78 protein-coding genes, 1 rRNA gene, 1 pseudogene, 2 riboswitches and 1 other annotated feature are annotated in these 91,578 nt (G+C 42.1%); of the genes and pseudogenes, 48 read left to right on the top strand and 32 right to left on the bottom strand.

What is annotated here, in order from left to right; all coding sequences use genetic code 11:
- Nucleotides 1-64: 64 nt before the first annotated feature.
- Together rrf and ED605_RS01040 are read left to right on the top strand one after the other, a co-directional pair.
- A 5S ribosomal RNA gene (gene rrf, locus ED605_RS01045) occupies nt 65-181 on the top strand.
- 85 nt (nt 182-266) lie between these two features.
- Nucleotides 267-1,574, top strand: a complete 1,308-nt coding sequence (locus ED605_RS01040) for a cation:dicarboxylate symporter family transporter (protein WP_121977080.1) — start codon at nt 267-269, stop codon at nt 1,572-1,574.
- Nucleotides 1,575-1,669: 95 nt separating this feature from the next.
- On the opposite strand, the gene ED605_RS01035 is transcribed toward ED605_RS01040, so the two are convergent.
- From ED605_RS01035 to ED605_RS01025, 3 genes are all read right to left on the bottom strand, one after another.
- On the bottom strand, nt 1,670-2,272 hold the full coding sequence (locus ED605_RS01035) for a TetR/AcrR family transcriptional regulator (protein WP_162919720.1): 603 nt from the start codon (nt 2,270-2,272) through the stop codon (nt 1,670-1,672).
- A 14-nt stretch (nt 2,273-2,286) separates the two neighbouring features.
- Nucleotides 2,287-3,813: a YhgE/Pip family protein gene (locus tag ED605_RS01030; protein WP_121977078.1), complete on the bottom strand. Its 1,527-nt coding sequence runs from the start codon at nt 3,811-3,813 to the stop codon at nt 2,287-2,289.
- Between the two features lie 786 nt (nt 3,814-4,599).
- A riboswitch (M-box (ykoK) riboswitch) is annotated at nt 4,600-4,765 on the bottom strand.
- Nucleotides 4,766-4,924: 159 nt separating this feature from the next.
- Entirely contained in the window at nt 4,925-6,439 is a 1,515-nt protein-coding gene (locus tag ED605_RS01025; RefSeq protein WP_121977077.1) for a multicopper oxidase family protein, read from the bottom strand.
- 66 nt (nt 6,440-6,505) lie between these two features.
- On the opposite strand from ED605_RS01025, the gene ED605_RS01020 reads away from it, so the two are divergent.
- From ED605_RS01020 to lepB, 3 genes are all read left to right on the top strand, one after another.
- Nucleotides 6,506-6,883: a hypothetical protein gene (locus tag ED605_RS01020; RefSeq protein WP_121977076.1), complete on the top strand. Its 378-nt coding sequence runs from the start codon at nt 6,506-6,508 to the stop codon at nt 6,881-6,883.
- A 354-nt stretch (nt 6,884-7,237) separates the two neighbouring features.
- Complete coding sequence (locus ED605_RS01015) at nt 7,238-7,486, top strand: hypothetical protein (protein ID WP_121977075.1); 249 nt, start codon at nt 7,238-7,240, stop codon at nt 7,484-7,486.
- Nucleotides 7,487-7,630: 144 nt separating this feature from the next.
- On the top strand, nt 7,631-8,227 hold the full coding sequence (lepB, locus tag ED605_RS01010; RefSeq protein WP_370824324.1) for a signal peptidase I: 597 nt from the start codon (nt 7,631-7,633) through the stop codon (nt 8,225-8,227).
- A gap of 151 nt (nt 8,228-8,378) precedes the next feature.
- Here the strand turns inward: lepB and ED605_RS01005 are convergent, their stop codons facing one another.
- The 4 genes from ED605_RS01005 to thiS are packed head-to-tail and all read right to left on the bottom strand — an operon-like array spanning nt 8,379 to nt 11,265.
- The gene (locus tag ED605_RS01005; protein WP_121977074.1) at nt 8,379-9,596 is read right to left on the bottom strand and encodes a Zn-dependent hydrolase; all 1,218 of its coding nucleotides are present in this window, start codon (nt 9,594-9,596) and stop codon (nt 8,379-8,381) included.
- An 11-nt stretch (nt 9,597-9,607) separates the two neighbouring features.
- On the bottom strand, nt 9,608-10,393 hold the full coding sequence (locus ED605_RS01000) for a thiazole synthase (RefSeq protein ID WP_121977073.1): 786 nt from the start codon (nt 10,391-10,393) through the stop codon (nt 9,608-9,610).
- Between the two features lie 13 nt (nt 10,394-10,406).
- Nucleotides 10,407-11,051: a sulfur carrier protein ThiS adenylyltransferase ThiF gene (gene thiF, locus ED605_RS00995; protein WP_162919719.1), complete on the bottom strand. Its 645-nt coding sequence runs from the start codon at nt 11,049-11,051 to the stop codon at nt 10,407-10,409.
- Nucleotides 11,052-11,070: 19 nt separating this feature from the next.
- On the bottom strand, nt 11,071-11,265 hold the full coding sequence (gene thiS / locus ED605_RS00990) for a sulfur carrier protein ThiS (protein ID WP_121977072.1): 195 nt from the start codon (nt 11,263-11,265) through the stop codon (nt 11,071-11,073).
- Nucleotides 11,266-11,398: 133 nt separating this feature from the next.
- A riboswitch (TPP riboswitch) is annotated at nt 11,399-11,534 on the bottom strand.
- 349 nt (nt 11,535-11,883) lie between these two features.
- Between thiS and ED605_RS00985 the strand changes: the two genes are divergently transcribed.
- The 5 genes from ED605_RS00985 (at nt 11,884) to ED605_RS00960 (ending at nt 15,463) form a co-directional block, all read left to right on the top strand.
- The gene (locus tag ED605_RS00985) at nt 11,884-12,078 is read left to right on the top strand and encodes a hypothetical protein (RefSeq protein ID WP_121977071.1); all 195 of its coding nucleotides are present in this window, start codon (nt 11,884-11,886) and stop codon (nt 12,076-12,078) included.
- A gap of 44 nt (nt 12,079-12,122) precedes the next feature.
- Entirely contained in the window at nt 12,123-12,386 is a 264-nt protein-coding gene (locus tag ED605_RS00980) for a hypothetical protein (protein ID WP_121977070.1), read from the top strand.
- An 852-nt stretch (nt 12,387-13,238) separates the two neighbouring features.
- On the top strand, nt 13,239-13,895 hold the full coding sequence (locus tag ED605_RS00970) for a helix-turn-helix domain-containing protein (protein WP_121977068.1): 657 nt from the start codon (nt 13,239-13,241) through the stop codon (nt 13,893-13,895).
- Between the two features lie 113 nt (nt 13,896-14,008).
- A complete protein-coding gene (thiE, locus tag ED605_RS00965; protein ID WP_121977067.1) occupies nt 14,009-14,641 on the top strand; it encodes a thiamine phosphate synthase in 633 nt (210 codons plus the stop codon).
- A gap of 120 nt (nt 14,642-14,761) precedes the next feature.
- A complete protein-coding gene (locus tag ED605_RS00960; protein WP_121977066.1) occupies nt 14,762-15,463 on the top strand; it encodes a B3/B4 domain-containing protein in 702 nt (233 codons plus the stop codon).
- Nucleotides 15,464-15,546: 83 nt separating this feature from the next.
- On the opposite strand, the gene gnd (ED605_RS00955) is transcribed toward ED605_RS00960, so the two are convergent.
- Nucleotides 15,547-16,980, bottom strand: coding sequence for an NADP-dependent phosphogluconate dehydrogenase (gene gnd / locus ED605_RS00955; RefSeq protein ID WP_121977065.1), 1,434 nt, complete (start codon nt 16,978-16,980; stop codon nt 15,547-15,549).
- Nucleotides 16,981-17,309: 329 nt separating this feature from the next.
- Complete coding sequence (gene zwf, locus ED605_RS00950; protein WP_162919718.1) at nt 17,310-18,788, bottom strand: glucose-6-phosphate dehydrogenase; 1,479 nt, start codon at nt 18,786-18,788, stop codon at nt 17,310-17,312.
- A gap of 461 nt (nt 18,789-19,249) precedes the next feature.
- On the opposite strand from zwf, the gene ED605_RS00945 reads away from it, so the two are divergent.
- Both ED605_RS00945 and ED605_RS00940 read left to right on the top strand, forming a co-directional pair.
- The gene (locus ED605_RS00945; protein ID WP_121977063.1) at nt 19,250-20,008 is read left to right on the top strand and encodes an Ig-like domain-containing protein; all 759 of its coding nucleotides are present in this window, start codon (nt 19,250-19,252) and stop codon (nt 20,006-20,008) included.
- Nucleotides 20,009-20,178: 170 nt separating this feature from the next.
- A complete protein-coding gene (locus ED605_RS00940) occupies nt 20,179-21,360 on the top strand; it encodes an MDR family MFS transporter (protein WP_162919717.1) in 1,182 nt (393 codons plus the stop codon).
- 103 nt (nt 21,361-21,463) lie between these two features.
- Here the strand turns inward: ED605_RS00940 and nrdI are convergent, their stop codons facing one another.
- The 3 genes from nrdI to ED605_RS00925 all read right to left on the bottom strand — a co-directional run bounded on the left by nrdI (nt 21,464) and on the right by ED605_RS00925 (nt 26,627).
- Entirely contained in the window at nt 21,464-21,913 is a 450-nt protein-coding gene (gene nrdI / locus ED605_RS00935) for a class Ib ribonucleoside-diphosphate reductase assembly flavoprotein NrdI (RefSeq protein WP_121977061.1), read from the bottom strand.
- Between the two features lie 67 nt (nt 21,914-21,980).
- The gene (locus ED605_RS00930) at nt 21,981-25,109 is read right to left on the bottom strand and encodes a YfhO family protein (protein ID WP_121977060.1); all 3,129 of its coding nucleotides are present in this window, start codon (nt 25,107-25,109) and stop codon (nt 21,981-21,983) included.
- Nucleotides 25,110-25,226: 117 nt separating this feature from the next.
- Nucleotides 25,227-26,627: a hemolysin family protein gene (locus ED605_RS00925; protein WP_121977059.1), complete on the bottom strand. Its 1,401-nt coding sequence runs from the start codon at nt 26,625-26,627 to the stop codon at nt 25,227-25,229.
- Between the two features lie 234 nt (nt 26,628-26,861).
- Between ED605_RS00925 and ED605_RS00920 the strand changes: the two genes are divergently transcribed.
- On the top strand, nt 26,862-27,221 hold the full coding sequence (locus ED605_RS00920) for a hypothetical protein (RefSeq protein ID WP_225419010.1): 360 nt from the start codon (nt 26,862-26,864) through the stop codon (nt 27,219-27,221).
- Nucleotides 27,222-27,327: 106 nt separating this feature from the next.
- Here the strand turns inward: ED605_RS00920 and ED605_RS00915 are convergent, their stop codons facing one another.
- Entirely contained in the window at nt 27,328-28,185 is an 858-nt protein-coding gene (locus tag ED605_RS00915; protein WP_121977058.1) for an aldo/keto reductase, read from the bottom strand.
- A gap of 231 nt (nt 28,186-28,416) precedes the next feature.
- Between ED605_RS00915 and ED605_RS00910 the strand changes: the two genes are divergently transcribed.
- The 5 genes from ED605_RS00910 (at nt 28,417) to ED605_RS00890 (ending at nt 35,485) form a co-directional block, all read left to right on the top strand.
- Nucleotides 28,417-30,801, top strand: a complete 2,385-nt coding sequence (locus ED605_RS00910; protein WP_121977057.1) for a cation-translocating P-type ATPase — start codon at nt 28,417-28,419, stop codon at nt 30,799-30,801.
- A gap of 5 nt (nt 30,802-30,806) precedes the next feature.
- A complete protein-coding gene (locus ED605_RS00905; RefSeq protein WP_121977056.1) occupies nt 30,807-31,043 on the top strand; it encodes a hypothetical protein in 237 nt (78 codons plus the stop codon).
- Nucleotides 31,044-31,301: 258 nt separating this feature from the next.
- Entirely contained in the window at nt 31,302-31,841 is a 540-nt protein-coding gene (locus tag ED605_RS00900) for a DUF1836 domain-containing protein (RefSeq protein WP_121977055.1), read from the top strand.
- A 227-nt stretch (nt 31,842-32,068) separates the two neighbouring features.
- Nucleotides 32,069-34,687 carry a bifunctional acetaldehyde-CoA/alcohol dehydrogenase gene (gene adhE / locus ED605_RS00895; RefSeq protein ID WP_121977054.1) on the top strand — a complete coding sequence of 873 codons (2,619 nt, stop codon included), beginning with the start codon at nt 32,069-32,071 and terminating at the stop codon, nt 34,685-34,687.
- Nucleotides 34,688-34,843: 156 nt separating this feature from the next.
- Nucleotides 34,844-35,485: an HD domain-containing protein gene (locus ED605_RS00890; protein WP_370824323.1), complete on the top strand. Its 642-nt coding sequence runs from the start codon at nt 34,844-34,846 to the stop codon at nt 35,483-35,485.
- A 1-nt stretch (nt 35,486) separates the two neighbouring features.
- On the opposite strand, the gene ED605_RS00885 is transcribed toward ED605_RS00890, so the two are convergent.
- Nucleotides 35,487-36,221, bottom strand: coding sequence for a hypothetical protein (locus ED605_RS00885; RefSeq protein ID WP_121977053.1), 735 nt, complete (start codon nt 36,219-36,221; stop codon nt 35,487-35,489).
- Between the two features lie 3 nt (nt 36,222-36,224).
- Nucleotides 36,225-36,728 (bottom strand): Cys-tRNA(Pro) deacylase, encoded by a 504-nt coding sequence (gene ybaK / locus ED605_RS00880; protein ID WP_121977052.1) that lies wholly within the window; start codon nt 36,726-36,728, stop codon nt 36,225-36,227.
- 287 nt (nt 36,729-37,015) lie between these two features.
- Between ybaK and ED605_RS00875 the strand changes: the two genes are divergently transcribed.
- Together ED605_RS00875 and ED605_RS00870 are read left to right on the top strand one after the other, a co-directional pair.
- Nucleotides 37,016-37,747, top strand: coding sequence for a GntR family transcriptional regulator (locus tag ED605_RS00875; protein WP_121977051.1), 732 nt, complete (start codon nt 37,016-37,018; stop codon nt 37,745-37,747).
- A 317-nt stretch (nt 37,748-38,064) separates the two neighbouring features.
- Nucleotides 38,065-40,455, top strand: a complete 2,391-nt coding sequence (locus ED605_RS00870) for a phosphoketolase family protein (RefSeq protein WP_121977050.1) — start codon at nt 38,065-38,067, stop codon at nt 40,453-40,455.
- An 83-nt stretch (nt 40,456-40,538) separates the two neighbouring features.
- Here the strand turns inward: ED605_RS00870 and ED605_RS00865 are convergent, their stop codons facing one another.
- The 3 genes from ED605_RS00865 to ED605_RS00855 all read right to left on the bottom strand — a co-directional run bounded on the left by ED605_RS00865 (nt 40,539) and on the right by ED605_RS00855 (nt 43,560).
- On the bottom strand, nt 40,539-42,005 hold the full coding sequence (locus ED605_RS00865) for an amidase (protein ID WP_121977049.1): 1,467 nt from the start codon (nt 42,003-42,005) through the stop codon (nt 40,539-40,541).
- Nucleotides 42,006-42,096: 91 nt separating this feature from the next.
- Complete coding sequence (locus ED605_RS00860) at nt 42,097-43,005, bottom strand: RluA family pseudouridine synthase (RefSeq protein ID WP_121977048.1); 909 nt, start codon at nt 43,003-43,005, stop codon at nt 42,097-42,099.
- Nucleotides 43,006-43,089: 84 nt separating this feature from the next.
- The gene (locus tag ED605_RS00855) at nt 43,090-43,560 is read right to left on the bottom strand and encodes a universal stress protein (protein WP_121977047.1); all 471 of its coding nucleotides are present in this window, start codon (nt 43,558-43,560) and stop codon (nt 43,090-43,092) included.
- 273 nt (nt 43,561-43,833) lie between these two features.
- On the opposite strand from ED605_RS00855, the gene lplA reads away from it, so the two are divergent.
- From lplA to ED605_RS00840, 3 genes are all read left to right on the top strand, one after another.
- A complete protein-coding gene (lplA, locus tag ED605_RS00850; protein WP_121977046.1) occupies nt 43,834-44,844 on the top strand; it encodes a lipoate--protein ligase in 1,011 nt (336 codons plus the stop codon).
- 92 nt (nt 44,845-44,936) lie between these two features.
- The gene (locus ED605_RS00845; RefSeq protein WP_121977045.1) at nt 44,937-45,374 is read left to right on the top strand and encodes a hypothetical protein; all 438 of its coding nucleotides are present in this window, start codon (nt 44,937-44,939) and stop codon (nt 45,372-45,374) included.
- Nucleotides 45,375-45,384: 10 nt separating this feature from the next.
- The gene (locus tag ED605_RS00840) at nt 45,385-45,978 is read left to right on the top strand and encodes a hypothetical protein (RefSeq protein ID WP_225419009.1); all 594 of its coding nucleotides are present in this window, start codon (nt 45,385-45,387) and stop codon (nt 45,976-45,978) included.
- A gap of 240 nt (nt 45,979-46,218) precedes the next feature.
- Here ED605_RS00840 and ED605_RS00835 read toward each other — a convergent pair whose 3' ends face one another.
- A complete protein-coding gene (locus tag ED605_RS00835; RefSeq protein ID WP_121977044.1) occupies nt 46,219-47,178 on the bottom strand; it encodes an NADP-dependent oxidoreductase in 960 nt (319 codons plus the stop codon).
- Between the two features lie 158 nt (nt 47,179-47,336).
- On the opposite strand from ED605_RS00835, the gene ED605_RS00830 reads away from it, so the two are divergent.
- The 5 genes from ED605_RS00830 to ED605_RS00810 all read left to right on the top strand — a co-directional run bounded on the left by ED605_RS00830 (nt 47,337) and on the right by ED605_RS00810 (nt 52,042).
- Nucleotides 47,337-47,690: an iron-sulfur cluster biosynthesis family protein gene (locus ED605_RS00830; RefSeq protein WP_121977043.1), complete on the top strand. Its 354-nt coding sequence runs from the start codon at nt 47,337-47,339 to the stop codon at nt 47,688-47,690.
- A 332-nt stretch (nt 47,691-48,022) separates the two neighbouring features.
- A complete protein-coding gene (locus ED605_RS00825; RefSeq protein WP_121977042.1) occupies nt 48,023-48,208 on the top strand; it encodes a type II toxin-antitoxin system HicA family toxin in 186 nt (61 codons plus the stop codon).
- A gap of 48 nt (nt 48,209-48,256) precedes the next feature.
- Nucleotides 48,257-48,652 (top strand): type II toxin-antitoxin system CcdA family antitoxin, encoded by a 396-nt coding sequence (locus tag ED605_RS00820; protein ID WP_121977041.1) that lies wholly within the window; start codon nt 48,257-48,259, stop codon nt 48,650-48,652.
- A gap of 332 nt (nt 48,653-48,984) precedes the next feature.
- Nucleotides 48,985-50,346 (top strand): sensor histidine kinase, encoded by a 1,362-nt coding sequence (locus ED605_RS00815; protein ID WP_121977040.1) that lies wholly within the window; start codon nt 48,985-48,987, stop codon nt 50,344-50,346.
- A 286-nt stretch (nt 50,347-50,632) separates the two neighbouring features.
- Nucleotides 50,633-52,042 (top strand): APC family permease, encoded by a 1,410-nt coding sequence (locus ED605_RS00810; RefSeq protein WP_121977039.1) that lies wholly within the window; start codon nt 50,633-50,635, stop codon nt 52,040-52,042.
- A gap of 96 nt (nt 52,043-52,138) precedes the next feature.
- On the opposite strand, the gene ED605_RS00805 is transcribed toward ED605_RS00810, so the two are convergent.
- The gene (locus ED605_RS00805; protein ID WP_162919723.1) at nt 52,139-53,305 is read right to left on the bottom strand and encodes an MDR family MFS transporter; all 1,167 of its coding nucleotides are present in this window, start codon (nt 53,303-53,305) and stop codon (nt 52,139-52,141) included.
- Between the two features lie 287 nt (nt 53,306-53,592).
- Between ED605_RS00805 and ED605_RS00800 the strand changes: the two genes are divergently transcribed.
- Nucleotides 53,593-54,018, top strand: a complete 426-nt coding sequence (locus tag ED605_RS00800) for an OsmC family protein (RefSeq protein WP_121977037.1) — start codon at nt 53,593-53,595, stop codon at nt 54,016-54,018.
- 386 nt (nt 54,019-54,404) lie between these two features.
- Here ED605_RS00800 and ED605_RS00795 read toward each other — a convergent pair.
- The 4 genes and pseudogenes from ED605_RS00795 to ED605_RS00785 all read right to left on the bottom strand — a co-directional run.
- Nucleotides 54,405-54,731, bottom strand: a pseudogene (locus ED605_RS00795) (C40 family peptidase); the annotation flags it as partial.
- A gap of 31 nt (nt 54,732-54,762) precedes the next feature.
- Nucleotides 54,763-54,891, bottom strand: coding sequence for a hypothetical protein (locus ED605_RS14835; protein WP_263852920.1), 129 nt, complete (start codon nt 54,889-54,891; stop codon nt 54,763-54,765).
- A 69-nt stretch (nt 54,892-54,960) separates the two neighbouring features.
- Nucleotides 54,961-55,152, bottom strand: coding sequence for a hypothetical protein (locus ED605_RS00790; protein ID WP_225419008.1), 192 nt, complete (start codon nt 55,150-55,152; stop codon nt 54,961-54,963).
- A gap of 85 nt (nt 55,153-55,237) precedes the next feature.
- Nucleotides 55,238-56,143, bottom strand: coding sequence for a GH25 family lysozyme (locus tag ED605_RS00785; RefSeq protein WP_121977036.1), 906 nt, complete (start codon nt 56,141-56,143; stop codon nt 55,238-55,240).
- A gap of 426 nt (nt 56,144-56,569) precedes the next feature.
- On the opposite strand from ED605_RS00785, the gene ED605_RS00780 reads away from it, so the two are divergent.
- From ED605_RS00780 to ED605_RS00765, 4 genes are all read left to right on the top strand, one after another.
- Nucleotides 56,570-59,191, top strand: a complete 2,622-nt coding sequence (locus ED605_RS00780; RefSeq protein ID WP_121977035.1) for a YfhO family protein — start codon at nt 56,570-56,572, stop codon at nt 59,189-59,191.
- A 206-nt stretch (nt 59,192-59,397) separates the two neighbouring features.
- A complete protein-coding gene (gnd, locus tag ED605_RS00775) occupies nt 59,398-60,300 on the top strand; it encodes a phosphogluconate dehydrogenase (NAD(+)-dependent, decarboxylating) (protein ID WP_121977034.1) in 903 nt (300 codons plus the stop codon).
- A gap of 277 nt (nt 60,301-60,577) precedes the next feature.
- Complete coding sequence (locus ED605_RS00770; RefSeq protein ID WP_121977033.1) at nt 60,578-61,549, top strand: AraC family transcriptional regulator; 972 nt, start codon at nt 60,578-60,580, stop codon at nt 61,547-61,549.
- A gap of 425 nt (nt 61,550-61,974) precedes the next feature.
- Nucleotides 61,975-64,689, top strand: coding sequence for a family 78 glycoside hydrolase catalytic domain (locus ED605_RS00765; RefSeq protein WP_121977032.1), 2,715 nt, complete (start codon nt 61,975-61,977; stop codon nt 64,687-64,689).
- 148 nt (nt 64,690-64,837) lie between these two features.
- Here the strand turns inward: ED605_RS00765 and ED605_RS00760 are convergent, their stop codons facing one another.
- Nucleotides 64,838-65,512 carry a GntR family transcriptional regulator gene (locus ED605_RS00760; RefSeq protein WP_121977031.1) on the bottom strand — a complete coding sequence of 225 codons (675 nt, stop codon included), beginning with the start codon at nt 65,510-65,512 and terminating at the stop codon, nt 64,838-64,840.
- 202 nt (nt 65,513-65,714) lie between these two features.
- On the opposite strand from ED605_RS00760, the gene ED605_RS00755 reads away from it, so the two are divergent.
- The 5 genes from ED605_RS00755 (at nt 65,715) to gntK (ending at nt 72,590) form a co-directional block, all read left to right on the top strand.
- On the top strand, nt 65,715-67,340 hold the full coding sequence (locus ED605_RS00755) for a mannitol dehydrogenase family protein (RefSeq protein ID WP_121977030.1): 1,626 nt from the start codon (nt 65,715-65,717) through the stop codon (nt 67,338-67,340).
- Nucleotides 67,341-67,354: 14 nt separating this feature from the next.
- Nucleotides 67,355-68,779, top strand: coding sequence for a glucuronate isomerase (gene uxaC, locus ED605_RS00750; RefSeq protein ID WP_121977029.1), 1,425 nt, complete (start codon nt 67,355-67,357; stop codon nt 68,777-68,779).
- Nucleotides 68,780-68,901: 122 nt separating this feature from the next.
- A complete protein-coding gene (locus ED605_RS00745) occupies nt 68,902-69,786 on the top strand; it encodes an aldose 1-epimerase family protein (protein ID WP_121977028.1) in 885 nt (294 codons plus the stop codon).
- Nucleotides 69,787-69,870: 84 nt separating this feature from the next.
- Complete coding sequence (locus tag ED605_RS00740) at nt 69,871-70,863, top strand: D-isomer specific 2-hydroxyacid dehydrogenase family protein (protein ID WP_121977027.1); 993 nt, start codon at nt 69,871-69,873, stop codon at nt 70,861-70,863.
- A gap of 188 nt (nt 70,864-71,051) precedes the next feature.
- Nucleotides 71,052-72,590 carry a gluconokinase gene (gntK, locus tag ED605_RS00735; protein ID WP_121977084.1) on the top strand — a complete coding sequence of 513 codons (1,539 nt, stop codon included), beginning with the start codon at nt 71,052-71,054 and terminating at the stop codon, nt 72,588-72,590.
- A gap of 561 nt (nt 72,591-73,151) precedes the next feature.
- Here the strand turns inward: gntK and ED605_RS00725 are convergent.
- Together ED605_RS00725 and ED605_RS00720 are read right to left on the bottom strand one after the other, a co-directional pair.
- A complete protein-coding gene (locus ED605_RS00725) occupies nt 73,152-73,769 on the bottom strand; it encodes a hypothetical protein (RefSeq protein WP_121977025.1) in 618 nt (205 codons plus the stop codon).
- A 163-nt stretch (nt 73,770-73,932) separates the two neighbouring features.
- Nucleotides 73,933-74,720, bottom strand: a protein-coding gene (locus ED605_RS00720) for an IS5 family transposase (RefSeq protein ID WP_370824322.1) whose coding sequence is annotated in 2 segments (ribosomal slippage) — nt 73,933-74,429 and nt 74,429-74,720 — 789 coding nt in all. Because the reading frame shifts where the segments join, the coding sequence is not laid out codon by codon here.
- Nucleotides 74,721-74,940: 220 nt separating this feature from the next.
- On the opposite strand from ED605_RS00720, the gene ED605_RS00715 reads away from it, so the two are divergent.
- Entirely contained in the window at nt 74,941-76,581 is a 1,641-nt protein-coding gene (locus ED605_RS00715) for a glycosyl hydrolase family 28 protein (RefSeq protein WP_121977024.1), read from the top strand.
- A gap of 78 nt (nt 76,582-76,659) precedes the next feature.
- Here ED605_RS00715 and ED605_RS00710 read toward each other — a convergent pair whose 3' ends face one another.
- On the bottom strand, nt 76,660-76,992 hold the full coding sequence (locus ED605_RS00710) for a hypothetical protein (protein ID WP_121977023.1): 333 nt from the start codon (nt 76,990-76,992) through the stop codon (nt 76,660-76,662).
- 416 nt (nt 76,993-77,408) lie between these two features.
- On the opposite strand from ED605_RS00710, the gene ED605_RS00705 reads away from it, so the two are divergent.
- The 5 genes from ED605_RS00705 (at nt 77,409) to ED605_RS00685 (ending at nt 84,836) form a co-directional block, all read left to right on the top strand.
- Complete coding sequence (locus ED605_RS00705) at nt 77,409-78,869, top strand: glycoside-pentoside-hexuronide (GPH):cation symporter (protein WP_191981323.1); 1,461 nt, start codon at nt 77,409-77,411, stop codon at nt 78,867-78,869.
- A 56-nt stretch (nt 78,870-78,925) separates the two neighbouring features.
- Complete coding sequence (locus ED605_RS00700; RefSeq protein WP_121977022.1) at nt 78,926-80,575, top strand: tagaturonate epimerase family protein; 1,650 nt, start codon at nt 78,926-78,928, stop codon at nt 80,573-80,575.
- Between the two features lie 19 nt (nt 80,576-80,594).
- Complete coding sequence (gene uxaC, locus ED605_RS00695) at nt 80,595-82,013, top strand: glucuronate isomerase (protein ID WP_121977021.1); 1,419 nt, start codon at nt 80,595-80,597, stop codon at nt 82,011-82,013.
- 235 nt (nt 82,014-82,248) lie between these two features.
- Nucleotides 82,249-83,289, top strand: coding sequence for a LacI family DNA-binding transcriptional regulator (locus ED605_RS00690; protein WP_121977020.1), 1,041 nt, complete (start codon nt 82,249-82,251; stop codon nt 83,287-83,289).
- Nucleotides 83,290-83,663: 374 nt separating this feature from the next.
- Nucleotides 83,664-84,836, top strand: coding sequence for an acetate/propionate family kinase (locus ED605_RS00685; RefSeq protein WP_225419007.1), 1,173 nt, complete (start codon nt 83,664-83,666; stop codon nt 84,834-84,836).
- A 154-nt stretch (nt 84,837-84,990) separates the two neighbouring features.
- Here the strand turns inward: ED605_RS00685 and ED605_RS00680 are convergent, their stop codons facing one another.
- Nucleotides 84,991-85,191 carry a hypothetical protein gene (locus ED605_RS00680; RefSeq protein WP_121977018.1) on the bottom strand — a complete coding sequence of 67 codons (201 nt, stop codon included), beginning with the start codon at nt 85,189-85,191 and terminating at the stop codon, nt 84,991-84,993.
- A 454-nt stretch (nt 85,192-85,645) separates the two neighbouring features.
- Nucleotides 85,646-85,906, bottom strand: coding sequence for a hypothetical protein (locus ED605_RS00675; RefSeq protein ID WP_121977017.1), 261 nt, complete (start codon nt 85,904-85,906; stop codon nt 85,646-85,648).
- 181 nt (nt 85,907-86,087) lie between these two features.
- Nucleotides 86,088-86,336 (top strand) — a binding site (T-box leader).
- 74 nt (nt 86,337-86,410) lie between these two features.
- Here ED605_RS00675 and ED605_RS00670 point away from each other — a divergent pair.
- The 3 genes from ED605_RS00670 (at nt 86,411) to ED605_RS00660 (ending at nt 89,458) form a co-directional block, all read left to right on the top strand.
- Nucleotides 86,411-87,157, top strand: coding sequence for an isocitrate lyase/phosphoenolpyruvate mutase family protein (locus ED605_RS00670; RefSeq protein ID WP_121977016.1), 747 nt, complete (start codon nt 86,411-86,413; stop codon nt 87,155-87,157).
- A complete protein-coding gene (locus tag ED605_RS00665) occupies nt 87,144-88,049 on the top strand; it encodes an isocitrate lyase/PEP mutase family protein (protein ID WP_121977015.1) in 906 nt (301 codons plus the stop codon). Before ED605_RS00670 ends, ED605_RS00665 begins: the two co-directional genes overlap by 14 nt.
- 98 nt (nt 88,050-88,147) lie before the next feature.
- Nucleotides 88,148-89,458 carry an MFS transporter gene (locus ED605_RS00660; protein WP_121977014.1) on the top strand — a complete coding sequence of 437 codons (1,311 nt, stop codon included), beginning with the start codon at nt 88,148-88,150 and terminating at the stop codon, nt 89,456-89,458.
- Nucleotides 89,459-89,990: 532 nt separating this feature from the next.
- Here the strand turns inward: ED605_RS00660 and ED605_RS00655 are convergent.
- Together ED605_RS00655 and ED605_RS00650 are read right to left on the bottom strand one after the other, a co-directional pair.
- Nucleotides 89,991-90,284 (bottom strand): damage-inducible protein, encoded by a 294-nt coding sequence (locus tag ED605_RS00655; protein WP_121977013.1) that lies wholly within the window; start codon nt 90,282-90,284, stop codon nt 89,991-89,993.
- 89 nt (nt 90,285-90,373) lie between these two features.
- Nucleotides 90,374-90,832, bottom strand: coding sequence for a DUF2798 domain-containing protein (locus tag ED605_RS00650; protein ID WP_121977012.1), 459 nt, complete (start codon nt 90,830-90,832; stop codon nt 90,374-90,376).
- Nucleotides 90,833-90,947: 115 nt separating this feature from the next.
- Between ED605_RS00650 and ED605_RS00645 the strand changes: the two genes are divergently transcribed.
- Nucleotides 90,948-91,400 carry a MarR family winged helix-turn-helix transcriptional regulator gene (locus ED605_RS00645; RefSeq protein ID WP_162919716.1) on the top strand — a complete coding sequence of 151 codons (453 nt, stop codon included), beginning with the start codon at nt 90,948-90,950 and terminating at the stop codon, nt 91,398-91,400.
- Nucleotides 91,401-91,578 lie beyond the last annotated feature (178 nt).

Genomic DNA, 91,578 nt, shown 5'->3' with positions numbered 1-91,578 from the left:
TGTTTTCAAGCAGGAAATTAATATTAGCTAGTTTTGAGAGAACGAAGTTCTTTCAGGAAAATAGTGTGGTGGCGATAGCCAGAAGGAGACACCTGTTCCCATGCCGAACACAGCAGTTAAGCTTCTGAACGCCGAGAGTAGTTGGGGGATCGCCCCCTGCCAGGGTAGGACGTTGCCACGCAAATTAGACCTTCGATAGTATTTACTATCGAAGGTCTTTGTTATATATTGATAAAGTGAAACTACTCAGAAAAAGGTGAGATAAAATGAAGCGCTATAAGTCTTACAGATTGACGCTTGGATGGCAAATCCTCATTGGTCTGGTATTGGGAATTATCTTTGGGATTATTTTTTACAAGAATCAAGTTGCAATTACGACAATGCAAAATATCGGGACCATGTTTATTAGCCTGATTCAAATGATTGTTTTACCAATTGTGGTGTCTTGTCTAACGGTTGGGATTGCCAGTATTGGTGACATTAAGAAACTTGGTAGAGTGGGGCTTAAAACGCTCATTTATTTTGAATTAATGACGACGGTGGCAATTGTTTTAGGCATGATTATTGCCAACATCCTTCATCCTGGAACAATGATTGATATCCATTCACTACACGGGTCTGATATTAGTCAATATATGGCAACCGCTAAATCTGCCAAACATACCGGCCTTTGGGATACGCTGTTAGGGATTATCCCGACTAATATTTTTAGCTCATTGGCGAGTGGCAACATGATGCCAGTAATTTTCTTCTCCGTCTTTTTTGGCCTTGGAATTGCCGCAATTGGCGAAAAAGGGAAAATCTTAATTGAGTTTCTTCAAGCCGTCCAAGAGGTTATGTTTAAAGTGACTAACTGGGTGATGCATGCGGCTCCAATCGGAGTTTGTGCACTGATTGGCGTTGCCTTGGCCGAAATGGGAATCAGTGCGTTAATTCCACTGGGCTACTTTGTGATTATTACATACTCCACAATGATTATTTTCGTGTTAGTGGTAATGGGCATTGTCGCCAGATTATTTAAATTTCACATTATGGACTTACTTAGCGTGATTAGAAATGAAATTATTCTAGCATTTTCAACAGCAAGTTCAGAAGCCGTTTTACCCAAGATGATTGAAAAAATGGATCGCTTTGGAACCAACCAAGGTATTGTTTCGTTTGTTATTCCGACTGGATACACGTTTAATTTAGATGGATCTGCAATCTATCAATCATTAGCCGCACTCTTTCTGGCTCAAGCGTACGGCATTCACCTTTCAATTGGTCATCAAATTACTCTGTTAGTTGTTTTGATGCTGACATCGAAAGGTATGGCCGGCGTTCCAGGCGCTTCCTTTGTGGTTCTATTGGCAACAATTTCGACAATTGGGGTGCCAATGAGTGGCTTAACCTTTATTGCCGGGATTGACCGAATTGTCGATATGGGTCGAACGGCGGTTAACGTAGTTGGTAATTCACTGGCAACCGTTGTAATTGGTAAGTCGGAAAATGAATTTGATGAACAAAAATCTGAAAAATACATTGCACAATTTAAACACGTGAAAGGGCACGAAAAGGTTGAGAGTCCTAATTAATATTATCTAAAATTGAATTCGAAATGAAAATGACGCCATTAAATCGCATTGAAGTAACGATTTAGTGGCGTCATTTTTGATTAATTAGTGGATAATCAGAGATTTAAATTCGCTGTTAGATCTGCAATTGAAACTAATCGAGTTGCAATAAAGATTTGATAGATTTGACTTGGTGGTTCGGGTCTTTCCTTGCCAATCCAATAATTAATCAGGGACACAATATTTTGCAAAATAATTTCTTCTGCAAAATCAAACGGGATTTGGCACTTAGTTGAAAGTGGCACTGAGTGAGGCTTGGATAAACCAACTTCCTGCTTAATTAAAGCTTTCATTTGGGTAATGAATCGCTGATCAGTGCGAGTAAGTAGTACGTTAATTAGCGACCGATGAGTATACAGGTATTTAAATAATTGATAGAAAGCATTATTTGGTTCAAGTTTTGATGTAGTTGTTAGCGATAACGTTGGTTTGTCAAATTGATTAAAAAGGGCTTCAATATCCTGCAATGTTTGGTTTTCATAACTTGCTAACAAATCATACTTATCATCATAATGCAGGTAAAACGTGCCTCTGGAAATTTTGGCAGTTTTAATAATGCCGCTAATTGTTAGGTGGTCAAAACCACTTTTTTTAGCTAACTTAATAAACGCAACTTGAATTTTGTGCTTAGTTTGACCAAGCCTTTTATCTTTTATCACAACGTACCTCCTCATTAACTTCTGGCCAACTTTGGCTGCTTATCAATTAGTAATGGTTTGTTTAAATCCAACTTGAATTTGACCCAAATTAAAGCGTTTAGGGCTAAAACCAGCCCAAGCATGATCCAAATATCTACCTGAATCGGTAAATCTGTTGAAATGGTTGCTCGCAGCGAATCAATCAAATACGTCATGGGCAACCAAGGATTTAAATTGCTTGAAAGTGAGCTCAGCAATTGGGTTGGATAAAGCCCACCAGACGATGCTAATTGCAGAACTAAAATAATTGATACCAACCATGTCCCAAAGCCGCCCAGCCAGATTCTTAAAAAGAAGATGAGTGAAGAAAAAAGAAGTGACCCAATCAGAATGAGTATGAAGAGCCAACCTTCGGAAAAAGTGTGTAGATGATTTCCATAAGCGAGGGTAGTCGATAAAAACAGCGTCTGAACAAGGGAGACAGTTCCAACCACGGAGAATTTGCTGAACCACCAATTAAAGGCTAACTTTGGCTTTCTGCGTGGCAAATAGCCATCGTACATGGTCCCCAAAGCGATGGCTCCAACGTACAAGCCAATCGCAATGGCAAACGGTGCCATACCAGTACCGTTATTTGGAACTTTTGCGACATCACTTGAGGTTTCTTTAACTGGGTTAGCAATTAACCCGGCACTTTTTGAAGTTGTGGAGAGATTGGTTAATTCTTTGGCAGCTACTGCTAATTTTCGAGCAAGTAGTTGGTTTCCGGAAGTTATTTTCTTACTGCCGGCAATCAGAGATTTATTGCCGAGAATTGTTTTTCCCATACCAAATGTTAAAGCTGCTAGTTGATTGACGGACATTTGATTTGAACGACTATTTTTGATACTTGATTTTGACGCCATTTGACTTTTTTGAAGCATTTTAAGGCCATCTAACAATGTGACGTTCCTTTTTTGAGAAGCTATTAATTCCCCTTGAAGTTGTTGGCTGCCTTTGGTGATTCTTTGACTGCTGACAGCTGCCGTTGACATGCCAATCGTAACATTTTTTAACGTATTTAAAATAGCTTTAGTGTATAAAGTGGTGATTTGAGTGGCAACTTTTTGATTGATTGCTGTGATGGCACCCTTAGTCATCTTCGAAACGATAAAGTTTTGGCCTGAGTTAATTTCGAAATATAATTTTGGTTGCTGCGGGGAAGCACTTAATAATGTTGTTGCCTTAGCTGAAAAACTTTTTGGGATTGTCAAAATCATAAAATATTTACCAGTTTTCAGTTTACGGTTGGCCAATGATTTTGAGACCACATGGTAGTCTAAAGAATTAGATTTTTGAAGTTGTTTTACCAATGCTTTACCAATTGATAATTGGTGGCCACGCTCAGCACTCCCCTGATCATTATTTACAATTCCTACGGGTAGTTGATCCATCTTGCCGTAAGTGTTCCACATTGACGAAAGATACAGGTAGCAGTAAATTGCTGGAATTAGAGCAATTGCGATTAGAACCACCATCATCATTTTTCGACTTGTTAAGTAACGCCATTCTGATTTAATCAATTCAGCCATCTCCATTTCAAAGTTAACGATGTGATATTCATTAGTTATTAAACATCGTGTTCACTTAGAAAGATTACCCGTTTTTGGCTGTGAAACAATATGCAAAATAAGAGAAAGTGTCTATTTGGATGACGCCTAAATCGATAACAACAACGATTACCAATAATTTGAAAATTAGACTAAAAAACCACCAACGACTTTACGTTGGTGGTTTTATAATTTTATTATCCAGTAAGATCGCAGTCATCTTTCAAGAATTAGCTTCCGCCGGATTCTTGGAGGTGATTTCCTCATGATTACGATTATTACCGTATTTATGTGTTGGCAATTTGTCACGATTAATCGCATTCTCCCCAATTAGTTTCCTAAAAGGTGAGGCGTTTTTCGGCCGCAGATAACCGATTGGGCACAAGTACGTCAGTACCTAAATGTCCAAAACCACCGAGAAATTGTATTAATCGAATTCCCAAAAGTGTTGACATATCCAAACAAACGAAAACGGGAATTTTCTTGTGATGCATGAGGCATTAAAGCCCTAGAATCAAGAAATAATACGTTTAGATAGTCAAATCATTCTTTCTGTGGGAAAATCGATCGTCACAATTTCTCGTTAAGATTCCTTAGAATCTGATCTGCGAGAGGGATATTATCACAACCGGTCTTCCCATGGTAGACTGATGCTTCGTCGCTCCAGGATCTATAAATTCAGCTGTCATAAATCTCACCTCTTAAAAGTTTTTTAGAATGAAAATGTGTCCAGCCGCTAACGACTGGACACATCAAAATATCTTTTGCCAGTCGTTGAGCTTTAGCACTATGTGATGTAGTTATTCAATAACAGCTACGTTAGTCCAAGCCTTACTTTGACTAGAACAGCTGACTCATTGGCGTTTTTCGACGTTTCTGAGCAGTAGCATTTTTCACATAGGAGCCTCACCTAACAGCTTCTATTCAACTTTCATTCCAATTAGTATCCTATCATAGGCCTGACTCGAATGCAACAATAAAGTTCACTCGAATTTCAATAAATATTGAAAACAGATATATCGCCAATCAGTAGGATGCCAACTGTTTTCAGCTATGATAGGGTTAAATTCCAAAATTTGCAAGTCTACATGTGCATTCCCGGAATATTTAAATCTTCTTTTTTAACACCACGCTCTTTAGCAAAGGCGGTCATTAACGTATCCATGTCCATCAAATGATAGGTTTTAGGGTGATCTGGATCATAAACTTCAAATTGGGCCATCATACCGCCGTCTTCGTGCTCAAGAATATGGCAATGATTCATAAAGACACCCAGCTTATTAAAGCCGACTTTCAAGCGAACTGTTTCACCAGGATTAACACCGACTGTATCTTTTAGTCCTCGTTCGTTAGGATATGGTGCGTGACCATTTCTGGAAACAATTCTAAATTGTGTCGCATGCATGTGGTAAGGATGAATCATCCCAGTGCTTTTATCATTAGTATTAGAGATGTCCCAGTACTCAACGTTACCAATTTTTTGTTTGTCATCAATTCGTTGCATATCAAACTTTGTGCCGTTGATTTCAACTTGTTCATCCATGCCGGACATGACGACTTGATGCACTTTAGTATTTGGTGTAACGGGTGGATCAGGGATTTCAACCAAGTGATCTGGTAATTTAGTATCATCTTTGGCAAATTGATGAATTCTGAAATGGACGAGTGGCACATCATCTGAATAAAGTGTGACTTCATCGCCTGGTTGATATTGGCTGAAATCAACCAGTATCTCGGCTCGCTCAGCGCAGGTTAACATGAGGTGGGTGAAATCAACCGGTTCCGGTAAAATACCACCATCAGAGGCAATTTGAGTAAACTTTAAATTATCACTAAAATGCAGCCGCCATTCGCGTCGGTTGGCACCGTCTAAGATCCGCAGCCGCAATCTTTGGGTAGTTACATCAAAATAGGGATTGATCGTGCCGTTAATCATTGGCGTTGGCCCCTGAACACCATCGGGATCGTAATCTGCCATGTAATCCAATTGATTGTTTTGATGGAACCGCCGATCTTGGAGAACCAATGGGATATCATCGACGCCGTAATTTCTCGGGAACGGTAATTGGCTCTCGGTTTTATCCTGAACAATGACCATGGCAGCCAATCCACGCCAAACTTGTTCTGCCGTTTCCGGGCATGGATGAGCGTGCAGCCAGAGTGTTGCAGCAACCTGATCACATTTAAAATCGATTTGATGGCTTTCACCCGGATAAATTGGTGCATGACAGCCGCCATCTACAATGGGCCCCGATACGTTCAAGCCATGCCAATGAAAGGTAGTTACTTCAGGTAATTGATTTTTCAGTGTAACATGGATATTCTTGCCGTCTTTAAAGACAATTGTTTTGCCTAGAATACTGGTGTTATAACCCCAAGTCTTGGTCTTAGGGCCGGGCAGCAACTGGGTTTCACCAGCTTGAGCGGTTACCGTGTACGTCATATCAGTAGGCGTTTCCTGATCGGGTTGTAATAAAGCTGGAATTCTCAATTTTTCCTGTGGCGTTGTCGGCGTTTCAAGCGGCACATAGCCACCATCATGCGTGTTAAACGCTGGCTCATCAAAGAAATAATCTGTGTAAACTTTTCTATTTGCCATATCGATCCCGTCCTTTGAATTCTTTCACCCTTATCATACTACTTTGGCTGTTCATTGGAGTCCTAAATGTGGCATAATGGAATAAGAGGAGGTGTAATCGTGGCAGAAACAGTTACTATCGATAAATTAAATGAGACAGCAACCGAGATGGCAATTAAAGACTTTATTGATTTTTATTTACCGCGTTTGAGAAAAAATAATTTGGAAATCCTTTCAATGTATCGAATTGATTATTATTTAGCGGACATTAATCACTTCATTTTTGAAAATCGATCGTTTACTCCTGATGAACTTCGCAACGAACTTTATCGGGAATGCGGCGGTGACCTCAAACACATCATCTCGGTCATTAATCCGGAGTATCGTGAAGACGGCAGTCTGGTTTCCGGTACTTGGGAAGACTGGTATCGAGAAAAGTTTGATAAGGTACCAGTAAGAGACTAGGATATTAAGCGCTTGTTTTCACCCACTGGTTAGGACGGTTCAATCAAGCAATATCCTACATATAAGGGTTCAATTAGCCAAACCCAAAACCAGGGTTTTACTAATTGACGCCTTATATTCCGGATATTAAACGCTTGCTTTCACCCACTGGTCATCTGATTATACTTTTCTCCTGCAATTTGCTATGATTAAGTTAATTAGAACGGTTCAATCAAGCAATATCCTACATATAAGGGTTCAATTAGCCAAGCCCAAATCAGGTTTTCACTAATTGACGCCTTATATTCGGGATACTAAATGCTTGCTTTCACCCACTTGATGAGTTTATTCAACTAATAGTGAGGAGGGATCTCTATGGCTAAAGAAAAGCGCAGTCGTGAGAAAGAAAAGAAAACACATGCTGACGTTCGTTATAAAACCAAGACTAATTTAGACGTTAATCAAATGGTGATTAATAAATCAGTTCTTTCAATCAAGGTACCGACGATTGTTGCTCGCAAGCAGGCACAGAGGTTATTGGATAAAGCGGTTGATGATGGCGTAACCCCTTACTACTTGAAGAAAGAGACTTTAGATCGACTTCGTGGGACACACTATGAATAAAAAGCAAAAGAGGCTGACGGGAAACAAGATAGTTTCCTTTCAACCTCTTTTACTGTCAATAATTTTTAACGTTTTTTAAGCAGGTTCTGTTGGAAAACGTGATATGATAAGACCAATCATCAAGGTGTGCAATGGAGGGATTATTTGAAAAAATTAAAAACTATCATGAGTTGGCTGTTGCCCATTGCAATCGGGCTCTTAATTGGTATCGCCGTTCGCCAGTATTTTGTGAGCGCCAGCCTGATAAAGGGGACATCAATGCAGCCTAATCTGCAAAATTCAGAAGTGGTGAGCGTTTTTAAAACATTGCCAATCCATCGAAATTCCGTGATTATTTTTAATGCTCACGGAGAGGATCCAAAAGCGACTTCTCAAACCGATTATTATGTTAAACGCGTGATTGGCCTTCCGGGTGACACTGTCAGCAGCAACAATGGGACGATCTATATTAATGGTCAACGTCTTAATCAAAACTATATAAATCAGTATCAACGAGGACAGGGAACCGGTAACTGGGACCTGCGAAGTTTATCGGCTCACTGGGCTAAAGACCAAAATGCGGTCAAGGTTCCTCGAAACCATTATTTTGTTTTAGGTGATCACCGGTCAGTTTCTAACGACAGCCGCTATTGGGGATTTGTCGATAAAGACAAAGTTCTGGGAGTTGTTAAAACTGCACCATTTGATAAAAATGCCGCTAAAATCAATCATTCCTCAGCCGCACTTACCGGCCTCAATTAAAATGAAAAACCAAGTTCAACTTGAGAAACCAAATTAGTTTTATCATTGCTAATTCGGATTCGGCTGTTGAACTTGGTTTTTTTATCTTAGAAAGAAAAGTGTGGTTGAATGATTCGAACATTCTGTTTAGAAGTGATAGGCCAGTATTGAATCAATAAGCTTGTTGTTTCAAACTTGCTTGAAGAAGGCGAACTCCAGCGTGTAAATCGGGGCTGGCCGTTTTTTCTTGTGGGGCATGACTAATGCCGTTAATACTTGGGACAAAAATCATGGTTGTTTTAGCAACCCTGCTCATAATTTCACTGTCGTGGCCGGCACCCGAGGCTAATTTCTGGTAAGCCAGTCCCAATTTTTGGGCCAACCGCTCATTTTGCGCTAGCATCGTCGAATCAAGCTGAACCGGTTGGTCGGCTACCCATCGATTGACGGCGACTTTGACCGGTGAAATGGCAGCCTGCTCAGCCACAGTTTTTAAGCGGTTCTCGAATCGATTGAGAATTCGTTCGTCAACGTGGCGGGTATCAATGGTAAACGTCACCTTTCCGGGAATCACATTCGAGGTATTTGGCCATACGTGGAGTTCACCAACTGTGAAGGTGAGCTTCTTACTGAGTGCGAGTGCTTCAGTACGCAGTTGGTTAATAAGCGTCACAGCGATTTGAAGGGCATCATGGCGATCACTCATTGGGGTTGTCCCAGCGTGATTAGCAATCCCATTAACAGTCACCGTGAAGCGACGTTGGCCAACAATGGCGGTTACCAGTCCGATCTGACAAGCGGCTTCACTTAACTGAGGCCCTTGTTCAATGTGCAATTCGGTAAAGCTTTCTGGTAATGTCGGTCGACCAGCAGTAACGCCGTTTCGATTTAATTTAGCAATTGCCACTTTTCGGACGGCATCAAAGTCGTTACCGGCTTGATCTTGAATGCCGGTAACATCTTCAAAGCCGGTATAGTGTTTGGAACCGGAAAAAGTGGCCGGGAATCGACTGCCCTCCTCTTCACTAAACGAAATTAATCGCAGCGTTTTTTTAGGTTGGCCAAATCGACTCACCAGGTTTTGAATAGCCTGAAGGCCGCCAATAACGCCGTATAGTCCATCATAGGGGCCACCATGAACTACCGTATCCATGTGTGAGCCGGTGGCAATCACGTCTTGAGGAACTGTCGAGCCAATGACATCTAAATAAACCGTTCCATAGGCGTCAACGGTTACAGTCATCCCGCTTGCCAGCCCCCAATCAATCAGTTGATTTTGCCCCTTAATCCAAGTTGACGAGTATACCAACCGGTTTTGACCAATTTCGTGGTTTGAAAAGTGATTAATTGTCGCGAGACGGTCTTCCAATTGGTCAGTTTTGATTGGCATTGAATCACCTTCTACTTTGCAGCACTGACACCGGCTAATGGTGAGGAAGCAACTGCGCCATGTTCGATGACTCGTCCCGGTTTTGCCAGATAAGCTTTTCGACCGGCTTCAATGGCCAGCTTGAAAGCTTCGGCCATTAAGGGGATGTTGCCGGCAGTGGCCATTGACGTGTTGGCCATAACAGCCGAAACGCCCATTTCCATTGCTTCGGCAGCTTGGCTTGGGCGACCAATTCCGGCGTCCACGATAATTGGGACGTCAATTTCGTCTACCAGAATTTGGATCAGGTCTTTGGTCGAGAGGCCTTTGTTAGTGCCAATTGGTGCGGCTAATGGCATGACCGTTGCGGCACCGGCATCAACCAATTGGCGAGCAATATTCAAGTCGGGCAGGACGTATGGCATCACGATGAAGCCTTCCTTAGCCAATACTTCAGTGGCCTTTAACGTTTCATAGTTATCCGGCATCAGATACTTCTTATCCGGCACAACTTCAAGCTTAATGAAGTCACTGCCACTTAATTCGCGGGCAATTCGTGCAGTTCGAATCGCTTCTTCGGCATTTGTTGAACCGGAAGTGTTTGGCAGAATCGTAATCCCGTCTGGAATAAAGTTTAAGATATTTTCTGAGCCACTGGTGTTGCGGCGCAGTGCCATGGTGATAATTTGTGCTTTAGCGTTATTAATGGCTGAATCAATCAAGTCGTAAGAATATTTTCCGGAACCTAGAATGAATCGGGATGTAAACTTGTGACCGCCAATCGTTAATTCGTCTTGATCTTGATTGGATACTGACATCTTAATTTCCTCCTTAAATTTGAGTTTGACCTAAAATTAGTCGGGTAATCATGTTTGCTTCATGACCAGCGCAGATCATTACTCGGGGTGCCATTAAACCTTCAGCCCCCGTGCTGGTTCCATCGCCAGCAATGTAAAGATTGGCTCTGGGATGCTTAGTTGAAATCGTGTTGGAACTGTGAACGCCAGCCATACCGGTGCCCATTATAAGTGGTTTGTCCGGATAGAATTCTGACGCGGCATCCAACAACATGGCTTTGGCAGCCGGATTGTCAAATGCTTCACAGATAATATCAGCGCTGGCGAAGAGTTCCTTAACGTTGTCATGAGTAACTTTAACCTGGGCCGTTTGAATTTCAATAAATGGATTAAATTCCTGCAGGTTTTGTTTGAGCGCCATAACTTTTGGCATTCCAACCTGACTTAATTTGAACTGTTGCCGGTTTAAATTGCTGAGTTCTACTGAATCAAAATCGATTAATTTGAGATGACCGACACCAATTCTGGTGAGTGCAATAGCGATGTTGGATCCAAGGCCACCAGCGCCAGCAATAGTGACATGGGCCGCTGCCAGTTTATCAGTGGAGTCCTTGACGTTACGCTCCTTCATGCCTTCGTACACATCTTGATACGATTGTCCTTGAACTTCTGCTTCCATACTTTTAAATTGCCTCCCTTTAGCCGCCACCAACGAATGAAATTAATTCCACTTTGTCACCGGCTGCCAGTGTGACTTGATCAAATTCAGCCCGGTGAACGATTTCACCGTTACGTTCCACAACGATGTTATCAACAGGTGCATTGCGCTGCTTAAGAAAATCAATGACGGTTTGCCCAGCAACGTTTTCTTCCTGACCATTAACGGTTACCATACAAAAAGCCCCTTTCTTCAAGATTGCTCGAAGGAAGGGGATCCAGTTTAAGAAATTGACAACTGAGTTGGTTCTAACAAAAAAGAGATCTTCTTTTCTGTTAAAAGAAGATCTCGGAAGTCAGGTTTAAAATCAATTTTCCGGTTCGCTCTTCCTTCGACAGTACAAACTGTATCAGGTTCGATGGGTATTATCTCAGCCTTGGCGAACGCGATGATTAACAATCGTAATTATTAACCAGTCACGCCTAGGCACCCCAGACGAAATATTCAATTAAGCTTTGCAGCTTATGTATTATTTATAGCGGTTTCAGTAGAAAAAGTCAAGCGAATAGAAAATAGTGGAATTGCCTCACTAAGTAATCAGCTGCCAAAATGGGTCGGCTTTTTTGTCTCTTGAACGTTAACTGAAAACCGCAAACCATTAATGAAAACTAAGGCGGAAACTGTTTTTCAATACTGAAAAAAGCACTGATTAATGTCTAAGATTCGTAACAAATGCTAATTTTCCAATGTCTGTTAAGAATAGCTAGGGGTTTTTACCATTTAGAGAGATACTGTAGTCATTAATTAGTTTTCACATAATTTTTTAATGAAACTGATAATGGAGGAGATAGCGATGGACGGAACAAAGAAAGGTTATCGATTTTACAAGACCTTTGATTTTTGGCTTGGGCTGTACATGATTGTTGCAAATCTACCTGGAGTGATTCAAGTGAGCCATTTTAATATCACCTTTTTGCTTGATCTTATCGGGTTGGTCCTTGGGATTTCATTGATTGGTTACCCGTTTCTCAAGAAAAAGGGTCGCTAAAAGTGTGAAACAAAAGATTTGAACAAGGAAAGGAAGTAAACTAAATGACAGAAGAAACTTATTATGAAGGTAACTGGCAAAAAATGGGGCTGTTCGCGATGACGTTAATGTTGTTGTTAACAGCGTTATGGGTAACGGTACCTGTGATTCTAGCACTTGTCTGCTTTGCTTCACTGATCACGGTCATGGCCCATTTTAATATTTTTGAGTCTACAAATGACACCAACAAACTGAATAAGTTTGATTTCTACTTGCAGATTGCCTTTGTTTTGATCTCGTTGGTTAAATTTATGGTGATTTCGGGTTAATAATGAATAAAGAGGAGGGAAGATTTGTCATTCATTCGAGTCCAATCGATGAATGAAAATCGCTGAAAATGTTATTTAAACTTCAAAAGGCATTGCATGGTAAATACAAGGCGCTTTTGCCACACTATATTTTGTTGTTATTCTTGTTCTTGCTTTGGCTTCCAAGCATACTGAGTACCAACGTGAGCTGGATTAATGTTTTGCTGCTCACTTTTGGCATAATTTTAATTGGCGTTGATGGTATACGTAGGTATCTGAAGATTAGAAAGGCAAAATAGTTTAAAAATTGGGTTGCCGATGACAGTCACTGTTTTTAATTGAGGAAAGGAAAGTGACATGTTGAAAATGAATAAGAAATTCTATCTTAGCGTCGACTTCTGGCTCTGGCTAATTATTTTCGCTACAAGCGTCGGGGCAGCGGTTCACATCAATCTAAATCGTTTTGATTGGTATGCTGAAGCAGCGTTCACCATGATTGGCCTGATAGGGCTGGTATATACATTATTCTTTAAACGCATGAATTGAACGATTATTTTTAATATGCTTTACAAAAACGGCAAGTAATTCTGAAGACTTCTAAGAGAAGGGATGGGAATGACTTGCCGCTAGTTAGTGATATGAAGTTAAGGTTAGCTGTTGCTTAGGGTTCAGTCCGTAATCTTATAGATATAATGTAACCCGGTAACACAGGCCAAAAAAGAAAAAGCAGGAGATTACCGAATAGACTGTTCCAAGTATTTGAAGCGTAAAGTAACGACGTCATTGGGGGTCTACAATAACTAGACATTGGTTTGACAGGGGGCTTGAATTTGTTACATAATGATTAAAAGCCTATGGTGAGGGGGATTCGACGTGGATATCTCAGATAAATTGCGGTATTATCGAAAACAAAATAATTTGACCCAACAAGAGTTAGCTGACAAACTTCACGTTTCCCGGAAAACGATTTCCAGCTGGGAAAATGGTCGGGGATATCCAGATATCAACAGCATTACGCAGTTGAGTGAAGTTTTCGGAATTTCAACGGATAACTTATTGAAAGATGATCACCTGTTGGAACACTACGAAGAACAGAGTAAACAAAATCGGCGAGCAGATAAGCTGGCCAAGATTACATATTATTTAAACCTCATCCTGATGGTTATCAGTTATTGTAATTTATTTGATTTTTTGAGTATTAATGGGCCGATGCTTATGTTGCTCTCACTTGCTAATGTGGTTTTATTTTTTTCGACTTATGCCGATTGGGATCGATATAAGAAAAATGTTCGGTTAGTAGTCCTTACAGTGACTTTTTTTATTTTACTGATGGTAAATGCCAGTGTGATTCCGCTAAATAATCAATTTTTCCAGTTAATGAAGGTTAATAATCAAGTAGAGAAGTTAGGAGGTATCACTGGAGAGGTTTTTAATATCTTGCTTCGCTCAACTTGCCTGACTGTCATTATTTTTTTCTATCCGCATAAATCGCGAAAAAAGAAAAATGATAGTAAATTAACTCAGCCCTAGCAGTTTTTGACTCTTCCGTTCAAAAATGGACTGGTTGCAAAGTTCTTCCAAGTTGGGTAGACTTTGCACGAAGATATTAGCTGTTACTAATTCTGAATTTGGAGGAATTGATCATGAAGATTACCAATCGGCCATTGTACCTGGTCACTGACCACACTCATTTAAATGATGAAGACTTTTTGCAGCAAATTGATCTGGCTTGTGAAGCTGGTGTCAGCTTGCTACAGTTACGAGAGAAACACCGATCAAGTCGCGAAATTTATCAGTGGGCCATTCAAGTGAAACGAATTGCTGATCGGCACCATATTCCATTAATTATTGATGATCGTCTGGATATTGCCCAGGCAGTTGATGCTGACGGTGTGCATTTGGGACAAAGCGATTTGCCGGTTGAAGTTGCCCGGCGGATTTTGGGCAATCGTAAAATTATTGGGGCGACAACCAAGACTCTAAAGCAGGCTAAACTGGCCGAAGCGCAGGGGGCTGATTACTTAGGCGTAGGCGCGATCTTTCCCACCCAAACCCATGTTAAGACGGTTCATACCAGCATTGAAACGTTAGGAAAAATCAAAGCCGCGGTTCACATTCCGGTTTACGCAATTGGTGGTTTAAAGGCGCATAATGTGCAGGCGATCGAGCCGGCTCATGTTGATGGCGTTGCGGTTGTGTCAGCGATTATGCAGGCTAAAAATGCCAAAGCGGCCACTCGGGAGCTTTTAACCGCTATTGAAGCGGCAATTGAGTAAGCTGATTTATCAAACTGGCGGAGAGTAGGCAGGCGGTTTTTAATCATGTCTTCTAATCGCTTATAAGCAGCGGCATGAGTGAGTTAATGTAATACAAATTAATTATTGAGGTGAAAGTTAATGAGTCAGTTTACCGTTCAAGCGGCTTTTTGGAAAATCTTTCCGGATGTTCGGATTGCAGTTCTTTCCGTTCATCATTTGGATAATCATCAACGAGGTCAGGTACCACCTGAATTATTGGATGAAGCTAACCAGCACGTTTCCGAACTGATCCCCAATGAGCCAATTAGTGCTAATCCACTGATCCATGAGTGGCGGGAAGCTTTCAGAAAGTTTAAAACCAAAAAAGGTGCTCGGTTTGCGGTTGAAAATCTTTTAAAACGTGCCAAGAAAGGCAACCCAGTGAGAAGTATTGACCCATTAGTGGATATCTATAACGCAATCTCACTGCAAACCGGGTTTCCGATTGGCGCATTAGATATGAATAAGATTCAAGGAAATATGAGTCTGGAAGTTGCCAAGGGTGGCGAACCATTTACGGCAATTGGCGAAGATGAATCTGATCCCGCCTTACCAGGTGAAGTAATCTATCGTGATGATCAGCGGGTTACCAGCCGTTGTTGGGCGTGGCGGGATGCCAAAGAAGTTGAGACAACTGAGGATTCAACCGATATTCTGATGTATTCAGAGTGTTTAAAACCGGAATGGCAGGAGAAACATGCTCAAGCTATGAATGACTTAGCGAGTGATATTGAACGATATCTTGGGGCTACAGTCAAAGTCCAATACGTTGATCATGAGCACCCAACGGTTACCTACTAAAATTAAATAAGATTTAAAAAAGCCGAACTGCCAACGTCACTGACGTAGCGGTTCGACTTTTTAATTTTTTAAAATGCTATTAATTACTGTTCTTTGTACCATGTGTAGTGGAAGCTACCTGGGCGGTCAACCCGTTCGTAGGTGTGGGCACCGAAGTAGTCACGTTGGGCCTGCAAGAGGTTCGCAGGAACCACTTCTGAACGGTATGAATCGTAGTAGGAAACGGCAGCAGCGAGTGATGGTACCGGAACACCGGCTTTCGTTGCTAGAGCTACCACATCACGAGCTGATTCTTGATACTTCTTGGCAATGTCAGTGAAGTATGGGTCAAGCAGTAGGTTCTGCAAATCAGGATTCTTATCATAAGCATCCGTAATGTTCTGCAGGAAGCGAGCCCGAATAATGCAGCCGGCACGCCAAATCTTAGCCATTTCACCAAGTTTAATGTCCCACTTGTAACTGTCAGAAGCTTCTTTTAATTGAGCAAAGCCTTGCGCATAACTCATGACTTTACCAAAGTAGAGCGCTTCACGAACCTTTTCAACAATTTCTTTCTTGTCGAAATCAACGTCACCTTTTGGTTTTGGTAACACTTTGGAAGCTGCAACCCGTTCCTTCTTCAGCATGGAAATGAAGCGGGCATAAACGGCTTCAGTGATCACTGACTGATCAACACCGATTTCCAAGGCATCTTGTGAACTCCACTTACCAGTCCCTTTATTGGCACCACGGTCAAGGATCATGTCCACAATTGGCTTGCTCTTGTCAGCGCCGAGATCATCTTTATGAGTTAAGATATCAGCAGTGATTTCGATTAAGTAACTGTCAAGTTCGCCTTTATTCCATTCCTTGAAGATGTCGGCCAATTCGTCAACCGAATATCCGGCAAGGTTTCTTAAAATGTTGTAGCTTTCGTCAATTAACTCTTCATCACCATATTCAATCCCGTTGTGGACCATCTTAACGTAGTGGCCGGCACCGTTAGGACCAATGTAGGTAACACATGGTTCACCGTCAGCAGGGGCTTTGGCAGCGATCTGCTTCAAAATCGGTTCAACCAGATCATAAGCTTCTTTTTGGCCACCCGGCATTAGTGATGGGCCTTGGAGGGCACCTAATTCACCACCGGAAACGCCCATGCCAATGAAGTTGATTCCTGACTTGTCTAGGCGGGCGTTACGAGCCATGGTGTCGTGGAAGTTAGTGTTACCACCATCGATTAGGACATCGCCCTTATCGAGAAGTGGCAGTAATTCATCAATGACAGCGTCGGTCGGTTTACCGGCCTTGACCATCAAAATAATTCGTCGAGGTGTTTCAAGAGACTTTACGAAGTCCTCAATTGAGTAACTTGGAACTAACTTTTTGTCTCCGTGATCTTTCATAACAGCTTCGGTTTTGGCACCGGTTCGGTTGAAGATGCCAACTGTGTAACCGCGGCTTTCGATGTTTAGGGCCAGGTTCTTACCCATAACGGCCATTCCAACAACACCGATGTTTGCTTTTTGATCAGACATTTAAAACCATCCTTTTCTATTAAGAATTACTACGATACTACACCCATAAGTTTACCATTGCACAAGCAGAAAGTGAAATAAAATGTCGCTACCATAGGTAATCCAATTGATTAAATATGAGTTTGTGAAAAAGGAGCGTCGAAATTAATGAAGCGTTTTCATAAATGACAGTCATTCCATGAATAAACCATGATTAACCTGCGTGATGGTTGAAAAGATGAGCCACAAATGACTTTACTTAAAATGCGTTGGCTTTCAAAAATTGAAAAGTATTTACAAAAAGGGCTCAGTAGCCTAAACTGCCAAGTCCTTTTAAACGGTCTTTAAAATTATTGATTAAGTTTATAGATCCATTCACGATGGTCTCTAGCCAATAGTTCATCAGCTGAAACTGGTCCCATTGAACCTGGAATGTAGTTCGGGAACATTGGTTGTTGGATGTCCCAAACCCGTCGAATTTGATCAACGAACTTCCAAGCACTGGCAACTTCCGGCCAGCTGGCAAAGTTGGTACCGTCGCCCTTCAACACATCATGAATCAACCGTTCGTAAGGTTGTGGGGTTTCTCTTGTTCGCTTGGAGTCTTCAAGAAATTCCAAGTTAACTGGTTCAGTGTGGAAGCCTTGTTCACTGTTTTTGGCATTAACCAGCAGTGAAAAGCCTTGGGTTGGTTCAATAAAGATGGTTAAAACGTTGGCATTCAGCAGGGCCTTGCCGCTTTGAGGGAAGGAGAAGATATCTACCAGCGGCTTCTTGAAGACCACATCAACGCGGGTGAATTTGTCAGCCAATTTCTTACCTGTCCGGATGTAGAATGGCGTCCCTGACCAACGATAGTTATCAAATAACAGCTTACCGGCAACAAAGGTTTCGGTATTGGAATCTTTTGGCACACCATCTTCATCACGGTAAGCCCGGTTTTCACCAACGGCTCCGTATTGACCACGGACAAAGTTGGTTGAAGCTTCGGCCACGTTGTAGACACGCAGGCTTCGCAAAGCTTTTACTTTTTCAGCTCGAATATCGGTATCTTTGAATGCAACCGGTTGCTCCATCGCAAGTAAACTGACAATTTGCATAATATGATTTTGAACCATATCGCGCAAAGCACCTGAATTATCGTAATAACCGGCTCGTTCCTCAACCCCTAATTTTTCAGCCAGGGTAACCTGAACGTTATCGATATACCGGTTGTTCCAAAGAGCTTCGAAAATGGTATTACCAAAGCGAATGGCTTCGATATTTTGAATCATTTCCTTACCCAAGTAATGGTCAATTCGGAAAATCTGGTTTTCTTCAAAGGCATTACTCAATTCATCGTTTAATTCCTTTGCGGACTCGAAGTCGCGACCAAATGGCTTTTCGATAACTAAGCGGTTGAAGCCACCCGAAGTTGACAGCAAGCCTTGATTTTTAATGTTTTTAGCAACGGTACCAAAGAAGTTGGGGGCCATTGAAATATAGAAGACCCGATTTCCTCCTAATTGATACTTTTTATCTAATTCATCGGCTTTATCTTTTAAAGCAGAATAGTGAGCCAAGTCGGTGACGTCATGAGTAACAAAGTAAAAATGACTGGCAAAGTCAGTGATCTTTTTTTTATTGCTCGATTCTTTTGAGACAGATTTAATGACTAACTCCCGGTATTTGGCGTCATCCACCTTATATCGTGATGAGCCAATCACAGCAAAGTGATCACGAATGTTTCCTTTTTCGTAAAGTTTGAACATTGCAGGATACAGCTTTCGAACGGCAAGATCGCCGTTTGCCCCGAATAGCATGATCAATGAACGTCTTTCAGTTGGCAATTTTTTCACTCCTATCAAATTAACTAAGCAAGATTCGGTATATTGTCTATACCACTTCGCTAACATTATATAACACAACCGCCACCAGCGAAAGGGAATTGCCAATGTAAATGATAAAAATTTACAAGATTGGCTTTTTCATTTTGAAAATTATTTACAGGTTGATTTTTGCGGTTTGAATAGCGCCTCTAAACGATGCCAAGCCGCGTTAGGACTAGGTCAATAAGCAGTTGAGTTTCTCCATAAAATAGGTGCAGCGTTTTAAAGGCACCGACCGTGACGCTAATTTGATCTTTGGCTTCGGGACTTTGTTGAAAATAAAGAGACATCCCCATAGGGCAGTTGATTAAAGCCGGGGCAGTTTCTTAAGAATCCTCTAAAAGCACAAACAATTATTCCCTATTCCAGCTATTTTCGCTTATAATGTAGGTTGCAAATTAAAGATTAGGGAGACCAACTAAATGAAGAAAATCAAGTTTATTGCATTCATTGCTGTTCTTGCATCATTCTTTTTAGGTGTCAGTTTAAAGGCTTCTGCCAGTTCTCCGTCGCTTTCAGTTAACAACGTTTATACAACGTCTTCGAGCGTCACTGGAACGGCCAGCAAGGGAGTTTCAATTATTGTTCGTAATTCGAACAAGAAGACTCTTTCGACGACCACGGCGGATAGCCAAACCGGTAAATTCAGTGCTGACCTACACACAAACTTAAAAGCCAATCAAAAGCTTTACGTTTACGCACGTCGATCATCGACGTCCTATTTCTACCGGATTGTGACGGTTAAAACGCCACAAACCACTGCATCGAAAAGTAACAGCACGACTTCAAGTAATACGTCGAAATCCACTTCTAACAGCAAAGCATCCAGCAAGCTGACGATTAATGAACCAACTGGTAAGTGGTATTCAGGCAATAACAACGGTTACCGGGTTGTGACGACTTTCAGCCAGTCAACCGGTTTGAACCAAGCATTATATAAGAACGGGAAATTCCAGAAGAAGCTGATTAACTACGCTAGTTACAAAGTAACGACGTATAACAAATCATTCTGGAAAATTACTTACCGTGAACGTGGTAGCAAAACTTATCAAAGCTTCTACTTGAGATTCACTGATAATACGCACTTTATTATTGTTAATAAGGATAATAAGGCACTAAAAGTTAAATATGGCAATGCCCCTTATCATTATTACAAGTTTGTTCTTGTCAGCAACAAGTAATTAGATCGGGGTTCCAAAATAAAGCTATGGCAGCGACTGCCTTAGCTTTATTTTTTTGCCCGATTTTAAGCTGGTTTTATTAAGGAAACATGGGTCTTCCGATTGCCCAAAGCATAAGAGGTGTGAGAGAATGAGTAGGAAGAACCATTAATTCGAAAAGGGGGGTTACTTTGTCAAAAAGAAGTGAAATTCGATTCAGTTCGGTCATTTTATACTCGTTAATCTTAAACGCCGGCGCTGCGTTCATGTGGCCGTTAGTTACGGTCTACATGCATAATTACCTACACAAATCATTGACACTTGCCGGGATGACTATTTTGGCAATGTCGATTTTTATGATGGTCGGCAATTATTTGGGAGGCTATCTGTTTGATCGTTGGTCACCTTATAAATCTGCTATTATCAGTGTGTTGATTTCATTATCGGCAATTATTGGCTTAGTATTCTTCCACGGCTGGCCCATGTTTTCGATTTTGCTGTTGTTCGTTGGATTCGGTGATGGCGCCTGTATGACATTGTTAAATTCCTATGCGGCCAGTATTAAATCGCGTTCAACCCGGGACATTTTCAACGTGTTGTACATTGGTCAAAATCTGGGAATTGTGATTGGGACGTTGATGGTGGGCTTCTTGTTGGCACGGGGAATTACGACCGTCTTTATTGTGGCGGCAGTTTTCTACTTTGTCCTCGTGGTGATTACGCTATTTGACTTCAATGTGGCAGTTCAACGACGGGCGCCCGCCAAGAAAATTCAACGTGGTGCACCGCACGAGACGACGGTTGGCCCTATGATTCTAGCCATTTGTGGTGTGGTTTTGGGCGTTTACCTGTCCTATGCCCTCTGGGAAAGTGTCATCTCGGTTCATATGACTAACCTGCACATTCCGTTTGAAAATTATAGCTTGTTATGGACACTAAACGGGCTAATGATTGTCTTTGGCCAACCGTTCGTTAACCGGATTGGCGGTCACTTTAAGCTGAGCACTCAAACCTACGTTGGGGTCTTTATTTTTGCCTTGTCGTTCATTGGGCTGATTTTTTCGAAGGCCTACTATGAGTTTGTCATTGTCATGGTTGTGACCACCATTGGTGAAATGATTGGATTCCCGGGAATTCCTGCTTGGATTGATAATTTGTCCACACCGCAACAGCGCGGGAAGTTCCAAGGGATGTATAACTTGTTTATGTCGCTGGGTAGAGCCTTAGGACCATTGATTGGCGGGGTCCTTCTGGATTTCGCACCTTATGGCGTATTGTTCTCGTTTGCGGCCGGCATTATTCTGATTTTCCTAGTTGTCTTAATGATTTTAAATCGTCAGCGGGTTAGTTTTGATCGCCAACTCAAATCGTAGATCCATGTTAAAAAGGCGTGACTCGATCAAAAAAATCGAGTCACGCCTTTTAGGCAGTGCTTTTTAAACCATTTAGTGGCGTTACCCGCTTTTATCCGCTCACTTATGTTTCCGCCAATAATTTATAAATTCGCTCAACATCCCGGCCGGTTCCTCTTAATTCATAATCGGCTAGAAATGGGACGTTGAATTGGGATGCGTAGCGCTTGGCAGTTAGACAATATTGTTCGTTAAAATTTTTGTTACCACTACCGACAATTCCCCGACACAATGAGGCATTTTGATGGTAAGCGATATACTCACCCAACGTGTTGGTCATGAGTTCTTTAACCCCATTATCAATACCATTGCCACCATCCAAATAGGTTGGCACAAAGACAAAAAATGGTTTAGTCTCATCTTCGAAATCGGATTGGTCACTGATTTCTTTACTGACCACTAGTGGGTGGCTGGCCTCCTGATCGTGCATCCCCACGGCATATTTGGTTAAATCTCTGACGAAGGAACGGGTATTTCCTTCGATTGACATAAATAAAATCCTGATGGGCGTCATTGGCAATTCTCCTCATTAATAAAGACATAAGATACTTAATAATATAACTGTAACCACTATCAAGTGACTAATCAAGCGGTTTTTGATCGTTAGAAGGTGGTTGGGTCGATGAGTGCCGTGGTCGCGGCCTTTGTTTTGGTAGTAGTTGACGAAAGCCAACAAAGCCAATCGCCAAAAGAACAATCAGCCAACTGAAAATGGAGATCCATTTACTGATGCCCAGACCAGGTGTGGTGTACGTCAGTTTAATCCGATGTTGCCTAGCTGGTAGTTTAGCGCCGACAAAGCCTTGATTGACAACAAAGGTTGGGGTCGATTTACCATCAATGGTAAGTTTCCAGCCACTGGAGTACGGAATCGAAGTGACTAATGTGCCATTTTGGGTATTGTGCGAATTGCCGGTCACCCGATTGTTTTTAACGCTCAGGTGGGTTAAGCCGCTTTGTTTTAACTTTTGAAGTTGTTGATCATAGCGCTTGTTGAACGGCATGGCGATTAGTTTCACGGATTTGAATTTAATGTTTTTAACCATGTTGAAGTTTAATTTGATCTGCTTTCGCGACTTGGTTGAGTAGCCTAAGTTCAAGACCATGTTGTTGATCTGGCGATAGTTGGACAAATTATCGTTGTCATATTGGGCGTAACCATTGTGAAAGACGTTGGTATAGGCGTCAAAATTATAACCGCCAAAAGTTGGCTTGAGAAGATGCGCTCTTGCCGCATTTACTTTTCCCAATCTGGAATACAGTTTATTTTGAAGCAGAAATTGGTTAGCTGTCCACTGATTATGTTCCGCAATCGATCCGTCTGTCTGCTTAATGCCGGATAGAACCAGATACAGTTCAGCGTTCTTGGTCTGCTTTGGTTGGTTAACCTTTAAGGTGTATTGGAGCGGCTTGCCGGTGACGTCAGTTGTCAATTTCTTTAAGCCGTTTCGATTCTCATACTGGTTATTTTCGTAAATCAGTCGGTTGGTTGCCAGTAAATCCTTGGTTTTTTGTAAATTAGCACCGAGACTGACTTGGGCATGCGGCTGTTCGATAATTTTTCTTTGATCTTTATCTCCCAGAACGCCCAGCCGATAAGCAGTTAATTTTTTGCCGGAATCAATCAAGGTAGATCGGTTAATCTGAACTTGGTACTTCAACGTTTTGCTTGGGGAGTTGTAAGTGAGAGGGTGTTGGTTTTCCCGGTCACTGACAACTGCACCCTGAGTCATGACCCGTTCGCGATTAACCGGATCTAATTTCTGATAAGCTTTATTGGAAAAAGTTTTGAATTGGGTATAGGCCAGTGGCAGGGCATTATTACTTTGATAAATGACGGTCCCATCCATATTTTCAATGGCCGGCACAGCGTTGACCCTGGCTTTGGCTTGAAAAATCTTGGGTTGCCCATTGGCATTTTTAATGAGGTGGTAACCATAAGGAACCATTGGCGGCTTTTTTTGGTTGGCTTTAGCAAAGATGTATCGAACACCCAACAGATTATTAAATGCTGTTCGGTAATCCCCTTGGGCGATCGGGGTGTTCATTGAGAACTGGCTATTGCCAATTGACCGGGAGAAGTTGCCCAGGTAACCATTTTGAAGGGTTAGATAAACGGACGTATTATTAATGCCACTATTAATCGATAGGTCTGTATTGGTATTGGTATAATTGGCAAGATTTTGAAGGTGCTGATTGTAGTGATATCGAGGGGCCATTGAAGTTCTGAAAAAGCCGGGCTGTTGTTTAACGTACTTTTGAGCACCGTTGTAGTAATCGTTTGAAAAGCGGGTTGCCAAGCCTCGATTCAACTGTTGGATTGCCAGGTTGCTGGCATTGGGACTGTAAATGCCAATAATGTTTGACGCGATGTTTAGCATAAACAAGCCCAACATTAAGCTGACTTTGATCCACGGCCGCCATTTGAAGATGAAAATAGCAAGCAAGGCAATCACTGTTAGTAACAGGAACCCATAAGAAACTGCATCGTGGGCTTTTAAGTTTAAAATAAACCCGTTGGTTGCCCAGACAATAACAATCAGTGCCAATCCGGAAGCTGTCAGCCAAGCAATGTCATTTTTGGTTAATTGATTCAAGTGGTCAACCAAGGCCATGGTGGCCAGGCCAAAAATAATATTAGCCAGTAAGAACCAGCGGTTGGATGGCGTGGAGATAGCGTTCATAACAGCACCAAAAGCGGGGATGAGAATCCCAATTAACGCGACAATTAAGCCGACGTTTTGCCACCAATACTGTTTAAAGTGTTTGAGCGTATAAATCACGCCCAAGAATGACAGACTTGAGATCCCAATCACTAGCCAGAAGCTCATGGCGCGGCCGGTTGGTAAAATCGCACTGGGCATTTTTAAGTAATATTCTGGTGGAAAAAACCACATGCCATTAGCGAACGCTTGGTGAATCCGGGTTGATTTAGTCGCAAACAAGGCGGTTGGCAAAAAGACAACTGCGGACATCCCCAACCCCAGAATTACGGCCAGCATCATTTTTCCCAGTGACTTTAAGAACTGAAAATCTTCAGCTTTCCGCTGACTCAAAAGGCGAATAATGAGGTAAACAAAGGCACCAATCGCCAAAATCCATGCGAAGTAAAAGTTGGCAAACAACGTCAAAAAAACAGCCAATGCCAGTGGCAACCACGATTTGTTCAATAGAATCCGGTCAATGCCGTAACAGAGCAATGGGAAAAAGATTAATGGCAGGATAAAGAACGGATGGTGCAAGCCGGTGGACAAGGCATAGCCATTAAATGCATAGGCTAAGGCGCCGATTACCCGACTGATTTTCTTAAAACGATACGTTGAGGTATAGAGCATAAAGGCTAATCCGGAAGCGTACATTCTTAAGAAGATCAAGAACTCGAAGGCTAATTCGAGGTGGTTCTTGGGAAACAGAATGACTAAGTAGTTAAATAAGTCACCGATGACGTAGTATGAAAGATTGGTGAGCTGATCAGATCCCAGACTAATGGCCCAGCTCCAGTGAGTAAACCCCTGACTGGGATTGGCCAAGAATGTGGCAATCATGTGACGAAGTTGAAGCAGAATTGGGTAATGTTGGGCAAATCCGTCCAGCTCCCAAACCATTGATCGGCCGGTCATTAGTAGGCTGCCGGCCATAACGCCGCTCAGCACAGTAAACAGCACCGTGTATGTAAGCCAGGCCGGTGTTTTTTGCCATAGCTTTGTCAAAATAAATCCTCCTTATGAAGCATTTTTGTTATTACCTGTTATTTACTAAAAATAGCCCTGATAGACAAAGAGACTGTCGCAAAACAAATTGTCTTGTCCCAGTCTCTTGAGTTGTGATTAGTTCGTTTGATGATCGGTGCTTTCAGCGGGTGCTTTAGGCTTTCGCTTAGTAACTTCGAACCAATTGATGAAGGAATTCTCCAAGTCAACAATTTTAAAGTCAAAGTTTTCAAATGAAATTTCATCGCCTACTTTAACGTCAGGATAATTGTCCTGGAAGTATCCGGCCAGTGTAACGGCATCGGAACTTGTAAATTCCGGAAAGTCAGCGTCAAAATAACGTTCAAAATCGTGAGTGGTGAGTTTGCCGCTAACTTGGTAAGAACCGTTTGGTTGTTTAAAGACGTATTCGGTAAATGACGGATCAATTTCATCCCGAACCGTACCGAAAAGCTCCTCGTAAATATCCTTATCGGTAATAATGCCGGACGTACCACCATATTCATCGACGACTACCACAATTGGGGTTCTCTTTTTAATCATTTGATGCAACACATCAGTGATCGGCGTCATTTCAGGAGTTGTCGAAATATCTCGTAATAGTCGATCAACTCGGATACTGGAATCAACCTGAGATTGACGGATTAAGTCGTAGTTATAAACATATCCAAGAATCTTATCCTTATCATTATTGGCAACGACTGGAATTCGGCTGAATTTCTTTTGCAGATAGACTTGAATGGCCTGTTTGACGTCGGTTGTAATGTCGATGACCACTAATTGGGTCCGGTCGATCATGATATCTTTGGCCACTTTATCATTTAACTGGAAGGCTCGCCGCATGTAAAGGTAGTCGTTTTGCTCCAACTGACCGCTTTTAACAGCGTTCTTTGATAGACTCAAAATTTCTGCTTGGGAGAATGATTCGGCATTTTCATTGGCAAATGGCAATCCCAATAATTTAACAATCCCATTGGCGGAAACGTTGAGCAACCAGACAAACGGGTAAAAAAGAATATGGAAGTAATGAAGCGGAGTTGAAATGAAGTTCAAAACCTTCATTGGCATATCGATACTGATGTTTTTTGGCACGATTTCTGTTAAAACAACTTCCAAATACGTCAGAATAATAATCCCCAGAACCGCTCCAATGGCGTGGGCCGTGGCCGGATTAATTGGTGAGTTGTGAATTTCCATCACGTCTACTAAGATGGTCACAACAAAGGATTCACCGATATAACCAAGAATAATACCGGCCAGACTGACCCCGACTTGGGTCGTTGACAGGTATTCGTTTAGGTTGGTGACCATATGGATCTCCCGGTTGATCTTAGTGACTTTTTTACCCCTGGTGATCTTTTGGTCTTTTAATTTCTTTTTTCTTTCTTCAAGTGCACTTAGTCGTGATTGAACAAGTGCAAATTCACTTGCGACGAAGAAAGCCGCAAAGAAGAACGTCACTATAATAATCAATAAATTGGTCATTAACTGGCTATCGCCCAAAATTGGATTCCTCATTTCAAAATATATTTAACGCTAATTCGGCGCCTTTAATTGACACCGGATAGACTACTTTCAATTATACGCTTATCATGTCTCTTTTTTAAGCGAAATTGCATTTAGTCAGGGAATCCCCTAAAGATAAGTCATAAAAGAAAGTTGAAAAGATTATTGGAATTTTGGTGTTTTTTCTTAATTTTGGCAGCCAACAGTGATACGCTTAAGATAGACAGAAATAAGGGGATGTATCTTATGGCTCAGAAAGCTAAAATAAGTGAGAAGGAAAAAAAGGCGGACGAGGAAGAGAAACCCGAAAAGGCTTTTAACTATCCGGCCGATGAAGTTAAAAAAGCTGTCGATTTAATCGAGCAAAAGGGTTACGTTACCAAGCTCGATTTTAAAGAAATGGATGATGACGATTGGGCAAAGGGCTTTTCAAAAGAAATTGACAAAGTCTTTCAAAATAGCGATGAGAATCCATATATTTACTATGAAAAATTTGATTTTGTCGGTGGTGACATTGACTCGATCATTTGGAATATGGATGTCATCAAGACCCGTGAGGCTGCTTTGGAGAAATTGGCAGACTTGTTAAAGAAAAAAATTAAGTAGACGTTAAAAACATACTGTTAAAATTAAAACGGCAGTCGCGATGGAGGTATTTTCATCGTGGTTGCCGTTTTAAATTGTCATTTTTAATTGAGAGTCGCACTGAAAATTACTTTTTGAATTGTTTATACTGCTTGCCCAGCTCATAGACCAGCTCCGGTTCATTACCAGTTCGTTGATTGCGATTCATGACATCCAACATTGACATTTCGTCGTCACTTAATTCAAAGTTAAGATCGGCATTCTGAGCAATTCTTGCCGGCGTTTGTGACTTTGGAATGACTGCCACGCCACGCTGAATATCCCATCTTAAAACAATTTGAGCAGGTGACTTTTCGTGGTGGGCCGCCATCTTTTGAATCATCGGGTTATCCAGAACCACCCCTCTGCCAAGCGGACTCCATGCCTGGGTGACAATCGACTGGTCCTTATCAAATTTGATGAGTGGTGTCTGGTTAAGGTAAGGGTGAGTTTCAATTTGGTTGACCACCGGCATTTCATCAGCCTGGGTTTTCAGCAGTTCCAATTGTGAGCGGGTGAAATTGCTGACACCGATTGACCGGGCTTTTCCCTGCTTTTTCAATTCTTCAAAAGCTTCCCAGGTCTCGAAAAATTTATCGGCAATCGGCCAATGAACCAACAGTAGATCAACATAGTCCGTGCCCAACTGCTGAAGTGAAAAATTGGTACTATCAATGGTCAGGTCGTGGCCCTGATTCATCTCCGTCACTTTATCCACAATGAAAACGTCTTGGCGTGGGACGCCCAGGTTGCGGATGGCATCGCCCAACATCTTTTCGTTGCGATAGTATTGTGCTGTATCGAATAGTCGATAACCACTTTCATAAGCCGCTTGGATACTTTGATTCATTAATGCCGGCTTGGTTAGTTGATAGGTGCCAAATCCCAAGACCGGCATCTGGTTGCCATCGTTAAGTTGATAAGTCGTTTTGGCTGGTTCAAACATTCAGATTCCCCCTAAATAACGTGATTGTGACTTCATTCTAGCATAGTTTTGGGTTAAAATTATGTAAGCGCTTAAGAAATTAGGGATGGCTGACGGCTTCTTTGACTGTTAAATTGATTGCTAAAATCTTACGACCAGTTTAAATTTTTTAAGCTTCTTTTGAATCCATACAAATCAATATGCTTTTGAACTGAGATTTTGTACAATTGAGTAAAAAGCGAGGCGTTTAACTTGGCAGATGTCAAAATTTCAGAAGTTTCCCCTGAGCAGGGTCTGTCTTCTGCTCAGGTTGAGCACCAGATAAAAACCGGACATCAAAATACTGGTGAGCAGTCTCTGACCCGCAGTATTAAGGAAATTTTACGAGATAACACATTTACTCTTTTTAATTTGATCAATGTTGTGTTGGGCGGCTTGATCTTTTATACGGGGAGTTATAAAAACCTATTGTTTTTGGGGATTGCGTTTTTTAACACGATCATTGGGATCATTCAGGAAATTCGATCCAAACGACAAGTTGATAAAATGGTGCTGCTGGCGGAAGGCAAATCAACCGTGATTCGGGATGGTCAACCCCAGTCGATTTATCCGGAAGACTTAGTGCTGGGAGATGTTCTGGTACTGAATCGGGGAGATCAAATCCCGGTTGACGGCGTTGTGATGCAGTCGCGGGGGATGGAAGTTGATGAGTCACCCATTACTGGAGAATCTAAAACGATTTCAAAGAAGATGGATGACACTTTGACTTCGGGAACCTACTTGGTCGGTGGTTCCGGGAAAATGTTAGTGACTAAGGTTGGCGCCCAAACCTTTGTTAATCATATTTCCAACGAAGCCAAAGAAGGAAAAGACACCTCAAGCGTTCTGTTGAACACTATTAATCGAATTATTAAAGTTTTAACGTATGTTATCATTCCATTAGGCGTAGTGTTGTTCATTGCTAAATATCTTGGTGATAGTCATCTTAATCGGGCAATTTTAGGTACCGCTGCTGCGATGATTGGGATGATTCCGGAAGGCTTGGTTTTACTGACCTCGGTGACGCTGGCAGTTTCAGCGATGCATTTGGCCAGAAAGAAAACATTGGTTCGTGATCTGCCGGCAATTGAAACATTAGCCAGAGTTGATGTGATTTGTTTGGATAAAACCGGCACGATTACCAGCGGTGACCTCAAGTTTGAACGAGCTATTCCGATGGTTCCTGAAATGAAGGTGGCCGACTTGGAACGAGTGGTTGCCGGCATTACTTACGGGACTGGTGATACCAATGAGACGGCCAATGCACTTAAAACAGCTTTTGAAGATCCGGAAATGACAGTTAAAACCAGCGTACCGTTTTCATCGCAACGAAAATGGAGTGGGGCAGCCTTTGCGGATGGCCATGACTATGTCTTTGGCGCGCCTCAGTTTATCTTTAAACAATTACCAGATCACGTGATTCAGCAAATTCAAAAATACGCCAAACAAGGTTTTCGAGTGTTGGCAGTGGCCAAGGTGGACGGCCTGAATGCTGAGCAGCCACTAAAGGCTCCCGAAATGATCGGATTGATCTTAATTTCCGATGTGATTCGGCCTAACGCGGTCAATACATTTCGATACTTCAACAATCAAGGGGTCACGATTAAAGTTATTTCCGGTGATGACCCGACTACGGTGGCAACAATTGCTAAAAATGCCGGAATTCAAAACGCCGAGCATCAAATCGATATGTCAACCGTTGAAGACGAGGCTGATTTTGAAAAGATTGCGGCTGAACACACGGTGTTTGGCCGGGTGACTCCCGATCAAAAGAAGCGGTTGATTACGGCGCTGCAAAGTCAGAAGCATACGGTTGCGATGACCGGTGACGGGGTGAATGATTTGCTGGCGCTGCGGCAGGCCGATTGTGGAATTGCAATGGCTTCTGGTAGTGAGAGCACTAAGAGTATCGCAGATTTTGTCCTCATTAATTCAAATTTCGATGCAATGATTGACGTTTTAAATGAGGGGCGTCGGGTCATTAACAATATTGAACGAGTCGCATCAATGTACTTGATTAAGACCATGTATTCAGTCGCGTTAACGATTATCTTTGTTTTTCTGGCCATGCAGTATCCATTTGAGCCAATTCAACTGACCCCAATCACCTCACTGATGGTCGGTATCCCGTCGTTTATCTTGGCGTTGGAACCCAACTTTAGTCGAATTACCAATCAGTTTATGCGGCAGGTTTTGATTGTCTCGGCACCGGCGGCAGTCTGTGTGGTCGGGTATGTGATGGTGATTGAAATTTTGGGACGCTTTTTCGGCTTACACTATGAGTTTACGTCCACGTTATGTGTGTTATTAACTGGGGCAATTTGTTGGTTGGCACTAGTGTTGGTTTCGCGACCGTGGAATCGGATGAAGTTGGCCATGGATGTGTTGGTTTTGGCAGCCTTTCTGGCGATTATTGTCTTCTTCAATAATATCTTCTCACTGGTTTCTTTCTTTAATAAAGATATCTGGCTTTACGCTGTTCCGTTAATTGCGACGGCGTATCCGATTTACATCTTTATGCAGGGTGTGATTGCCAAGATACTGGATCGGCGGGCGGCCAAGAGAGCGGCTCGAGCAGCTAAGCGAGGAGGTCGGTGAACAAAGTGAAAACGATTAAATCAATTTTTTCGGGATTAATTGATGATCTCAGTTTGATGATGTGGGTGTTAGTCCCGTTAACAATTTTAAGAGGTGTTCTAGATCTCTTTCAATTTGGCCAATTGCGCTGGCTAAAGGATTTGACTATGTTCGTTGAAAATGTGATTGGGATTGCCGGCTTCTTTTTGATAATTGAGATTATCCAGCATTTTTGGGGTAAGTCGAAGCGACATTCTAATTAAATGAGTGATTACAAAAAAGCCAAATCAACTTTGTTTTCAGCCTGGTGATTTTGCCATAAAAGGATGATTTACCTTTTAGGGCTTTTTTTATACGTTTTAATCGATCAAATTACGAATCGTTGTGTCATGATTGATGATCGGGAACTGAGAGACTGCTCGAATTTCAATTCAGAAAATACTTCTTTAACCAGCCTACCACCTAGTTTTAAAAACTACATAAAGTGGTATAATTAACGATATGAGTAAGGGGCGATGTTAATGTCAGCTAGTAATGAGGAAGCGTATCAATCTTACAAGAAGTGGGAAGAGAAGTTAAAAACCGTTGAATTGCCACTATGGTCTGAATTACCTAAATTTGCGCTGTATATGGACCAAGTGACCGCACTGGTTAATAATCTGCTGGGGCCAATTGGCGTTGACCACGTCACACCAGCGATGATCAATAATTACGTTAAGCATAAAGCCATTATTGCGCCGGTTAAGAAGAAGTACCAGACGATGCAGTTGGCCGATATTATTTTGATTAGTCTGTTAAAACCGGCTTTTTCTTTGGAAACAATTCGCCACGGCATTGATCAGGTGACGGCAAATATTTATCCCCAGAAGGCCTATGATCAATTTATCAAGCGTCTTCGATTTTCGTTTAAAAATCTCGAAAATCGATTTGGCCAAGCGATGGAAGAAAAAAACTTAAATGACAAATTAATGCAGGTAGCAGTCAATGTGATAATTGATCGGTTAGAGTCTGAAACATTACTGCGGCTTATTGAAAGGCCAATTCCTAAAATTGCTAAGTAGTGAAACTATTCACATATAAATAAAGAAACCGGTTTCATGAAAATAAGAGTCCACTATTCGGGCTCTTTTTTCGTCCTTGCTTGAGTGACAAGGGATGTAATGAAATGAAAATTAAATTGTGATTTGTTGAACAAAAGTATTTACAATTAAAAAATTCGTGGTATAGTTATTTTTGTGAAATAGATAACAAAGATTTTTTCAAAAAGCATTTTCACGGAGGCTAACTAATGATTGAAAATAAGGTAAAAGAACTCAAACCAACTAAACCAGTAAAAACCAACGTTGACGACATGATCAACAAGTTAGTTTCAAAAGCCCAAAAAGCCCTTGAAATCATGGATTCATTTGACCAGAAAAAAGTTGACCACATTACCCATGAAATGGTGATGGCCGGTCAAGACAAACACATGGATTTAGCTATCATGGCCGCTGAAGAAACCGGCCGGGGAGTTGCTGAAGACAAAGCGATTAAAAATATGTACGCGACCGAAGAAATTTGGCACAGCATTCGTGACCACAAAACGGTTGGTGTCATCAAAGATGATCGGGAACGCCAATTAATTACCGTTGCCGAACCACTAGGCGTTTTAGCCGGGATTACACCCGTTACCAACCCGACTTCAACGACACTGTTCAAATCAATTATTGCGATGAAAACTCGTAACCCAATTATTTTCAGTTTTCACCCACAGGCAATGAAATCATCCGTTGCCGCAGCCAAAGTAGTTCGTGACGCCGCAATCGCTGCCGGAGCACCAGAAGGCGCCATTCAGTGGATTGAAGAACCCAGCATTGAAGCAACCAATAAATTAATCAATCATCCAGGAGTCGCAAGTACGCTTGCTACCGGTGGTCCAGGCATGGTTAAAGCTGCTTATTCAACTGGCAAACCGGCGTTGGGTGTTGGCCCGGGGAACGGCCCGGTCTACATTGAAAGAACTGCCAATATTTTGCGGGCAGTTAACGACATTGTCCTTTCAAAAACGTTTGATAACGGCATGATTTGTGCCACTGAAAACAGTGCCATCATTGATAATGAAATTTACGATGATGTGAAAGAAAACTTCATTAAAAACGGCGTCTTCTTTGTTGCCAAAAAGGATCAACCGAAATTGGCAGAAGCCATGTTTGATCCAAAACGTGGCGGGGTTCGTGGCCCAATCGCTGGTAAATCAGCTAAGGAAATTGCAAAAATGGCTGGTCTCAAAGTACCGGACAACACAAAAGTTCTGGCAGCTGAAATGACAGGAATTGGTGCCAAGTATCCATTGTCAGGTGAAAAATTAAGTCCAGTGATCAGTATCTACAAAGCCAAGAGTCATGAAGATGCCTTCTCAATTGCTGAACAGCTTTTGAATTATGGTGGCTTGGGTCATACCGCGGCCATTCAAACGACGGATGATGACATTGCTCTTAAATTTGGCGTTAAAATGAAAGCTGCTCGAGTATTGGTCAACACACCCGGTGGTTTCGGTGGCATCGGTAACCTCTATAACGAAATGACCCCATCATTAACGTTGGGAACCGGTTCATGGGGTGCCAACTCGATTTCTCATAATGTGACCGACTATGACTTATTGAACATCAAAACAATCGCAAAGAGACGAAATAATATGCAATGGGTTAAATTACCACGAGTTTACTTTGAAAAAACGTCAATTCGTTACCTTGACGACATGCCTGGGATTAACAAAGTCTTCATCGTGACAACACCCGGCATGGTTGAACATGGTTATGTAGATACCGTTTTGGATGAATTAAAACGTCGCCCAAATGAAATTGAGTATTCTCTTTTCGCCGACGTGGAGCCTGATCCAACAACGGATACTGTTGAAAAAGGGGTTGCTCAGATGCGGGCCTTCAAACCGGATACCATCATTGCACTTGGCGGTGGGTCACCACTAGATGCTGCCAAGAACATGTGGTTATTCTATGAGGATCCCTCAACCAGTTTCTTTGGCGCCAAACAGAAATTCATCGATATCAGAAAACGGGCTTACCGCTTTAACAAGCCCCGCAAAGCACAAATGATTGCGATTCCGACGACTTCCGGTACCGGTTCAGAAGTCACACCGTTCGCTGTCATTACGGATTCCAAGACGCACGTCAAGTACCCGTTGGCAGATTATGCCTTGACACCGGATGTGGCGATTGTTGATCCGCAATTTGTCCAAACTGTTCCAAAGGGGACTGTTGCCGCTTCCGGACTGGACACCCTTTGCCACGGCATTGAATCCTTTGTTTCAGTAATGGCTTCCGATTACACACGGCCGTTGTCATTGCAGGCGATCAAGCTGGTCTTTGATAATTTGACCAAGTCATATAATGGGGATGCCCACGCCCGTGAAGAAATGCACAATGCAGCGACACTTGCCGGAATGGCCTTTGGAAATGCCTTTTTAGGGATTACTCATTCCGTTGCCCACAAACTGGGCGGTGAATTTGGCCTTACCCACGGGATTGCAATTGCCATCACCTTGCCGCACGTGATTCGCTTTAACGCCAAATTGCCGGAAAAAATTGCCGTTTGGCCGAAATATGAATACTTCCGCGCTAACAAGGATTACGCTGAGATTGCCCGCTACGTTGGGATTCAGGGTAAGGATGACGAGGCGTTAATTGAAGGCTTGGTTCAAAAAATTATTGACTTGGCTCATTCCGTTGGGGTTACCTTGAGCTTGAAAGCCTGGGGCGTTGATAAAGATAAATTTGATTCGGCCGTTGATCGGTTGTCAGTTTTGGCTTACGAAGATCAATGCACGACTGCCAACCCGAAGGAACCGTTGATCGCTGATTTAAAACAAATCATGATAGACGATTATGATGGTCAAGGCGTCGAGAAATAAGTTTGCTAGAATAAAGAACAAATCAACAAATCATAGAAGCTTAAAATTAGTATGTTAAAATGGGTGACTTAGACAAGTAAGATGCTGTCTGGGTCACTCATTTTTATGGGTTTAAACTTTTTGAAGTGTCTTATTAATTTGGAAATGAGGAAAAGTATGATTCGGGAACTTCGCAGAATTCAAGATTTCGTGAAACAAGAACTGGGATACGAAACGTCAGGCCACGATTACACCCATATTATGCGGGTGGTCAGCCTGGCTCAAACCATTTTAAAAACTGAACCGGCTGATGAACAGCTGGTCTTGGTTGCCGCGTACCTTCATGATGTCAGTGATGATAAGGTGACGACCAATCCAGCGGCTAAACGACAGGCAATCATTGGTAAGTTGATTGAAATTGGGTATGATCAGCCATTCATTAACCAAGTTTTTGACATTATTGACCACATGTCGTTTAGTGATAATTTAAAACATCATTATCAACTATCATTAGAAGGTCAGATTGTTCAGGACGCGGATCGCTTGGATGCCATTGGTGCAATTGGGATTGCCAGAACCTTTTATTTTGGCGGCCACTTTGGTGAGACAATGTATAATCCCCACGTGATGCCCAGAACGAATTTGGACAAGTCGGAGTATCGAAAACGGGGAACGGTAATTAATCATTTTTATGAGAAATTATTAAAACTAAAGGATCAGATGAACACGCCGACTGCGAAAAAGTTGGCTGAGCATCGGCAACAAGTGATGTTGGCCTTTCTCAACGAATTTATGGATGAATGGAATGGCCAAGCCTGAATTAGAGTAGCCTGAAACTGAGGTTTAAGATGATTGAAATCATAAGGTTAAAGCTGGAAATAACCATCAAAATTTTTGTAAAATGCATGCCGGCTCTTTGAATAGTGTCACCGAATGGCAATCCTGAAATAAGAATCGTCAAAACAATTAATAGCAGAATTGTGGCAACCAACCCCTGTGTGGCGTTTTGATAGTCAGCTGTGCTTAAATCAAAGCCGCCAATGCAGATATTGATTGTTAATAGCCCAAAGATTAGCAGATTTCCCCAATCAAAGGTGGGCCAAGTGAGGTAAAGCTGTGAAAGAGGGCGTTGGGTTAACACGATTAATTGAGAATAGATATCCGGCAGCAACCATTTAGCCAATAGTAGAATAATGGTGCAACAGCCAAAAATTGGGGCGATGCCGATAAATAGATTGCCGATTTTTTGATAAAGACTATCGGCTCGCCAGGTATGATTAACGTAGCCGAGGGATGGATTATCAATGGTTGGTCGTCTGATCAATCGAACGGAGCGAATGTGGTGACCAAAGATGATCGCCACAAGCAAATGGCTGGTTTCATGGAGAATGATGCCTAAGAAGCCAAAGATCAGCTGTCCCCCGGTCCCGAATCGACTGGCAATCATTGCTTTAGTATTGTGGTTAATTGTGGCCAGCAGATAAACAAAAAAGAATGGTCCCACAATCGTGCTTCCGAGGACCATTCCGATATTGAGGAGTATTATTTTCAGCATTGATTACTCTTCCTTTAAATCGGTAAACGTGCCGTGGACTAATTGACGCATCTGTTCAGCGTCAACTTTAACTGAACGGCCGATTTGTCCGGAAGAAACGATGATTTTTCCCATTTTTTGAGCTTCTTGATCAATATAAATGGGATACTTGAATTTCTCCCAGATACCGATCGGGGTATTAGCCCCGTGCTGATAACCGGTTGTTTTCAGCAGGTCTTTGAGGGGAACCATGTTAACTTTTTTATTTCCGGATGCTTTGGCTAACTTCTTTTCGTCCAAATGTTCATCAACCGGGATTACTCCAACAACCGGACCGGTCGTTTTTCCACTCAAGACCAATGTTTTAAAGATTTGATGTTCATCCTGATCCAAATGATCAACGCTGATTTGTTCAACGTCACCCTCCTGATGAGTTGGAAAAGTCATTTGCTCAAAGGGAATCTGATGTTTATCCAAGATTTGTTCAACTAATGTTTTATGAACTCGTTTGCGTTTCTTTTTTGACATATCCGACACCTCATTCACATTTTATCACATCGGCTGATGAGTGTTGGCGCTAATTTGAACGGGAATTGATTGCTGAAGGACGCGAAAAAGTTTCGTGATGACTGAATTGTAGTGTAGAATATTTTTGGGATCTTAATTTGGATCGAGGGAAACTCATTTTGGGTCTTAAAGGGACAAAATAAGGTTGGTTTTAGTCGCCAGTTTTGAATGGCATACATTTTGTAATGAAAATCTGGTATACTTTGTAATTAATGTTAACGAACGACTGATTGAATGAAGGAGAAACAATGGCTGATTTAGTGTATCAAAACATCATGAAGGATTTAAAAAATCGGATTAAAAAGAACGAGTTCGATTCTAAGCGCCTGCCAGATGAGCGTAGTCTAAGTGAATCTTATGGTGTAAGCCGCAGCTCAGTTAAACGAGCCTTGAATGTTTTGGCAAATCAAGGAATTATTTTTAAAAAACGGGGATCGGGCACCTTCATCAATCCGCTATACCAAAAAAATCGCTCTATTTTTCAATATGAGGGGTCCAACCTTGGTGTGACTGACAGCTTCAAGAGTGATGGCAAGATTCCTAAAATCCGCTTGCTGGACTTTAATGTCATTCCGGCCAGCAAAGAGATGCAGACTGAATTGTTTTTGGATCCTGGTGATTTTGTTTATGAGATTAAGCGTCTGCGGACTTTTGAAGATAAGCCGTTCATGATTGAATTAGGTTACATACCGATTAAAGTGGTACCGGATTTGAATCGGGAACGCGTCGAGGGATCGATCTTCAACTACTTTGAGGAGACTACCGGCAAATCGGTGACAAAATCGTTTATGACGATTACCACGACACCATCCAATAAAGAGGATCAAGAACTGCTTCATCTTAAGCCGGTTGAACCGGTGGGTGTAATGGAAGGGATTTTCTTCTTGGATGATGGCACCCCGTTTGAGGTTTCGAATATGCGACTGCATTATAAATATTTAAACTACAATACGTTCGTCGATCTCAATGAAAATCGTTAAAATCAAATTGAAATTATTGTGAGTTCAGCCAACATCATCCAACTAAAATTGGGTGGTGTTTTATTTTGGAAAAAATTTTGAAAAAATTGTTACAAATTTGACTTTTTAGTGGACTAATTTTGATGAATCACTCATAATGGCAGACAAGTATAGGATTTTTAGACGATTTTAATTGGACCGTATCAATTTGCTAAAAGGTTGACTATTAGAAAAAATAGTGTAGTATTAATGTTGTAAATTGATCAGGCTAATTGATGAATTTTACGAACATTCTATACAGTAGCTTTGTTGTTAAATCTTAGAAGGAGTGTTAATTAATGACAGTAGATTACGATTCCAAAGAATATTTGGATCTTCTGGACAAGTACTGGCGTGCCGCTAATTACCTTTCAGTAGGTCAGTTATACTTGCGTGACAATCCATTGCTCAAGCGTCCTTTGAAGTCAGATGACGTTAAGATCAAGCCGATTGGTCACTGGGGGACAATTGTTTCTCAAAACTTTATCTACGCTCAATTGAACCGTGCCATCAACAAATATGATTTGAACATGTTCTATATTGAAGGTTCAGGTCATGGTGGCCAAGTAATGGTTTCCAACTCATATCTTGATGGCAGTTATTCAGATATTTATCCGAATATCTCTCAAGATGAAAAGGGTATGCAGAAGTTATTCAAACAATTCTCATTCCCAGGTGGTGTGGCTTCCCATGCTGCTCCGGAAACTCCGGGTTCAATCCACGAAGGTGGCGAACTTGGCTACTCACTTTCACACGGTACCGGTGCTATCTTGGATAACCCGGATGTAATCGCTGCTGTTGAAATTGGTGATGGTGAATCAGAAACTGGTCCATTGGCTGCATCATGGTTCTCAGACAAGTTTATCAACCCAATTACTGACGGTGCTGTTTTGCCGATCATTAACATGAACGGATTCAAGATTTCCAACCCAACCATTCTTTCACGAATGAGTGACGAAGACTTGAAGGATTACTTCAAGGGAATGGGCTGGGAAGCTCACTTTGTTGAAGCAACTGCTGACACTGATCATGCAGAAGTTGAAGCAGAATTTGCTAAGACATTGGATACTGTTATTGAAAAGATCAAGTCCATTCAAAAGAATGCTCGTGAAAACGAAACACCTGACAATGTTAAATTGCCAGTATGGCCAATGATCATCTTCCGTTCACCTAAAGGCTGGACTGGTCCTAAGAAGGATCTTGACGGTAACCCAATCGAAGGCTCATTCCGTGCTCACCAAGTGCCAATTCCGGTTGACGCAAATGATATGGAACATGCCGATGAATTAGTTGATTGGTTGAAGTCATACAAGCCTGAAGAATTATTTGACGAAAATGGCACTTTGAAGCCGGAAATTCGTGAAGTTGCCCCTAAAGGCGATCGACGCATGTCAGTTAACCCGATTACAAACGGTGGGATCAAGCCGGAACCATTGAAGCTGCCTAACGTTCGTGACTTCGAAGTTAAATTTGACAAGCGTGGTGTTGACCAACGTCAGGATATGATCGAATGGTCCAAGTGGTTGGATGCTGTGGCTCAATTGAACCCAACAACTTTCCGTGGCTTCGGTCCTGATGAAACTAAGTCTAACCGTCTCTACAGCTTGCTTGATAACGACAAGCGTCAGTGGATGGAAGACATTCATGAACCTTATGATGAAGATCTTGCCAACCATGGCCGGGTGATTGATTCACAACTTTCAGAACATCAAGCAGAAGGTTGGCTTGAAGGCTACATTCTGACTGGTCGTCACGGCTTCTTCGCAACTTACGAATCATTCGGACGAGTAGTTGATTCAATGTTGACTCAACACTTCAAGTGGTTGCGTAAAGCTTCAGAACAATACTGGAGAAAAGATTACCCATCATTGAACTTTGTTGATACATCAACTGTTTTCCAACAAGATCATAATGGTTACACCCACCAAGATCCAGGGATGTTAACTCATTTGGCTGAAAAGAAGCCTGAGTTCATTCGTGAATACTTGCCAGCTGATGCTAACGAATTATTAGCTGTTGGTGACGTTGCCTTCAGAACTTACGAAAAGATCAACTTGATTGTGACATCCAAGCACCCACGTCGTCAGTGGTACTCAATGGATGAAGCTCAAAACTTGGTTAAGAATGGTCTCGGTTATATTGACTGGGCATCAACTGATCAAGGTCAAGAACCTGATGTTGTCTTTGCTGCCGCTGGTAGCGAACCTAACTTGGAAGCCTTGGCTGCTATCTCAATCTTGAATAAAGAATTCCCAGACTTGAAGATTCGCTTCATCAATGTTGTTGACATCTTGAAGTTGAACTCACCTAAGAAGGATCCTCGTGGCTTAAGTGATGAAGAATTCGATAACTTGTTCACAACTGACAAACCAGTCATCTTTGCATGGCATGGTTTCGAAGATATGATCAAGGATATCTTCTTCGATCGTCACAACCACAACCTTCACGTTCACGGTTATCGTGAAAATGGTGATATTACGACACCATTTGACATGCGTGTTCTGAACGAATTGGATCGTTTCCACTTAGCTGCGGATGCTATCCGGAATGTTCCTTCATACGCTGTTAAGGGTGGCTACTTCATCCAACGTATGAACAACATTGTTGAGAAGCATAATCGTTACATCCGTGAGGTTGGTACTGACCTTCCAGAAGTAACATCATGGAATTGGGAACCACTCAACAAGTAATTCAATTAACTATTAATTACTAAAACCCAAAAAAGACGGAAAACATCGCGTTTTCCGTCTTTTTGTGGACTTATTAAAAAATTCTATGCTTTGAATTTAAGCTTTTGAGCTTCTTCGAATAGATGACCAACTTGTAATAGTAAATCTTCACGTCCCTTTTTAGCCATAACTTGGATCCCGATTGGTAACCCGTTATCGCCAACGTAGGTTGGTAAGCTAATTGCCGGCTGACCACTGATATTGGCAAGTTGAGTAAAGGGTGAGATGGTTAGCGCGGGCAGCCACTGATCCCAAATAATTTGGAGACGTTCAGTTGGCGAAAACGAGCTAATATTAAGCAACTTTGCCATGTTTTCCTTGGAAACCAATTGCTGGTCAATTCTGGGCGCCTGATAGGCAGTCGTCGGAGTTAGGTAAAGATCGTATTGATTAGTAAACTGATCCATGGCTGCGGCAACCTGATCCCAAAAGGCCAACGCTTGGCTGTATTGAACGGCTGAAACGGTCTTACCGGCCACATTGAGTGCCCAGGTTAGTGGCTCAACGTTATCGTGAATGGTCTGATCATCAAGGTGCATGTTGGCAAACATCGTCGCGGTTTCACCAGCGTTCATTGTGTAATAGGTCTGCATGAGTTGAACACCGTCAACGGGTACTTGGGCTTCAGTCACTGCATATCCCTGATTTTCCAAAAAAGTGACGGCTTCTTTAACGGCTGCTTTAGCTTCATCGGAAACTGGGGTGTTGACGGGTGAATGGGTTGAAAAAGCAATTTTAGGCTGTTTGGATAATTCATTCAACGTACTTTCAAAATCGTGTTCTGGCAGTGGGACTTGAAATGGTGCGGCCATTTGGACAACGGCTAAAGCGTCCAATAGCTTGGCAGTATCCTGAATACTTCTGGTAATCGCAAAGTTAATCGAAGCGCCCTGCCAACCGCGCCACTCATCTGGACCGGTTGGCACGCGGCCGCGAGTCGGCTTTAAGCCAATCGTGCCGGAAAAAGACGACGGGATTCGGATGGAGCCCCCACCATCGTTACCGGCAGCGATGGGCAACCAGTTAGCACTGACTGCCGCAGCGGAACCGCCAGAAGAACCACCTGGTTGGTACTCAAGATTCCAAGGATTATGAGCGTTACCATACAGACTTGAATCAGTAACATTTTTAAAACCAAATTCCGGCGCATTGGTTTCACCAACTGGGATCAAGCCGGCGTCTAAAAGTCTCTTGACAAAGTTATTGGTCTTAGGCGCGATGTAGTCTCGAAGTAAATGAGAACTGCCGGAATCAATTTCACCCTTAAACGATTGGCCAAGCCCTTTTAAAAGAATTGGCACGCCGGCAAACGGTTGGCCATGGTCCTCGAAGTCGGTTGCCATTTTTAAGGCCCGCTCCGGCCATAGATGAGTCACCGCATTAAGCTGAGAGTTTTCTTGCTTAATTGTGGTCAATAGGTCGTTCACCAGGTCAATGCGTGAAACTTGGTGATTGCGAATCAGGTTTGTGAGCTGAGTAGCCGAATGAGTTGCCAAAATGTGATTTGTCATGAGTCGAGTCTCCTCCTTGAATTGAATACTTTCCTCTAAGTATAAGGGACTTACAGAGCAATTGCAGTTAACGAGATTGATAATTGACTTGCTAACCCAACAATGACGATCGAAAATTAGTAAAATGTGGCGGTAATGGGGCAGTGACGGTAATTGCTTTTTCGCTGAAGGGCAATGGTAAAATAATTTTCCATGAATGGAGTAGTAAAAATGGCTGTTTGTCGTCCGGGGCATACAATGGGTCACCAACTAGTGGGTGGCCGATCGCAGCGAAATGTACCCGAATTTGGTGGGTCCGGCCAGTCGCTAATTGAATGGCTAACAACGTGTCGCCGGCTAATTTTTGAATGGCTTGATAGTGCGTTAATGCAGGCACGGCTGCCACTCCATTAACTTTTCGTTTGCGTTGATCTTGAGGATCTCGGCCGATTGGTAACTTAATGGTTCCCTGATCTGGGATTTCGGTGCCCGTCACCCAAGCCAAATAAGTTCGCTGAATACGTTTGGCTGCCAAATTGGCAACCAGTGGTGGCACCACTACCGGATTTTTCGCAAATAAGATAGCGCCGCTGGTTTCCTGATCCAAGCGGTGAATCATATAAGGTAAAGTGTCTTGGGGTGCCAAGTAAGCGGCCAGATGGTTAATCGTAGCGCCAACTTCTCCCGGTTGATTGGGATGGGTTTTGTCGCCTCTACGTTTGTTAACGACAATCAGGTTATGATCCTCGTAAAGGATTGCCAAGTTAGCGGCTGAATCTGGTATCACATTAGGAAATGGATTGCGAAAATCAGCTGGTAAAAATGTCATCTCTATTTTATCGTCATCATGAACTGGAAAATTCACTGGCAAGTAATGGCCGTTTACTAATACGCGTTTGTTGGATCGCAAACTAAAAATTAGATGTTTGGGGAGTAACCAGTGTTGGTGGAGCAGATTACGCAGTGATTGGCCGTCCATCATTTGGGGAACGGGAGCTTCAAAAGTCCATTTGGTTTGCACGGTTGGCTAATACCTCGCTTAGTTCAGACTGAAAGAAACCGGACCGATAATTGGCCCGGTTTCTGCATTTTTAATATTAAAAAGTTATTTTGGTTGCTTAGGATCGTTCTTGGACCGAACGATTAAGACATCGCAAATTGCGGTTCGGGTTACGTAACTGGTAACGGAACCAATGATTAATCGCTCAACCGCGCTTAATCCAGTAGAGCCGATCACAATGACATCTGTATCATGATCATGAGGAAATTCTCGCGCAATGATTGGCTTGGGATTACCAAACCGAATGTGGATGTTAACATCTTTAACGCCGGCATCCAAAGCTTTCTGTTTCATTTCTTTCAGTTTATCTTCTGTATTTTCAGTTAATTTGAAAACAACGTCACCACTTACGGCACTTCCATAAGTTTGATTAAATTGGTTGACTTCCAAAATGTTTAAGATGTCTAAGTGTGCATGATTAGCTAGTGCAACGGAAATTGCTCGGTTTAATACTGAATTGGTGACGGCTGAACCGTCAACTGGTACAAGGATGTTTTTATAATTTTGGTCTTCCATGTGATCACCCCGTCATCGATTTGTTCTTACCTTAACTATAACATTATTGGCGCTGGTTGTAATCAACAGTGTGCGTAACCCAGCGATTGGACGCCGGAAAAGAAGATTTGGAATTAACGGCTCAAAATAAATAATTCACAATTGACGTCAAAAACTGCTGAAAATGGTCTTTTTACTAAGGAATCAGTGAAAGACAGTTTGTGATTGTAATCGCTTACGTGAGGTGCTACCATTGTCTTGTGAAAGTATAAATGAAAAGGGGTTATTCTTGTTATGTATTACTACGTCATGAAATCCAACGACATTCGCCGCAATTTAGCAACCGAACAGTATTTGATGAATGAAATTAACTTTGATGAACCTTTGTTACTGTTTTATATTGAAGGCCCATGTATCATTGTCGGCCGAAATCAGAATACGCTTGAAGAAATCAACAAGAAGTACGTTGATGAGCACGGCATCGTGGTGACGCGGCGGCTCTCCGGTGGTGGCGCCGTTTATCAGGATCTTGGTAACTTGTGCTTTAGCTTCGTAGTTGACAGTGACAGCGAGGAATTTGGTGACTTTAAGTCCTTCGTTCAACCGGTCGTCGATGCTTTGCATGACATGGGCGCCACTTCTGCGGAAGTTAGTGGCCGAAACGATATTCTGGTCGATGGTAAGAAATTCTCCGGGAATGCCATGTACACGAAGAATGGCAAGACTTTCTCCCACGGGACATTAATGCTGGATGTTGATCTGTCGGTGATTCCCAAGGCACTGACGGTTCCAGAAGATAAAATCAAGTCAAAAGGAATTAAATCTGTTCGTTCCCGGGTTACTAATTTGAAGCCGTATCTTTCACCTGAATATCAAGACCTAACGACTCCGGAATTTCGTGATCGACTACTAAAAGAACTCTTCCACGTTGATGATTTATCGAAAATTAAGGATCGGGAGTATCATTTGACCGATGAAGATAAAAAGGGCATTGACAAGATTTTTGACGATGTTTACAATAACTGGAATTGGGTTTATGGTAATTCACCTGAGTTTACGGTTAAGAAACGTCAACACTTTACGAACGGGACGATCGATGCTCGCTTCCAAGTTGATGATGGCAAGATCTCAAACGTCACCTTCTTCGGAGATTTCTTTGGACCAAAGGATGTTGGTGAATTGGCAGATAAATTAAAGGGTGTTCGATTCGAACGCTCAGACGTTGCCAACGCATTGAAAGATGTTGATCTGAATCAATACTTTACCGGCATTCCGGAAGAAGATTTTTTGAATATGCTTTTCTAAAACTTATAAATACGTTAAACTGAAAGTGTCAGAATGAAGATAAATTCTAATTGAGTTTATCTTTTTTTATTGGAATTATTGGAGGATTATTTTTGAAAAATGAAGAAAAGAAGGTTATTTACTGGGCGATCATTTCACTAGTCTTTTTTCTACTAGTCAACTGGCTAATGACGTTGGGATTTATGCGGCTTGATCGACCAGTTAGGCTTTCTGAAGCGGTTAGAGTGACAATTTTGGCAAGCGTTTTTTACCTGGCAACGATTTTGCTGGCCTATTTAAAAGTTAGGCTCAGTTATTATTTGATGGCGGTCGTAGTAGCCATTTATACAGTCGGCTTTGTCGGCATGTTAACAACGATGTTTACGGGGAGCGATGCAAACATTATTGTGAAGCTGATCATGGCGATGCTAAGTGCGTTTGGCGTGATTATTAATTTTTATTGGTTTATCCTAGCCTTTAAGCTTAGAGGTATTTTTCAACGGGAGATACTGGCAAAGCAACTTAATAAAAACAAACAATTAAAGAAATAGGTGAAAGAATTTGGATAGAGATGTAACGAGTTTCATTGCAGATGTGATGGATGAGAAGCTTGAACATAAAACAATTAAAGCGACTCTGGCAAAACTGGTTGCTCATCCCGATGAGACTATGGCAGCCGTTTATGATTATGTAGAGGAGCAATTAAACCTTGGGAAGCTTGGGTACGGCGAAATCCAAGTGAGTGATACGGATGTGGTGATCAGGTTGGAAACTAACCTGATCAACTTACCATTACAAGATATCAAGCGAATTGATAAAATGATTTCGGATGAGGATCGATTACCGGTTAATGTATACATTGTGATGAGTTCGCCATACGTTAATGTTTCCGGTTTGCGAATTGATGAAGTCGCTTCAGCTCATGATTACCTTGATCACATGGCGCAATACCTGCCAATGATGAATGATTGGGTTGCCGATCATTTAGCCGCTGTTCAGGAAAACATGAAGACTCAAGCAGAAAAAGAAGCCGATGAGAAGAAAGCCAAGGCTAAGCCGAAAGCTAAAGCCAAATCGAAGACAACGACCAAGAAAGCCCAAGCAAAGACGAAGACTAGAAAAAGGACTACTAAGAAAGTTGCTGAAAAGAAGTAGGTTGTTTTTTGAGATGGTTTGTGGCATAATTAAAGGATGCGATGAGTCGAGAAAGATCACGCAGCATTATGCTGTTCGCGCAAGCGACTAGGTGATATTTTTAGATAACGGGGCACATTTTAAGCACGGATTTGTGGTGCCTGACTTCAGCGGATTGTGGAGTCCAAGAAGTCTATTCATGCAGTTGCATGGGTACCGTTAAAAAGGTCAGCTGAGTAATCAGCTGGCCTTTTTGTCTACCTAATTAACATTCATAATCAATTTACCCACAACGTGGCCGGCTTCACTTTCACGGTGTAAGCGCCGGACGTTTTCAACGGTAAATGGTAAGTCTTCAGCAACTCGAACGATTAACTTTTTGGCACCGAACATCTTGGCCAAAGATGAAATGACTTTTTTGTCGGGGTGAGCGTTGATCTTTTCAAACGAAACGCCGTACTGGTCGCTTAAGGTAGCTGCTTGATCAGTAGTTTCCACGATTGAAATGACTCGGCCACCCGGTTTAACCACTCTGAAGGCGGCCCGTTGGTTATCACCGCCAAGGGTATCGAAAACCAGGTCGACGTTTGAAACCTTAGTTGAAAAGTGGTCTTTGGTGTAATCGATCACCTCATCGGCTCCTAATTGTTTAAGTAGCGGAATGTTTTTCCCACTGGTCGTTGTAATAACGTGAGCACCGGCATTCTTGGCCAATTGGATAGCCATTAAACCAACGCCACCTGAGCCGGCCAGAATTAGGACAGTCTGGTGAGCCTTTAATTGACCGGCATCAAATAAAGCTTCCCAGGCAGTGGTGCCGGCTAACCCAAGGCCAGCTGATTCCTCAAAGGAAAGGTCGGCTGGTTTGATGGCAGCTTGGTCGGCATCGATGGCGTAATATTCAGCGTATGTCCCTCGATTACTTGGCGTTCCGTAGCCAATGACTTCATCATCCACTTTAAAATCGGTGACGTTTTGGCCGACTTTCACAACGGTGCCCGCCATTTCCTGACCCAGAACGATTGGAAAATTAAAAGGGTAGCGGCTTTGACGCAAGCCCTTTCTGGTTTTCCAGTCAATGGGATTGACACCGATACTTTGAACTTTGACTAAGAGTTGGTTGTCCTTAATTGTTGGGATCGCCAACGATTGTTGAACCAGTTGGTTTTCATCGCCATAAGCATGAATCGCGATAGTTGTCATTTTTCCTTCATTTGTCATTTGAATCACCTCTTCCTAATGTTATCACGGTCAACAGCCGGAACAAAGTCGTAACAGTCAACGTTAGCAACCAGCTCGGCCAGCTACTTTAATTGTATACAATTAGATTGACAAAGTGTGATTGTCGAGTATGATAAAGTTTATTGGAGGCCTTGATCATGAAATTAACAATCACAGAACGAGCACTTGAAAAGTTGAATCGGCAGCTGCCCGACAATCGGCGGACCCTTCTAAGCCTGGACGATGGTGTGGGGCCGTTTTCCAAGGTTGGCATTTGCTCACTGGAAATCAGCTTTGATGTCATCGCGGTGGACCCAGGTGCTGAAACGCCTGATTATGACGCTACCTTGTCGACAACTATCGGGAATTGGCAGTATAAAGGTTACTCCGGTGCTTATCTAAACGATCATATGAAGTTGGATGTCAAAAAGAATCAACTGGTCTTATCGGGCGATAGTGGGATCTTAGACAGTAACGTTGATGTAAAAGATCTTACTAAGCAGGCTGTATGAAACAATCTAAAAAGCAATGAAATAAGTTTCACTTAACTTGATAGAAGCTCGGATAACTTGAAAATCCGGGCTTCTTTTTTAACACGCATAAGGGATTATAAAATTCTAGGGCATGATAACCGTTGAACTGCTAACGATCATCATGCTTTTTATTACGTCATGCTTCCCGTAAAATGATGATATGAAAAAGAATATCCTCCAAGCAATCTTTTTTTACGACTCTCAAAATTGGCAAAAATTTCTTAATGGATTTCTAAATAAATACGCATATGCGTGTTGACTTGTTGACGCATATGATGTATTATAATAACTGTAAGGGAGATGAGCAAGATATGCCAACAACGGCGAGGAAAATTGAGAAGCTGGTTTTAAAAAACGGGTTTCACTTGACTCACCAAACTGGTTCTCACAGGCATTACACAGATGGCAAAGGACATTATGTTATTATTCCTTTCCACCCAGGAGATATGCCGATTGGAACTGAGAAATCAATACTAAAGCAAGCAGGGCTCAAATAGCCCCGCCGCTTTGGCATATCTTATGACCGTAAAAAAGGAAGGGATATCATGGCAAAAAAAGATACAGTAGTCTATCCAGCAATATTTGAACCTGATACAAAAGTCGATGCGATTAACGTTACATTTCCTGATGTACCTGAGGCCATTACTTATGGTCGAAATGAGGAAGAAGCAGCATACTATGCGAATGATGCCTTGGGATTGGCTCTGGTTAGTCGTGGCAATTTGCCTAAAGCTAGTTCGGTTAAAGACGTTAAACTAAGTAAGGATCAGTACGTAGTGCTAATTGCTGTTGATTTGGAAGAAGCAAAACGTAAGATTAGAAAACCCACCATTAGGAAGAACACCACAATTCCTGCTGACTTAAATGAGGAAGCTCAAAAAGCCGGTATTAATTTTAGCGAGGTTTTAACAGACGCTTTAAGGGAAAGATTACATGAATAAAAATTGTATGTACCCCCGCCTGGGATTGCCTATAAAAAATTGATTTTATCTTGGTAAATGTTGGTGCCCTTTTGGTGCCCTGGCCCTATTCGGTAATAAAAAAACGCTTGATATCAGCAAGGGGCGGCTACACTTCAAATCCTGTACCCTTCTTACTAAAAGATAGTAGTTCACCTTAAAACCTTGCTAATCATTGATTTAGCAAGGCTTTTGTTATTGGCAGGTTAAAGCAAGCTAGCCGTTAAGTTTGATTTAAGATTCCCCTGATAGAATAACTTGACTTAATAAAAAATTGGCGTGTAACGGCGACTTATGGGGGACTTTAACTAGAAATGGCTCAGGATGCAACAAAAAAACAGTGGATTAAATTTTTCATCAATGAATTGGTTAGTTTTACGGCGCTTTTTGCAATTTTAGGCGGTATTATTTACTTATCGTTTAAAGAATCAATTGATAAAAATATTAATTCAGGTTTGTATGGCCAAAAAACGGAGATTCTTAGGAGTCAGGCAAAGGCCAAGGCGGCTGGCGATCAGATTCATCCCTATCGGCCCCGTTCGACACCGCCGCCAACTAATAACGCCACTTTTCGAACCAATGCGTTGGCTTTTGATAAAAACGGCCACATCATTAATTCCGGGATGATTGGTCGGGGCGCTTTTAATGCTTTTCAAGGGATTAAATTGGTAAAAAGAAATCTGAATAAAGTAAAGGGCTTGGTCATCACCACCCGGTTTGGGACTAAGCAGTCCAATCATTACTTCATGACGTTGTTAATCAAAGTTCCCGCTACCAATACCAATACCGTTTATTCGGGGAAATATGTCCTAATTCTTCAAAATATCGATGCGGACTTGTTAGCAGTTGAAAGTTTTAAGAAATCTTTGTTTATGACCTTACTGCTCTTTTGGGCGTTGGCAATCGCAATTGCCTATATTTTATCCCGTTTAAGCATGAAACCAATTTTAGTGTCGTGGAAGAAACAGCGCGAATTTAGTGCCGACGCGGCTCATGAATTAAGGACGCCGATTACCGTGATTCAAAATCAGATGGAGTATTTACTGACTCGACCGAAGAAACGGATCTTGGATGAAGCGGCCAGCATTTCAACTACTTTGGATGAAGTTAACCAGATGCAGACACTTATTAAGCGGTTGTTAATGTTGTCGCGGGGGGATGCCAACATTATTCAACTGCAACCTAAGTCAGTTGAAATCGCTGATTGGGCTAATCGAATTTTCAAAATATATCAACCGTTAGCCGAAAGCCAACATAAAATACTTCAGAAGGATGTTCGAGTTTCCGGTAAGGTCGTTTTTGATCCGGAATTGATGCGTCAAGCCTTGGTCATTCTATTAGATAATGCGTTAAAATATACGCCAACGGGTGGCACTATTGAAGTGATAATCAAGCGATTACATGGTCGACTACTGATATCGGTAAGTGACACTGGTTCTGGCATTCCAGACAAGGACAAGGGGCAAGTCTTTGAACGTTTTTACCGGGTTGATCAATCACGAAATGCCAAAACTGGGGGGAATGGCTTAGGATTGGCAATTGCCAAATTTATCATTCAACAACATCGTGGCAAAATTGAGGTGCGTGACAATTATCCTCATGGGGCGATCTTTCAAATCAGCATCCCAGTAACTCGAGAACGTGGGGCATTAAAGAATCATCAGCCGACTGAATAGTCGTTGTTGACAACCAATATTAGCTGGATTTTGAATCTGATACAATATAGGTAAAAGAAAGAGGATCCGCGAATACAGATCCTCTGGTGCAGACCGCTTTAAAGGCGGTGGCAGTTACTAAAAAACAATTTATTAAGTCGTCCTGTAACTGGTCCAAGTTATGGCAGGGCGGCTTTTTAGTTATTGCTACAGTAATTTCTCTTCAAATTGATTTTTAGTGATTAAAAAGTTAAAATAGAATAATAATTCTAATGAATTGCTAATATTATTTGGAGGCTACATACTTATGTCATTAGGTTCAAGAATTTTCCAACGGGAGCAATTGGATCGATACCTTGAAACCGATAAAAAGTTTATTAAAACAATGTCGGCACTTGATTTAATTTCTCTTGGAATTGGGGCCGTTATCGGAACTGGGATCTTCATTCTACCAGGAACGGTGGCTGCGACTAAAGCAGGGCCCGGTATTATCCTATCCTTTATTTTTGCGGCTGTTGTGTGTTCTACTTCGGCCATGTGCTATGCTGAGTTTGCATCAGCGTTACCGGTAGCCGGAAGTGCCTATTCTTATGGCAACTTGGTTTTCGGTGAAATTATCGGTTGGGTGCTCGGTTGGGCATTAATTTTGGAATACGTCCTGGCGGTGGCAGCTGTTTCAAGTGCTTGGGGCGCTTATTTCCAATCTTTTTTAAAGGGATTTCATATTAATTTTCCCAAGGTTATTTCAGGACCGCTTGACCCAGCTGCCGGGACATACGGGAATGTGATTGCCATCATTATTGTGTTATTGATTTCATGGATGCTGAGCCACGGGATGCGGTCTTCGGTCCGGGTTAACAATACGATCGTGTTTGTTAAGATTGGGATTATCCTGTTGTTCATTGTGGTTGGACTGTTTTACGTTAAGCCGACTAACTGGCATCCGTTTTTACCTTACGGCTGGAGTAGCAGTAAAGGTGGTGTCTTTGGCGGCGCGGCGGCGGTTTTCTTTGCCTATTTGGGCTTTGATGCAGTTTCCAGTTCGGCTGCCGAAGTGAAGAATCCTAAGAAAAATATGCCGGTGGGAATCATTGGGACTTTAATTGTTGCCACCATTCTTTATGTTGGTGTTTCAATTGTTCTAACCGGCATGGTGTCCTATACCAAATTAAACGTTGCCGATCCGGTAGCCTTTGCGTTACAATTTGTGCGTTTGAATTGGGTAGCCGGGATCATTTCCATCGGGGCGTTGGCCGGGATGTTTACCATGATGGTCACAATGATTTACAGTTCGTCAAGGTTGATCTATTCGATCGGCCGGGATGGCTTACTGCCACATTTTTTGGGTAAGCTTGATAAACGAGGCAATCCCAGCAACAGTTTAATGATGGTGACTGTCATCATTGCCATTATGGGCGGCTTTATTCCTTTGGATCAGTTGACCAACTTGGTTAATATCGGGACATTGATTGCCTTCCTATTTGTCTCATTTGGGATTATTCCGCTACGTCACAATAAAGAAATTCAAAACAACCACGGTTATCAGGTTCCGGGTTATCCGGTCTTTCCAATTATTTCGGCACTGCTTTGCTTGTATATGTTGTCGCAGCTGCCAACGGAAACCTGGGTGGCCTCAAGCATCTGGTTTGTGATTGGCTTAATCCTGTACTTTAGTTATGGGATTCGGCACAGTAAGATTAGTCGGGCTCGCGACTAATTGTTAAAAGTGAATATTGATAAAACAAAAAATCGTGAAAATCAAGTTTATGACTTGGCTTTCACGATTTTTTGATTGTAGTCGGATGAGTCAAAATTAGGCTGAGTGGTAAATTGTTAAGCGATGGCTGATTGACCACCAAAGTAGTCCTATTCCCAACCAGACAATTAAAATGGTCAACGCGGCTGTCAGAAATAAAAAGGTATAGGAATGCCACTCAATCATGATGCCGCCAAACAATGGTCCCAGTGCGCGTCCCGTCGATGACCAGGCATTTAACAGCCCTTGGTAGCGGCCTTTCGTTTGTGCAGGGGTCAAAGCATTGACCAAAGCTGGAATTGCGGGAAAGGTTGTGGCTTCACCAATCGTTAAAATGATCATTGAAATAATGAAGTAGCCATAGCTCTTGGCCAGGATTAGCACGCCAAAGGATAGGGCAATCATGGAAATCCCAAACAAAATTTGAATGATTAAATGTTGGTGGTAGTGAGCCAGCCAATTAATCATCAGTTGGATGACGACGATCAAGCCGGCGTTAATTGTCCACAAAAATGAGTAATTTTTCAAAGGGATGCCTAAGGTTGTCATGTAGACGGAGAGGTTTGAGACCCACTGCTGATACATGGTCCAAATAATTAGCAGTGAGATAAAAAACGCAATCAATATTAATTTATTTGATGTCGGTAGAGGGTGGCGGTGTTGCATCGATTGGTAGTGATGACTGCTTCTTTGACGATGGATTTCAGCAGCTGGCCGATAATTAATAACAGCAACCAGTAACAAGAGCAAAAATAGTCCGGCAGCAATCGAAAAAAGAAGGGTGATGCTAATGTTGTAAATAAACCCCACCAGTGATGTGCCGATGACGACGCCTAAATTTTGTGAGAAATAAAGCATGTTAAAGACGTAACGGCTGTCGACGGTGGTGATGCTGGTTCCAATTGAATTAACCAGCGTGAGGTTCCAGCCCGAAGTAAAGCCATTGGCAAATAACCAAAACCCAAAGATCGGCCAGCCGTGAAAAAAGGTGAGGCCAAGCAGTGTCATTGTCGCACCACTAATGCCACCAATGATGAGGTGATATGGGTTTTGACGATCATACAAATAACCGGCGAGATAACTGCCAAGAACGCTGGCTAACGAGTTGAATAAAAGGACAATCCCAATGATTGACAATGACACGTTCAAACGGTTATGTAGATAGACACTGGTTAGCGGCCAAATAAAGCTCATGCCAATGCTGCTTAGAAGTTCTCCAATCATCAGCCATTTCAGTTTAATTTCGTTCACAGCAATCCCCCCGCTAATGAAGTTCTAATAATTAGTTTAGCAAAGTTCACTTCAAAACGCATCTCTTCAATTTAGCTGAAGAGCAAAACAGGCTTATGCAAGCGCCATCATTTATGGTGCTGTTTGATGGACTTCCATTTCTAAATAACATAAGATTAAGTTGTGTAGATACCTGAAGTGACTCATGAAAGACTCAAAAGGGGTTACTTTGTGGTTTGATAATTGGTTAGCATGGTTATATCTATTGGAGGGATTTTAAGATGGCAGTAGATGGATCACTTTATCATACTGAAGTTGTTAACGAACATGGATTAACTGGTCAAAGTTATGTTCATGGCAACGAAGGTTTAGCCTTGGGTGTCAGCAGCTCATTACTAAACAGCCCAGGCACCAATCCTGAACAATTTATCGGGTTTGCGTTGAGTACTTGTTTTAACGCGACGATTGGAATTGTTGAACGTCAGCACAAGCTTGAACCAGACAGCATTATTCACACGGGTGTTGATATTGTTAAGGATACGAAGGGCTATAAGTTTATCGTGCGCTGCGAAATCTTCTTTAACAAGTTGGATGATGAGCAGGGCAAGCAAATGGTTACGGAAGCATTGGACCAGTGTCCGGTTGCTAAATTATTAAAGGCAAATGAAAACGTCACGTTTGAAGTGGTGGATAAGTTTAGTTTTTAAGATAGTGAGCGAACAAAAGCGGTTAACACCCGGATGATAAGACGTCAATCTGGGAAATCCTGGGTTTGGATTTTCCAGATTGATCTCTTATCAGGAGTGGTGTTGCTTTTGGCAGCTGTCCTAAGAAAGTGAGCGGATTCAAGCGGTTAGACTTCGGAATGTAGGACGTTAATTTTGGGAATCCCGTTCCTGGATTTTTAAAATTAATCTCCTACATGTAGAAGTCTGCTTGAAGGAGCTGTCCTAGGAAAGTTAGTGTAGCCCAGCGCTTCATCCACTAAAACCAAGGTTCTAAAATCGCTCACACCCAAGAATTCAGAAAAATGTGCAAATTAAAAGAGCAGACTTTCATGATTTGAAGGTCTGCTCTTTAGTATATAAACAATTTAGTAAGATAAGTCGGTTGGGTGTGAAAAACCAACAACGTGCCACCAAGGTGCGTAAACTTGTTCAGTAACGACACCACGATTTTGAGAATCAATCATCCGGCCGTTGCCGATATACATACCTACGTGGGAAATACTTGACTTGCTGGAGCCAAAGTAAACCAAATCACCCTTTTGAATGTTCTTTTTAGAAATTTTCTTGGTACCGTTGTATTGAGCCTGAGCGGTTCTTGGCAAGTTTTTGCCGATTGACTTTTTGTAAACGTATTGGGTAAAGCCGGAACAATCAAAGTGGGTTGGGCCGACAGCACCGTAAACGTAACTAGTGTAACGTATCTTTGATATACTTAAAAATTTACTAATCAGTTACGAGCGTAATATCGGGATACAAGGAGCGCAATTTAATGCGGGCATCCGCGGTTGTGAACTGCCAATGAATCGCTTTTTTCGCATCGGTCAGGGTAATCTGATATTTAATGGGGCGCATCGATGATCATTCCTTTAACTTTTTCCCCAGCATATCAAGAAACGACGATTATCACAATAATTTAGCTTTTCAAAGATACGTTACACTAGTCCCCAAGTGTTTTTTAGCTTCTTTATAAACAGCTGAGTAGTGAGGCTTATCCGTGCTGGCGGCATTGGCTGCTTGAGCAAATGACAGTGCAGTGACTGCAAAGCTGAATAGTGCAACAACAAACAAAAGTGGTTTTAAAACTGATTTGATATTTCTATGGCAATGAGACACGATAATAATTCCCCTCTATAAATAAGTGTTTGAGAAACTGTCTTATGACAGTGTGTGATACTGAGTGTTTTTTCAAATGAATGAGCTAATCGGAAATATATGCTTTATTAGCAGTAATATAGTTTCCGTTGGTTAATTGAAACCGGTAGGCGCCGTTAGTTGAGCGGGCGATCTTTTTAACAGTCAATTTTTTACCGGCTGTGAGTTTAGTCACGCGCTTTTTAAAATTAACGTCTCGATATTCATAAATGTTACGAGTAGTGGTCACTTTTTTAGATGATGGCAAGGACGTGAAGTACGTTGGCTTGGCCACATCAGCTGAAGCTGCCTTAAACCATGAGTTCACTACAGACGGTTTCAGAGCTTTACTTAAATCAACGTTGCCGCTGATACCGCTGACCCGACCCTTTGAGGTGTATTGCCAAAGATCAGCTGAAGCAGTCGGCTTTTTCGAGTAGTTGGCAATCCAAGAACCATCGAACTTGGAGTAATTGATTTTATGAACGGCAACGTAGTTATCGTATGAATAATAAACTAACGGTTTGTTGGTTAATTTTCTCATTTGACTCAACCAAGCGTTGACGTATGATTGCTCGGAGCCACTCCCTTTTCGGTGTTCATTATCGAGTACGTAGAAACGGGCACCGGCGTTGGACCGCTTGTAAAAATCGCGGGCCTCTTTCTTGGCGTCGGCAACGCTGCTAAATTCTGCGTAACCATATTGGCCAAACGGAATGCCGTATTTTTTGGCGCCGTTTGCGTTAACGTTTCGTTTTGAATCGATTCGAAAATCAGCATCGCCAGTGTCACCGTGTTGGACACGGATGATGGCGTATTTTAGATCTTTAGCCGCTTTTTTCCAGTTAATGTTTCCTTGGTATTGAGAAACATCGGCGATCTTGGTTTTGCTGGCGCTGACTGTTGTGCAAATGGTAAATGCAGCAAGTGCCCCCATGAACAAGCCAGCTAATTTTTTAAAATTAAGTGTCATCGAATTGTTCCCCCTTTAAAACTACAAGCCCTAGTATAAGGGAAAAATGCTACATAACAGTCTCAAGACTGTTTCATAAAGATTAAACATCAATTTCACAATTTCCTCACATCAAGGTGTTGCTGATCTGACGCGACCTATCGGCAATCGTAGGTTATTAAATTAAGAAAAAATAATTCATCTTTTTCCCTATAAAACGAAATTACGGCAAATAATACCAATAAAATTGATAAAAAAGCCTTAAATGTTACAGGTTAAGGCAGTTAATCGTAATATTTTGAAGGAAAATAATAATTGTTGGTAAAAAGATGACCACTTTTGCGTATATAAAGTATGAGTAGGTTATACTGAATAAGATTTGAGCGATAACTGGTTTGAAAAGATCTTTTTGCTTACTAAAAGGACTATTTGGAGAGATATTTGATCATGTTAACGAAAACCCCAAGCAAGCATCATGTTAAATATAAGTTAACGGCAATCCTGTTGCCGATATTGGTGATGACGCTACTATTTATGATTATCGGGATTGCCCCATTTGGCTCCAAAAACCTGTTAATCAGTGATTTGTCGACTCAATATTTGCAATTTTTTGCCGAATTGAGACGGCAGTTGTTACATCTGTCGTTTTCAAGCTATTCATTTTTAATTTCAATTGGTGACAGTTTGGTACCGGTATATGCTTACTATCTGCTGAGTCCGCTTAATTTAATCGTCGTCTTTTTCGACCCGGCTCACTTACCAATTGCCATTGATTTGATTATTTGGTTGAAGATTATTTTATGTAGCTGGTCAATGACTTGGTTTTTGAGTCATAAATACGGACAATTCGATTTAATGACCATTTGCGGTGGCTTGGCTTACGGTTTGTGCGGCTTTGTTTCGATGTATTTTTATGATTTAATGTGGCTGGACGCACTGATTCTCTTACCAATTATGGTTGCCGGTTTGGAAAAATTAGTTGGTCAGTGCAAACCGTGGTTATATGTTTTTGGGTTAACCGCGATTATTTTGACTAACTACTATATGGGCTACATCATTTGTGTCTTCAGTCTGGGGTATTTTGTTTATTTATTGATAAAAGCACAACCAGCGGGAGTTGCCTTAATGCATCACATCAAAGACCGGCGGGGGCAAATCGGCCGTTTCTTGTGGTATTCGCTATTGTCGGGAATGCTAAGCGCCATCGTTTTGGTACCAACCGCAATTTCGATGATGTCTACTGGCAAAAAGGAGCTTCACTTGCGTAATTTTGCGTTAAAAGGTGCTTTTGGACCGAGTTTTACGGTCAACCTTGGCTTTGGCGGCAATGATTTTACGGGTCGCTTGGTTCATAATCCCAGCATGTTTACCGGTTCGCTATTTATTATTCTGGGAATTGCCTATTTTTTCTCAAAACGGATTTCATCACGGAATAAACAGGCAACTGCCTATTTACTGGGAGGGATTTTTCTGGGAATGTGGTTATTGCCGTTAAATACGGCGTGGCATCTTTTCCAGCGGCCAGCTGGGTTTCCCTTCCGAATGGTTTTTCTCTTTAGTTTTGTTTTGATCATGATTGCCTACGAAGGTTATTTAAAAAAGATTTTTGAGGAAACCAAATTAATTTTAATTTCAACGGGGGCTTTAGGGATTGCCATCTCGATTGGCTATCTTTGGGCCAACCTGTTTAGTGAAAAAATGACGCCTTTTAAGTTCACTACCCCTCAATTATTTGTCAATAACTTTATTTATGTGTTGGTTTTGGGCTTTTTGGTAGTTACCGCAATCGCGATTATCACGCTTACCGATCGTCAGCTTTCAAGTCGGGTAATTTTAAGTGGGATTTTAATTTTTGAGTTGATGTTGAATTTTTTTGTGGCCACTAGGGATGCACCGTTTGTCAACCAGCACCAATTCGAAAAACGTTATTATCAATCTGAGCAAGCTATTCGACGGGTTCAGCGACTAAAGTTTACCCAAAATAAATTTTATCGGTTGCTAGTCATGGATCATCCTTACCGAGATATTTATCAGATCCCATATAGTGGTTACAATGATTCACTGCTTTTTGAAAATCATGGTATCAGCTCATACAGTTCGACCCTGAATTCACACACCCAACATGTCTTAGCCAACCTTGGCTTTTCAAGTCGAAACATTCGGCGCATTGATATGTTGGGCGGCTCGGTGGTCACAAACTATTTATTTGGCATTAAATACAACTATATCATTGGCCAACACAGTCAAGAACTGATTATTCGGCCAAATACGGCTCAACTTGGCTTTATGGCCAATCAACGAATTCAAACACTTCGTTATCAACCTAATCAGATTTTTAAAAATTTAAATGCACTGGTCCAAGCCGAGTCGGGAACTCGCCAACAGTACCTCTATCGACCGAAAGTAACGGGATACCAACAGTCATTGGTCAAAGGGGTCTATCATTATCGATTGCAACTACGGGCGACTACCAGCGGGCCGCATTATCTTTACATTCCCAAGGTCCGTCTGTATCACGTGGCTTTTTGGGTGAATGGCGCCAAGCTTTCTAATACTTACAGTGGTCTTGGGACAGAGATGATTCCAATTGGAAACCTCCAAAAGGGGCAATTGACGACAGTTCGCCTGCATGCCACCAAGCGGTTAAAAGCGATGCCGCAAATTGCAGCTGGAGTTGATTTGAAAAAATTCACGGCAGCTACTGCGCAATTTAAGCATCATCAATTTGACTTACAGGATGCAAGAAACATTAATCGGCATGGTGGTCATTTTAGAGGGACAGTGACAGTCTCTAGGCGTAATCGGACATTGTTAATGAGTTTTCCTTATGATCAGGGATGGACGTTGCATGTTGATGGTCACCCCCACAAATTAATTAAGGTTGCTGATGGGTTAATCGGCGCTAAATTAACACCGGGAAAGCATCGATTGGCTTTTAACTACCACATCAGGGGATTGGCCCTAGGCGCATTGATTAGTTGCCTGGCGGTTGTTTTACTAATCGGCTCTGGTATTTGTCAAAAGAAACGGTCTGTTTTTGTAAAACATTTACATTATCCTAGTAAATGATTTACAGATTCCTTGAACGGAATTTTGTAAGATAAATCCTATTCTAAAGGGGATTAAGTCCAATTTTAAAACCAATTTACACAATCTATAAAAAGTTTGAAAAAAATTTACGCATAATGCTTGCGAAAATTCTTTTCAGATTATATAATGATTTTGGTAAAGGGTAGTAAGAAACTAGTATATTAGATGAAAGAGGTACGATTCTTATGCAAATTGGTATGATTGGTCTTGGAAAAATGGGCCTTAACCTTGTTAAGAACATGATCCGTAACGGTAACGAAGTCGTTGCATTTGATTTAAATGAAGATAATGTCAAACTTGCTCAGGAAGCTGGTGCAACACCTGCTTCAAGTAACAAAGATCTTGTCAGCAAATTAAGTGCTCCCCGCACTGTTTGGATTATGGTTCCGGCCGGCAAGCCAACTGACTCAACGGTTCAAGAATTAGTCGATCTGCTTTCAAAGGGCGACTATTTGATCGATGGTGGGAACTCCTTCTATGAAGATTCGATTCGTCATGGTAAGATTGCGGAAGCAAAAGGTGTTAACTTCTTTGACTGCGGAACTTCAGGCGGTAAGAACGGTGCTTTAAACGGTGGTAACTTCATGATTGGCGGTACCAGCGCCGAAGCTTTTGAACATATTAAACCATTGTTTGAAGACATCTCTCAAAAAGATGGTTATCTTTACACTGGTAAGCCGGGTTCCGGTCATTATCTTAAGATGGTTCATAACGGCATTGAGTATGGGATGATGGAAGCCATCGGTGAAGGCTATGATGTGTTGGATCACAGCCCGTATGACTACGATAACGAAGCGGTTGCCAAAGTTTGGGTTAACGGATCAGTTATTCGTGGCTGGCTCATGGAATTGGCACAGGAAGCCTTTGCCAACGACGCCAACTTGGATCAGATCAGCGGCAAGATGTTCTCATCAGGCGAAGGTAAGTGGACCGTTCAAGAAGCCCTTAAACAAGGCATTCCGGTTCCAGTTATTACGGATGCACTCTTTGCTCGTAACCGATCAATGGAACAGGATACCTTTACTGGTAAAGTGGTTTCAGCATTGCGTCACGGGTTTGGTGGCCATGCCATGGATATGAAAAAATAAATTGAATTAACAATTCCTTTCATCAATGTGTAGAGAAGATGGCCTCCCCACCTATGGAAAGGTGATTCTTAACTCACGTTGATCAACTAAAAAAAGTGCGACTTTTTAAAAAAGAGTGGCGCTTTTTTAGTGCGGACTAACCAGTTTGTTGCAAGGGTTTTCGGGACTATACTTATTGACTATTTGCTGGTACGCTAAGATCAGGCTGAATCATAGTGGGTAACGCTTACAAACAGGGGCTGCCCGCAACTTAATTGACACGATTGGGGAAATAAGCATGCTTGATTCAATTTTGAATAAACTAATGAAAACGACACCGGCTGAAAAGGAACAGTTAAAAAGTTTTGAAGTTCATGATGATATTCCAATCGATGCGTTTGATCCCTCACTATCGGAAAAAGAACACGCACCGGTTTTGAATGATCGCTTTTTTAGAAATAAACGGATCTATGTTAGCAAACATAATCGTTACGCCCCTTATCCGGAACACTCACACACTTTCTTTGAAATTAATTACATGTTGCGAGGATCCTGTGATGAGGTAGTTGATGGTGAGAAGCTTCATTTGGAAACCGGCGATGTTTTATTGATGGATATCGGCAGCCGGCATTCGATTGGCTACCTTGGCACCAATGACCTCCTCATTAACATTCTTTTCCGAAATCGGGACATTAATTTGGAATTACTGAACGGGTTGCGCAGTAGTCAAAGTGTTTTTTACGAATTTTTATTAGATCGTAAATTTGGCAGCCGAGGTGAGCTTCGACACCTGCTGTTTTCCCATAAACAGGTTGATGAGGTTCAGGAGACCCTCGATCGGATTATCGACGAATATTATTTACAAAAGGAATTCGCAGATACGATAATTAGTGGGTATTTGTCAATTTTGATTGCCCAACTGGTTCGCAACTACCATGTCAAAGTAAAGCGGCCGACGTCCAAATCTCAACAGTTGGTTTTGAAAATGCTTCAAGATATTGACCGCGATTTTCAAACAGTCTCGCTTGAGCGATTGGCGACTAAATATAAGTATAATCGGAATTACCTCAGTAACGTTTTTAAACGGGAAACCGGTGAAACCTTTTCGGAAGCTTTGAACAAACAACGAATGCGCAATGCCCACATGTTACTGACTTCGACAGCCTTGCCGGTGACCGAAGTCATGAAACGGGTAGGGATTAGTAACAAGGCGTTCTTCTATAAAAAGTACATGGCTTATTATCAAATCACACCGGGCAGTCAACGATAGCTTGGGTGTAAGAGAATGAGTGAGTACTGATTTGAAAACCTGACTTGAATTTTTGAGTCGGGATTTTTGGGCTGCAAAAGTGGCATATGAGTAATCGGCCAGATCCTATTTTTTGTGGCGAGGAGGGACACGATAATTCTTGAAAACTGATTAGTTTGAGAAATTGATTTGTGAATTGACAGCCATATTTACGTGTTAAGAGTATCAAATGTACATTTTTATGAATTGGGATTTTTAAATGAATCATAAAGAAAACACGTGATTTAATAGGGAAACCTTGTCCTTATGGCACAAAACATCCTGAAATTGAAAACGGTTTCTTGCCCTTTTATGGTTCACAAGCTATGCTTATCATTAATGATATATTAGTTTGGCGTCTTCATTGCGCAAAAAATCGTTGACGCTAATTCGGAAAGGAATTAAAAATGACTCAAACAACTCAGAAATTATTAATGCCGACTCACTTGAACGTTAATCTATTGTCGTTTGCCTATAACGTTGAAAAGTCACCTGCTTTTAGTTGGTGGGATCACAGCCGCCTTGAAGATAGCCAACAAACAGCTTTTCAAATTGTAATTTCACGGCGGTTACACGAACTGGCCAATCAAACTTATTTGTTTGACAGTGGCTGGGTAACGTCAGCTGAGAATACAGCGGTTAAGCTTCCCAAATTTTCGTCAGTGTTACAGCCCGGAGAATTATATTATTGGCAGGTTCGGATTAAGGATAATCACGGTAGTGTCAGTGATTATTCAGAGCCTAATAAATTTATCTGTGCCAAAGAAATTGTCAGCCAACCCAAAGGAATTTGGGCGGCTAAAACGCCGACAACCGGTGAGGAACTGCCTAAGTTGGGGAACGTGGTCTTTTTGAGAAGTCCGCAAATGACTTTAGACCCCGCTGATGTTGATACTGCCGTCATTACAGCCTTCTCCCGTGGCAATGAACCAATTTTTGCGCAAGGCTTTGATTTATTTATGAACGGTCAAAGTGTTGGGGTAGGTTCGGCACGGCCTCAAGCTGATTATTATGGTAGGGATCAAACCGGTATCTACTATAACCAATACGATGTCACGGAATTAATCGAAAACGGTAAAAATGTGGTTAGCGTTTTGGCAACTGCCAGCTCAGCCAGAAAGGCGTTTTGGGGACAGCTGACGTTATATAAGACTGATGGCACCATTGAACAGGTTCTAACAACCGATAGTTCCTGGAAAGCGCTAGATGGTAGCAGCGCTTTCGGCGATTTTGGTGTTAAAATGCGCAGTCTGTATTTTGGGCAGGTTTCTGAAAATGTTGATATGCGATACTATCCGCAGGGATGGACGTCGGTTGACTATCATCATGAATGGGATCATGCCTGGGTCAATCCTAAAGTGATGGTAGCCGATAAGGAAGTCCTGGTGCCTTACCGCAGTGAAAATACGTTGCGAGTTGAGTCACACGAAGCGACCAAACAGTTAAGTCAGTTGGGACCCCAAAATTACCTGTTGGATTTAGGCAAGGAGATTATCGGTGGCGTTAAAGTGCGACTTAACAGCCAATTGACGCAGCGGGTGACGATTCTAATGGGTGAGCAGCTGACTGATAACGGTCACGTTCGCCATCACTTGGCTTGTGGGCCGGATTACGTCGAAAACTGGACTTTGGTTAAGGGTGAAAATGAATTTACGACACTTCAGATGAAAAACTATCGGTATATTGAATTAGTCGGTTTTCAAGGAAAACTTGAATTAAATGATATTACCGGTTGGGCTATGATCCAGCCATTTTCAGAAAGTGACGGCACATTCACCAGTGATAACGAGTTGCTAAATCGTGAATATGAGTTGTCAAAATACACGATCAAGGCAACTAATCAGGACGTGTTTGTCGATTCTCAAGCCCGCGAACGCCGACCGTATGAAGGTGATCTGTTAGTAAATGGCAATACCAGTTACGCCGTGTCATCCCACTATTCATTGGCCAGACACTCATTGGATTATCTGATCGACAATCCAACTTGGCCGGAAGACTACAGGTTATTTAACGTTGAAATGGCTTGGCTGGACTATTTATATACCGGTAATGCTGATTTGCTTAATCGACGCTATGATGATTTGAAAGTTAAATTTAATCGGGGGAAGGGTGCTGATAGTTTTGATGGTGCGTCTCAAGACTTTGTTGGGACGTTGCGAAACGGTAAAGGAATTGATAACTTTGATGAGCAGGTCGGCTTGGTAACCAACGACGGCTTAATTGATTGGCCGATTCGTGAACGGGATGGCTTCGTTGAAGGAGAATACAATACACCGTTTAATGCCATTTATTACGGCACCTATCTGATCATGAGCAAAATTGCCAAATTAACTGGTCACCGGACTGATGTTGATTTTTATCGAGATCGGGCCAACCGAATTAAGCATGAATTGATCAGTCGATTATACGATGCCGAAACTGGTCGATTTTACGATTCGCTAAATCAGGATCTATCAGTTAACCGGCATACTTCTCACCACGCCTCTGCCTATGCATTGTGCTATGGTGTGTATGACAATCAGGAGATGGCTGACAAACTTAGTCAATTTGTTGCCAACAATGGCCAATTTATTGGTAGCGTATATTTCATCTACTTTATGTTAAAGGGCTTAATTGATTCAGGGCATGCGGACGCTGCCGTTACGCTGTTGACCAACAGTGATAATCGGAAAGATCAAAAAACGTTTGCGGCGATTTTGGATCAGCTCAAGGCGACGATTACCCCCGAAGCTTGGAGCAATACCTACAAACCAAACTTAACGTTATCCCATCCATGGGGTGCCACGCCAGGCTTGACGATTGTTCAAGGAATTATGGGGATTAATCCAATTGAAGCCGGCTTCAAAACGTTTAGTATTAAAGTCCGCCCCGGTAACTTGACTAATTTACGGGTAACAACACCGTCAGCTCGTGGACTGATCAAAGTCGCTTATCAAAAACAGGCACAAGCAGTTCAGCTAAAAGTTGATATTCCAATGAATACCAAGGCAGTACTCGATTTGGAAAATCAAAGTCAATCAATTGTTGTGACCGACAGGGCTGGCAAGCAGTTGAATTGTCAAATCTCTCAGAATAAGCAGTTGCAGTTACCGTCTGGACAGTATGAAGTAACGTATCGATGATGGTTAAAAATAGCTGACACTGGCTAAAAGTGGCAAATAGAAATTTAAAGCTCCCGCTGAATCAACCTGGATAAAGATTGATTCAGCGGGAGCTTTAAGTTCATTAAGGTTCAGTTACTTTGCAAAAGAAGTTAGTAGCTAGACAACGTCAGGCTTCTTCGTAATTTTTAAAGTAATCGGGGTAAGCATCCAAGACTTTCTGCTTTTCCAGCAACATTAAATGAAGGTGTTGGGTAACCAGAAAGGTCAGATCATCAATGTCCCGTTCCAAGACGGCGTTAAAAATCCGTTGGTGCTGATCTAACAGGGTACTCCAATTAAGTTCGCTTTCTTTTAATCGTAACCGCCGGAAACGGTTTAACTGGGTATTGTTAATTTGCAGCCACTGCCAGACGGTTTCCTTATTAACGACCTTATAAAATTCATGATGGAAGTCCTGATCCAAATCAAAAAAGTTGTCCGGCTCATTGTTCATTGCCGTTTTGGCTTGGGATCTGAGGTTAGCTTCCAAAACACGTTTGGCATCGTCTGTCATCTTAACAGCTGCGTCGACCATAATGTTGGGCTCAATGCAGCCACGGACAAAGCGGGCGTCTTTGGCATCTGCCATATCAATTTTAGTGATGTAGGTACCACTTTGGGGAATCACTTCGATTAATCCCTCACGTTCAATCCGGATAATTGCTTCTCTGACTGGTGTTCGGCCAAGGTTTAACTCTGAGGAGATGGTCTTTTCGGAAATCTTTTGGCCGGGGATGTAGTCAAAATGAATGATTTTATATTTAATTTCGTTGTAGGCATCGCTTCGCATGTTATCCATCATCGATCTTAACTCCTTTGTATACGAAGTTAATCTTAGCATAAACTTGTTAAAAAGTTAACGTAAACCGGTGAAAAAAGAAGGGTATTGACAATCTGGTATATCAGAATATAATGAGATTGAAAACGGATTCAGTAGACTTGTGTATCAGTTTCGAACCATTTTGTTAAAAACGCTGATCCGAGACCATTTTAGGAGGATTTCCATGGTAAAAATTACTGATAATTACTTAACTGATAAAAAAGCATTTACCGATGCGGGCATCAAGGTGCCTAGTTATGATATCGCACAAAAGACCGGGGCTACTCGCTGGGTCCACTTTGGTGGCGGTAACCTGTTTCGGGCTTTTCACGCGGCGATTGCTGATCGCTTGCTTGAATCCGGGAATCTGGATTCGGGGATTGTCGTTGCTGAAACCCATGATCCGGATGTCGTCAAAGGTGTTTACAAACAATATCATGATCGGATTTTACGAGTGGTCACTCACGCAGATGGTCACTTCGAAAAAGAATTATTTTCGTCGGTTTCTGATGCGCTCTTCTTTGCACCTGATCATCAAGAAGAATGGGCTAAACTATTTAAGATCTTTGAAAATCCAGCGCTTCAATTGGCGACCTTTTCAATTACCGAAAAGGGCTATAACCTTTGGGATACCAATGGCAATCTTTTACCAGCCATCCAAGAAGACATTCAAAATGGTCCCAAAGCGCCGAAAAATAACATGGCCAGCTTGACGTCACTCATGTTTGCCCGCTTTAAAGCCGGTAAATTCCCAATTGCACTGGTCAGCACCGATAACTTCTCACAAAATGGTGAGCGGCTTCAAAAGAGTGTCCTGACAATTGCGCAGGGTTGGGCTGAAAATGGGTTGGTACCATCCGAGTTTATTGATTACCTAAAGGACGATCAAACAGTCAGCTTCCCGTTGTCGATGATTGACCGAATCACGCCAAACCCATCCGATGCCGTTTCCGATCAACTGAAGAAAGACGGTTTTGAAGACTATCGCATTCTTCACACATCGGGCCATACCAACATTGCGGCCTTCACCAACACTGAAGAAACCCATTACCTGGTAATCGAAGATGATTTTCCAAATGGCCGACCTGCTTTGGATAAAGCTGGTGTGATTTTGACCGATCGCGATACGGTTAACGATGCCGATGAGATGAAAGTGACGACTTGCTTGAATCCGTTGCATACAGCACTGGCAGTTAACGGAAGTTTGTTGGGCTTTAACTCCATTGCAAAGGAAGTCAGTGATCCCGATATGCTCAACCTGATTAAACAGATTGGTTATGTGGAAGGATTACCAGTGGTCACGGATCCTAAAGTCATCAACCCGAAGAAGTTTATTGATCAGTTGGTCAACAAGCGCTTACCAAATCCTTACATTCCGGATATGCCACAACGGATTGCAACTGATACATCACAAAAATTGGCAGTTCGTTACGGCGTCACGATTAAGCATTATGTGGATGATCCAAATCGGCAACCATCTGATTTAAACTTTATTCCGTTGGTTCTGGCAACCTGGTGCCGTTACTTAATGGCCATTGATGATCAGGGCAAGTCGTTTACCCCAAGTCCCGATCCACTATTAAGTGAACTCCAACCAAAGGTCAGCGATATTAAATTGGGTGAACAGACAGACGTCCATGCTCATTTGAAGGACATTTTGTCAAACAAATCCATCTTTGGTCACGATCTCTATGAAGTTGGTTTAGGGGACAAAGTTGAAGCTTACTTTGCTTCTCAAATCAGTGGCAAGGGTGCCGTTCGCAAGACACTTGAAGAGACGTTGGCAAAATACGCAAAAGATGTTGACTAAAGGAGATTTTAACTTTGACTTTATTAAATGACGACTTTTTACTGACCACACCAATGGCTAAGCGGCTGTTTCACGATCATGCAGCCAAAATGCCGATTATCGATTTTCACTGTCATTTGGATCCAAAAGAAATTTACGAAAACAAAAACTACGAAAACATCACCCGGATCTGGATCTATCAAAACGGTTTCGGGGACCACTACAAGTGGCGGTTAATGCGGGCCAATGGGGTACCTGAGAAGCTGATCACCGGTGACGGGGATGATTATGATAAATTCATGGCTTGGGCCGGCACGATTGAAAAGGCAATTGGTAATCCATTGTATGAATGGACGCATTTGGAGCTTCGTCGCTTCTTTGGGATTGACGATGTCTTCAATCGCAAGAGTGCACCAGGCATCTGGAAGAAAGCCAACGAACTTTTGAAGACTGATGATTTTAAGCCGCGTAGTTTAATTAAGAATTCCCACGTTCAAGTGGTTTGCACGACTGATGACCCGGCTTCGGATCTGAAGTATCACAAATTATTGAAAGCCGAAGAGGATCAAAACGGCTTTAAAGTACTGCCGGCAATGCGTCCGGATAAGGCTTTTAACTTGAAAGCTGACGGTTATAATGACTATTTGAAACAGTTGGCGGAAGTTTCAGGCGTTCAAATTACGTCATTTAAGACCTTGGTTGCCGCTTTAAAGCAACGGTTTGAATACTTCCAAAGCCTAGGTGGCCGACTATCCGATCACGGCTTGAACTTCTTCCACTTTGTGCCAGCCACTGAGGGTGAGATGGATGCGATTATCGAAAAAGCGCGCAGCAATCAACCCCTGACTGCCAAGGACGTTGATCAGTATCAAACCATGCTGGTTGAAGCCCTGATGAAGCTAAACAAAGAATTTGGCTGGACCATGCAGTTCCATATGAATGCGGTTCGAAACGCCAACAAGCCAATGTTCAAGCAATACGGACCGGACGGTGGCTTTGATTCGATGGGCACCCAACCTGACTTGGCTCAGGAATTTATGAAGCTGCTAATTGAAATGCAGACTCAAAATCAAATTCCACGGATGATCCTATACTCACTAAATCCAAACGATTGGATGCAGTTAGCAACCGGGATGGGTGACTTCCAGCAGGATGGCGTTCAGAAATTACAGCTGGGAGCTGCCTGGTGGTTCAACGATACCTTTGACGGCATGAAACGCCAGTTGACCATTATGGCCCAACAGAGTCTCTTACCAAACTTTGTGGGCATGCTGACGGATTCGCGCAGCTTCCTTTCCTATCCACGGCATGAGTACTTCCGACGAGTTCTCTGCAACGTGATTGGTGAATGGGCAGCTCGTGGTCAGGTACCTGAAGATGAAGATTATCTGGGCCAGATTGTGGAAGATATTTCGTATAATAATGCCCACGATCAGTTCGGCTTCTTTGGCGAAAAATAAATTGTCATATTAGAAAGCGGCCAACCTGCAAACATAAATGATCGGTGAACATTGTCAAGATTAGCATGATTAATTGTGTTTGTGGGGAGGGCCGTTTTTTACTGATTTTAGGGAGTGGCAGAATGCAAACGATTCAAAATAACCGGTTTCGGGCTGACATTGATGAGCATGGCGCCCAGTTAATCCATTTGATTAACGAAGAAGCGAAGTTTGACTATATCTGGAATAATGACTTGTGGCCGAAGCATGCCCCAATTTTATTTCCGGCAATTGGCCGTTCAAATGACGATGCTTATTTGGTTGATGGCAAACGATACGAGATGCCGCAACACGGTTTTGCGGGGGATGCTGAGTTTGAGGTGGTTGACAAAACTGCTGATCGGGTATCGTTATTGCTGGCTTCAAATCCAGCAACTAAGAAATATTACCCGTTTGAGTTTAAGTTACGGGTAATCTTCAGTTTGACTGAAACCGGGCTGGTTGTTCACTTTGACGTCAAGAATGACGGTGAGGCAGATTTGTCCTATTCACTGGGGTATCATCCGGCCTTTAACGTGCCGATTAATGGCGAGGGGCAGTTTGATGATTATCGATTGGCCATTGAGCCGCCTCTTGATGAATTGGCAACTTACGAGATTGTTAAGAAACCCAATCCTTACCGTTCAGGAAAGATTGATTCTTTGCCTAACTATGACCACGGCATCGTTAAGTTGGATCACCAGATGTTTGAAAAGGGCCTGTTGATTATTAAGACACCAGGCATCAAGACAGTTAAGCTTTATTCGCAAACTGATACATCACATTCGGTGACCGTCAACGTTGCGGATTTTGATCACGTCACGCTTTGGACTAAAGAGGGAGCCAACGCGCCATTTCTGTGCATTGAACCGTTTAACGGCTTACCGGATGTGGCAGGCGAACTGGTTGAACTGGCAGATAAAGAAGGTAATCATCACACTAGTGCTGGTTTAACGTCAAGCTATGAGGTTAAAATTGATTTGGAGTAGGTTAAAAACGTTTTGACAATTAACGTTAATTGAACTAGTATATCAGTGTAAGCAAGATAATAAATTTTTGAAGGAGCATTTCTGATGGCATATAACATCGCAGTTGTTAACTCAAGCAGTTTCGGACAAGTATTTACAGAACACTGGCAGGAATTGGAAAAGGTCGGGACGATTAAGCGGTTTATGTTGCCGACCGATATCGATGGTAAGTCATTAGCTGAAAAGCTGCATGGCTTCAACATCATTATCGCAAGTGTTACCCCATTCTTTAACAAGGATTTCTTTGACAATAAGGATGAGACCTTATTGATCTCTCGTCACGGGATCGGTTTTAACAACGTGGATATTGAAGAAGCTAAGAAGCACGGTACTCAAGTAGCGATCGTACCGCAAAAGGTTGAACGAAATTCCGTTGCTGAAAACGAACTAGCCAACTTAATGGCCCTGGTTCGTCGCGTCGTTCCATCATCAGAACGTGAACGCGCCGGTCGTTATCAAGATCGGGCCCAGTTCATGGGGAACCAGTTTAGTGGCAAGACCTTTGGCGTGATTGGCTGTGGCAATATCGGTAGCCGAGTCGCTGAATTATTCAGCGTCTTTGGTGGCCCGGTATTGGTTAACGATCCGCATCCGGCAGTTGAACCTGAATGGTTTACTAACCACAATGTTGAACGCGTGGACTTGGAGACATTGTTATCCCGTTGTGACTACATTTCATTAAACGCTTCGTTGGACGATTCAAGTCTCCACATGATTAACGCTGACGCCTTGAAACACCTCAAGAAGGGTGCTTACATCTGTAACAATGCCCGAGGTGCTTTGGTGGTTGAAGATGCCATCAGTGATGCCATTGAAAGTGGCCAGTTATCCGGCTATGCATCTGATGCCATGGAAGTTGAGCCTGTTAAAGCCGACCACCCATTTTTGAAAAATGACAGAATTTTGCTGACACCACATACCTCCGCTTATACTTACGAGTGCTTGCATGGGATGGGTGAAAAGTGTGTCGATGATGTCAAGAAGGTTGTCGCAGGTAAGCGACCGGTTCGTGAATTAACCCATACTTTAGATGACTAAAATAAAGACTGATCGTTGATATCTGATCAAATGAACTGCGTGACGGGGAAGGAAGCAACTACCGGCTCATGCAGTTCATTTTTTGTCCTAAAGGCAAGTCTGACGTAAATGAAAGCGCTATTGACAAACTGATATATCTGATTTATGATTCTGGTATATTAGTTATTCTAGGAACGGAGATTTTAATCATGGATTATATTATCGGAATTGATGTTGGCACGACCAGCACCAAGGCATTGCTATACGACACCGATGGCAAAATATACGCCAAAGCAAATAAGGGATACACTCTTTATCAAGATACACCGGATATGGCTGAAGAGGATCCGGATGAAATTTTTAACGCGACCCTTTCCGCTATGCAGGAAGTGGTTTCCAAGTCTGATTTGGATGGCAAGGTGGTGGCAATTTCCTGGTCAGCTCAACAACATAGTTTGATCGCGTTGAATGAAAACCACAAACCATTAATGCGAACGATGACTTGGGCAGATAACCGGGCGGAGCGTTATGCGGCTGAGTACAAACAAAACGGTCGTGGTCTGGCATTTTACAAGCGAACCGGGCTGCCAATCCATCCTATGGGGCCGTTTTACAAATTACTCTGGTTAAAAAATGAAAAACCGGATTTATTTAAAAAAGCTGCTTACTGGGTCGGTATCAAAGAGTATATTATCTGGCGGTACACCGGCGTTTTGAAGGAAGAGGTCTCGATGGCTGCTGCCACCGGTTTACTGAACATGAAGTCGGTTCAATGGGACGAACAGGCGTTAAAGGAAACCGGCATCAACTCTTCCCAGTTACCTGAATTGGTTGATACTACCGATAAGTTCCAGGGAATTCATCCCGAATACGCCAAAGTGATGGGCGTGGATCAAGACGTTTACTTTGTGATGGGGGCAACGGATGGCGCCCTTTCAACAATTGGCGTTGGTGCGATCGATACCGGCGTTTTGGCAATTAACATCGGGACATCAGCCGCAATTCGGACGTTTGTGGACAAGCCGGTGATTGATCCCAAGGCTCGTTTGTATTGCTACCCGATCATGAAGGGTAAGTACCTGGTTGGCGGTCCGATTAACAACGGCGGCATTATTCTAAATTGGGCTCACGATTCATTATTTGGTGCTGAACAGGAAGCTGCCAAACTATTGGACATTGATTCGTATGATATGCTGTCCAAGATTGCGGCAACCGTTCCAGCTGGTTCGGACGGGTTGATTTTTCATCCGTATTTGGGTGGCGAACGGGCACCATTGTGGGATGCCAACGCCCGCGGCTCATTCTTTGGCTTAAACCGGAAGCATACCCGTGCCCACATGATTCGGGCAGTCATGGAAGGGATTATGTACAATCTGTATTCCGTTTCGCTGGCACTTAAGGAAGTCTCCGGCGAACCCAAAGCTGTCCTGGCTGCCGGTGGCTTTGCCCGCTCACAACTTTGGACACAGATGATGGCTGACATCTTCGAAAACGAAATTGTCATTCCGGAATCTTATGAAAGTGGTAGTTTGGCTGCGATGTTCTTGGCTAAAATGGCGTTAGGGATGGAAGATAACCTCGCCGATATTAAAAAGTACCTCGGTAAGGAAAATCATTATCAACCAAACGAAGCGACCTTTACCCGTTACCGGAAGCTGATCCCAATCTACATCCGCTTGAGTCGCGACTTTTCGACAGAGTATAAGGATATTGCGGATTATCAACGGGAGTTTGCGGACGAGAAATAAAAATTAATTGAATAAGTGCTTTTAGAAGGCTTTTAGTTATGGATGGTGATGGGCAACCACACACGGATTTACTGGAGAAGTAACAGTCTTAGCCTAATTGACCATCTCCTATCAAAAAGAAGTGGCTGGGACATAAGTCGGAAAATGGTCACAAATCAAAGGAACCCCGTGTGATCAGCACGATAAACTGTTGATATACGGGATTTTTATTTTTACTAAAGAGTGAAAGTGCTTAAAGTTGTTTATTCCCAAACATGACAAGGCATGCTTAAGGAAAATTAGCTAGTTTTTATGGTCTATGGCTTGATATATCAGGAAATAAGCATTTTTGAGTACTTTCACTTTTTAGTCAAGAAATCATTTAATTATTCCGCCTATCCCACATGATTTTTAAAATAATGACACAGATAAGGAAGGTTGTTGCACCGATTCCAACCCATAAACCTTGTTGATAAATTCCAATGAAATTCTTGATTGTCTGGTACAATCCCCAGGCAATGAAGATCAAAAGGATTACTGTTGCAATCCGAATTATAAGCTTTTTCATACATTCATCCTATATTAAGCCAAGATGCCGAGCACATCAACAATTATTTCGGCAGAAGTTCCTGCAGCAGATTTTGACAGCCCAGCATTTCTTAGTAAGTTGGTGAGATCAGTGACAAAAACTTGACCGCTCGCTACATTGATGGTTTTTTGCCAAATGCTTACAAATTTCTTTTCAGAAACCCAGCTTCCGATCAATAATGAAACTTTTGAGTACATCTTCTTTGGAAGGGTTCTTTCAACATACCTCATTCCATACTTTCCAACGAGAGTAGCCATGAGCTTCCAAGCTGTTTGATTGGGACCGTAAATCGGATCGTTTGTTTGGGGATTATTTGAATCTGGAAGAGATTCGCTAACTTCTTTCAGGGCTTCTTTAGCGAGTTCTTTGTCTGATTCACTTAAAACAATATCATTGTCAATTCTACTAGTATCATAGTCTTTGGCTGGCATAGCAGTATTGTCCTTTAAAGCGTCAGTATTAGCAGTTTGTTTATTTTGGTTGTCACTAACGCTTAATGTGTTCGTATTCCTATACTCAGTTTGAGAAGCATTTGCGGTCATTGTTGGGACCAATGCTCCCATGATAGTAATAATCGAAAATGAGAGTGCTACGTGCTTAGCTAATTTCATAAATGTATCTCCGTTCGCTTTTATTTTTTACGATAATAACCATAACATATATTTATAGTTATATAGAATAATTCACACAATCTTCGAAATATCTTCACATAAAGGAATGCACGTTCGTAAAAACGACATAATTTATTCACATTTAAGAACCTGTTTTTAATCTCTAACAACGTCGCAACAGAATGGCGATGAAAGCCAGCGCTACCATGACGTGACTGGTTCTCAAATAACGTTCACAGTTCCACCATAAACGACGACATTTGTCCAACCAACTAAAGCTGCGTTCAATCACCCAACGTTGTGGCGTAACCTGACCGTGGCGGAGATCATGTTGTTTGGCAATCACTACTTCGGCGCCAATCAGGCTTTGAACGACTTGGGCAAAGTTTTTCCCTGTGTAGCCACCATCCGCCATGACACGTTTAACCAAGCGGAACTGGTCCGGATTTAATGTCAATAAGGTGGTCGCCCCGCGACGCTCGGAAACGTTGGCCGTGGTAATGTAGATAGCTTGCGGAAAGCCATTAATGTCAACGGCCAAATGCCGTTTAATGCCGGAGATCTTTTTACCGTCATCATAGCCTTTTTGCTGGGCAGTTTCGGTATTTTTAACACTTTGAGCGTCGAGAATTACGAATGTAGTGGGTACCGAACGGCCCAAGTGTCATCGACTTTGAGCGACAATTTTTTTAAAATCAAATCTAATCGACTGAATCCTTGCTCGTTGATCGGTTCCGACCAGCGGCAAAAATACCCACAAACGGTTTGCCAATTCGGAAAATCATGGGGTAACTGACGCCATTGGGAACCGGTCCGTAAAATATATAAGACGGCATTGAAAACGTCGTAGAGATCCACTTGACGCGGTCGCGTTCGTCGACGAGCCGCTTCTAAATCGGGGCGAATCAGTTCAAATTGTTGACGCGTAATATCACTCGGGTAGCCAGTCATCAGTTATCACTTTTTTAAAACAGATCATATCGAATTGAGCCGGGACTTTTCGACCGAGTATAAGGATATTGCGGATTATCAACGGGAGTTTGCGGACGAGAAGTGAAGGTTAACATTATAAAATTCCGGTTTTGTGAACTTGTCGAAATGAGTCATTGATAAGGATAACTGGAATTTTTATTTTTATTTTTTGTAAAGGGCTCATAAAGGAAGGTGCCAAATGGCGAATCTTAATTTAGTTCCCAAAAATTTAATGGTTGCACCAGCAACACTATCAAGTGCTAGCGTCGCTTTAGTGTGGGAAAAGCCTGCTGAGCAAAGGGATGTCACTGGTTATCAGGTCAATGTATCCAATCATAAGATACTTATTAGAGCAGCTGCTCAAACTCATGTTACGGTAACTGGTTTAAAACCTGCTACCAACTATGAATTTAAAGTAACAACGATTTTAAAAAATCATGATTTAGCTGATGCCGCTGCAGAGTTAACAGTCACGACAAAACCGGGAAGCAAAGTCATCAACTTAGCTGACACTTATCAAGTGGATATTGCTGGAGAAAAGATTGAAACAGCAAACTTACAGCGGGCGATTAATGACCTTCCTGAAAATGGCACATTATTGATTCCAGAGGGAGTCACCATCTTAACGGGTGCAATTGATCTCAAATCAAATATGACGCTTCAGGTTGATGGCATATTAAAGGGCAGTTTGAATCCGGCCGACTACACTTATTCACCAGCACAGCAAAGGCAGTTTGCAGGAAAGGCTAATCTAGACGGCTTAATTTTGACTCGTTACGAAGGCTGGGAAATGTATTGCTACCGCAGCTTGATTAATGCCGGTTATTTGAATCCAGATGATCGATCAGTTACAAATTGTGAGAATGTTACAATTTGTGGTCAAGGCGTTATTTATGGTGGTGGTAACAAACTCGGGACCGCTATGAAAAAGCTTTATGCGGATAAGAAAAAATATCTTAAATACGTTTCAGACAACATTGGGGGGCGGCGTGTTCGTGGCCGACTATTAAGCTTTATTCAGTGTAAAAATGTTCATTTAACTGGGATTACTGTTCAGAACCCACCCTGCTGGACGATTCATTTAATTTATTGCGACTATGTCACTACCCACGGAATTCATGTTAAATCGCAGGGTGTTGATAACGGAGATGGTTGGGATCCTGATTCTAGTCGTCATTGCATGATTTTTGATACAACTTTTGAAACTGGGGATGACTGTATTGCAATTAAATCAGGAAAGAATCCCGAAGGTAATCAGATCAACCTCCCATGTGCTGACATTCGAATCTTTGATTTAGAAATGATGGGCGGCCATGGACTGGCGATTGGAAGTGAAGAATCGGGTGGAGTTCAAAATGTATCAATTAGAGATTGTCGAATTCAAAACACAGATTACGGGATTGAATTAAAGGCGAGTGCCTCCCGTGGTGGTTATATTAACGGCTTTTCGGCTCAGGACTGCATAATTGATCGATTTTTAGTTCACGGTGTCCAGTATAATTTGGATGGTTCAAGCGCAAAGTCAGTACCTGAGTTCAAGAATATTAAGCTGATAAATGTTAGAATTACGGGAAGCTCTAAGGATTATGACGTGGCTGGTCATTTAATTAATAATCGTCAGCAAGCAATTGAGTTAGTCGGTTTTGACTCTCCTGATGATCCAACGGACGATACCGGCTTTATTAGTGATGTTAGCTTGAATGATGTGAAGTTAAAATCAGATAATGTACTTATAATCGACAAAGCTAGAAATGTGGCATTAACTCATGTCACAACGATGGATGGGAATCCCCTATCATTGAAAATTGGTAACTCAATCAAAAAAATTGTGATTAATTAGAGAGTCAAACGAATTTACTGAATTTAAGCAAAAGAGCAGTGCATCAACCTAAATTTTAATGGTTGGCACACTGCTCTTTTAACGTGACTGTCGTGATAATGTGGCTTCAAAAACCTCAGCCAAAGTTGCGTTAATGTCGGCAAATTTTTTATTCAAGACTAGTCGGCGAAAATCCGCAAATGAAATATTTTCAGTTTGTTTTAATGGAATAGCAGCCGACGCGATATTTAAACAGGTAGTAGTCGTTAAGCTAAGCTTATGCTGCTTATTCAAACGAACTCGGTAACTTTCGAAATACTCGCGTGTCTCATAAGAACCCTCAAGTTGTTTATGAAATGAAAAATATCTTTTCAAATAATCTTCAAACGATTGATCGGACTTAAGGGCTTCTTTAAATGTTTGATTTTTCAAAATAAGTACCTCCCTAATTTTTTTAATCAGTGTTCTCTCTCAGTCATTATTTTACAAGCTTTATTAGTAAATGCAACCGTGAAAATCAAATAAAAACGCTGTCTAGCAGCTTTTTATCGACTTTTTAAGACGAATACTAATTTGAATGGCAATAAAACGGGCCATGCTAATATTGAAAATTGTAAGATTCACAAGCTAAATTTTTTTATCCAAAAATTCCTTGTTTATCAAGATGAGAAAGGGAGAAAGAATTGTGAATTAAAAAAAGTTCAAATAAAGTGTTAACGTGTGCATTAAAATATGGTATATTTGTAAGCGTTAACAAGGGTGAATAAATCACACTAACAATTTATTGATAGACGAAGGCCTCGTTTATAAATGTTACCGTTAAAACAGTTATTACGTGGAGGTGTCTCATGGAAACCACTGATTCAAAGATTGTCACTAAAGACAGTCAACAAGTAAAGAAGCATGATGATGAATTGATGAATGACTCATCCAAGCGAATTCCGATGCATCAAAAAATTGCCTATGGATTTGGCGATTTTGGAAATGGGTTTATGTTCGACCTTGGCCAATCGTATTTGACTAAATTTTGGATTGATGGTGTCGGCATTGGCGCTGGCGTTGTCGCCGGAATCTTTGCCTTTACGAAAATCTTCGATGCATTTATGGATCCGATTGCCGGCTCCGTTGTTGATAATCGAAAGAAAATAGGTAAACGGGGAAAATTCAGACCATTCATGATGGTTTCAGCAATTATTCTGGGTGTTTTAACCGTTATTACCTTTACGATGCCTGACGGGTTGTCAATGAATCAAAAAATTATTTATGCTTATGCGGCATACATGATTTGGGGATTGGTTTACTCGTTTACAAACGATCCCTATGGGTCACTGGCATCAGTGATGTCACGAAACACACAAGATCGTAGTTTTATGGCCACCACTCGTCAAATCGGTTCCGTTGGTGCGCAGTTTATTGCCGGAGTTGCTTTTATTCCACTGACAGTTTTAATTGGCGGTAGTAATCAACGTCTCGGCTATTTCTGGGCGGCTGCCATCTTTGCCGCAATTGGCGTTGTTATGTTTGGTGTTTGCTATTTAGGTACTAAAGAAAATGTGCGCGTGAACAGAAGTAAGTCAGCTCAAAAGGAAGGCTTCAAGGATTACTTTAAAGTCATCTTTAAGAATGGTCCTTTGGGTGCTCTGATTTTGATGACGTTGTTTACGATTTCAGCAATGAACACCAATAACCAAATGATGGTTTTCTATGCTGAATATAATTTAGGCAATATCGCACTTCAGCCAATCATCAATGCCATTATGATGGGTTGCTCAATTGCTGGTGTCTTCATGATTCCAACACTAACTAAGCACTTTGGTCAAAAGCGAACGGCAATGTGGAGTTTTGCCATTGGGGCAGCCGCTAACATCCTCAACTTCATTTTACCGGATCATGTAGTTGTCTTCGTTGCTTTAGTAACGGTTGGCTACACAGCACTTGCGATTCCAAATGGGATTACCTGGGCGATGGTTTCAAATGCAATTGATTACGGTGAGTGGCGTTCTGGTGTCCGGAAAGAAGGGATTACCTATGCAGCCTTTAACTTTTCCCGAAAAATTGCCCAGTCAATTGCAGCCTTGGTTTCGGCCGGCGTTCTAGCTTTGACCGGATACGTTGCCAATGCCCATCAAACACCCGGAGCCCTTCGAGGAATTAAAGCCGCAATGACATTGTATCCTGGCATTTGTTTGGTTCTGGCAGCGGTCGTAATTGGTTTCTTATACAAACTAGATGGCGAACGCTTTGGTAAGATTGCCGATGACTTGGATCATGGTCGTTGGGAAGGCGGCAAAATCGGTGAAGATAAGTAAGCCGTTTTAATGATTAAATTTGGAAACAAAATGATTGATAACATGGAGGAATTACGATGGATTTAAAACAATTATTAAGTGATGTTAAAGAGATTTTAAACGCTGATGGTGATTACAGCCATTTAAGTGACCAGGAAGTTTACGCCCCATCAATTCAGGTTGATCGCCGCAACGTTTACTTCATTCTTCATCAAACCGATTCAGAAGGGATTCTCCAAAAGCATTTAGTCGTTTACGAAAACCGTTTGACGGCCGGCGACTTCGATGCTGAAGAATCTTTGACTGACGTTGATTCAACACTTCTGGTGGGTGAATTAAACGAAAAGAATAACGATGCCTTGGCTAAACGCTTCCAGTGGATTCGACCAACATCACGTCGTAATTACAAATATACCTTTGGTTTAGGTGATCGACTGGGCAATGCCTCAAACGCCCACTTGCGTCTCTTAAAGGGTCGAGGCATTATGCCGGTTTTGGCACAACAATCAATTCGTGAACTGGTTTTGATGCACCGGACTAACACCGACGTCTTCCAATCTGCATCCTGGGCAGTCTTTGAAGAAGGCTTTACTTATGGCTGGGGCGCTGATGGTGACCACGTTAAGACGCCTTACGAAGTTGACTACGCCGTTAAGATTGGCTGCTCAATGATTACCCTGGATTGTACTGAAGAGATTAACAATGACATTGTTAATTTGAAAGATGATGAATTGGATAAGCGCTTCAACACCTTGGATCCGGATCAAATCAACTACTTCAACGACACTTATTTGAACAAGACCTTCGATTTAGGCAATGGTCGTTCGGTTAAATTCACCAAGCACGACGTTGAAGAATCCGTTCTGACCTTCTACGATGCCATCTTGTTTGCGGCTGGTATCTACAAGAAGTTCGTGGTTCCTTACAATTTGGACTTCGAAATCTCAATGGATGAAACCCCTTATCAAACAACTAATCCAAACCACTTTTTCTTTGCCAACGAACTTCATCGTCGTGGCATCACACCAACCACGATGGCACCTCGTTTCTACGGTGAATTCCAGAAAGCCATTGACTACATTGGTGATACCAAGCGCTTTGAACGTGAATATGTCATTCACGAAGCAATCGCTGAACACTTTGGTTACAAGTTGAGTATTCACTCTGGTTCTGACAAACTATCCGTTTACGAAATTATCGGTCGGATCTCCAAGGACCATGGCTGGCACGTTAAGACGGCCGGGACCAACTGGTTGGAAGCTTTGCGGGTAATTGCTCACAAGGATCCGAAGTTCATGTTGGAATTGTACAAATTTGCTTATGAAAACTTGGATGATGTTAAGGACTTCTACGTCTTCAACGCTCAAACTGATGGCACTGCACCAAAGCCGGAAACGATGACTGAAGAAAACGTTATGGACTTGTTAAACAACGACGATGCCCGTCAGGTGCTTCACACAATGTATGGCTCAATCATGAACTTGAAACACAACTACCACTACGTTTACCGTGATAAGTTGTGGAACATCTTGCTCAAGAACCAAGCGCTTTACGACCGTTACCTGAACATTCACATTGCTGAACATCTGGACTTGCTTCAAGGAATTGCCAAGACTAAGCAGGAAGCTCAAGAAATTCATGAGCCCAAGACGGATATTTCCAAGGAAGATGCGACAGAACTTCGTGAAGAAGGTACGGAACGCTTAGAAGAATTGGCCAAGAATTAAGTTAAAGGAGATCAGAGTCGTGACATTATTAAATGATGATTTTCTGCTGGGAAATGAGACCGCCAAGACGCTGTTTCATGACTACGCAGCCAAAATGCCGATCATTGATTTTCACTGCCATTTAAATCCGGAAGAAATCTATGAGAATAAAAATTATCCAAATATTACCCGGATTTGGTTAAACGAAGGCACTTACGGTGACCATTATAAATGGCGCTTGATGCGGGCCAATGGTGTGGATGAGAAGTATATCACTGGTGACGGTGACGAATACAAGAAGTTTATCGAATGGGCCAAAACCATTGAAAATTCATATGGTAATCCATTGTATGAATGGACCCATTTGGAATTGCGCCGATTCTTCCACATCGATGAAGAATTCACCGAAGCATCCGCTCCCCGAATTTGGGAAAAGGCCAACCAGTTACTTCAAACGGATGACTTTAAACCACGGAATTTAATTAAGAATTCAAATGTCCAAGTAGTTTGCACTACCGACGATCCAGCTTCTGACTTGAAATACCACAAGTTATTAAAGAAGGAAGAGGCCCAGAGTGGGTTTAAGACGCTGCCGGCAATGCGGCCGGATAAGTTGATTCAGATTGATCGAGATGGCTTTGGAGACTACCTCAAGACATTAAGTGACGTTTCGGGTGTTGACATTAACAACTTTGCTGACATCATTAAAGCTCTCCATCAACGCTTCGAATTCTTTAATGAAATGGGTGGTCGGCTATCTGATCATTCACTGCTGACGTATCACTTCAAAGAAGCCAGCGAAGATGACCTAAACGCCATCGTGAAGAAGGGCGTTGCCAACGAGTCGCTGAGTCAAACCGAAATTGATCAGTATTTGACAATGCTGTTGGAAAACTTGATGAAGTTAAACACTGAGTTTAATTGGACGATGCAGTTCCACATTAACTCAAGTCGTGACTTGAACCGGCCGATGTTTGACAAAATTGGCCCGGATACGGGTTACGATGCCGTTGGGACACAACCCGATATCGTTAAGCATATCACCGAACTCTACACCAAGATGCAGGATTCGAATAACGTTCCTAAAACTATCTTCTATTCATTAAACAATAATGATTGGATGGAATTAGCCACCATGATGGGCTGCTTCCAAGGTGGTACGGTTCAAAAATTACAGCTTGGTGCCGGTTGGTGGTTCAACGATACGGCCGAGGGTATGGATAATCAGTTGCGAATCTTTGCCCAGGAAAGTCTGTTACCACACTTTGTTGGGATGCTAACCGATTCGCGAAGCTTCCTATCCTATCCGCGTCATGAGTATTTCCGTCGGGTACTGTGCAACTTCTATGGAAAACTCGCAGAACAGGGGCGGGTTCCCAACAATATTGAGAAGTTAGGCCAAATTGTTCAAGATATTTCCTATAATAATGCGAAAAATTACTTTGGCTTTTTAGACTAGGGTAATGACGCAAGTTAATCGAGACAATGACTGATTGAAGTAGTATTAGGAAGATTATGGCCACTTAATTAATTTTCAAATTAAGCTGCATATTACAACACTCGGAAGGGATGATCGCTTTTCGGGTGTTGTTTTTGTTCTTGATTTTTGAACTCGTAGAACTCATAATGTTGATGTTAAGCGGCATTAATGGTTAGTTGTAAATAAAAGTTTATGAAGAGGAAGCGATGGCAGATTGAAAAATATTGATAAAAATGAGAATGCGGTGACAATTCGAACAATTGCGAAGATGGCCAACGTTTCTCATACCACCGTCTCCAGAGCCTTAAATGGCAGTCCGTTGGTTAAGCCGGCCACCCGTGACAAGATTTCGGAAATTGCCCGCCAGATTGGGTATGTGCCAAACTTAAACGCTAAAAGTTTGGTGACCAACCGTTCCTATATGATTGGGATTTTCTTTACAAACCTGGATACCGGGACCTCCGCCAGTTTTTTGACGGATGTAATCGAGCAAGCGCAGGGAATGCTGCCAAAAAGTTACTCGTTATCAATTAATAGCGTCGACAATGCGATGGATGGTCAAAGCGTGTCGGTCAATAATTTTGATGGGATTATCGTCATTAGTCAATCGAAATCGGATGACGAGTTTATCGACTATCTTCATAAAACCGGCTTGCCATTGGTTGTCTTGAACCGGGTCATTGATCGGGATGACATCAATAATTATGCGGTTGGTGATGAATTGGGTGGTAAAATTGCGACCGAGTACGCGATTCGCATGGGTCACCGCAAGTTTGCCCTGATTAAGGGACTGGCCGCCTTTAAATCGTCTGTTCAACGGACCAAAGGCTTTACCCAAGCGATTGAAGCTCATAAGATCGAGGTCAATGCCAACTTGATTAAACAAGGGGATTATCGCCCAAAAAGCGGCAACGTGTTGATGCGCCAAATCCTATCCAGCGGCAATATTCCGACATGTGTGATTTGTGAAAATGACGATATGGCGGTTGGGGCCATTAATGCCTGCATCGAATTAGGTTACCAGGTACCCCGGGATATTTCATTCATCGGTTTTGATGATATGGGTTATTCCAAGTACCTGGTGCCACCGTTGACGACAGTTCGTAAGCCGACTTCAACAATTATTGGAATGGGCGTTTCCAAGTTGGTTGATTTGATGGAAGATGGCCAACCGGCTGATATTGAACAAAAAGTGGTTGATCCGGAAATTATTGTGAGAAGTTCCGTTTTGAATCTCAATAAGATTAGTCGCTAAATTTGAAAAAGTTTCGAAGATGCCTCCGCAAATGACGATAATGTGATTTGCGGAGTTTTTTGTTTAGTTGACGGACTCTTTAAAATTCACAATAGCTAATCATGTCACAATTTTTAGATAAATAGTATACTGTAGGCATGGATGCGGTTTCAAATAGTGAACGGATTCAAGCGGTTAACACCCGGATAGTAAGACGTCAATTTGGGAAATCCCGGCTTTGGATTTTTCAGATTGATCTCTTAGCAGGAGCGGTGTTGCTTGAAGGAGTTGTCCTAGGAACAGTGAACGGATTCAAACGGTTAGACCCCGTGTCAGGCGGCCACTGTCAAGAAACCCAATTCAGATCCAAATTATAAATGTCGGAGGTTAAGGTTATGTCCAAAGTATTAATTGTTAACGCAGGCAGTTCTTCTCTAAAGTTTAAGTTGTTTGAAATGCCTAAGGAGACGGTGCTTGCAGATGGTCAAGTTGAGCGAATCAACCTGCCGGGCTCCATTATTAAAATCAAGTATGGGGACGGTCAAACGTACAAGCGGGTTGAGGACAACGTTGACTATGAACGTTCCGCAGCGATTATGCTGAACAATTTAAAGGACCTTGGTGTCATTGACCATCTTCACGACATTGATGCGGTAGGAAATCGAGTGGTTGCCGGTAGTACGGTTTTTGATAAAGTCTCTAAAATTGATGACAAGGCGTTAAATTGGATTAATGAACTAAGCGAAATTGCACCGATTCATAATCCAGTGGAAGCCGAATATATTAAAATTATTCGCCGAATTTTGCCGGAAACCGAACAGTACGCGGTCTTTGATAGCGCCTTTTTTAAGGATGTGCCGGAAGTCAATGCGATTTATGGCATTCCCTATGAATTGACCAAGAAATTTACGATTCGTCGATATGGGGAACACGGTATCAATCATGGTTATATTACCCAAAAAGCACAGGAACTGCTAGGCTATAAGACGGCTAAACTAGTTACTTTGCATTTGGGATCTGGCGCTTCAGTAGCGGCTGAAAAGGATGGTAAATGTGTCGATACTTCGATGGGCTTTACACCGATGAATGGGCTAACCATGGGGACTCGTTCCGGTGACATTGACCCGGCGTTGGTACCCTTCTTCATGAAACGAATGGGCGCTTCAGCCGATGAGGTGATTGAAATGTTCAATGACCGTTCAGGATTGCTGGGGATTTCCGGGTTATCATCAGATATGCGGGATCTGGAAAGCTCTGATGATGATCGGGCTAAGTTGGCCTTGGATATCTTCGTTAATCGAACGGTTAAATACGCAGCCAGTTACATTACTGAACTGGGCGGTGTCGATGCGATTGTCTTCTCCGGTGGTATCGGTGAACACGATAAATGGGTTCGTGAGCAGGTCTGCAAGAAGCTGGAAATCTTTGGGATTAAGTTGGATGGGATGCTAAACGAAAAACAGGCTCCCGGCGATTTGAGCACCAAAGATTCGTCAGCTCGAATTCTACTGATCCCAGCAGATGAAGAGTTGGCGATGGTCAGGGACGTTGCTAACGAAATCAAATAAAATCCAAAATGCTAATCAACTTTTCCTGTGAGACTGGAGAGAGTTGGTTAGCATTTTTTAAATCTATAGTTTGTCGAAGATCATCAGCGAAATTAACTATCACAAGGTTTTACCTCAAAGTTTACTTAAATTACTTTTCCAAATAGCCTTTAATCTATTGTGATTTATCTTTAAGAAATTCTTGACGCTTCCTAATTAACTTGGTGAGTTCCTGTAAGTCTTCAGCAGTCGCAAAATTTCGAATAAAGCCCCGTGCCTGTGAACGACGTGAAATGTAGCGGGTGCGTTCTTTATGGGCCTCATCCCATTTTTTGTTGGCTCGCTTCCGAGCCTCGGTATAGGGTTGCTTTGCCATGATTCATCCCTCATTTGATTGTATTTCCAAATTGAATATGCTACTATTATATTGAAAAGCGAGCACCGAGTTGCCTCTCAGTGCCCGCAATCGTGAGTTGGATACTGGGAAGGTGACTAACCAATTTGGTTAGTCATTTTTGATTTTATCGTAGGCACACGCCAGCAAGTAAATGCCGTAGCACAAACCGATAAAATCGACTACCCAGAGGTCCGTCACGTATTCTCCAAGTCTCCAATTCGGCTACCTCCCATCACCGGTGAGTTAAGTTGATTGAATGATGGTGGAGTGTACCCGATACTCACTTGGCTAAGACGCCGGGCGCGACCCTTTGTCTTTAACCATGCTGTTAATTGTACACCTGTATTGGTGTGAAAGCCAAACTTAATTTGATTTTTGAGAATTAACAGCAGAACCTGTCATAGTGCGCAGTCGGTTCTGCTTTTAATTTTGTTTATTTATTAGTCGCTTGGCTGTTCTTTGTATACTTAAGAATCAGCCAACTGCTGCCTAACCATAATCCCAACATTGGCAAAATGGAGACGTCTTCGAGAATTTTCCAAATGCCAATCCATATAACGATGGTACCAAGCGTATTTAAAGCAAGTAATAGTCGTCCATGATGTCTCAGTGAAGTCCAAAGATAGTACCACCAGCAAAGCAATGCGAATGGCACAGCAAAGTAAGAAAAGAGCGACCATAATTTCAGAATCATTTATTTTACCCCCAGTTAATATGTCTATGTAGTGTTGAATCTAAGTTTACTAAAGTTTAAATTCAGATTACTACTACGGTTATTTCTTGTAAATATCCCCAGTAGATGATCGTTTAAAAAATAAGTGTTTACAATTAGAAAACAATGAGTTATCATAGTCAATAATTAGAAAACGTTAAGAAAAAGAGCGATGAAAAGCAGGAGTAGATGACTACCCTCGTTAAGAGAGCTTCCAATTGGTGAGAGGAAGTCTTGGGAAGTGATTGAAAGTAGGCTTTGAGCTGTAAATGCGATCAACTGAGTGTTTACTGGATGCCACCATTACAAGGCCAACGACTACAATGATCAATTGTGTTCGTTAAGATCGATTTTTGAATGATTTAAAATCGGTGAAATCAAGGTGGTACCGTGCATCTAATGCGCCCTTCGAATATAGGCAACTATAGTTCGAAGGGCGCATTTTTTGTGCACCTTCTTAACGATTAACTGAACGGAGGAATCAATATGACAACTAACAATTTACTCACATACTTGGATCAACGACCAGAAACCATCATCCCCGCTTCCGGAGATGGCAATACATTTAAGGCGCTCAGCCAAGAAAAATTTCCGGCAATCTTATTGGATGGGACTTTAACCAGCCGTAATTTGATTGCCGAAGACTCACAGGGGATGCTGACGCTTTCGGAATACGCTAAATTTTTACGGGACATGCGTTTAAAGAAGACCGGTCTGTTAATTGCGGATCTGCAATCAGGATTTGGCAATCCATTAAATACGTACTATGCGGCAAAAGAACTTGAACGCTCAGGCGGCGATATTTTACTTCTGAATGATCAGACTTACCCGGCACACACCACGGCCAAACCGCTGACGACCACGCCTGAAGAATTGATCGGTAAGTTAAGAGCGGCCAAAGATAGTCTTGAAAATCCAGCTACCCAGATTTGGATTAAGCTGGAAGGGTTACATTCATACGGAATCGAAGGGCTGATGCAACGAATTCAGTATTTGGCCAGAGCCGGTGCGGATGCAATCGCAATTGATCATTATGAGCCCGAACAACTAACCCAGTTGGCGCAGGCAAAATTGCCACTGCCACTATTGGCCACTTGGCAGCCGGGAACCGAACAGATTGATGGGATCACCGGTTGGTTGGACAAAGGTTACTTATCGACCGTTATTAAAAAAGCGCAAAGTCAAGCGATTAATTTTATCAAACAGGGAGGATTAGCCTATGCTGAAAAATAAACGAATGAGAAATCAATTTAAAACTGAAGTGATGAGTGGGCACATTGTCCGGATGATGGTGGCACCGGATGCTTTAGCCGCTAAAATTGCTGAAGCAGAAGGCGCTCAAGCAGTTTTTTCAGCCGGCTATGCGACCAGTGCCTCGGCCTTAGCCATGCCAGATCGGGGAATTGCCGATTTTGGCTTATCCTTGGAACGGTGCCGCCAGATTATCAATGCGGTTAACATCCCAGTTTTTGCGGATGCCGATACCGGCTATGGTGATCTTGATAACATCAAACGAACGGTTGAAAATTATGAAGCCATTGGCGCGGCCGGAATGTTTATCGAAGACCAGGTTTGGCCGAAGCGCTGTGGTCACATGGATGGCAAAAAGGTTGAACCAACTGAAGTTTTGGAAGCTAAACTTCGGGCAGCTAAGGCAGCTCGTCAACACGATGATTTCTTGATTATGTCGAGAACTGATGCCCGGGCCGTTTATGGTTTGGATGATGCCATTGCCCGCAGCAAGCGTTATCGAGCAGCCGGGGCCGACTTGATTTTTATCGAAGCGCCGCAAAGTGTTGCTGAATTGGAAAAAATCCATGAGGCCTTTCCAAATACGCCGTTAATGGCCAACATGATCGAAGATGGCAAAACGCCGCTCACCAAGACGGAAGATTTGGAGCGCTTAGGCTTTAATATCGTGGTTCACCCGAATGCCATGACCTATACGCAGGCCTTTGCGGAAAAAACGTTGATTGAAACCCTGCGTCGGGATGGTACCACTAAGGCCTATAAAGACCGAATGATCACTTTCCCGAAGTTTAATGAGTTTGTAGGATTGGACAAAGTTAATGCCCAGGATGCCAGCTATTCGGCAGAGAAAATGCGGGCTGAATATATGGGGTAAATTCAATGTTAACTGGATTTAGAAGACTTTCGAAAAATTTTAACTTGCCAGATTGATGCGACATGTTTTTCGAGGGCCACATAGGAGATGAATTGCCAATGGCTGATAACACATATTTTGAAAATGAATCAACTGCTTTAGAAACCCGATTAAACGACGCTCGCGAAACACCTTTATTCTATAAAGTGTTTGCGTTGGCCGGTGCCGGGATGATTTTGGATGCCGCCGACGTGTACATGGCAGGGGCAATTAACAGTACGCTGATTCAAGATAAATTCGCGAGTATTTCCCAAGGTTCACTTTTTCTGTCGAGCGGCTTTTTAGGCCTTTTTATCGGGTCAATTTTGGCCGGGTATCTGGGTGATTTTTATGGTCGGAAGTTATCGTATCATTTTAATTTGTTATTATTTGGCACGTTCACCCTTTTATCGGCCTTTGCGCCCAATATGACGATTTTAATTGGTTTACGATTCTTTGCGGCAGTTGGCTTAGGTGCTGAGATTGTGACCGGCTATGCAGTTGTCAATGAGTTTGCGCCGATCAAACGACGGGGCCACTGGTCAGGGATGACGGCAATTGTGGCAAATACCGGAGCACCCATTACCCTCTTGATTGCCTCGTTCTTGATTCCCAAATTTGGTTGGCGGTCAATGTTTGTTACCATGGGCGTTTTGGCGTTAATCTTGTGGCTGGCCAGACGGCATTTCCCTGAATCACCTCGTTGGCTATTAGCCAAGGGGCGAACAGCGGAAGCTAATCAAATTATTGAAAAATTGACGGTTAACGGACTCTATGACAAGGATGAACTAAGGGATGCTGACGAACCGGCTGTTCACATCTCATTTATCCGAGGATTAATCATTGCAATCATTGCGGTTAGTGCCACATTATTATGTCAGTACACCTTTACTTCCTGGGTACCGACGCTATTGCTAAAGCAGGACATTAACATTGTCGATTCAATTGGTTTTTCAGCCATTATGATGATTGGTGCTCCAATTGGTTCGGCGATTGGCGCACTAATGATTGATTGGACCGGTCGAAAAAAGTTGATTTTGTCAGCTTTTATTGCGACGGCCATTTTGGGGATTGCCTACGCTTATGAACGCAGTACCACCGGCATCTTAATCAATGGGTTCCTACTGACGATTACCCTCTACATTTTGGTTGCTTCCGTTGTTAGTATCTACACCAACGAGCTTTTCGAAACCTCACATCGTTTCCGAGGCGCCGGGATTGCCAATGGAACATCAAAATTGCTGAATGTGTTAATGCCAACAGCCGTTGCCTTTATGATGACGCAATTTTCCGCTTCATACATTTACTACGCAATTGCCGGTTTGGCGATTATTGCGGCAATTATTATTGGCCTGTTTGGGCCGGAGACGGATCAGAAGGCGATTAGGTAGTGACATCTTTAGTTAAGTATCAGTTGCTGTGAAAAAATATGTAGAAACTAAATGTAGTCAACAAAAGTCCCACAAATATTGATATTTCCTTGTGTCTTAAAATTAATGTGACACATAGGCTGATTTCAATAGTTGTGAGACTTTTACTGAATATAAGCTCGAGCAACGATTTTTATGATTATTTGGTAAATTCAATTTAATGATTTTCGCGATAATTTCTTTGGATATTTTCTAAGAAATTATCTAGACCTTGAATATCGATTTGTTGAAGGTTCCCCACTTCTCGAAGATGCCAATTTTTATGGAATTCTACCAAACGACTCGTATCAATCCATGATGGTTGATTGAGTCCAGCTTCTTTCCATTGTTGGATTTGATAGTAATATTTTCTAATATGAACAGATTTATTTAAAAATTTGGTCGTAATTTTGAATAGTCGATATTGATTTTCACCTTGTTTAAAGATAAGAACGGGACGCTTTTTACCCTGTCCTTTTTATTTTCAAATTTAATAAAGGCAATCGCGATGGTGTTATTTTTCATCATCTTCATCATTAAATAAAAATTTTTCTGCTTTCTTCCGATCTTTAATAACTGGAATACCTGATGATTTAATAGTGTTTAATAAATGATGACTAGCACGTTCCTCATCGGTTAATGCAAAATCAAATGGGATTTTTCCTTCAGCTTGGATTCGACGATACAAAGCGTTAATAACAATGGATTGGTTTAATCCGAGATCTGAAAGGATCCCATTAACGTTGTCACTTAACTTTTTATCTACAACAACTTGAATTCTTTTTTTATCGTTCATTTTAGTTGGCATACCTATTACCTCCGTTGGCTATAATGGACTCATACCATGAGTATATTATAGTCAAATTTGTAGGCGTTATAAATTATATAGATAAGGATTCAGTTCATAGTTAACAATGCCAATCCCTTTTTTGCTAGCGGCCTGACAATTACTGCTCGAACCATCAAGGCTAGAATCAGTGAACGGCCCCAGATCCAAATCAAAGCATCGATCGGCATGACTAAGAGCGTTTGACTGATTAACAGGCCAAAACTGCTCATACTGAGACACATGATGATAATCATCGTCCAACTGCGAATCAACACGGTTCGGCGCTGAATTTTAACCTGGGAAATCATGGATTGGGTAGCGTGCTTGATGAGAAGATTGGTTACTTTGGAAGCTACTAATAAATTGTAGGCAAAGGCGACGAAGATGGTTGGCACCCACCAAATTAAGAAATTACTCAGGGTGGTCATCTGAAAACCGGTGGCCATTACATTTCCTAAGAAACTCATAATCGAGCCCATCCCCAAACACATTTCCGCAGTAAAAAATAATCGTTGTTTTTGAGTCATTTCAAACGCTCCTTTAAATGGTTGACAAATAAACTAATTTCCAGGTTACAACAATTAGTTTATTTGTCAACTATTTTCATCTATAATATTCAATGAGGGAAAGAAGGGAAAATCATTGAATGACGTTGAAACAAATCAGATTGGCCGCTATATCAGTATTATTCAAAGATCATCAATTACGGCCTTGAATCATCAGTTGGATTTAAAAGGCTTGACCGCTTCAAATGCTAATTTATTGTTATTTATCCGGGATTATCAAAAAGTAACTGCGCAAATGGTCGCCAATCAATTATCAATTAACAAAGGATTGGTGAGTCGTGAGTTTGCGACACTTGAAAAGAATGGCTATATTCAACGGGAAACGGATCAAAACGATCGCCGCAACACCTGGGTCACGCTAACTGATCAAGGACAACATGCTTGTCGACGCGTTAATAAGTTAATGGCGGCTTGGTGGCGTAAACAGTTTAGACAAGCCGGTATTAAAAAGCAATCGATGCTTTATCGGGAATTAAACTGCTTGGCTTCAAGCATCGTTGGCGAGCCACTGGACTATCGAAAGGAGTGAGCCGGCTTAATCAATTAAGTAGTTCCGAATTGGCTGAATATATTAAACCGACTAGTGTAACGTATCTTTGATATACTTAAAAATTTACTAATCAGTTACGAGCGTAATATCGGGATACAAGGAGCGCAATTTAATGCGGGCATCCGCGGTTGTGAACTGCCAATGAATCGCTTTTTTC

Origin of the sequence: Lentilactobacillus raoultii (assembly GCF_900411375.1) — a bacterium.
Classification (GTDB): Bacteria; Bacillota; Bacilli; order Lactobacillales; family Lactobacillaceae; genus Lentilactobacillus; species Lentilactobacillus raoultii.
Note: the sequence above shows the minus strand (reverse complement) of the source record. Positions and strands in the feature narration are given on the sequence as shown.

What these genes read in the sequence shown, in the direction of transcription:
- lplA (WP_121977046.1), top strand. Translation starts at nt 43,834, where the DNA reads ATGTATTACTACGTCATGAAATCCAACGACATTCGCCGCAATTTAGCA.
- ED605_RS00915 (WP_121977058.1), bottom strand. Translation starts at nt 28,185, where the DNA reads ATGTTTGAACCAGCCAAAACGACTTATCAACTTAACGATGGCAACCAG.
- ED605_RS01015 (WP_121977075.1), top strand. Translation starts at nt 7,238, where the DNA reads ATGGCTAAAGAAAAGCGCAGTCGTGAGAAAGAAAAGAAAACACATGCT.
- ED605_RS00665 (WP_121977015.1), top strand. Translation starts at nt 87,144, where the DNA reads ATGCTGAAAAATAAACGAATGAGAAATCAATTTAAAACTGAAGTGATG.
- ED605_RS00740 (WP_121977027.1), top strand. Translation starts at nt 69,871, where the DNA reads ATGGCATATAACATCGCAGTTGTTAACTCAAGCAGTTTCGGACAAGTA.
- ED605_RS00855 (WP_121977047.1), bottom strand. Translation starts at nt 43,560, where the DNA reads ATGGAAGACCAAAATTATAAAAACATCCTTGTACCAGTTGACGGTTCA.
- ED605_RS00985 (WP_121977071.1), top strand. Translation starts at nt 11,884, where the DNA reads ATGGACGGAACAAAGAAAGGTTATCGATTTTACAAGACCTTTGATTTT.
- ED605_RS00805 (WP_162919723.1), bottom strand. Translation starts at nt 53,305, where the DNA reads ATGATTGGAGAACTTCTAAGCAGCATTGGCATGAGCTTTATTTGGCCG.
- ED605_RS00760 (WP_121977031.1), bottom strand. Translation starts at nt 65,512, where the DNA reads ATGATGGATAACATGCGAAGCGATGCCTACAACGAAATTAAATATAAA.
- ED605_RS14835 (WP_263852920.1), bottom strand. Translation starts at nt 54,891, where the DNA reads ATGCGCCCCATTAAATATCAGATTACCCTGACCGATGCGAAAAAAGCG.
- ED605_RS01020 (WP_121977076.1), top strand. Translation starts at nt 6,506, where the DNA reads ATGTGGCATAATGGAATAAGAGGAGGTGTAATCGTGGCAGAAACAGTT.
- thiE (WP_121977067.1), top strand. Translation starts at nt 14,009, where the DNA reads ATGAAGATTACCAATCGGCCATTGTACCTGGTCACTGACCACACTCAT.
- ED605_RS00835 (WP_121977044.1), bottom strand. Translation starts at nt 47,178, where the DNA reads ATGACAAATGAAGGAAAAATGACAACTATCGCGATTCATGCTTATGGC.
- ED605_RS00960 (WP_121977066.1), top strand. Translation starts at nt 14,762, where the DNA reads ATGAGTCAGTTTACCGTTCAAGCGGCTTTTTGGAAAATCTTTCCGGAT.
- ED605_RS00770 (WP_121977033.1), top strand. Translation starts at nt 60,578, where the DNA reads ATGCTTGATTCAATTTTGAATAAACTAATGAAAACGACACCGGCTGAA.
- ED605_RS00650 (WP_121977012.1), bottom strand. Translation starts at nt 90,832, where the DNA reads ATGACTCAAAAACAACGATTATTTTTTACTGCGGAAATGTGTTTGGGG.
- ED605_RS00815 (WP_121977040.1), top strand. Translation starts at nt 48,985, where the DNA reads ATGGCTCAGGATGCAACAAAAAAACAGTGGATTAAATTTTTCATCAAT.
- ED605_RS00900 (WP_121977055.1), top strand. Translation starts at nt 31,302, where the DNA reads ATGTCAGCTAGTAATGAGGAAGCGTATCAATCTTACAAGAAGTGGGAA.
- gnd (WP_121977065.1), bottom strand. Translation starts at nt 16,980, where the DNA reads ATGTCTGATCAAAAAGCAAACATCGGTGTTGTTGGAATGGCCGTTATG.
- ED605_RS00885 (WP_121977053.1), bottom strand. Translation starts at nt 36,221, where the DNA reads ATGCTGAAAATAATACTCCTCAATATCGGAATGGTCCTCGGAAGCACG.
- ED605_RS00865 (WP_121977049.1), bottom strand. Translation starts at nt 42,005, where the DNA reads ATGACAAATCACATTTTGGCAACTCATTCGGCTACTCAGCTCACAAAC.
- ED605_RS00705 (WP_191981323.1), top strand. Translation starts at nt 77,409, where the DNA reads ATGGAAACCACTGATTCAAAGATTGTCACTAAAGACAGTCAACAAGTA.
- ED605_RS00780 (WP_121977035.1), top strand. Translation starts at nt 56,570, where the DNA reads ATGTTAACGAAAACCCCAAGCAAGCATCATGTTAAATATAAGTTAACG.
- ED605_RS00670 (WP_121977016.1), top strand. Translation starts at nt 86,411, where the DNA reads ATGACAACTAACAATTTACTCACATACTTGGATCAACGACCAGAAACC.
- thiS (WP_121977072.1), bottom strand. Translation starts at nt 11,265, where the DNA reads ATGGTAACCGTTAATGGTCAGGAAGAAAACGTTGCTGGGCAAACCGTC.
- ED605_RS00890 (WP_370824323.1), top strand. Translation starts at nt 34,844, where the DNA reads ATGATTCGGGAACTTCGCAGAATTCAAGATTTCGTGAAACAAGAACTG.
- ED605_RS01005 (WP_121977074.1), bottom strand. Translation starts at nt 9,596, where the DNA reads ATGCCAATCAAAACTGACCAATTGGAAGACCGTCTCGCGACAATTAAT.
- ED605_RS01000 (WP_121977073.1), bottom strand. Translation starts at nt 10,393, where the DNA reads ATGTCAGTATCCAATCAAGATCAAGACGAATTAACGATTGGCGGTCAC.
- ED605_RS00765 (WP_121977032.1), top strand. Translation starts at nt 61,975, where the DNA reads ATGACTCAAACAACTCAGAAATTATTAATGCCGACTCACTTGAACGTT.
- ED605_RS00685 (WP_225419007.1), top strand. Translation starts at nt 83,664, where the DNA reads ATGTCCAAAGTATTAATTGTTAACGCAGGCAGTTCTTCTCTAAAGTTT.
- ED605_RS00745 (WP_121977028.1), top strand. Translation starts at nt 68,902, where the DNA reads ATGCAAACGATTCAAAATAACCGGTTTCGGGCTGACATTGATGAGCAT.
- ED605_RS00980 (WP_121977070.1), top strand. Translation starts at nt 12,123, where the DNA reads ATGACAGAAGAAACTTATTATGAAGGTAACTGGCAAAAAATGGGGCTG.
- ED605_RS00875 (WP_121977051.1), top strand. Translation starts at nt 37,016, where the DNA reads ATGGCTGATTTAGTGTATCAAAACATCATGAAGGATTTAAAAAATCGG.
- ED605_RS01040 (WP_121977080.1), top strand. Translation starts at nt 267, where the DNA reads ATGAAGCGCTATAAGTCTTACAGATTGACGCTTGGATGGCAAATCCTC.
- ED605_RS00920 (WP_225419010.1), top strand. Translation starts at nt 26,862, where the DNA reads ATGGCTCAGAAAGCTAAAATAAGTGAGAAGGAAAAAAAGGCGGACGAG.
- ED605_RS00655 (WP_121977013.1), bottom strand. Translation starts at nt 90,284, where the DNA reads ATGCCAACTAAAATGAACGATAAAAAAAGAATTCAAGTTGTTGTAGAT.
- gnd (WP_121977034.1), top strand. Translation starts at nt 59,398, where the DNA reads ATGCAAATTGGTATGATTGGTCTTGGAAAAATGGGCCTTAACCTTGTT.
- ED605_RS00800 (WP_121977037.1), top strand. Translation starts at nt 53,593, where the DNA reads ATGGCAGTAGATGGATCACTTTATCATACTGAAGTTGTTAACGAACAT.
- ED605_RS00785 (WP_121977036.1), bottom strand. Translation starts at nt 56,143, where the DNA reads ATGACACTTAATTTTAAAAAATTAGCTGGCTTGTTCATGGGGGCACTT.
- ED605_RS00675 (WP_121977017.1), bottom strand. Translation starts at nt 85,906, where the DNA reads ATGATTCTGAAATTATGGTCGCTCTTTTCTTACTTTGCTGTGCCATTC.
- ybaK (WP_121977052.1), bottom strand. Translation starts at nt 36,728, where the DNA reads ATGTCAAAAAAGAAACGCAAACGAGTTCATAAAACATTAGTTGAACAA.
- ED605_RS00810 (WP_121977039.1), top strand. Translation starts at nt 50,633, where the DNA reads ATGTCATTAGGTTCAAGAATTTTCCAACGGGAGCAATTGGATCGATAC.
- ED605_RS00825 (WP_121977042.1), top strand. Translation starts at nt 48,023, where the DNA reads ATGCCAACAACGGCGAGGAAAATTGAGAAGCTGGTTTTAAAAAACGGG.
- ED605_RS00870 (WP_121977050.1), top strand. Translation starts at nt 38,065, where the DNA reads ATGACAGTAGATTACGATTCCAAAGAATATTTGGATCTTCTGGACAAG.
- ED605_RS00820 (WP_121977041.1), top strand. Translation starts at nt 48,257, where the DNA reads ATGGCAAAAAAAGATACAGTAGTCTATCCAGCAATATTTGAACCTGAT.
- ED605_RS00755 (WP_121977030.1), top strand. Translation starts at nt 65,715, where the DNA reads ATGGTAAAAATTACTGATAATTACTTAACTGATAAAAAAGCATTTACC.
- ED605_RS00660 (WP_121977014.1), top strand. Translation starts at nt 88,148, where the DNA reads ATGGCTGATAACACATATTTTGAAAATGAATCAACTGCTTTAGAAACC.
- thiF (WP_162919719.1), bottom strand. Translation starts at nt 11,051, where the DNA reads ATGGAAGCAGAAGTTCAAGGACAATCGTATCAAGATGTGTACGAAGGC.
- adhE (WP_121977054.1), top strand. Translation starts at nt 32,069, where the DNA reads ATGATTGAAAATAAGGTAAAAGAACTCAAACCAACTAAACCAGTAAAA.
- nrdI (WP_121977061.1), bottom strand. Translation starts at nt 21,913, where the DNA reads ATGACGCCCATCAGGATTTTATTTATGTCAATCGAAGGAAATACCCGT.
- gntK (WP_121977084.1), top strand. Translation starts at nt 71,052, where the DNA reads ATGGATTATATTATCGGAATTGATGTTGGCACGACCAGCACCAAGGCA.
- ED605_RS00925 (WP_121977059.1), bottom strand. Translation starts at nt 26,627, where the DNA reads ATGAGGAATCCAATTTTGGGCGATAGCCAGTTAATGACCAATTTATTG.
- ED605_RS00945 (WP_121977063.1), top strand. Translation starts at nt 19,250, where the DNA reads ATGAAGAAAATCAAGTTTATTGCATTCATTGCTGTTCTTGCATCATTC.
- ED605_RS00700 (WP_121977022.1), top strand. Translation starts at nt 78,926, where the DNA reads ATGGATTTAAAACAATTATTAAGTGATGTTAAAGAGATTTTAAACGCT.
- ED605_RS00715 (WP_121977024.1), top strand. Translation starts at nt 74,941, where the DNA reads ATGGCGAATCTTAATTTAGTTCCCAAAAATTTAATGGTTGCACCAGCA.
- ED605_RS01025 (WP_121977077.1), bottom strand. Translation starts at nt 6,439, where the DNA reads ATGGCAAATAGAAAAGTTTACACAGATTATTTCTTTGATGAGCCAGCG.
- ED605_RS00680 (WP_121977018.1), bottom strand. Translation starts at nt 85,191, where the DNA reads ATGGCAAAGCAACCCTATACCGAGGCTCGGAAGCGAGCCAACAAAAAA.
- ED605_RS00725 (WP_121977025.1), bottom strand. Translation starts at nt 73,769, where the DNA reads ATGAAATTAGCTAAGCACGTAGCACTCTCATTTTCGATTATTACTATC.
- ED605_RS00830 (WP_121977043.1), top strand. Translation starts at nt 47,337, where the DNA reads ATGAAATTAACAATCACAGAACGAGCACTTGAAAAGTTGAATCGGCAG.